The 110,047-nt window shown below is 73.8% G+C and carries 110 protein-coding genes, 1 tRNA gene and 1 pseudogene (1 of these 112 running past the window's edge); 72 read left to right on the top strand and 40 right to left on the bottom strand.

The genetic code is table 11. The features are described from left to right. The first annotated feature begins 64 nt into the window (after window positions 1–64). Both AC0OLQ_RS34310 and AC0OLQ_RS34305 read left to right on the top strand, forming a co-directional pair. A complete protein-coding gene (locus AC0OLQ_RS34310; protein ID WP_484529574.1) occupies window positions 65–367 on the top strand; it encodes a hypothetical protein in 303 nt (100 codons plus the stop codon). A gap of 81 nt (window positions 368–448) precedes the next feature. Continuing rightward, a complete protein-coding gene (locus tag AC0OLQ_RS34305) occupies window positions 449–949 on the top strand; it encodes a hypothetical protein (protein ID WP_357334097.1) in 501 nt (166 codons plus the stop codon). Between the two features lie 118 nt (window positions 950–1,067). On the opposite strand, the gene AC0OLQ_RS34300 is transcribed toward AC0OLQ_RS34305, so the two are convergent. Further along, window positions 1,068–2,054 carry an ABC transporter ATP-binding protein gene (locus tag AC0OLQ_RS34300; RefSeq protein ID WP_484529573.1) on the bottom strand — a complete coding sequence of 329 codons (987 nt, stop codon included), beginning with the start codon at window positions 2,052–2,054 and terminating at the stop codon, window positions 1,068–1,070. A 2-nt stretch (window positions 2,055–2,056) separates the two neighbouring features. On the opposite strand from AC0OLQ_RS34300, the gene AC0OLQ_RS34295 reads away from it, so the two are divergent. The 4 genes from AC0OLQ_RS34295 (at window position 2,057) to AC0OLQ_RS34280 (ending at window position 6,694) form a co-directional block, all read left to right on the top strand. After that, window positions 2,057–2,743, top strand: a complete 687-nt coding sequence (locus tag AC0OLQ_RS34295; protein WP_484529572.1) for an ABC transporter permease — start codon at window positions 2,057–2,059, stop codon at window positions 2,741–2,743. Further along, on the top strand, window positions 2,740–3,462 hold the full coding sequence (locus tag AC0OLQ_RS34290) for an ABC transporter permease (protein ID WP_484529571.1): 723 nt from the start codon (window positions 2,740–2,742) through the stop codon (window positions 3,460–3,462). Before AC0OLQ_RS34295 ends, AC0OLQ_RS34290 begins: the two co-directional genes overlap by 4 nt. A 156-nt stretch (window positions 3,463–3,618) precedes the next feature. Further along, window positions 3,619–4,623: a glycine betaine ABC transporter substrate-binding protein gene (locus AC0OLQ_RS34285; protein ID WP_357334106.1), complete on the top strand. Its 1,005-nt coding sequence runs from the start codon at window positions 3,619–3,621 to the stop codon at window positions 4,621–4,623. A 145-nt stretch (window positions 4,624–4,768) separates the two neighbouring features. Then, the gene (locus tag AC0OLQ_RS34280; protein ID WP_484529570.1) at window positions 4,769–6,694 is read left to right on the top strand and encodes a hypothetical protein; all 1,926 of its coding nucleotides are present in this window, start codon (window positions 4,769–4,771) and stop codon (window positions 6,692–6,694) included. 11 nt (window positions 6,695–6,705) lie between these two features. On the opposite strand, the gene AC0OLQ_RS34275 is transcribed toward AC0OLQ_RS34280, so the two are convergent. Both AC0OLQ_RS34275 and AC0OLQ_RS34270 read right to left on the bottom strand, forming a co-directional pair. Further along, window positions 6,706–7,875: an NADH-quinone oxidoreductase subunit D gene (locus tag AC0OLQ_RS34275; protein ID WP_484529569.1), complete on the bottom strand. Its 1,170-nt coding sequence runs from the start codon at window positions 7,873–7,875 to the stop codon at window positions 6,706–6,708. After that, the gene (locus AC0OLQ_RS34270) at window positions 7,872–9,110 is read right to left on the bottom strand and encodes an SAM-dependent methyltransferase (protein ID WP_484529568.1); all 1,239 of its coding nucleotides are present in this window, start codon (window positions 9,108–9,110) and stop codon (window positions 7,872–7,874) included. Before AC0OLQ_RS34270 ends, AC0OLQ_RS34275 begins: the two co-directional genes overlap by 4 nt. A gap of 226 nt (window positions 9,111–9,336) precedes the next feature. Here AC0OLQ_RS34270 and AC0OLQ_RS34265 point away from each other — a divergent pair, with 226 nt between their 5' ends. From AC0OLQ_RS34265 to AC0OLQ_RS34235, 7 genes are all read left to right on the top strand, one after another. Beyond that, on the top strand, window positions 9,337–10,284 hold the full coding sequence (locus AC0OLQ_RS34265; protein ID WP_484529567.1) for a Rossmann-like and DUF2520 domain-containing protein: 948 nt from the start codon (window positions 9,337–9,339) through the stop codon (window positions 10,282–10,284). 52 nt (window positions 10,285–10,336) lie between these two features. After that, window positions 10,337–11,185, top strand: a complete 849-nt coding sequence (gene panC / locus AC0OLQ_RS34260; protein WP_484529566.1) for a pantoate--beta-alanine ligase — start codon at window positions 10,337–10,339, stop codon at window positions 11,183–11,185. A 36-nt stretch (window positions 11,186–11,221) separates the two neighbouring features. Further along, entirely contained in the window at window positions 11,222–11,650 is a 429-nt protein-coding gene (gene panD / locus AC0OLQ_RS34255; RefSeq protein WP_107078331.1) for an aspartate 1-decarboxylase, read from the top strand. Window positions 11,651–11,841: 191 nt separating this feature from the next. Then, window positions 11,842–12,735, top strand: a complete 894-nt coding sequence (locus AC0OLQ_RS34250) for a septum formation family protein (RefSeq protein ID WP_484529565.1) — start codon at window positions 11,842–11,844, stop codon at window positions 12,733–12,735. A gap of 61 nt (window positions 12,736–12,796) precedes the next feature. After that, complete coding sequence (locus AC0OLQ_RS34245; RefSeq protein WP_484529564.1) at window positions 12,797–14,482, top strand: L-aspartate oxidase; 1,686 nt, start codon at window positions 12,797–12,799, stop codon at window positions 14,480–14,482. A 55-nt stretch (window positions 14,483–14,537) separates the two neighbouring features. Continuing rightward, window positions 14,538–15,434 carry a carboxylating nicotinate-nucleotide diphosphorylase gene (gene nadC / locus AC0OLQ_RS34240; RefSeq protein ID WP_484529563.1) on the top strand — a complete coding sequence of 299 codons (897 nt, stop codon included), beginning with the start codon at window positions 14,538–14,540 and terminating at the stop codon, window positions 15,432–15,434. A 17-nt stretch (window positions 15,435–15,451) separates the two neighbouring features. Beyond that, complete coding sequence (locus AC0OLQ_RS34235) at window positions 15,452–16,210, top strand: type III pantothenate kinase (protein WP_357334126.1); 759 nt, start codon at window positions 15,452–15,454, stop codon at window positions 16,208–16,210. 3 nt (window positions 16,211–16,213) lie between these two features. On the opposite strand, the gene AC0OLQ_RS34230 is transcribed toward AC0OLQ_RS34235, so the two are convergent. Both AC0OLQ_RS34230 and AC0OLQ_RS34225 read right to left on the bottom strand, forming a co-directional pair. Further along, complete coding sequence (locus AC0OLQ_RS34230) at window positions 16,214–16,954, bottom strand: class I SAM-dependent methyltransferase (RefSeq protein WP_484529562.1); 741 nt, start codon at window positions 16,952–16,954, stop codon at window positions 16,214–16,216. 38 nt (window positions 16,955–16,992) lie between these two features. Beyond that, complete coding sequence (locus tag AC0OLQ_RS34225) at window positions 16,993–17,733, bottom strand: class I SAM-dependent methyltransferase (RefSeq protein WP_484529561.1); 741 nt, start codon at window positions 17,731–17,733, stop codon at window positions 16,993–16,995. A 91-nt stretch (window positions 17,734–17,824) separates the two neighbouring features. On the opposite strand from AC0OLQ_RS34225, the gene lysS reads away from it, so the two are divergent. The 3 genes from lysS to AC0OLQ_RS34210 all read left to right on the top strand — a co-directional run bounded on the left by lysS (window position 17,825) and on the right by AC0OLQ_RS34210 (window position 22,817). Next, the gene (gene lysS / locus AC0OLQ_RS34220; protein ID WP_484529560.1) at window positions 17,825–19,333 is read left to right on the top strand and encodes a lysine--tRNA ligase; all 1,509 of its coding nucleotides are present in this window, start codon (window positions 17,825–17,827) and stop codon (window positions 19,331–19,333) included. A 112-nt stretch (window positions 19,334–19,445) separates the two neighbouring features. After that, window positions 19,446–19,796 (top strand): histone-like nucleoid-structuring protein Lsr2, encoded by a 351-nt coding sequence (locus AC0OLQ_RS34215; RefSeq protein ID WP_357334134.1) that lies wholly within the window; start codon window positions 19,446–19,448, stop codon window positions 19,794–19,796. A 483-nt stretch (window positions 19,797–20,279) separates the two neighbouring features. Continuing rightward, window positions 20,280–22,817: an ATP-dependent Clp protease ATP-binding subunit gene (locus AC0OLQ_RS34210; RefSeq protein ID WP_046562693.1), complete on the top strand. Its 2,538-nt coding sequence runs from the start codon at window positions 20,280–20,282 to the stop codon at window positions 22,815–22,817. A gap of 98 nt (window positions 22,818–22,915) precedes the next feature. On the opposite strand, the gene AC0OLQ_RS34205 is transcribed toward AC0OLQ_RS34210, so the two are convergent. Next, complete coding sequence (locus AC0OLQ_RS34205; protein ID WP_484529559.1) at window positions 22,916–23,821, bottom strand: HhH-GPD family protein; 906 nt, start codon at window positions 23,819–23,821, stop codon at window positions 22,916–22,918. Window positions 23,822–23,917: 96 nt separating this feature from the next. Here AC0OLQ_RS34205 and AC0OLQ_RS34200 point away from each other — a divergent pair, with 96 nt between their 5' ends. The 3 genes from AC0OLQ_RS34200 (at window position 23,918) to AC0OLQ_RS34190 (ending at window position 25,872) form a co-directional block, all read left to right on the top strand. Next, entirely contained in the window at window positions 23,918–24,430 is a 513-nt protein-coding gene (locus AC0OLQ_RS34200; RefSeq protein ID WP_484529558.1) for a glycine cleavage system transcriptional repressor, read from the top strand. Beyond that, window positions 24,427–24,990 carry a peptide deformylase gene (locus AC0OLQ_RS34195; RefSeq protein WP_484529557.1) on the top strand — a complete coding sequence of 188 codons (564 nt, stop codon included), beginning with the start codon at window positions 24,427–24,429 and terminating at the stop codon, window positions 24,988–24,990. Before AC0OLQ_RS34200 ends, AC0OLQ_RS34195 begins: the two co-directional genes overlap by 4 nt. A 129-nt stretch (window positions 24,991–25,119) precedes the next feature. Then, complete coding sequence (locus AC0OLQ_RS34190) at window positions 25,120–25,872, top strand: hypothetical protein (RefSeq protein ID WP_484529556.1); 753 nt, start codon at window positions 25,120–25,122, stop codon at window positions 25,870–25,872. 6 nt (window positions 25,873–25,878) lie between these two features. Here the strand turns inward: AC0OLQ_RS34190 and disA are convergent, their stop codons facing one another. The 4 genes from disA to AC0OLQ_RS34170 form a co-directional block, all read right to left on the bottom strand. Continuing rightward, a complete protein-coding gene (gene disA / locus AC0OLQ_RS34185) occupies window positions 25,879–27,063 on the bottom strand; it encodes a DNA integrity scanning diadenylate cyclase DisA (RefSeq protein ID WP_091267634.1) in 1,185 nt (394 codons plus the stop codon). Window positions 27,064–27,205: 142 nt separating this feature from the next. After that, window positions 27,206–28,654, bottom strand: coding sequence for a DNA repair protein RadA (radA, locus tag AC0OLQ_RS34180; RefSeq protein WP_484529555.1), 1,449 nt, complete (start codon window positions 28,652–28,654; stop codon window positions 27,206–27,208). A 106-nt stretch (window positions 28,655–28,760) separates the two neighbouring features. Further along, window positions 28,761–29,579: a hypothetical protein gene (locus AC0OLQ_RS34175; RefSeq protein ID WP_484529554.1), complete on the bottom strand. Its 819-nt coding sequence runs from the start codon at window positions 29,577–29,579 to the stop codon at window positions 28,761–28,763. A gap of 141 nt (window positions 29,580–29,720) precedes the next feature. Next, entirely contained in the window at window positions 29,721–30,560 is an 840-nt protein-coding gene (locus AC0OLQ_RS34170) for a UbiA family prenyltransferase (RefSeq protein ID WP_484529553.1), read from the bottom strand. 45 nt (window positions 30,561–30,605) lie between these two features. Here AC0OLQ_RS34170 and AC0OLQ_RS34165 point away from each other — a divergent pair, with 45 nt between their 5' ends. From AC0OLQ_RS34165 to AC0OLQ_RS34150, 4 genes are read left to right on the top strand one after another with little or no spacing between them, the layout of a single operon-like run. Next, window positions 30,606–31,361, top strand: coding sequence for a methyltransferase domain-containing protein (locus tag AC0OLQ_RS34165; RefSeq protein ID WP_484529552.1), 756 nt, complete (start codon window positions 30,606–30,608; stop codon window positions 31,359–31,361). A gap of 42 nt (window positions 31,362–31,403) precedes the next feature. Next, a complete protein-coding gene (locus tag AC0OLQ_RS34160) occupies window positions 31,404–32,570 on the top strand; it encodes an acyl-CoA dehydrogenase family protein (protein ID WP_484529551.1) in 1,167 nt (388 codons plus the stop codon). Between the two features lie 29 nt (window positions 32,571–32,599). Beyond that, a complete protein-coding gene (locus AC0OLQ_RS34155; RefSeq protein ID WP_484529550.1) occupies window positions 32,600–33,649 on the top strand; it encodes a type III polyketide synthase in 1,050 nt (349 codons plus the stop codon). A gap of 40 nt (window positions 33,650–33,689) precedes the next feature. After that, window positions 33,690–34,298, top strand: coding sequence for a hypothetical protein (locus AC0OLQ_RS34150; RefSeq protein ID WP_484529549.1), 609 nt, complete (start codon window positions 33,690–33,692; stop codon window positions 34,296–34,298). Window positions 34,299–34,305: 7 nt separating this feature from the next. Here the strand turns inward: AC0OLQ_RS34150 and AC0OLQ_RS34145 are convergent, their stop codons facing one another. Further along, window positions 34,306–35,007: a hypothetical protein gene (locus tag AC0OLQ_RS34145; protein ID WP_484529548.1), complete on the bottom strand. Its 702-nt coding sequence runs from the start codon at window positions 35,005–35,007 to the stop codon at window positions 34,306–34,308. Between the two features lie 327 nt (window positions 35,008–35,334). On the opposite strand from AC0OLQ_RS34145, the gene AC0OLQ_RS34140 reads away from it, so the two are divergent. The 3 genes from AC0OLQ_RS34140 to ispF are packed head-to-tail and all read left to right on the top strand — an operon-like array spanning window position 35,335 to window position 37,069. After that, window positions 35,335–35,820, top strand: a complete 486-nt coding sequence (locus tag AC0OLQ_RS34140) for a CarD family transcriptional regulator (protein WP_007073334.1) — start codon at window positions 35,335–35,337, stop codon at window positions 35,818–35,820. A 54-nt stretch (window positions 35,821–35,874) separates the two neighbouring features. After that, entirely contained in the window at window positions 35,875–36,570 is a 696-nt protein-coding gene (ispD, locus tag AC0OLQ_RS34135) for a 2-C-methyl-D-erythritol 4-phosphate cytidylyltransferase (protein WP_484529547.1), read from the top strand. Between the two features lie 16 nt (window positions 36,571–36,586). Then, window positions 36,587–37,069, top strand: coding sequence for a 2-C-methyl-D-erythritol 2,4-cyclodiphosphate synthase (gene ispF / locus AC0OLQ_RS34130; protein WP_484529546.1), 483 nt, complete (start codon window positions 36,587–36,589; stop codon window positions 37,067–37,069). 36 nt (window positions 37,070–37,105) lie between these two features. On the opposite strand, the gene AC0OLQ_RS34125 is transcribed toward ispF, so the two are convergent. Continuing rightward, on the bottom strand, window positions 37,106–37,633 hold the full coding sequence (locus AC0OLQ_RS34125) for a hypothetical protein (protein WP_357334167.1): 528 nt from the start codon (window positions 37,631–37,633) through the stop codon (window positions 37,106–37,108). A gap of 149 nt (window positions 37,634–37,782) precedes the next feature. Here AC0OLQ_RS34125 and AC0OLQ_RS34120 point away from each other — a divergent pair, with 149 nt between their 5' ends. Both AC0OLQ_RS34120 and AC0OLQ_RS34115 read left to right on the top strand, forming a co-directional pair. Then, on the top strand, window positions 37,783–39,177 hold the full coding sequence (locus AC0OLQ_RS34120) for an AfsR/SARP family transcriptional regulator (RefSeq protein ID WP_484529545.1): 1,395 nt from the start codon (window positions 37,783–37,785) through the stop codon (window positions 39,175–39,177). A 60-nt stretch (window positions 39,178–39,237) separates the two neighbouring features. After that, window positions 39,238–40,275, top strand: a complete 1,038-nt coding sequence (locus tag AC0OLQ_RS34115; protein WP_484529544.1) for a tetratricopeptide repeat protein — start codon at window positions 39,238–39,240, stop codon at window positions 40,273–40,275. On the opposite strand, the gene AC0OLQ_RS34110 is transcribed toward AC0OLQ_RS34115, so the two are convergent. Continuing rightward, window positions 40,272–41,438, bottom strand: a complete 1,167-nt coding sequence (locus AC0OLQ_RS34110) for a homogentisate 1,2-dioxygenase domain-containing protein (protein WP_484529543.1) — start codon at window positions 41,436–41,438, stop codon at window positions 40,272–40,274. The genes AC0OLQ_RS34115 and AC0OLQ_RS34110 overlap by 4 nt on opposite strands. A 94-nt stretch (window positions 41,439–41,532) precedes the next feature. On the opposite strand from AC0OLQ_RS34110, the gene AC0OLQ_RS34105 reads away from it, so the two are divergent. The 5 genes from AC0OLQ_RS34105 (at window position 41,533) to AC0OLQ_RS34085 (ending at window position 45,989) form a co-directional block, all read left to right on the top strand. Beyond that, window positions 41,533–42,390 carry a hypothetical protein gene (locus AC0OLQ_RS34105; protein ID WP_484529542.1) on the top strand — a complete coding sequence of 286 codons (858 nt, stop codon included), beginning with the start codon at window positions 41,533–41,535 and terminating at the stop codon, window positions 42,388–42,390. A gap of 76 nt (window positions 42,391–42,466) precedes the next feature. Continuing rightward, window positions 42,467–43,666: a fumarylacetoacetase gene (gene fahA / locus AC0OLQ_RS34100; protein WP_484529541.1), complete on the top strand. Its 1,200-nt coding sequence runs from the start codon at window positions 42,467–42,469 to the stop codon at window positions 43,664–43,666. 144 nt (window positions 43,667–43,810) lie between these two features. Beyond that, window positions 43,811–44,020, top strand: coding sequence for a DUF397 domain-containing protein (locus tag AC0OLQ_RS34095; protein WP_484529540.1), 210 nt, complete (start codon window positions 43,811–43,813; stop codon window positions 44,018–44,020). A 108-nt stretch (window positions 44,021–44,128) separates the two neighbouring features. After that, complete coding sequence (locus tag AC0OLQ_RS34090) at window positions 44,129–44,626, top strand: SRPBCC family protein (protein WP_484529539.1); 498 nt, start codon at window positions 44,129–44,131, stop codon at window positions 44,624–44,626. A 109-nt stretch (window positions 44,627–44,735) separates the two neighbouring features. Further along, window positions 44,736–45,989 (top strand): outer membrane protein assembly factor BamB family protein, encoded by a 1,254-nt coding sequence (locus AC0OLQ_RS34085; RefSeq protein WP_484529538.1) that lies wholly within the window; start codon window positions 44,736–44,738, stop codon window positions 45,987–45,989. A gap of 125 nt (window positions 45,990–46,114) precedes the next feature. Here AC0OLQ_RS34085 and hisC read toward each other — a convergent pair whose 3' ends face one another. Genes hisC through hppD form a run of 4 tightly spaced genes read right to left on the bottom strand, consistent with a single transcriptional unit; the run spans window position 46,115 to window position 50,139 of the window. Next, window positions 46,115–47,218, bottom strand: a complete 1,104-nt coding sequence (hisC, locus tag AC0OLQ_RS34080; protein ID WP_484529537.1) for a histidinol-phosphate transaminase — start codon at window positions 47,216–47,218, stop codon at window positions 46,115–46,117. Next, complete coding sequence (locus AC0OLQ_RS34075; protein WP_484529536.1) at window positions 47,215–48,210, bottom strand: RDD family protein; 996 nt, start codon at window positions 48,208–48,210, stop codon at window positions 47,215–47,217. Before AC0OLQ_RS34075 ends, hisC begins: the two co-directional genes overlap by 4 nt. Further along, complete coding sequence (locus tag AC0OLQ_RS34070) at window positions 48,207–48,905, bottom strand: RDD family protein (protein ID WP_484529535.1); 699 nt, start codon at window positions 48,903–48,905, stop codon at window positions 48,207–48,209. The genes AC0OLQ_RS34075 and AC0OLQ_RS34070 overlap by 4 nt, the downstream gene beginning before the upstream one ends. 28 nt (window positions 48,906–48,933) lie before the next feature. Then, window positions 48,934–50,139 carry a 4-hydroxyphenylpyruvate dioxygenase gene (hppD, locus tag AC0OLQ_RS34065; RefSeq protein WP_484529534.1) on the bottom strand — a complete coding sequence of 402 codons (1,206 nt, stop codon included), beginning with the start codon at window positions 50,137–50,139 and terminating at the stop codon, window positions 48,934–48,936. Between the two features lie 140 nt (window positions 50,140–50,279). Here hppD and AC0OLQ_RS34060 point away from each other — a divergent pair, with 140 nt between their 5' ends. The 5 genes from AC0OLQ_RS34060 (at window position 50,280) to AC0OLQ_RS34040 (ending at window position 58,720) form a co-directional block, all read left to right on the top strand. Then, on the top strand, window positions 50,280–50,771 hold the full coding sequence (locus AC0OLQ_RS34060; RefSeq protein WP_107076062.1) for an Lrp/AsnC family transcriptional regulator: 492 nt from the start codon (window positions 50,280–50,282) through the stop codon (window positions 50,769–50,771). 72 nt (window positions 50,772–50,843) lie between these two features. Next, window positions 50,844–52,277 carry an outer membrane protein assembly factor BamB family protein gene (locus AC0OLQ_RS34055; RefSeq protein ID WP_484529533.1) on the top strand — a complete coding sequence of 478 codons (1,434 nt, stop codon included), beginning with the start codon at window positions 50,844–50,846 and terminating at the stop codon, window positions 52,275–52,277. Window positions 52,278–52,354: 77 nt separating this feature from the next. Next, window positions 52,355–54,022: a fumarate hydratase gene (locus AC0OLQ_RS34050; RefSeq protein ID WP_484529532.1), complete on the top strand. Its 1,668-nt coding sequence runs from the start codon at window positions 52,355–52,357 to the stop codon at window positions 54,020–54,022. A gap of 274 nt (window positions 54,023–54,296) precedes the next feature. Continuing rightward, window positions 54,297–57,275 (top strand): AfsR/SARP family transcriptional regulator, encoded by a 2,979-nt coding sequence (locus tag AC0OLQ_RS34045; protein WP_484529531.1) that lies wholly within the window; start codon window positions 54,297–54,299, stop codon window positions 57,273–57,275. 35 nt (window positions 57,276–57,310) lie between these two features. Beyond that, window positions 57,311–58,720, top strand: coding sequence for a class II fumarate hydratase (locus tag AC0OLQ_RS34040; RefSeq protein WP_484529530.1), 1,410 nt, complete (start codon window positions 57,311–57,313; stop codon window positions 58,718–58,720). 18 nt (window positions 58,721–58,738) lie between these two features. On the opposite strand, the gene AC0OLQ_RS34035 is transcribed toward AC0OLQ_RS34040, so the two are convergent. Then, window positions 58,739–59,284: a CGNR zinc finger domain-containing protein gene (locus AC0OLQ_RS34035; protein ID WP_484529529.1), complete on the bottom strand. Its 546-nt coding sequence runs from the start codon at window positions 59,282–59,284 to the stop codon at window positions 58,739–58,741. An 82-nt stretch (window positions 59,285–59,366) separates the two neighbouring features. On the opposite strand from AC0OLQ_RS34035, the gene AC0OLQ_RS34030 reads away from it, so the two are divergent. The 3 genes from AC0OLQ_RS34030 (at window position 59,367) to AC0OLQ_RS34020 (ending at window position 62,808) form a co-directional block, all read left to right on the top strand. Further along, window positions 59,367–60,323 carry an EamA family transporter gene (locus AC0OLQ_RS34030; RefSeq protein ID WP_484529528.1) on the top strand — a complete coding sequence of 319 codons (957 nt, stop codon included), beginning with the start codon at window positions 59,367–59,369 and terminating at the stop codon, window positions 60,321–60,323. Window positions 60,324–60,336: 13 nt separating this feature from the next. Then, a complete protein-coding gene (locus AC0OLQ_RS34025; RefSeq protein WP_484529527.1) occupies window positions 60,337–61,038 on the top strand; it encodes an HAD family hydrolase in 702 nt (233 codons plus the stop codon). Between the two features lie 84 nt (window positions 61,039–61,122). Next, a complete protein-coding gene (locus AC0OLQ_RS34020; protein ID WP_484529526.1) occupies window positions 61,123–62,808 on the top strand; it encodes a vanadium-dependent haloperoxidase in 1,686 nt (561 codons plus the stop codon). Here the strand turns inward: AC0OLQ_RS34020 and AC0OLQ_RS34015 are convergent. The 3 genes from AC0OLQ_RS34015 to AC0OLQ_RS34005 form a co-directional block, all read right to left on the bottom strand. Then, entirely contained in the window at window positions 62,770–63,735 is a 966-nt protein-coding gene (locus tag AC0OLQ_RS34015) for an AfsR/SARP family transcriptional regulator (protein WP_484529525.1), read from the bottom strand. The genes AC0OLQ_RS34020 and AC0OLQ_RS34015 overlap by 39 nt on opposite strands. 167 nt (window positions 63,736–63,902) lie before the next feature. After that, window positions 63,903–64,466, bottom strand: coding sequence for an endonuclease domain-containing protein (locus AC0OLQ_RS34010; RefSeq protein WP_484529524.1), 564 nt, complete (start codon window positions 64,464–64,466; stop codon window positions 63,903–63,905). Between the two features lie 696 nt (window positions 64,467–65,162). After that, complete coding sequence (locus AC0OLQ_RS34005) at window positions 65,163–65,810, bottom strand: IclR family transcriptional regulator (protein WP_484529523.1); 648 nt, start codon at window positions 65,808–65,810, stop codon at window positions 65,163–65,165. Between the two features lie 63 nt (window positions 65,811–65,873). On the opposite strand from AC0OLQ_RS34005, the gene cysS reads away from it, so the two are divergent. Next, entirely contained in the window at window positions 65,874–67,289 is a 1,416-nt protein-coding gene (cysS, locus tag AC0OLQ_RS34000; protein WP_484529522.1) for a cysteine--tRNA ligase, read from the top strand. Beyond that, window positions 67,289–68,407, top strand: coding sequence for a 23S rRNA (guanosine(2251)-2'-O)-methyltransferase RlmB (rlmB, locus tag AC0OLQ_RS33995; protein WP_484529521.1), 1,119 nt, complete (start codon window positions 67,289–67,291; stop codon window positions 68,405–68,407). The genes cysS and rlmB overlap by 1 nt, the downstream gene beginning before the upstream one ends. Before the next feature lie 56 nt (window positions 68,408–68,463). On the opposite strand, the gene AC0OLQ_RS33990 is transcribed toward rlmB, so the two are convergent. Continuing rightward, window positions 68,464–69,555: an ABC transporter ATP-binding protein gene (locus AC0OLQ_RS33990; RefSeq protein WP_357334227.1), complete on the bottom strand. Its 1,092-nt coding sequence runs from the start codon at window positions 69,553–69,555 to the stop codon at window positions 68,464–68,466. A gap of 365 nt (window positions 69,556–69,920) precedes the next feature. Between AC0OLQ_RS33990 and AC0OLQ_RS33985 the strand changes: the two genes are divergently transcribed. Then, window positions 69,921–69,997 (top strand) — tRNA-Thr (locus tag AC0OLQ_RS33985). Between the two features lie 75 nt (window positions 69,998–70,072). On the opposite strand, the gene AC0OLQ_RS33980 is transcribed toward AC0OLQ_RS33985, so the two are convergent. Further along, a complete protein-coding gene (locus AC0OLQ_RS33980; RefSeq protein WP_484529520.1) occupies window positions 70,073–70,276 on the bottom strand; it encodes a hypothetical protein in 204 nt (67 codons plus the stop codon). Window positions 70,277–70,470: 194 nt separating this feature from the next. Here AC0OLQ_RS33980 and AC0OLQ_RS33975 point away from each other — a divergent pair, with 194 nt between their 5' ends. Next, window positions 70,471–70,854 carry a VOC family protein gene (locus AC0OLQ_RS33975; protein ID WP_484529519.1) on the top strand — a complete coding sequence of 128 codons (384 nt, stop codon included), beginning with the start codon at window positions 70,471–70,473 and terminating at the stop codon, window positions 70,852–70,854. A 77-nt stretch (window positions 70,855–70,931) separates the two neighbouring features. Here the strand turns inward: AC0OLQ_RS33975 and AC0OLQ_RS33970 are convergent. The 4 genes and pseudogenes from AC0OLQ_RS33970 to AC0OLQ_RS33955 form a co-directional block, all read right to left on the bottom strand. Next, window positions 70,932–71,148 (bottom strand): annotated as a pseudogene (locus tag AC0OLQ_RS33970) (RNA polymerase sigma factor); the annotation flags it as partial. 245 nt (window positions 71,149–71,393) lie between these two features. Continuing rightward, complete coding sequence (locus tag AC0OLQ_RS33965) at window positions 71,394–71,930, bottom strand: serine hydrolase domain-containing protein (protein ID WP_484532504.1); 537 nt, start codon at window positions 71,928–71,930, stop codon at window positions 71,394–71,396. Further along, on the bottom strand, window positions 71,930–72,760 hold the full coding sequence (locus AC0OLQ_RS33960) for a serine hydrolase domain-containing protein (protein ID WP_484529518.1): 831 nt from the start codon (window positions 72,758–72,760) through the stop codon (window positions 71,930–71,932). The genes AC0OLQ_RS33965 and AC0OLQ_RS33960 overlap by 1 nt, the downstream gene beginning before the upstream one ends. 750 nt (window positions 72,761–73,510) lie before the next feature. Beyond that, window positions 73,511–73,891 (bottom strand): VOC family protein, encoded by a 381-nt coding sequence (locus AC0OLQ_RS33955; protein ID WP_238448202.1) that lies wholly within the window; start codon window positions 73,889–73,891, stop codon window positions 73,511–73,513. A 329-nt stretch (window positions 73,892–74,220) separates the two neighbouring features. Between AC0OLQ_RS33955 and AC0OLQ_RS33950 the strand changes: the two genes are divergently transcribed. Next, window positions 74,221–74,973, top strand: a complete 753-nt coding sequence (locus AC0OLQ_RS33950; protein ID WP_484529517.1) for an MBL fold metallo-hydrolase — start codon at window positions 74,221–74,223, stop codon at window positions 74,971–74,973. A 210-nt stretch (window positions 74,974–75,183) separates the two neighbouring features. Here AC0OLQ_RS33950 and AC0OLQ_RS33945 read toward each other — a convergent pair whose 3' ends face one another. Beyond that, on the bottom strand, window positions 75,184–76,140 hold the full coding sequence (locus AC0OLQ_RS33945) for a helix-turn-helix domain-containing protein (RefSeq protein WP_484529516.1): 957 nt from the start codon (window positions 76,138–76,140) through the stop codon (window positions 75,184–75,186). Between AC0OLQ_RS33945 and AC0OLQ_RS33940 the strand changes: the two genes are divergently transcribed. Then, window positions 76,115–77,305, top strand: coding sequence for a saccharopine dehydrogenase family protein (locus AC0OLQ_RS33940; RefSeq protein WP_484529515.1), 1,191 nt, complete (start codon window positions 76,115–76,117; stop codon window positions 77,303–77,305). The two genes, AC0OLQ_RS33945 and AC0OLQ_RS33940, sit on opposite strands and share 26 nt — an antisense overlap. A 65-nt stretch (window positions 77,306–77,370) precedes the next feature. On the opposite strand, the gene AC0OLQ_RS33935 is transcribed toward AC0OLQ_RS33940, so the two are convergent. Further along, window positions 77,371–77,835 (bottom strand): carboxymuconolactone decarboxylase family protein, encoded by a 465-nt coding sequence (locus AC0OLQ_RS33935; protein ID WP_484529514.1) that lies wholly within the window; start codon window positions 77,833–77,835, stop codon window positions 77,371–77,373. 142 nt (window positions 77,836–77,977) lie between these two features. Between AC0OLQ_RS33935 and AC0OLQ_RS33930 the strand changes: the two genes are divergently transcribed. After that, window positions 77,978–78,844, top strand: coding sequence for a sigma-70 family RNA polymerase sigma factor (locus AC0OLQ_RS33930; RefSeq protein WP_484529513.1), 867 nt, complete (start codon window positions 77,978–77,980; stop codon window positions 78,842–78,844). Next, window positions 78,841–79,269 (top strand): helix-turn-helix domain-containing protein, encoded by a 429-nt coding sequence (locus tag AC0OLQ_RS33925; protein ID WP_484529512.1) that lies wholly within the window; start codon window positions 78,841–78,843, stop codon window positions 79,267–79,269. The genes AC0OLQ_RS33930 and AC0OLQ_RS33925 overlap by 4 nt, the downstream gene beginning before the upstream one ends. Here the strand turns inward: AC0OLQ_RS33925 and AC0OLQ_RS33920 are convergent. Then, on the bottom strand, window positions 79,238–81,118 hold the full coding sequence (locus AC0OLQ_RS33920) for a hypothetical protein (RefSeq protein WP_484529511.1): 1,881 nt from the start codon (window positions 81,116–81,118) through the stop codon (window positions 79,238–79,240). The genes AC0OLQ_RS33925 and AC0OLQ_RS33920 overlap by 32 nt on opposite strands. A 189-nt stretch (window positions 81,119–81,307) precedes the next feature. On the opposite strand from AC0OLQ_RS33920, the gene AC0OLQ_RS33915 reads away from it, so the two are divergent. Together AC0OLQ_RS33915 and AC0OLQ_RS33910 are read left to right on the top strand one after the other, a co-directional pair. Continuing rightward, on the top strand, window positions 81,308–81,727 hold the full coding sequence (locus AC0OLQ_RS33915) for a VOC family protein (protein WP_357334259.1): 420 nt from the start codon (window positions 81,308–81,310) through the stop codon (window positions 81,725–81,727). 66 nt (window positions 81,728–81,793) lie between these two features. Next, window positions 81,794–82,405: a histidine phosphatase family protein gene (locus AC0OLQ_RS33910; protein ID WP_484529510.1), complete on the top strand. Its 612-nt coding sequence runs from the start codon at window positions 81,794–81,796 to the stop codon at window positions 82,403–82,405. 113 nt (window positions 82,406–82,518) lie between these two features. Here AC0OLQ_RS33910 and AC0OLQ_RS33905 read toward each other — a convergent pair whose 3' ends face one another. After that, window positions 82,519–82,980, bottom strand: coding sequence for a hypothetical protein (locus tag AC0OLQ_RS33905; RefSeq protein WP_484529509.1), 462 nt, complete (start codon window positions 82,978–82,980; stop codon window positions 82,519–82,521). Window positions 82,981–83,151: 171 nt separating this feature from the next. Here AC0OLQ_RS33905 and AC0OLQ_RS33900 point away from each other — a divergent pair, with 171 nt between their 5' ends. Next, window positions 83,152–85,551: a M4 family metallopeptidase gene (locus AC0OLQ_RS33900; protein WP_484529508.1), complete on the top strand. Its 2,400-nt coding sequence runs from the start codon at window positions 83,152–83,154 to the stop codon at window positions 85,549–85,551. A gap of 111 nt (window positions 85,552–85,662) precedes the next feature. Then, window positions 85,663–86,430 (top strand): enoyl-CoA hydratase/isomerase family protein, encoded by a 768-nt coding sequence (locus AC0OLQ_RS33895; RefSeq protein WP_484529507.1) that lies wholly within the window; start codon window positions 85,663–85,665, stop codon window positions 86,428–86,430. Between the two features lie 85 nt (window positions 86,431–86,515). On the opposite strand, the gene AC0OLQ_RS33890 is transcribed toward AC0OLQ_RS33895, so the two are convergent. The 4 genes from AC0OLQ_RS33890 to AC0OLQ_RS33875 form a co-directional block, all read right to left on the bottom strand. Beyond that, entirely contained in the window at window positions 86,516–86,956 is a 441-nt protein-coding gene (locus AC0OLQ_RS33890) for an HNH endonuclease (protein ID WP_357334270.1), read from the bottom strand. Between the two features lie 214 nt (window positions 86,957–87,170). Continuing rightward, window positions 87,171–88,313, bottom strand: coding sequence for a hypothetical protein (locus AC0OLQ_RS33885; RefSeq protein WP_484529506.1), 1,143 nt, complete (start codon window positions 88,311–88,313; stop codon window positions 87,171–87,173). A gap of 73 nt (window positions 88,314–88,386) precedes the next feature. Next, entirely contained in the window at window positions 88,387–89,916 is a 1,530-nt protein-coding gene (locus AC0OLQ_RS33880) for an FAD-dependent oxidoreductase (protein ID WP_484529505.1), read from the bottom strand. A gap of 38 nt (window positions 89,917–89,954) precedes the next feature. Continuing rightward, complete coding sequence (locus tag AC0OLQ_RS33875) at window positions 89,955–90,446, bottom strand: MSMEG_6728 family protein (protein WP_484529504.1); 492 nt, start codon at window positions 90,444–90,446, stop codon at window positions 89,955–89,957. A 141-nt stretch (window positions 90,447–90,587) separates the two neighbouring features. Between AC0OLQ_RS33875 and AC0OLQ_RS33870 the strand changes: the two genes are divergently transcribed. The 3 genes from AC0OLQ_RS33870 to AC0OLQ_RS33860 are packed head-to-tail and all read left to right on the top strand — an operon-like array spanning window position 90,588 to window position 93,177. Beyond that, window positions 90,588–92,318, top strand: coding sequence for a potassium channel family protein (locus tag AC0OLQ_RS33870; RefSeq protein ID WP_484532503.1), 1,731 nt, complete (start codon window positions 90,588–90,590; stop codon window positions 92,316–92,318). Window positions 92,319–92,353: 35 nt separating this feature from the next. Further along, window positions 92,354–92,827, top strand: coding sequence for a hypothetical protein (locus AC0OLQ_RS33865; RefSeq protein WP_484529503.1), 474 nt, complete (start codon window positions 92,354–92,356; stop codon window positions 92,825–92,827). Then, window positions 92,824–93,177: a hypothetical protein gene (locus AC0OLQ_RS33860; protein WP_484529502.1), complete on the top strand. Its 354-nt coding sequence runs from the start codon at window positions 92,824–92,826 to the stop codon at window positions 93,175–93,177. The genes AC0OLQ_RS33865 and AC0OLQ_RS33860 overlap by 4 nt, the downstream gene beginning before the upstream one ends. A gap of 6 nt (window positions 93,178–93,183) precedes the next feature. On the opposite strand, the gene AC0OLQ_RS33855 is transcribed toward AC0OLQ_RS33860, so the two are convergent. Both AC0OLQ_RS33855 and AC0OLQ_RS33850 read right to left on the bottom strand, forming a co-directional pair. Continuing rightward, window positions 93,184–94,425 carry an APC family permease gene (locus AC0OLQ_RS33855; RefSeq protein ID WP_484529501.1) on the bottom strand — a complete coding sequence of 414 codons (1,242 nt, stop codon included), beginning with the start codon at window positions 94,423–94,425 and terminating at the stop codon, window positions 93,184–93,186. Between the two features lie 9 nt (window positions 94,426–94,434). Then, window positions 94,435–95,169: a phosphatase PAP2 family protein gene (locus AC0OLQ_RS33850; RefSeq protein WP_484532502.1), complete on the bottom strand. Its 735-nt coding sequence runs from the start codon at window positions 95,167–95,169 to the stop codon at window positions 94,435–94,437. 141 nt (window positions 95,170–95,310) lie between these two features. Between AC0OLQ_RS33850 and AC0OLQ_RS33845 the strand changes: the two genes are divergently transcribed. Then, window positions 95,311–96,522: a DUF4032 domain-containing protein gene (locus tag AC0OLQ_RS33845; RefSeq protein WP_357334287.1), complete on the top strand. Its 1,212-nt coding sequence runs from the start codon at window positions 95,311–95,313 to the stop codon at window positions 96,520–96,522. A gap of 28 nt (window positions 96,523–96,550) precedes the next feature. Here AC0OLQ_RS33845 and nagA read toward each other — a convergent pair whose 3' ends face one another. The 3 genes from nagA to AC0OLQ_RS33830 form a co-directional block, all read right to left on the bottom strand. Further along, window positions 96,551–97,660, bottom strand: a complete 1,110-nt coding sequence (nagA, locus tag AC0OLQ_RS33840; RefSeq protein ID WP_484529500.1) for an N-acetylglucosamine-6-phosphate deacetylase — start codon at window positions 97,658–97,660, stop codon at window positions 96,551–96,553. Then, a complete protein-coding gene (locus tag AC0OLQ_RS33835) occupies window positions 97,657–98,589 on the bottom strand; it encodes an ROK family protein (protein WP_484529499.1) in 933 nt (310 codons plus the stop codon). Before AC0OLQ_RS33835 ends, nagA begins: the two co-directional genes overlap by 4 nt. A 114-nt stretch (window positions 98,590–98,703) precedes the next feature. After that, the gene (locus AC0OLQ_RS33830; RefSeq protein WP_357334292.1) at window positions 98,704–99,633 is read right to left on the bottom strand and encodes an SIS domain-containing protein; all 930 of its coding nucleotides are present in this window, start codon (window positions 99,631–99,633) and stop codon (window positions 98,704–98,706) included. A gap of 199 nt (window positions 99,634–99,832) precedes the next feature. Between AC0OLQ_RS33830 and AC0OLQ_RS33825 the strand changes: the two genes are divergently transcribed. The 15 genes from AC0OLQ_RS33825 to AC0OLQ_RS33755 all read left to right on the top strand — a co-directional run. Continuing rightward, window positions 99,833–100,618, top strand: coding sequence for a DeoR/GlpR family DNA-binding transcription regulator (locus AC0OLQ_RS33825; RefSeq protein WP_357334294.1), 786 nt, complete (start codon window positions 99,833–99,835; stop codon window positions 100,616–100,618). Window positions 100,619–100,739: 121 nt separating this feature from the next. Then, a complete protein-coding gene (locus AC0OLQ_RS33820) occupies window positions 100,740–101,747 on the top strand; it encodes an ATP-binding cassette domain-containing protein (RefSeq protein ID WP_484529498.1) in 1,008 nt (335 codons plus the stop codon). Further along, on the top strand, window positions 101,744–102,760 hold the full coding sequence (locus AC0OLQ_RS33815; protein ID WP_484529497.1) for an ABC transporter permease subunit: 1,017 nt from the start codon (window positions 101,744–101,746) through the stop codon (window positions 102,758–102,760). Before AC0OLQ_RS33820 ends, AC0OLQ_RS33815 begins: the two co-directional genes overlap by 4 nt. A 104-nt stretch (window positions 102,761–102,864) precedes the next feature. Next, window positions 102,865–103,281 carry a DUF3263 domain-containing protein gene (locus AC0OLQ_RS33810; protein WP_357334300.1) on the top strand — a complete coding sequence of 139 codons (417 nt, stop codon included), beginning with the start codon at window positions 102,865–102,867 and terminating at the stop codon, window positions 103,279–103,281. A gap of 89 nt (window positions 103,282–103,370) precedes the next feature. Then, window positions 103,371–104,273 (top strand): hypothetical protein, encoded by a 903-nt coding sequence (locus tag AC0OLQ_RS33805; RefSeq protein ID WP_357334302.1) that lies wholly within the window; start codon window positions 103,371–103,373, stop codon window positions 104,271–104,273. Window positions 104,274–104,424: 151 nt separating this feature from the next. Beyond that, window positions 104,425–104,934, top strand: a complete 510-nt coding sequence (locus AC0OLQ_RS33800; RefSeq protein ID WP_357334304.1) for a GNAT family N-acetyltransferase — start codon at window positions 104,425–104,427, stop codon at window positions 104,932–104,934. 293 nt (window positions 104,935–105,227) lie between these two features. Beyond that, on the top strand, window positions 105,228–105,713 hold the full coding sequence (locus AC0OLQ_RS33795; RefSeq protein ID WP_357334306.1) for a hypothetical protein: 486 nt from the start codon (window positions 105,228–105,230) through the stop codon (window positions 105,711–105,713). A gap of 2 nt (window positions 105,714–105,715) precedes the next feature. After that, window positions 105,716–106,933, top strand: coding sequence for an SRPBCC family protein (locus AC0OLQ_RS33790; protein WP_484529496.1), 1,218 nt, complete (start codon window positions 105,716–105,718; stop codon window positions 106,931–106,933). After that, complete coding sequence (gene gvpJ / locus AC0OLQ_RS33785; protein WP_484529495.1) at window positions 106,930–107,370, top strand: gas vesicle protein GvpJ; 441 nt, start codon at window positions 106,930–106,932, stop codon at window positions 107,368–107,370. The genes AC0OLQ_RS33790 and gvpJ overlap by 4 nt, the downstream gene beginning before the upstream one ends. Before the next feature lies 1 nt (window position 107,371). Further along, window positions 107,372–108,127, top strand: coding sequence for a GvpL/GvpF family gas vesicle protein (locus tag AC0OLQ_RS33780; RefSeq protein ID WP_357334311.1), 756 nt, complete (start codon window positions 107,372–107,374; stop codon window positions 108,125–108,127). 3 nt (window positions 108,128–108,130) lie between these two features. After that, the gene (locus AC0OLQ_RS33775) at window positions 108,131–108,475 is read left to right on the top strand and encodes a gas vesicle protein GvpG (RefSeq protein WP_484529494.1); all 345 of its coding nucleotides are present in this window, start codon (window positions 108,131–108,133) and stop codon (window positions 108,473–108,475) included. Continuing rightward, the gene (gene gvpO, locus AC0OLQ_RS33770) at window positions 108,472–108,819 is read left to right on the top strand and encodes a gas vesicle protein GvpO (RefSeq protein WP_357334315.1); all 348 of its coding nucleotides are present in this window, start codon (window positions 108,472–108,474) and stop codon (window positions 108,817–108,819) included. Before AC0OLQ_RS33775 ends, gvpO begins: the two co-directional genes overlap by 4 nt. Window position 108,820: 1 nt before the next feature. Next, window positions 108,821–109,198: a gas vesicle protein gene (locus AC0OLQ_RS33765; protein WP_091317341.1), complete on the top strand. Its 378-nt coding sequence runs from the start codon at window positions 108,821–108,823 to the stop codon at window positions 109,196–109,198. After that, a complete protein-coding gene (locus AC0OLQ_RS33760) occupies window positions 109,182–109,982 on the top strand; it encodes a GvpL/GvpF family gas vesicle protein (protein WP_484529493.1) in 801 nt (266 codons plus the stop codon). The genes AC0OLQ_RS33765 and AC0OLQ_RS33760 overlap by 17 nt, the downstream gene beginning before the upstream one ends. Beyond that, window positions 109,973–110,047, top strand: the beginning of a protein-coding gene (locus AC0OLQ_RS33755; protein ID WP_484529492.1) for a gas vesicle protein. 147 nt of this gene lie beyond the right edge of the window; only the first 75 of its 222 coding nucleotides appear in the window; the start codon lies at window positions 109,973–109,975; the stop codon falls past the right edge of the window. The genes AC0OLQ_RS33760 and AC0OLQ_RS33755 overlap by 10 nt, the downstream gene beginning before the upstream one ends.

The following is a 110,047-nucleotide window of genomic DNA, read 5'->3' as shown; positions in this document are numbered from 1 at the left end:
CCGACCGGCCTCGGCGTCGCGTCCGGCGGGTCCGGAGCTGATCTCGCCGGTTAGGCTCGGCGGCATGACGCACACTCCTGCCCCCGGCGGCCGCACCTTCGACGAGCTGGACAAGCTCTCCACCGAGGAACTGCGCGAGCAGGCGTTCCACCTGGCCCGGGAGCGTCGCGACGTCGAGTTCTTCTGGTCGGTGCTGCGGCACATGCCCAACGCGGACGAGGCCTCGGTCCTGGACGGCGCCCCCAACTCGGTCGGGCCGATCATCGACGAGGCCAACGCCCTGTGGCGGGAGATGACCGGGCACGGCTACGAGGAGTCCGCGCCGCTGCTGCGGGCCGCCTTCATCGACTACCTGCTGAAGCACTAGGCGATGACCACCCGCCGACCCTCGGCGGTTTCACGGGTACGCAGGTTTGCCCGGCGCGGTGGGCCGGGAACTGACCGCTCCATGGCCCTCACCAACCGCCCCCGCACCATCAGCGCGTACGGCACGGCCGCCGGCACCGGCACCCTCGCCGTGCTCCTGCTCGTGGCGGTCTGCGGCAGCCCGACGTACGTGGGCTGGGTGCAGGGCCACACCGACCCGACCGGGGCCGGCGGCTGGTTCCTCCGGCTGCTGGCCTGGCCGGCCTGGCGACTGCACGCCGACGACCCGTCGCAGGGCGTGCTCGCCACCAACCTGCGGGCGATCCTGCTGATCGTGCTGGCCGCGGCGCTGCTCTACGTGCTGCCCGGCCCACAGGTGGCCCGGGTGGAGAGCTCCGCCAGCCAGTTCTTCTCCGGCTGGGGGGCCTACGCCCTGGCCGCCGGCTGCACGGCCCTGCTGGCCACCCTCCTCGGGCCGCACGGCTCGCTCTTCGCCGCCTTCCAGGCCGCCAGCACCGGAGTCACCTACGGCTTCTTCGCCGGCTGGATCGTCGGCCTGGCCAGCCTCGGCGGCCGAGCCTGATCGCTGGATCGTCGGCCTGGCCAGTCCGGTCCGCCCGGCGCGGCCGAGCCTGACCGCTGGATCGTCGGCCTGGCCAGGCCGGTCCGCCCGGCGCGGCCGAGCCTGACCGCCTGAGCGGTCAGTCTAGCACGCCGAGACCCAGCACCCGGGCCCGGGTGAGCAGTCCCACCGGCCGGCCGTCCTCGGTGACCACCGCCTGCTCGGCGCCGGAGGTGAGCAGCCCGCCCAGCGCGTCGTACGCCGAGCCGCCCAGCGGCACGGTCGGCAGGCCGGCCCCGCCGTCGGCCGGGAGCGGGTCGAGCACCTCACGGGTCAGCGGGGTGACCGCGAGCCGGCGGATGCCGCGGTCGGCTCCGACGAACTCGCGGACGAACGGCGAGGCGGGCGACCCGAGCAGGGCGGCCGGGGTGTCGTACTGCTCCAGCCGGCCGCTCTGGGAGAGCACCGCGATCCGGTCGCCCAGCCGGACCGCCTCGTCGAGGTCGTGGGTGACCAGCACGATGGTCTTGCGGACCTCGGCCTGCAGCCGGAGGAACTCCTCCTGGAGCCGGGTCCGGACGATCGGGTCGACGGCCGAGAACGGCTCGTCCATCAGCAGCACCACCGGGTCGGCGGCGAGCGCGCGGGCCACCCCGACCCGCTGCCGCTGCCCGCCGGAGAGCTCGTGCGGGTAGCGGCGGCCGAACTGCCCCGGGTCGAGGCCGACCAGCTCCAGCAGCTCGTCCACCCGGGCGCGGGTCCGCTCCCGGGGCCAGCCGAGCAGCCCGGGCACGGTGGCCACGTTGGCGGCGACGGTCTGGTGCGGGAAGAGGCCGACGTTCTGGATCACGTAGCCGATCCGGCGACGCAGCGTGACCGGGTCGACCTGGGTGACGTCGTCGTCGCCGAGCAGGATTTGCCCGCCGGTGGGCTCGATCAGCCGGTTGATCATCCGCAGCACGGTCGACTTGCCGCAGCCGGACGGGCCGATCAGCACGACGAGCTCGCCGGCCTTGACCTCCAGGCTCAGCTCCCGCACCGCCTCCGTGCCGTCCGGGTAGCGCTTGCGGATGCGCTCCAGCGTGATCGAGGCCGCGCCCTGTCCGGCGCCCGGGGTAACGTCCACGTGTGTCCCTCCACCTGAGCTACCGGGCCGCGCCGGGTAACCCATGGTTCTCCTGGCAGTACGTGCGGGACAACTCTGACACGATCCTGGCGGCGCTGCGTGAGCACACCTGGCTGACCGCCCGGGCGGTGCTGATCGCGGCGCTGGTGGCGCTGCCGCTCGCGGTGGCCGCCTACTGGTTCCGCTCGCTGGCCGCGCCGATCCTGGCGCTGACCGGGGTGCTCTACACCATCCCGTCGCTGGCGCTGTTCGCCTTCCTCGCGCCGTACCTGGGCATCGGCGCGATCACCGTGCTCACCGTGGTGGCGCTCTACGCGCTGCTGGTCATCGTGCGCAACGTGCTGGCCGGGCTGAACCAGGTGCCGCCCGAGGTGCGGGAGGCCGCCGAGGGCATGGGATACGGCCGCTGGGGCCGGCTGTTCCGGATCGAGCTGCCGCTGGCGCTGCCCGGCATCCTCACCGGCTTACGCCTGGCCACGGTCTCCACGGTGGCGCTGGTCACAGTGGGGGTGGTGGTCGGCCGCGGCGGCCTCGGCCAGCTGATCTTCGCCGGCTTCCAGAACAACTTCTACAAGGCGCAGATCATGACCGGCACCGTGCTCTGCGTGCTGCTGGCGCTGGTGCTCGACCTGGTCCTGGCCGGCGTCGGCCGGTTGCTCACCCCCTGGCTGCGAGGGCGGAGCTCATGAACCCGGTGCAGCAGGCGGTCGTCTGGCTGAACGACCCGCTGAACTGGACCAACCCGGGCGGCGTCCTGGACCGGCTGGGCGAGCATCTGAGCATGTCGGCGCTGGCGGTGCTGCTCGGCTGCCTGGTGGCCTGGCCGATCGGGCTCTGGCTCGGCCACACCGGCCGGGGCGGTGGCCTGGTGCTGCTGGTGTCCAACGTCACTCTCGCCATCCCGACCCTGGCCCTGCTGACCATCCTGCCGCTGACCTTCCTCGGCTTCGGCCGGCCGGCGGTGGTGGTCGCGCTCGCGGTCTTCGCGGTGCCGCCGCTGCTGGCCAACGCGTACACCGGGGTGCGGCAGGCCGACCCGGAGGCCCGGGACGCGGCGCGCGGGATGGGGCTCTCCGGCGGGCAGGTGCTGCGCCGGGTGGAGTTGCCGCTCGCGGTGCCCTACCTGGCGGCCGGGTTCCGCACCGCCGCCGTCCAGGTGGTGGCCACCGCGGCGCTGGCCTCGTTCGTCAACGGCGGCGGGCTCGGGCAGATCATCCGGGCCGGTTTCGGACTGGACATCGCGGCCGGCGGCGGCCAGATCGTCGCCGGCGGCGTGCTGGTGGGCGGGCTGGCGCTGCTCGTCGAGGGGGTGCTGGCGGTGGTCGAGCGCCTGGTCACGCCGCGCCCGCTGCGCCGGGTCCGGCGGGCGGTGAACCGCCGCGCGGCCGACGCCACCGCCGGCGCCTGAGTCCCCCGGGATGACGATCCGGTGACGAATCCGGCTCAGAATTTGTCGGTGCGGGCTGGAAGATATTGGCTGGAGTCGCGGGCGTTCGATCGGATCGCCCGTCGGACACGCGGCCGGCCCTGACGGGTCGCGCCGGGACACGGAAGGCGGGCATTGATGCACGCACGTTCAAAGCTGGCCGTGGGGGCGCTCGGCGTCCTCGCCGCGGCGAGCCTCCTCACCGGCTGCGGCAACGCCGGTTCCTCCGGCACCGACGCGCCCGAGCAGGGTGCCTCCGGGGCCGGTTGCGCCCCGGTGGCGGGTGACAAGCTGGTCGTCCTCACCGACGACAAGAAGCTCCAGAACACCGACAACGTCATCCCCGCGATCAACGCGAAGGCGGCCACCCCGCAGCTCGTCGCCGCGCTCGACAAGGTCTCCGCGAAGCTCGACACCCCGAAGCTGATCGAGCTGAACCGGGCGGTCGACGTCGACCGGAAGACGCCGCAGGTCGCGGCGAAGGAGTTCGCCGACGCCAACGGCGTGACCGACGGCGTCGAGAAGGGCCCCGGCGGCCAGGTGACGGTCGGCGCCGGCAACTTCAGCGAGAGCCAGACCATCGCCGAGCTCTACAAGATCGCGCTCACCGCGGCCGGCTACCAGGTCAAGGTGCAGACCATCGGCAACCGCGAGCTCTACGAGCCGGCCCTGGAGAAGGGCCAGGTCCAGGTCGTCCCCGAGTACGCGGCGACCATGGCCGAGTTCCTCAACACCAAGGCCAACGGCAAGGACGCCCAGCCGGTCTCCTCGCCGGAGCTGGACAAGACGGTCGGCGCGCTGAAGGCGGCCGGCGACAAGGTCGGCATCAGCTTCGGCCAGCCCGCCCAAGCGCAGGACCAGAACGCGTTCGCCGTCACCAAGGCGTTCGCCGACAAGTACCAGGTCGCCACCCTGTCCGACCTGGCGGCCAAGTGCTCCGGCACGGCCACAGTGCTGGCCGGCCCGCCGGAGTGCCCGCAGCGGCCGAAGTGCCAGGCCGGGCTCGTCGAGGTCTACGCCTTCAAGGCCGGCTCGTTCAGCTCGCTCGACGCGGGTGGCCCGCAGACCAAGAACGCCCTGAAGACCGGCGCCGCCAGCGTCGGCCTGGTGTTCTCCTCCGACGCCGCGCTCGCCGCGAGCTGACCACCACCGTCGCGCCGGCGGGCCACCTCGGCTCGCCGGCGCGACGGGGCAGCCGTGGCCGGGCGGGAAGTCCTGGTCACCGCCCCTTACATCGATGCTTTCGGCCCGTTCCCTACCGGGGCAACTCTCGGTAGTCTGCTCAGCCATGCCCGCCTCGGTCGCCCCCGCCGAAAACCGCAGCCCCGCGCTGCTGACCATCCTGTTCTGGATCGGAGTGGGGCTCGCGCCCCTGGCGGCGCTCATCCTGCTGGTCGCCGACGGCAACGGCCCGCTCCGGTTCGGCGCCGTGCTGGCGATCCTGGCCGTGGTGCTGATCGGCCTCTCCATCGCGCTGCGGGCCGAGAGCGGCGGCGGGGCGGCCGGCGCCGAGGAACTGCGCGCGGAACTCGAGCAGCTCCGCCGGGAGTTGCGCGGCGAGATCGTGGCCGCCGCCCAGCGCGGCAACCAGGCGCTCGACCAGGCCCACCGGACCCAGGAGTCGGTCACGGCGATGCGCCGCCGACTCGACGCCGCGGCCGCCGGCATTGCCGCCGCCGCGGGCCTTGCCACGTCCGCCACCGACGAGCCCGCCGGTGGCCGCGCCCGCGTGCCGGCCACCGAGCCGCACGAGGAGGGGCGCGCCCGCACCGAGCCGGGCCGGGCGCAGCCCGCCGCCCGGGACGAGGACGATGAAGTCCGCCGCCCCGGCACCCGGTACGGCGCCGACCACGCTGCCGACCGCCCCGGCCAGGGCACCGACCGCCCGCAGGCCGGTGTCTACGGTGCCGACCGGCCCCAGGCCGGCGTCTACGGTGCCGACCGCCCCCAGGCCGGCGTCTACGGCGGCGACCGCCCCCAGACCGGTGTCTACGGCAGTGACCGCCCCCAGACCGGTGTCTACGGCGCACCGCGCACCCCCGAGCCGGAGATCCGTCCGGAGCACCGACAGGTCGGAGTGGTGCACCACACCGAGACCGTGCACGTGACCACCCGGCACACCATCGTGGACGGCGGCGCCGACCCGGCGGGCACCCGGTACGGCGGGTACGCCGGCCGCTGGTCCCCCGCCCCCGAAGAGCGCTCGTGGAGCGGCGCGGAGGCGGAGGAGCCCCGCGCCGGGTACCGGGACTCCGATGACGACCGCGCCCGACCCGGCCGGGACGAGCACTCCTGGTCCGCCCAGGTCGGCGGCGGCTGGTCCGGCCCGGCCGAGGGCTCCCGGCTCGGCGGCTCGTCCGGGCAGGGCGGCGAGCGTTCCTGGTCCGGGTCGGCCGACTCCCGGGACGAGCGCTCCTGGTCCGCGCCCGGCGGTGGGCACCCGTGGGCGGGCGTCGGCCGGGCGTCCAGCGACGACCGGGACCGGCCGGCGCGGGAGGGCGAAGACCGGGGCTGGCCGGCGCGGGAGAGCGATGACCGCGGCTGGGCCGACGACCGGTCCTGGTCGGCGGGTTCGGCCGAGCAACGGTCCCGGCCGGCCGACGACCGGTCCTGGCCGGCGGGGCGCGGCGGCCGCGAGGAGGCGGGCTGGGCCGCTCGACGGGACGAGCCCATCCACACCGGCCAGGGCGACCGGACCGGGCCGGGTGCCTGGGCAGGTCAGGGCGACCGGAGCGGATACGGCGAGCCGCCGGCCGAGGGCTGGGCGGGGACGGACGCCCGCGGCTGGGCGCCGGCCGAGCGGCCCGGCCGGGCAGTGGCCGACGATCCGGACGGTGACTACTGGTCCGAGCTGCGCACCGGCAACCGGTGGGCCGCGGTCCGCGACGACGAGCAGGGCCGGGAGATCCGGGTCGGGGAGCGGCGGGCCGCGGTGCACGCCGACGGCGGCGGCACCGAGTACCGGGTCGAGGACCGCTGGGCCTCCGTCCGTGGCCGGGCCGTTCCCGGCGAGGCCGGCGGCTGGGCGGAGGAGAGCCGGCCGGCGCTCCCGGCCGGCGGGGTGCCGGTGCCCGAGGAGTGGCGGCCCCCGACGCAGCGCAGCGGCCAGCCGGAGTGGCGTCAGGTCGAGCCCGAGCCGGCCCGCTACGGGTACCCGCCGCGCGACGACGCCCCCCGGGCCGGTGGCACCAGCGCCACCGACCGCTGGCGCTGACCGGGCCGCCGCTACTTGTCGATGTCGCCGACCACGAAGAACATCGAGCCGAGGATGGCGATCAGGTCCGGCACCAGGCAGCCCGGCAGCAGGGTGGCCAGCGCCTGCACGTTCGCGTACGAGGCGGTGCGCAGCTTGAGCCGCCACGGTGTCTTCTCGCCCCGGGAGACCAGGTAGTAGCCGTTGATGCCGAGCGGGTTCTCGGTCCAGGCGTAGGTGTGCCCCTCGGGCGCCTTCACCACCTTGGGCAGCCGGGTGTTCACCGGCCCGCTGAGCCGGTCCACCCGGTCCAGGCACTGCTCGGCGAGGTCGAGCGAGACGTACACCTGGTCGAGCAGCACCTCGAACCGGGCGTGGCAGTCCCCGGCGGCCTTGGTGACCACGGGCACGTCGAGCTGGTCGTACGCCAGGTAGGGCTCGTCCCGGCGCAGGTCCAGGTCGAGCCCGGAGGCCCGGGCGACCGGCCCGGAGGCGCCGAACGCGGCGGCGTCGGCCGCCGACAGCACGCCCACCCCGACGGTGCGGGCCAGGAAGATGTCGTTGCGCCGGATCAGGTTGTCCAGGTCGGGCATCCGCCGGCGGACCTCGCCGATCGCCGCCCGGGCCCGCGAGGTCCAGCCGGACGGCACCTCCTCCTTGAGCCCGCCGACCCGGTTGAACATGTAGTGGATCCGGCCGCCGGAGACCTCCTCCATCACCGCCTGGATCGTCTCCCGCTCGCGGAACGCGTAGAACATCGGCGTGATCGCGCCGATCTCCAGCGGGTAGGAGCCGAGGAACATCAGGTGGTTGAGCACCCGGTTCAGCTCGGCGAGCGCCATCCGCAGCCAGATCGCGCGCTCCGGCACCTCCATGCCCATCAGCCGTTCCACGGCCAGCACCACGCCCAGCTCGTTGGAGAAGGCGGAGAGCCAGTCGTGCCGGTTGGCCAGCACGATGATCTGCCGGTAGTCGCGGACCTCGAAGAGCTTCTCCGCGCCCCGGTGCATGTAGCCGACGATCGGCTCGGCGGAGATCACCCGCTCCCCGTCGAGCACCAGCTTGAGCCGGAGCACGCCGTGCGTCGACGGGTGCTGCGGCCCGATGTTGAGCACCATGTCGGTGCCGAGCTGCTCCCCGCCGGCCCCGGTGCCGACGGTCAGTTCGCGGAGGTCGCCGGCGTCGGTGGTCATGTCCGTCATCGTGCCATGAGCGGATCGAGGGCGACGCCGACCGGTTGCAGCAGCCACCAGTGCCCGCCGAGGCCGGCCGGGTCGGTCAGCTCGGCCACCGCCGACGCGGCGGCGAGGGCCCGCAGGTAGCCGGCCGGGTCCCGGGAGGCCAGGCTCAGCGGCGGTCGCCCGCCATCGGCCCCGAGCGCCCGCAGCCCCTCCCGCTGGGAGACCAGGGTGTACGCACACCGCGCGACCCGCTCACCGGCAGAGGCGACCGAGTCGATGGCCACATGCGCCGTCACGTCACACGACCCGTCCGGCACCGGCGCCACCTGCCGCCCACCCCGATACCCGGTCAACGTCCCGTCGACCGGCCGATCACCCCGCAGGTGCCCGTAGTCCACGGCCAACGCCAGCCCTCGGTCGAGGTGGGTCACCGCCGCCGCCCAGGCCTCGTCGCGGGTCCTTCCGATCTCGGCCCGCGCGCCGGTGGGGGGTTCCGGGCGGCCCGACCGGCTCCGGGCGGTCAGGCTTGATCCCTCCGCCGGCCGGGCCGCCCGGAACCCCTCGGTGGTCGCTCCGGTCCCGTCGCCCGCGGCAGGGGACATCCACCGGTCCAGCCAGTCGGCGTCCTCGGCGCTCACCGGTTCGCCGGTCGACTCCTCACCCGTCGCCGGGTCCACCAGCAGGTACCGCCAGCCCTCCGGGGAGTACACGGCGAGGTCCAACGGCACGTTGTCCAGCCATTCGGTGGCCACCAGCAGACCCGTGACGCCCTGCGGGATCTCGTCCACCCACTCGATCTCCACCGGCAGGTCATCGGGTCGGGGCGCCTTCTCGACCGCGATGAGGCGTACCCGCTCGGCCAGCGGAACCGGCGCGGCGGCCAACGACCCGGCGGCGGCCGGCCCGGAAGGCGACGTGCGGGCGGCGGCCGTGGTGGTCAGGGTTTCGGGGGAGCCCGCCCGCGGAGGGATCAAGCCTGACCGCCCAGAGCGGGTGGGCTCCCCCGAAACCCCCACGGCGACCGACAACGACCGCAACAGCTCCCCCCGACCCGCACCGATGTCCACCACGTCGAACCGAGCGGGATGGCCGAGAGCCGCGTCGAGAGAGGCCAGCAACCGAAGCAGACACGAGGCGAACACCGAAGACGCGTGGACGCTGGTGCGGAAGTGGGCGGCCGGCCCCGGGCCGGCGACGAAGAAGCCATCCGGCCCGTAGAGGGCGGTCGACATCGCGTCGCGCCAGCGGAGCGCCATCAGTTCGTTCCTCGTGCCGGGGGCGTCACCGTGCCGACCCTACGGCGGACGGACGGCTGGCGTCTCCGCGACGTGGGCCGGCGTACCAGAAAGGGCCGTTCGGCACCGCCGGAGCGGCCCCTTCGCGCCGTCGGTGAAGGTTTTCACACATGCTTGTTTCGGCTCTGTGGCCCCGGCGCATACTTGCGATCGACCGGTACCCCCTTCGAGGACTGGATCGATTGCCATGAGCGCACCGCTGCGTTCGCGTCCGGCCGCCCCGCACCGGGCCGCCGACGCCTCGCTCGTCTTCCCGCGCACCCTCACGGTCGGTGTGATCGGCGCCGGCCGGGTCGGCGCGGTGCTGGGCGCGGCCCTCGCCGCGGCCGGCCACCGGGTGGTCGCCGCCGCCGGCGCCTCCGGTGCGACCAGGGCCCGGATGGCGCTGCTGCTGCCGGAGACCCCGACCCGCTCCGCGACCGCCGTGGCGCGCGCCGCTACCGACCTGCTGATCGTGGCGGTCCCCGACGACGCCCTCGCCGGCGTGGTGGCCGGCCTGGCCGGTGCCGGCGCGCTCCGCCCCGGCCAGGTGATCGCGCACACCTCCGGCGCGCACGGGCTGGCCGTCCTCGCCCCGGCCGCCGCCGTCGGCGCCCGGCCGCTCGCGCTGCACCCGGCGATGACCTTCACCGGTACGCCGGACGACCTGACCCGCCTCGCCGGCATCTCCTACGGGGTGACCGCCCCGGCCGAGCTGCGCGCGTTCGCCGCCCGGCTGGTGGCCGACCTCGGCGGGGTGCCCGAGTGGGTGGCCGAGGGCGACCGCCCGCTCTACCACGCGGCGCTGGCGCACGGCGCGAACCACCTCGTGACCCTGGTCAACGAGGCCGCCGACCGGCTGCGCGACGCCGGGGTGGACCGGCCGGAGAAGGTGCTCGCCCCGCTCCTGCGGGCCGCCCTGGAGAACGCCCTGCGGCTCGGCGACGACGCGCTCACCGGCCCGGTCTCCCGGGGCGACGCGGGCACCGTACGCCGGCACCTGGAGCGGCTGGCGGCGACCGCGCCGGAATCCGTGCCCCCCTACCTGGCGTTGGCTCGACGGACGGCGGATCGCGCGATCGCGGCCGGCCGGCTGCGGCCGGTCGACGCGGCGCCGCTGCTGGGCGTGCTGAACCGGATCGAGGTGTCGGCGTGAGGGCGAGGAGCCGGTTCTGCGAGCCCCGCAGTCCGGAACTGAGGAGGCACTGGTGACGGAGCTGGTGCACACCCGCAAGGAGCTGGCGGCGGCCCGGGAGGGCCTGACCGGCACGGTGGGCGTCGTGATGACCATGGGCGCGCTGCACGCCGGGCACGAGGCCCTGCTGCGGGCCGCCCGGGAGCGGGCGGACCACGTACTCGTGACGATCTTCGTGAACCCGCTCCAGTTCGGTCCGAACGAGGACTTCGACCGCTACCCGCGCACCCTCGACGCCGACCTGGAGATCTGCCGGCGGGCCGGCGCGGACGTGGTCTTCGCCCCCGCCGTGGCGGACATGTACCCGGAGGGCCAGCCGAAGGTGCGGCTGAACCCGGGCCCGCTCGGCGAGGACCTGGAGGGGCTGAGCCGCCCCGGCTTCTTCCACGGTGTGCTCACCGTGGTCATGAAGCTGCTCCAGCTCACCCGCCCCGACCTGGCGTTCTTCGGCGAGAAGGACTACCAGCAGCTCACCCTGGTCCGGCGGATGGTCCGCGACCTGGACGTGCCGACGGAGATCGTCGGGGTGCCGACCGTGCGGGAATCGGACGGACTGGCCCTGTCCAGCCGCAACCGCTACCTGTCGGCGGAGGAGCGGGTGGCCGCGCTGAGCCTCTCCGCCGCGCTGCGGGCCGGTGCCGAGGCCGCCGACCAGGGCGCGGACGCCGGGGCGGTGCTGGCCACCGCTCACCGGGCCTTCGACTCGGGTACGCCCGGGGCCCGCCTCGACTACCTGGTGCTCACCGACGCCGACCTGGAGCCCGGCCCGGTCTCCGGTGCGGCGCGGCTGCTGATCGCCGCCTGGGTCGGCGCCACCCGGCTGATCGACAACACGGCGATCCACCTCGCCCCGCGTTCCTGACCCCACCACCTCCCTTCGGAAAGGCAAGGCAGCCCCATGCTCCGCACCATGCTCAAGTCGAAGATCCACCGGGCCACGGTGACCCAGGCCGACCTGCACTACGTCGGCTCGGTCACGGTGGACGAGGATCTGCTCGACGCGGCCGACCTCATCCCCGGCGAGCAGGTCGCGATCGTGGACATCACCAACGGCGCCCGGCTGGAGACGTACGTGATCCCGGGGCGGCGGGGCAGCGGCGTGATCGGCATCAACGGCGCCGCGGCGCACCTGGTGCACCCCGGTGACCTGGTCATCCTGATCTCGTACGGGCAGATGGACGACGCCGAGGCGCGCTCCTACCAGCCCCGGGTGGTGCACGTCGACGCCGACAACAAGGTCGTCGACCTGACCGCCGACCCGACCACGGCCGCCCCCGGCACCGCCGGCGACCCCGTCCCCAACCCGCTGGCCGCCGCCCTGAACTGACCCCGCCGCTTTCCCCGCGATCTTGCAGTTGGTGCCCGCCGATCGCCCCGGTTGACCCATTTGTCGGGGCCGCAACTGCAAGATCGGCGAGTGGTGGACGGGCGGGGAGCGCGCTCTGTTACCGGAAGGTCATTTTCGGCTACCCTGGGCGGACCGTCGGAATCGACGGTCGTCGGGCTGGGGGAGGCGCGATGGGCCGTGCGATGCGCAGCCTCGTCGCCGCGGTGGTCGCGGGAGTGGCGCTGGCCGGCTGTGCCTCGTCGGGCGGGCTCGACGGGGATCTCACCGACGACTGGGGCGCCCTGCCGGCGGCCGGCGCGTTCACCCCGGCCGCCGGGGTCTGCCAGGTCGCCGACTTCATCCCCACCGTGGGCCTGTCCGGCTACGACCCGGTCGGCTGTGACCTGCCGCACCGGGTGGAGACGGTGCACGTGGGGGCGTTCACCGTCGAGCGGTCCAGCCCGCCTGGGCTCGCATCGGCCGAGCTGCGGGCCGCCTTCGCCGAGTGCGACACGCGGGCCGGCGGCTACGTCGGCGACAACTGGCGGGCCGGCCGGCTGCGGCTGGCCGTGGCGCTGCCCACCGGCCCCGGCTGGGCGGCCGGCTCCCGCTGGTACCGCTGCGACCTGACCGAGTTGACCACGGTCGAGGCGGCCGCGACCGTGGTGACCCGGACGGGCAGCCTGCGCGACGCGCTCAAGGGGCCGTCCCCGCTGCGGCTGGGCTGCCAGCGCACCGGCCGGGATGCCCGCCGGGTGCAGACCCTCACCCCGGTCGACTGCCGTGCCGCGCACGACGCCGAGTTCGTCGGGGTGTGGGCGGCGCCGGACCGCCCGTACCCGAAGAAGGACGCCGACTGGGTGCCCCTCTACACCGGCTGCAACACTGTCCTGGCGAAGTACGCCGGCGTGCCCGACGACCCGACGCTGCGGTTCCGCAGCGGCGTGGTCGTCCGCCCGCCGGGCGCCGGCCGGTGGGTGGTCGGCGACCGGGGTGTGCGCTGCTACCTCTGGCTCAGCGACCGCACGGTGACCGCCTCGCTCAAGGGGGCCGGCCCGGCCGGTCTGCCGGTCCGGACGAGGTAGCCGAAGCCACTCGTCCCGCCCCCGCCGCCCGGGATGAGGGGCCTTCGGGTTGACTGTGCTCATGGACCTTCCGACCGTCGACCTGCCGGCCCTGCCGAGGCTGCTCGCCGCGCCCGCCCCCGGCTGGGTGGAGACCACCGACGTGATCGTCGTCGGCTCCGGGGTCGCCGGGCTGACCGCCGCGCTGCACCTGCGCGAGGCCGGGCTGCACGTCACCGTGGTCACCAAGGTCAACATCGACGAGGGCTCGACCCGCTGGGCGCAGGGCGGCATCGCCGCGGTGCTCGACCCGGCGGACACCCCGGCCGCGCACGCGTACGACACCGAGGTGGCCGGGGTGGGCCTCTGCGACCCGGCGGCCGTCCGGGTGCTGGTCGAGGAGGGCCCGACCCGGCTGCGCGAGCTGATGCGGATCGGGGCGGAGTTCGACCGCAACCCTGACGGCTCGCTGATGCTCACCCGCGAGGGTGGCCACCGGGCCGACCGGATCGTGCACGCCGGCGGCGACGCCACCGGGGCCGAGGTGCAGCGGGCGCTGCACGCCGCGGTCCGCCGCGACCCGTGGATCCGGCTGGTCGAGCACGCCCTGGTGCTGGACCTGCTGCGCGCCCCCGGCGACGGGCCGGACGGGCTCGGCCCGGCCTGCGGGATCACCCTGCACGTGCTCGGTGAGGGCAGCGAGGACGGCGTCGGGGCCATCCTGGGCCGGGCCGTGGTGCTGGCCACCGGCGGGATGGGCCAGGTCTTCGCGGCCACCACCAACCCGGCGGTCTCCACCGGCGACGGCGTGGCGCTCGCCCTGCGGGCCGGCGCGGCGGTCACCGACCTGGAGTTCGTGCAGTTCCACCCGACCGCGCTGATGGTGCCGGCCGGTGGGCCGGGGGCCGGCCTCGCTCAGCAGCCGCTGGTCTCCGAGGCGCTGCGCGGCGAGGGCGCCCACCTGGTCGACGGCGACGGCAAGCGGTTCATGGTGGGCCAGCACGAGCTGGCCGAGCTGGCGCCCCGGGACGTGGTGGCCAAGGGCATCCACCGGGTGCTGCTGGCCACCGGCGCGGACCACGTCTGGCTGGACGCCCGCCACCTCGGCGGCGACTTCCTGGCCCGGCGCTTCCCGACCATCGTCGCCTCCTGCCTGGCCATCGGGGTGGACCCGGCCACCGACCTGATCCCGGTCGCCCCGGCCGCCCACTACGCCTCCGGCGGCGTCCGCACCGACCTGCGCGGCCGCACCTCCATCCCCGGCCTGTACGCCTGCGGCGAGGTCGCCTGCACCGGCGTGCACGGCGCCAACCGGCTGGCCAGCAACTCGCTGCTGGAGGGGCTGGTCTTCTCCCGCCGGATCGCCGAGGACATCGCCGCCGGGCTGCCCGAGCAGGCGAAGCCGGCGGAGACCGGCGCCTGGGTGGGCGGCCAGGGCTGGCTGGTGCCGGCGGAGGCCACGCCCGTCCTGCAACGGGCGATGACCCGGGGCGCGGGCGTGCTCCGGTCGGCGCCGACCCTCGCCGGGACCGCCGCCACCCTCACCGAGCTGGGCCAGGCCCGGGGCGTGCCGCGGACCGCCGACTGGGAGGCGACGAACCTGATCACCGTGGCGTCGACCCTGGTCGCCGCCGCGTACGCCCGCCGGGAGACCCGGGGCTGCCACTGGCGGGAGGACTTCCCGACGGCCGATGAGCGGTGGCGCGGCCACCTCGTGGCCGCCGTCGGGGCGGAGGGTTTTCTGACCGAGCGCTGGGAGGCACAGTGAGCGCGAGGAGTGAGCCGGTCTTGCGAGCCCCGCAGTCGCGAACGAAGGAGTCACAGTGAGGGAGTCGACGGAGCGGGCGCTGCGGGCCGGTGGCCTGGACCCGGAGCGGGTCCGACGGGTGGTCGTCGACGCGCTCACCGAGGACCTGGGCGCGGACTTCCTCGACGTCACCAGCGTCGCCACCATCCCGGACGCGCAGAACGACACCGCCGACCTGGTCGCCCGCGCCGACGGCGTGGTGGCCGGGCTGCCGGTGGCCGCGGCCGTGTTCGAGCTGGTCGGAGAGGTGACCGGCGCGGACCGTACCGTCGAGGTGTCGCTGGTTGCCCACGACGGTCAGCGGGTGGCGCGCGGCGACGTGCTGGCCACGGTGACCGGCCCGACCCGGCTGCTGCTCACCGCCGAGCGGACGGCGCTGAACCTGCTCTCCCGGATGTCCGGGGTGGCCACCCACACCCGGGCGTGGGCCGACGCGCTGGCCGGCACCAAGGCGATGGTGCTGGACACCCGCAAGACCACTCCCGGCCTGCGGGCCCTGGAGAAGTACGCGGTCCGCGCCGGCGGCGGCACCAACAAGCGGATGGGCCTGCACGACGTCGCCATGATCAAGGACAACCACAAAATCGCCGCGGGCGGGGTCGCGGCCGCCTTCCGCCGGGTGCGGGAGGCGTTCCCGGACGTGCCGGTGCAGGTCGAGGTGGACACCCTGGTGGAGGCGGTGGAGGCGGTCGAGGCCGGCGCCGGCTTCCTGCTGCTGGACAACATGACCCCGGCGCAGCTGCGTGAGGTGGTCGCCTCAGTGGGCGACCGGGCGGAGCTGGAGGCGACCGGCGGGCTCACCCTGCCGGTGGCCGCCGAGTACGGGGCGACCGGCGTCGACTTCCTCTCCGTCGGCGCGCTGACCCACTCCTCGCCGATCCTGGACATCGCCCTGGATCTGCGCGAGGAATGACCGTCTAGGCTGCCGCTGTGCTGCTCTGCATCGACATCGGGAACACCAACACCGTGCTGGCGACCTTCGACGGCGACAAGCTGGTGCACAACTGGCGGATCAAGACCGATGCCCGCTCCACCGCGGACGAGCTGGGTCTGATGTTCCGGGGCCTGCTGGCCGGGGACGCCGTGGAGATCACCGGGGTGGCGGCCTGCTCGACAGTGCCGGCCGCGCTGCGCTCGCTGCGCACCATGCTGGCCCGCTACTACGCCGACCTGCCCAGCGTGATCGTCGAGCCCGGCGTGCGCACCGGCGTGCAGCTCGCCATCGACAACCCCAAGGAGGTCGGCGCGGACCGGGTGGTGAACACCCTGGCCGCCTACACCCTCTACGGTGGGCCGTCGATCGTGGTGGACTTCGGCACCACCACCAACTTCGACGTGATCAGCGACCGGGGCGAGTTCCTCGGTGGCGCGTTCGCGCCGGGCATCGAGATCTCCTTCGACGCGCTCGCCGCCCGCGCCGCCCAACTGCGCAAGGTGGAGGCCACCCGGCCCCGTTCGGTGATCGGCAAGAACACCGTCGAGTGCCTCCAGGCCGGCCTCTACTTCGGCTTCGCCGGCCAGGTGGACCGGATCGTCGAGCGGATGATCGAGGAACTGGGCGAGGTGCGGGCGGTCATCGCCACCGGCGGCCTGGCCTCGCTGGTGCTCAGCGAGTGCCGCACCATCACCCACCACGAGCCGATGATCACCCTGATCGGCCTGCGGATGGTCTACGAGCGCAACAACTGAGCCTCAGCGCCGCCGGGAGCGCAGGACGAGGGTGCGGTAGGGCAGCTCGACCGTCGCCCGGCCGGCCAGGTCGGGGTGGGTGGCGAACAGCTCCCGCAGCGCCCGGTCGACCCGTTCCCGCTCGGCCGGCGTGGCGGTCAGCCAGTAGGACCGGGTGTGCAGCATGGCGGCCACCTCGTCGGGCGTGAGGGTGGTGGTGTGGGTGAACTCGCCCAGCTCGACCGGCAGGAAGGCGGGGCCGAAGTCGGCGTACTTCTCCACCACGCTGCCGGCGTTGTCGCCGAGGTGGGCGACCCGGCCCAGCTCCGCCACCCAGTCCACGCCCTCGTCCCGGGTGTTCCAGATCGGGGCGAACGTGCCGCCCGGGCGCAGCACCCGGGCGATCTCGGCGTGTGCGGGCTCCCGGTCGAACCAGTGGTAGGCCTGGCCGACCAGCACGGCGTCCGCCGCCCCGTCCGGCAGCGGCGCGGCCTCGGCGCTGCCGGCCAGCGCCGTCGTGCCCGGGGTGGCGGCAGCCAGTTGCGCCCGCATGCCCGGATCCGGCTCCACGGGTACGACCTCGTGACCGAGGGCGAGCACGCCGCGGGTGAGGATGCCGGTGCCCGCGCCGAGGTCCACCACCCGGGCCGGGGCGGCCAGCCCGTCCAGCGCCCAGCGCAGCGCCGCCTCGGGATAGCGGGGGCGGAACCGGTCGTACTCGGCGGCGGCGGCGCCGAAGGAGAGTGCCTGGGTCACGTCGGCCATGGGCCGAGGCTAGTGCGGCGGCCGGCCGCGCGGAGGGCTCAGTGGCGCCGCGCCCGGGCGACCAGGGTGCGGTAGGGGAGGTCCAGGCTGCGCCGGCCGGCCAGGTCGGGGTGGGTGGCGAGGAGATCGCGCAGCTCCGCGTCGACCTCACGGCGTCGGTCCGGGCCGGCGGTCAGGTAGTGCGAGCGGGTGCGCACCATCCCGAGCAGCTCGTCCGGGGCCAGCGGGGTGGCGTGGTCGAACACGGCCCACTCGGGCGCCGCGAACCGGGGGCCGAAGCCGGTCACGGTCTCGCGCAGGTGGTCGACCGTTTCCCCGATCTCGGCGATCCGGCTCAGCTCGGTCACCCAGCCGACCCGGTCGTCCCGGAGGTTCCAGATCGCCGCGAAGATGCCACCGGCCCGCAGCACCCGGGCGATCTCCGGGTGCGCCCGCTCCCGGTCGAACCAGTGGTACGCCTGGCCGACCAGCACCGCGTCCGCGTACCCGTCGGGCAGCGGGACCGACTCGGCGCTGCCGGCCCGGGCGGCGACGCCCGGCGTGGCTGCCTCGAACTGGGCCCGCATCCCCGGGTCGGGCTCGACGGCGGTCACCTCGTGGCCGAGGGCGAGCAGGCCGCGGCTGACGATCCCGGTGCCGGCGCCCAGGTCGACGACCCGGGCGGGCCGGCTGAGGTCGTCGAGCGCCCACCGCAGCGCCGCCTCGGGATAGCGGGGCCGGTACCGGTCGTAGTCGGCGGCGGCCGTGCCGAACGAGAGGGCCTCAGTGGGGTCGGTCATGGCGGGCAGGTTATCCCGTAACGACCCGGCGGGCCCTTGAGTACGCTCGGGGCCTGACCCCGCCCGAATTCTCCGTCTGAGGAAGCGTGCCGTGACCGAGCAGAACGCCCTGCCAGTAGACCCCGCCGACGACCTTCCGGAGCAGATGAAGGTCCGCCGGGAGAAGCGGGACCGGATGCTCGCCGAGGGCGTCGAGCCGTACCCCGTGGGCTTCCCGCGGACCAGCACGCTGGCGAAGATCCGCGAGCGGTACGCCGATCTGCCCATCGACACGGCCACCGGCGACCGGGTCTCGGTCACCGGCCGCGTGATCTTCGTGCGCAACACCGGCAAGCTCTGCTTCGCCACGCTGCGGGACGGCGACGGCACCGAACTCCAGGCGATGCTCTCCCTGGACCGGGTCGGCGCGGAGCGGCTGGACGACTGGAAGCGGCTGGTCGATCTCGGCGACCACGTCGGGGTGACCGGTGAGGTGATCACCAGCCGGCGCGGCGAGCTGTCGGTGCTGGTCGAGGAGTGGGCGGTCACCGCCAAGGCGCTGCGCCCGCTGCCCGTGGCGCACAAGCCGTTGAGCGAGGAGGCCCGGGTCCGCCAGCGCTACGTGGACCTGGTGGTGCGACCGCAGGCCCGGCAGATGGTGCGCACCCGGGCCACCGCGGTGCGCAGCCTCCGGGACACCCTGCACGGGCAGGACTTCATCGAGGTCGAGACCCCGATGCTCCAGCTGCTGCACGGCGGCGCGGCGGCCCGCCCATTCGTGACCCACAGCAATGCGCTGAACACCGATCTGTATCTGCGAATCGCGCCGGAACTGTTTCTCAAGCGTGCGGTCGTCGGTGGCGTCGACCGGGTCTTCGAGATCAACCGCAACTTCCGGAATGAGGGCATCGACTCCTCGCACTCGCCCGAGTTCGCGATGCTCGAGACCTACCAGGCGTACGGCGACTACAACACGATGGCCGAGCTGACCCGAAATCTCGTGCAGCAGGCGGCCCTCGCGGTCGCCGGCTCGACGGTGGTAACCCACGCCGACGGCCGCGAGTTCGATCTGGGCGGCGAGTGGCGCTCGGTCTCGCTGTTCGGTGTCCTTTCCGAAGCGCTCGGTGAGGAGGTCACCGTCCGCACCGAAAGGTCACGCCTGGTCGAGTACGCCGACAAGGTCGGTCTCTCCGTCGACCCGAAGTGGGGCCCGGGCAAGCTGGCCGAGGAGCTTTTCGAGGAGCTGGTGGTCCCGTCGCTGCAGGCGCCCACCTTCGTTTGCGACTACCCGGAGGAGACCAGCCCGCTGACCCGGGCCCACCGCAGCGAGCCGGGCCTGGCCGAGAAGTGGGACCTCTACGTGCTCGGTTTCGAGCTGGGCACCGCGTACTCCGAGCTGGTCGACCCGGTGGTTCAGCGGGAGCGGCTGGTGGCCCAGGCGCAGCTCGCGGCCCGGGGCGACGACGAGGCCATGCGGCTGGACGAGGACTTTCTCCGGGCGATGGAGTACGGAATGCCGCCGGCCGGTGGTATGGGAATGGGAATCGACCGGCTCTTGATGGCGCTGACCGGCCTGGGAATTCGGGAAACCATCCTGTTCCCGTTGGTCCGGCCGGAGTAGCGCAGAAGCTTCTCCGGGTCGTTACCGCATCCCATTGACGGAGGAAGCAGCGGCCGGGTTATTGTGCTCCTGTATTGCAGGATCGCAACCCTGCTCGAAAGGAATGTGGGACGTGGCCAAGCAGATCATTCACAAGCTGGTCGATGACCTGGACGGCGGGGACGCTGACGAGACCGTCAAGTTCGCGCTCGACGGTGTGCAGTACGAGATCGACCTCTCGGCTTCCAACGCTGAAAAATTGCGTGACGTATTCGCGCAGTACATCGCGCACGGGACGAAGGTCGGCCGCGGCGGTGTGGTCGTGGGTGGCCGGGCCGCGCGCGGGCGCGGCGGCGCGACCGCCGACCGCGAGCAGAACAAGGCCATCCGGGCCTGGGCCAGGAAGGCCGGCAAGGACATCTCCGACCGGGGGCGCATCCCGCAGGAGATCGTGGACGAGTACCACGCGAAGGCGGGGCACTGACCCCGACGACCCCCGCAGCGGGCGACACGACGCCGGACCGGAGTGCCACTCCGGGCCGGCGTCGGCGTTTCCGCCCGGCTGCGCCGTCTGTCCGGTCCGCGCCGGCTGCGCCGCGGGGTCTCCGCGACTCGGGAAGAAACGGGCCTCCGGGGCAGTTGTCCACAGGCGGTGGAGATGCTGTCCACAGGTTGTGGAAGACCGCGGCCGGGCGCCACGCCCCCGCCCCGAGCCCCTCGACCGGGCTTTTCCACCGGCGGTCGAATTTCGCTCTGCGCGTACAGGCTGGGGTACCGGAACACCTCCTGAGCGTGGACGGTTGTCAGAAACGACGCGTGAACGGCCATTCGCGGGGACACACGACCTCAGCGGAGTCGGTCCGCGGCGATAGAGTAAGGAGGCACGGACGCCCGTCCCGGACGTCCGCGCACCGGCCCCGCCGAGATCTGACCATCAAGGCGCACGGCACGTGAGGAGCACGAGGGCATGTTCGAGCGGTTCACCGACCGAGCGCGACGGGTTGTCGTCCTGGCCCAAGAAGAGGCCCGGATGCTCAACCACAACTACATCGGTACGGAGCACATCCTGCTGGGCCTGATCCACGAGGGTGAGGGTGTCGCGGCAAAGGCCCTGGAGAGCCTCGGCATCTCCCTCGAGGGCGTCCGTCAGCAGGTCGAGGAGATCATCGGCCAGGGCCAGCAGGCGCCGAGCGGGCACATCCCGTTCACGCCGCGGGCCAAGAAGGTGCTGGAGCTGTCGCTGCGCGAGGCGCTGCAGCTCGGCCACAACTACATCGGCACGGAGCACATCCTGCTCGGCCTGATCCGTGAGGGCGAGGGCGTCGCCGCCCAGGTGCTGGTCAAGCTCGGCGCCGACCTCAACCGGGTCCGCCAGCAGGTGATCCAGCTGCTCTCCGGCTACCAGGGCAAGGAGCCGGCCGCGGCGGGCGCCGCGCCGGGCGAGGCCGCGCCGTCGACCAGCCTCGTGCTGGACCAGTTCGGCCGCAACCTGACCCAGGCCGCCCGCGAGGGCAAGCTCGACCCGGTCATCGGGCGCGAGAAGGAAATCGAGCGGGTCATGCAGGTGCTGTCCCGCCGCACCAAGAACAACCCGGTCCTGATCGGTGAGCCCGGCGTCGGCAAGACCGCCGTGGTGGAGGGGCTGTCCCAGAAGATCATCAAGGGCGAGGTGCCCGAGACGCTGAAGGACAAGCAGCTCTACACCCTCGACCTCGGTGCCCTGGTCGCCGGTTCCCGCTACCGCGGTGACTTCGAGGAGCGCCTCAAGAAGGTGCTCAAGGAGATCCGCACCCGCGGCGACATCATCCTGTTCATCGACGAGATCCACACCCTGGTGGGTGCGGGTGCCGCCGAGGGCGCGATCGACGCCGCCAGCATCCTCAAGCCGATGCTGGCCCGTGGCGAGCTGCAGACCATCGGCGCCACCACCCTGGATGAATACCGCAAGCACCTGGAGAAGGACGCCGCTCTCGAGCGCCGCTTCCAGCCGATCCAGGTGGGTGAGCCCTCGCTGGCCCACACCATCGAGATCCTCAAGGGCCTGCGGGACCGCTACGAGGCGCACCACCGGGTGAGCATCACCGACGCGGCTCTCGTCGCGGCGGCCACCCTGGCCGACCGCTACATCTCCGACCGCTTCCTGCCGGACAAGGCGATCGACCTGATCGACGAGGCCGGCGCCCGGATGCGCATCCGCCGGATGACCGCGCCGCCAGACCTGCGTGACTTCGACGAGCGGATCGCCCAGGTCCGCCGCGACAAGGAGTCCGCGATCGACGCGCAGGACTTCGAGCGCGCTGCCCAGCTCCGCGACAAGGAGAAGCAGCTCCTCGGGCAGAAGGCCCAGCGGGAGAAGGAGTGGAAGGCCGGTGACCTGGACGTCGTCAGCGAGGTCGACGACGAGCAGATCGCCGAGGTGCTCGGCAACTGGACCGGCATCCCGGTCTACAAGCTGACCGAGGAGGAGACCTCGCGCCTGCTGCGCATGGAGGACGAGCTGCACAAGCGCGTCATCGGCCAGGAGGACGCGGTCAAGGCGGTCTCGAAGGCGATCCGGCGTACCCGGGCGGGCCTGAAGGACCCGAAGCGCCCGTCCGGCTCGTTCATCTTCGCCGGCCCGTCCGGTGTCGGTAAGACCGAGCTCTCCAAGGCGCTCGCCGAGTTCCTGTTCGGCAGCGAGGACGCCCTCATCCAGCTGGACATGTCCGAGTTCCACGACCGGTACACGGTGTCCCGGCTGGTGGGTGCCCCTCCCGGCTACGTCGGCTACGACGAGGGCGGGCAGCTGACCGAGAAGGTGCGTCGTCGGCCGTTCTCGGTGGTCCTCTTCGACGAGATCGAGAAGGCCCACCCGGACGTGTTCAACACGCTCCTCCAGATCCTGGAGGACGGGCGGCTCACCGACGGCCAGGGTCGGATCGTGGACTTCAAGAACACGGTCATCATCCTGACCACCAACCTCGGCACGCGGGACGTCGCCAAGGCGGTGTCGCTGGGCTTCCAGGCCTCTGAGGACTCCGAGTCGAACTACGACCGGATGAAGCAGAAGGTCAACGACGAGCTCAAGCAGCACTTCCGGCCCGAGTTCCTCAACCGGATCGACGACACCATCGTCTTCCACCAGCTGCGCGAGAACGAGATCCTCCAGATCGTGGACATCATGATCGCCCGGATCGAGACGCAGCTGAGGAACAAGGACATGGGCCTGGAGCTGACCGACAACGCCAAGAAGTACCTGGCGAAGAAGGGTTTCGACCCGGTGCTGGGCGCGCGGCCGCTGCGTCGCACGATCCAGCGCGACATCGAGGACAACCTGTCCGAGCGGATCCTCTTCAACGAGCTGACCCCGGGTCAGATCGTGGTGGTGGACTGCGAGGGCGACCCCGACAACATCGACAAGTCCAAGCTCGTCTTCCGGGGCGCCGACCGGCCGGTGGCCGTGCCGGACGCGGTCCCGGCGGACCTCGGCGGCACCGCCGCCACGGGCGCGGACGACGCCGCGTAAGTTCGGGCAACTGATCGAGGGCGACGGCCCCGGTAGGCGAAAGCCACCGGGGCCGTCGCCTTTTCTCGTGCCGAGCCGGCCGGGACCGGGCTGGTGGGTCAGGGGCGGGGGAGGGGGACCGGAGGGCCGTCGCCGATGAGCCGGAAGGCCTCCTCGCCGACCGGCTCGACCAGGCCGTCGGTGACCAGCCCGGCCAGCGCCCGGGCCCGCTGCACGTCGTCGTGCCAGACCTGGTCGAGCCGCTGGTGCGGCACCGGCCCGGGGGCGTCGCGGAGCACCGCGAGGAGCAGACCGCGTACCTGCCGGTCGGTGCCGGCGTAGCGCTGGGGGCGGCGGGTCGGGCCGGCCGGGGCCTGCTGGCCGGAGGCGCGCCACGCGCAGAGCGACTCGACGGGGCACACCGCGCAGCGCGGGGCGCGGGCGGTGCAGACCACCGCCCCGAGTTCCATGAACGCCGCGCTGGCCAGCGCGGCCGCGGCGGGCTCGACCGGCAGCAGTTCCTCGGTGGCGACCAGGTCGGCGGGGCGGGTGGCCGGTCCGGCGTCGGGCTCGCCGGCGATCGCCCGGCACACCACCCGCCGGACGTTGGTGTCGACCACGGGGTGCCGCTGCCCGTACGCGAAGGCCGCCACCGCCCGGGCCGTGTAGGTGCCGACGCCGGGCAGCGCCAGCAGTTGGTCGAGCCGCTCCGGCACCGCGCCGCCGTGCCGTTCCACGATGGCCACCGCGCAGTCGCGCAGGCGTACCGCCCGGCGGGGGTAGCCGAGGCGGCCCCACATCCGGATCGCCTCGGCGGGGGTGTCGTCGGCCAGCGCGGCCGGGGTCGGCCAGCGGGCCAGCCACGCCTCCCAGGCGGGCAGCACCCGGACCACCGGGGTCTGCTGGAGCATGACCTCGCTGACCAGGATCGCCCAGGCACCGATTCCCGGCTCGCGCCACGGCAGGTCGCGGGCGTTGCGTTCGTACCACCGGCTGACCTGGGTGGCGAAAGTGGGCTCAGACATCGCGCCGCCGATGATGTCACGGGCGGCTTTCCCGCAGGTTGGGCGGGCCGGGCGGGCCGTCGCGGCGGACCGGCGGCGACCGGGCAGAATGTCCGGATGAACGAGCTCGCGATCACCGTCATCGGCCGGGACCGGCCGGGCATCGTGGCCGACGTCGCCGAGGTCCTCGCGCGGCTCGGCGCGAACCTCACCGACTCGACGATGACCCGGTTGCGGGGACACTTCGCGATGACCTTGATCTGCGTGGGCCCGGCCGCCGCCGACGTCGAGGCCGCGCTGGCCCCGCTCGCCGCCGAGGGGCATCTGCTGGCGACCGTACGCGCGGTCACCCCCGACGGGCAGACCGCGCCGGCCGGCGAGCCGTACGTGATGGCGGTGCACGGCGCGGACCGGATGGGCATCGTCGCGGCGATGACCCGGGTGCTGACCGACGCGGGCGGCAACGTGACCGACCTGAGCACCCGGCTGACCGGTTCGCTCTATGTGGTGGTCGCCGAGGTCGAGTTGCCGCCGGGCAGCGCCGACGAGGTGGCGGGCCGGCTCGCCCGTACCGCCGGGGAGCTGGGCGTCGGGGTAAGCCTCCGCCCGGCGGACACGGACCTGCTGTGACGGCGGAGGAGTACGCCGGCCTAAGCGGCTGGACCCCGGAGAAGCTCGGCCTGGCCGGCGAGGTACGCCCGGTGGTGGCCGCGCCCGACCCGGTGCTCAGCCGGCCCGGGCCCGCAGTCGACCCGACCTCGGCCGAGGTGGTCCAGCTCGCCGCCGACCTGGTCGCCACCATGCGGGTGTCGCCGGGCTGCGTGGGTCTGGCCGCGCCGCAGGTCGGGGTGAGCGCCCAGGTGTTCGCCGTGGACGTGACCGGGCACCCGAAGGCGGTCACCGTGCACGGAACCTTCGTGCTTTGCAACGCCGCCGTGGTGGAGGCGAGCCGCTGGAAGGCCGGGCGGGAGGGCTGCATGTCGGTGCCCGACCTGACCGGTGACGTGAAGCGGGCCAGCCGCCTCGTGGTCGAGGCCGTGCTGCCGGGCAGCGGTGACCCGGTGCGGCTGGTGACCGACGGGTTCGAGGCCCGGGCGCTCCAGCACGAGATCGACCACTGCGCCGGCCTGCTCTTCCTCGACCGGGTGGCCGGTGCGCACGCCGTCTACCAGCGCAAGGTCTACCTCTGACCGGCGGTGGCCGGATGGCCCCGTTCGGTGACCCGAGATGTCCATTGTGGGCGGCGGTGGAGCGGGGCGAAGGCTTCCCGGCGCGTCGCACCGGCGGGCCGGGCGTCGCGCCGTTACGGTGAACGCATCATGCGTCTGACGGTCGGCCCTCTGCCTCCCAACGTGTACTGGCGGCGTCGCGCCGTGGTACTCGGAGCCGGGCTGCTCTTCCTGATTGTCCTGCTCTATTCGTGCACCGGCACCGAGCGCAACAACGGCGCGCCCACCAGCGGTGCGTCCCCGAGCGGCACGGCGGCCCCGGGGCCGACCGGCTCCCTGCTGACCCCACAGTCCACCAGCCCGTCGCCCACCGCGGGCGACTCGGGTGCCGGCAGCGGCACGGGTGACGGCAGCGGTACGAGCGACGGCGGCGGCACGGGGACAGACAACGGCGGTGGCACCGGCACGAACGACGGTGGTGCGCCGGCCGCCCCGGTGGCCGACGACGGCACCTGCACCGACTCGGAGCTCCAGGTGATGCCGGTGGCGTTGCCGGCCACCGCGCAGCGGGGCACGACGGTCACCCTGCGGCTCAAGGTCAAGAACATCTCGGGGCGTACGTGCAGCCGGGATGTCGGGGCCGACTTGCAGGAGCTCTACATCAAGGCCGGCGCGAACCGGATCTGGTCCTCGGACACCTGCGGCACCGGCAAGGGCTCCGACGTGCAGTCGTTCACGCCGAACTTCGAGCGCTCCTACGAGCTGGGCTGGAACGGCAAGCTGGACAACAGCTGCGCCAACGGCGTGGCCAACGGGAAGTACGCCCCGATCGGCACCTACCAGGTCTTCGCCCGGGTGGGCACCAAGCTCAGCGAGCCGGTTAAGTTGACCATCACGGGCTGACCACGGTCAGACGTAGCGCTCCAGGATGGACGCCTCGGCGAGCCGGGACAACCCCTCGCGGACGCCCCGGGCGCGGGCGTCGCCCACCCCCTCGACCGCCTGAAGGTCCTCCACGGTCGCGCCGAGCAGGCGCTGGAGGCTGCCGAAGTGCACCACCAGCCGGTCGACCACGGCCGCGGGGAGCCGCGGCACCTTGGCCAGCAGGCGGAAGCCGCGCGGGCTGACCGCGGCGTCGAGCGCGTCGGAGGCGGACGGGTAGCCGATCGCCTTGGCCACCGCGACCAGGTCGATCAGCTCGGTGGCGCTGAGCAGGTCCAGCTCGACCAGGGCCTCGTCGAGGGTGCGCGACTTCCGGCCGACCGGCAGGTAGTCCCGGATGACCAGGGTGCGGTCGGCGTCCACGCCGGCCATCAGCTCGTCGAGCTGGAGGGCGAGCAGCCGGCCGTCGGTGCCCAGCTCGACCACGTAGCCGGCGATCTCGTCGGCGATCCGGCGGACCATCTCCAGCCGCTGCACCACGGCCACCGCGTCGCGGACCGTGACCAGGTCCTCGATCTCCAGGGCGGAGAGCGTGCCGGAGACCTCGTCCAGCCGGAGCTTGTAGCGCTCGAGGGTGGCCAGGGCCTGGTTGGCCCGGGAGAGGATGGCGGCCGAGTCGTCCAGCACGTGCCGCTGGCCGTTGACGTAGAGGCTGATGATCCGCATGGACTGGCTGACCGAGATCACCGGGTAGCCGGTCTGCCGCGCCACCCGCTCGGCGGTGCGGTGCCGGGTGCCGGACTCCTCGGTGGGGATCGACGGGTCGGGCATCAGGTGCACCGCGGCCCGGACGATCCGGGTGCCGTCGCTGGAGAGCACCACAGCGCCGTCCATCTTGCACAGCTCGCGGACCCGGGTCGCGGAGAACTCGACGTCGAGCGGGAAGCCGCCGGTGCAGATCTGCTCGACGATCTTGTCGTAGCCGAGCACGATCAGTGCGCCGGTGCGGCCGCGCAGGATCCGCTCCAGGCCGTCGCGCAACGCGGTGCCCGGCGCCATGAGGGCGAGGTTGGCCCGCAGCGGGTCGCCGCCGGCTCCGCCGACGCTTCCGGTGACGCTCACGCTGATGGCACGGGCGGGGGAGCCCACGGCGCCGGTGCGGGCGTGCGGCGTCGTCGCGGCGGGCTTGGTGGCATCGCGGTCGATCGGCACGGGCACAGTCTACGGACTGCGGTGCGGTGGGTGCTCTCGTGGTTACTGTGATGTGTCACGATGTCCGGCTCCCCCGGTCGCCGACCCGCTGCGACGGGTGTCCGAAATCGCCCGGCCGGTCCCACCGCACGCGTACGGACCGTCACTCGGCCGACGCGCGCGCGGCAGCTTGGAGGGCCGCCCGGACATCGGTGACCTCCATCACGCGCATGTTCTCGGGGGCCACTCCGCTGCTGCCCGGGCCGCAACCGGGCGGCACCAGGGCCAGCCGGAAGCCGAGCCGGGCCGCCTCGGCCAGCCGGCGGGGGACCGCCCCGACCTGGCGCACCTCGCCGGTGAGCCCGACCTCGCCGATGGCCACCAGGTGCGGGTTGAGGGCCAGGTTGAGCCCGCCGGAGGCGACCGCCAGGGCCACGGCCAGGTCGGCCGCCGGCTCGACCACCCGGATGCCGCCCACGGTGGCGGCGAAGACCTCCCGGTCGTGCAGGGTCAGCCGCTCGGTGCGCCGCTGGAGCACCGCGAGCACCATGGCGAGCCGGGCGCTGTCCAGCCCGGAGACCGTGCGCCGGGGGGAGCCGGCGACCGTGGCGCCGATCAGCGCCTGCACCTCGGTGACCAGTGCGCGCCGCCCCTCCATGGCCACCGTGACGCAGGTGCCCGGCACCGGCTCGGAGTAGCGGGTCAGGAAGAGACCGGACGGGTCGGCCAGGCTGCTGATGCCTCCCTCGTGCATCTCGAAGCAGCCCACCTCGTCGGCCGCGCCGAACCGGTTCTTGACGCCGCGGACCATGCGCAGCGAGGAGTGCTTGTCGCCCTCGAAGTGCAGCACCACGTCGACCAGGTGCTCCAGCACCCGGGGGCCGGCGACCTGGCCGTCCTTGGTGACGTGCCCGACCAGCACGGTGGCGATGCCGCGCTCCTTGGCGACCGCGACCAGCGCTGCGGTGACCGCCCGGACCTGGGTGACCCCGCCCGGCACGCCCTCGGTGCCGGTGGTGGAGATGGTCTGCACCGAGTCGAGCACCAGCAGGCCCGGCTTGACCGCGTCGAGGTGGCCGAGCACCGCCGACAGGTCGCTCTCGGCGGCCAGGTAGAGCTGCTCGTGCAGGGTGCCCATCCGCTCGGCGCGCAGCCGCACCTGGCTGACCGACTCCTCACCGCTGACCACCAGCGAGGGGCTGCCCGCGTTGGTTGCCCACTGCTGGGCGACGTCGAGCAGCAGGGTGGACTTGCCGACCCCGGGCTCGCCCGCGAGCAGCACGACCGCGCCGGGGACCAGGCCGCCGCCGAGCACCCGGTCGAGCTCGCTGACCCCGGTGGGCCGGGCGCGGGCGGGCGCGGCGCTGATGGTGGCGATCGGGCGGGCCGGCTCGGCGGGCATCCGGGAACTGACCACCCGGCCGGAGACCAGCGGGCCGCTCACCGTGCACTCGACCACCGAGCCCCACTCGCCGCACTCCGGGCAGCGCCCGACCCACTTGGGGGGCTGATGGCCGCAGGCGTCGCACTCGTAGGCCGGGCGCGGCTCACGGGCGGCGGCGCGGCCGCGGCCGGCGCTGGCCCGGGGCGAGGTCGATCGGGGCGAGGTCACCCCAGGACGCTAACCGGACGGTACGACGAAAGCCCACCCGGAAACGGCGACACCGCCGGCGTGGCGCGGGCCACACCGGCGGTGTCGTCGAAGCGTGAGCTGGCGGTCAGCTGTGGTTGCCGCCCTCGGTGCCGCCCCCCGGGAGGCCGCCCGGGTGGCCGGCGCCGCCCTCCTCCTCCTCGCGGGGCTGCACCACCGGCGAGGGCGGTGCGGCCGGGGTCAGCGGGACGCCGACGGCCGCGCCGGTCTTGATCACCTTGCCGTTGCCGAAGTCGAAGGTCAGGTTGGCCCGCTCGCCGACGAGCAGGGCCTCGTTGAGGCCGACGAGCTGGAGGAACTGCGGGCTGTTGCTGGTGAGCTGGACGTAGCTCAGGGCCGGGATCTCGATCCGGGCCGGCTGCCCGGCCGGCGCGGACTCGCTGGCCGACGGCGACGGGTTCGCCGAGGCGGACCCGCTGGCCGAGGCGGAGCCGCTCGCCGACGGGGACTCGCTGGTGCCGAGCGACTGGCTGGGCGAGGCGCTCGGGTCGGTCGCGGTGGGCGACGCGGAGGCCGGCTCGGTCGGCGAACCGGTCGGGGTGGCCCCGTCGCTGCCCGCCCCGGCGCCGCTGAGCAGGATCTCGCGGGCGCTGTCGGTGGTGACGGTCAGGGTCACCGGCGCCTGGCTGTCGTTGTAGATCACGACGTTCAGCCGCGCGTTGGCGCCGGACTTGTAGCCCTCGGTGCCGGGGAACTCCACGTAGAGGCCGCGCACCTTGTAGAGGTTGTCGGGGGTCTGGACGTTGACGCCCTGCACCGACGGGATCTTGTTGGCGGTCTCGGCCACCTGGCCGGCGCCACACCCGGACAGCAGCAGGCTCGTCGCCGCCGCGGTACCGGCCAGCAACAGGGCCGCCCGCCGGGAACCCCTGATCGAGCGCGTCACGTCGGTCCTCCTCGTCACGATCCCCGCCCGGCCGGACGCCGGACACGGGGTGGCCATACCCGCGCAGACCGCGCTCCAGGGTAGTTGGAGCTGATCGAGGCCCGCACGCCGACCCGGTAATGCCACCTCCGCGGGGAACCGTCAGACCACCCGGCCGCTCGCCACCAGCAGCACCACGTCGATGAGCGCCACCACCATGACGGCCCGGAAGGCGGCCACCGGCCGGCCGCCGGTCCCGTTCGCGGCGCGTCCGGCGTACCAGCCGAGGGCCGGCACCCCGACGGCGGCGGCGACCGCCGCCAGCCCCACCCACGACGGCGGCCCGGGCGGCCCGAGGACCAGCGCGACGGTGGCCGCGAGGAGCAGCCCGGCGGCGGCCCCCCGGCTGCCCGCCGGCCCGAGCCGGTGGGGCAGCCCGCGCACCCCGGTCCGCGCGTCGTCGGCCAGGTCGGGCAGCACGTTGGCGAAGTGCGCCCCGGCGCCCAGCAGCGCGGCGGCGGCGACCAGCCAGACCGGGGGCGCGGGCGCGCCCGGCAGGGCCAGCACCACGAAGGCGGGCAGCGCGCCGAACGAGACCGCGTAGGGCAGCACCGAGACCGGGGTCGACTTCAGCGGCCAGTTGTAGAGCAGTGCCGAGACCAGGCCGAGGGTGGCGCAGAACGCCGCCGCCGGACCGGCGGCCAGCGCCAGCAGCGGGGTGGCGACGGCGGCCGGCACGGTGGCCCGGGCCAGGGCCCGCCGCGAGACCGCACCGCTGGTCACCGGTTTGTCGGTACGCCCCACCGTGGCGTCCCGGTCGGCGTCGATCAGGTCGTTGCTCCAGCCCACGGCGAGCTGGCTGGCCAGCACCGTGAGCGCCACCGTGGCGACCCCGGCCGGGCCGTGCCCGACGCCCCGCGCGAGCAGCCCGGCCACCACGGTCACCGCGGCGGCCGGTTCCGGGTGGCTCGCCCTGACCAGCCCTAACACCGACATCGACATAAGGGAAGTCTGGTCGTTACCGGGGAGTCGTGCCACGCTCGGTCCATGCGAGACGCGGCCCCGGTGTCCACCCCGCCCCGGGTGCTGCCGCCCAACGATCCCCGCCAGTACGACGACCTGGCCGGCGAGTGGTGGCGACCGGACGGCGCGTTCGCCATGCTGCACTGGCTGGCCCGGGCCCGCGCGGCCCTGGTGCCCCCGGCGTCCGCAGTGGACGACCTGCTGGTCGACCTCGGCTGCGGCGCCGGGCTGCTCGCCCCGCACCTAACCGGCAAGGGCTACCGGCACGTCGGCGTGGACCTGACCCGATCGGCCCTCGACCAGGCCGCCGCGCACGGCGTGACGGTGATTCAGGGCGACGCCACCGAGGTGCCGCTCGCGGACGGCTGCGCCGCCGTGGTCTCCGCCGGTGAGCTGCTGGAACACGTGCCGGACTGGCGGCGCGCGGTGGCCGAGGCGTGCCGGCTGCTGCGGCCGGGCGGCCTGCTGGTGCTGGACACGCTCAACGACACCCTGCTGGCCCGGCTGATCGCGGTGGAGCTCGGCGAGCGGCTGCCCACCGTGCCGCGCGGCATCCACGATCCACGGTTGTTCGTGGACGCCCGCGCTCTGGTGTCGGAATGTGCCCGGCACGGCGTGGCGCTGCGCTTGCACGGCGTCCGCCCCGAGCTGGGCGGGACACTGGCCTGGCTGCTGCGTCGCGTGCGTGGCGGTGACCGTCCCGCCGGGACGGAGCCGCGCATCGTGCCGACGTGGTCGACCGCGGTGCTCTACCAGGGCCGCGGGCACCGGAGCGGGTAGCGGGGGCCGCCCGGGGTAAAGGGACGCCGAGAAGGGGGCTACATGACTGTGCACGCGCTGGAGGCGGCCCGCAGGTTGGCGCCGCGACTGGCCGCCCGCGCGGCCGACCACGACCGGGACGGCTCCTTCCCGGTCGACGACTTCGCCGACCTCCGCGAGGCCGGCCTGTTCGGGCTGATGGTGCCGCGTGAGTTGGGCGGCATGGGGGCCGCCTTCGCCGAGTACGCCGCGGTCGCCACCGAGCTGGCCCGGGGCAACGGCGCGACCGCGCTGGTGTTCAACATGCACGCCTCGGTCACCGGCGCGCTGGGCGCGGTCACCGAGGAGCTGGCCGAGGCGCTCGGCGTACCGGACGAGGCGCTGGCGGCCCGGGACCGGCTGCTGCGCGCGGCGGCCGAGGGCGCCTGGTACGCGGTGGCGATGAGCGAACGCGGCGCCGGGGCCCGGCTGTCCCAGCTCAGCACGGTCTACCAGCCGGTCGAGGGCGGGTGGCACCTCAAGGGCAGCAAGACCTTCTGCTCCGGCGCCGGCCACCCGGACGGCTACCTGGTGGCCGCCCGCAGCGCCGGTGACCAGTCGGTGGTCTCCCAGTTCCTGGTCCCGGCCGGGGAGGGGCTCACGGTCGAGCCGACCTGGGACTCGCTGGGCATGCGCGCCACCTCCTCGCACGACCTGCACCTGGACGTGACCGTCCCCGCCGACCGGCTGCTCGGCGGGGTGGAGGGGCTGGCCCTGGTGGTCGCCCAGCTCATGCCGCACTGGCTGGTGGCCAGCTACGCGGCCGTCTACGTCGGGGTGGCCCGGGCCGCGATCGACGCCGCCGCCGAGCACCTGAACGCCCGCAACCTGGCCGGGCTGCCGGCGGTCCGGGCCCGGCTGGGCCGGGCGGACGCGGCCGTGGCGGCGGCCGAGCTGGTGGTCGCCGAGGCGGCCCGCCGGGTCGACGAGGCGCCCGGCGACGCGGAGACCAACCGCTGGGTGTGGCGGGCCAAGCTGCTCGCCGGCACCACGGCCGCCGAGGTGGCCGCGTCCATGCTGGAGGCCGCCGGCACCTCGGCGACGCGGCGGGGGCATCCGCTGGAGCGGCTCTACCGGGACGCCCGGTGCGGCTCGCTGCACCCGGCCACCTCCGACGTCTGCGCCGACTGGCTCGGCATCGCCGCGCTCGGCGGCGACCCGGACCGTGACACGGCCACGCCTCGTTGGTGAAGTGGATTCGGGGACGAGAGGTGGGGGACATGGGCGTGCCGGTGATCGCGGGTCTGGGCGCGGCGCAACCGCCGTCAGCCGCGCAGGACGAGCTGTGGGCGGGCTTCTTCGCGAAGCACTTCTCGGGGACCACCCGGGCGCTGGCCGAGCGGATCTTCGCCAACTCCGGGGTGTCCCGTCGGCAGGCCGCGGTGAACCCGCTGCTGGAGGACGTCTCGGAGTGGCCCACCGAACGCCGGATGCGGCGCTACCAGGTCGAGGCGTTGCCGCTGGGCAAGGAGGCGGTCGGCCGGGCGCTGACCGCCGCCGGCCTGGACGCGGGTGACATCGGCCTCTTCGTGGTCTGCTCCTGCACCGGCTACGCCACCCCGGGGCTGGACATCCTGCTCGCCCGGGACCTGGGCATGGCCCCGGACACCCAGCGCATGTTCGTCGGGCACATGGGCTGCTACGCGGCCCTGCCGGGGCTCGGCGCGGCGAGCGACTTCGTGACCGCCCGGGGCCGCCCCGCGCTGCTGCTCTGCGCGGAGCTGACCAGCCTGCACATCCAGCCGCCGGGCGCCCGGGTGGACACCCAGCAGATCGTCTCGCACGCGCTCTTCTCGGACGCCGCGGTCGCCGCCGTGGTCGTCCCCGGCGGCCGGGGGTACGCGCTGCGCGAGGTCACCTCGGTGACCGACACCTCCACGGCGGACCACATGACCTGGGACGTCACCGACACCGGCTTCCGGATGGGGTTGTCGCCGAAGGTGCCGCAGGTGCTCTCGCACCACGTCCGGGGCCTGGTCGACGATCTGCTGGCCCGGCACGGGTGGCAGCGTTCCGAGGTGGACGGCTGGGCGGTGCACCCGGGCGGCCCGCGCATCCTCAACGTCGTGGAGCGGGAGCTGGCCCTGCCGCCGACGGCGCTCGCGGCGTCCCGGGCGACGCTCGACGAGCACGGCAACTGCTCGTCCCCGACGGTGCTGCTGATCCTGGACCGGCTGCGCCGGGCGCAGACCCCGCCGGAGCGGGTCGTGATGCTGGCCTTCGGCCCGGGCCTCACTCTCTACGCGGCCCTGCTGGAGCTCACTCCCTGACGGGGCGGTGGCCGGCGCGCCGCGCCGATACGCTCTCCGCATGGCTCCCGACGAGCGGATGCGGATCGCGGTGCTGGCCGGGCTGACCGTGGCGGCGCTGGCGGCCGGCGCGGGCTGGTGGCGGGCGGCGGCTCCGGAGCTGGGCCGGGCCGCGCCGGACCCCACCCCGTCGACCGCCGCCTTCCTCGAACCCGGCATCCGGGTCGACGCCGGCGGGCCCCGGTTGCGGGCGGTGGTGGACCCGCAGACGGGGCAGGTGCTGGACCAGGTCGTGCTGCCGGGGCCGGAGGCGGATCCGGACGAGCCGCTGGTGATCCACGAGGAGCCCGACGGGGTGGTCCGGCAGCGCGCCGTCCGGTACGAGGTGTGGCGGGAGAAGTCCCGCCTGACGCCGGGCGGGGCCCCGGTGACCCGCCGGGCGAACGCGTCCGACGGGAACCGGTTCCTGCTCACGGTCGGCTGTTCGGGCCCGGGCACGGTCGCCGTCGGGTTCACCGGTTCCAACGCTGACGAGTCGGAGCGGGTGGTGAGCTGCGACGGGCGGACCGACGTCACGGTGCTGGACGGCAGTGGCGGGCCGCTCCTGGTGCGCTTCGTCGCGCTCGGCGACCGGGTCGACCTCGATGCCCGGCTGAACGAGCTGGGCTGAGCGGCGGTCAGCCGGCCAGCCGGGCCAGGTCGTCGCGGTAGTCCGCCGCCGGCCCCAGGTCGGGCACCACCCGGACCAGGGTGCCCTGCCGGTCCACCAGCAGGGCGGCGGCCGTGCCGGGATGGGCGGAGAGGTGCAGGTAGGAGCGGAGGCCGCCGGCCGGGTCGGCGAGCGGGCGTACCCCCGGGGCGGTGGCGGTGCCGGCGGTGCGGCCCTCGGTGACGGTGACCACGGTGACCTCCGGCGGCGCTGCGGCCGCCGCGGTGGTGACCTGCTCCGCGCAGGTGCAGGCGTCCACCAGGACGATCATGGCGGGCAGCAGGCTGCGCAGCGGCACCGGAGCGTCGTCGGGGCCGACGAGGTCGAGCGCCGGCAGCGGCCCCACCGGGGCCGTCGGGTAGGGCAGCACGGTGGGGGCGCCCCCGGAGCGGTTCGACCGCGGCCAGGTGACCGCGGCCAGCCCGGTGAGGGTGATCACCACGGCGACCAGCAGGACCAGCACCGGCAGCCCGAGCGTCGGCCGGCCGGCCGGGCCGAGGCGCCGCCGCCCGGCGGCCTGCCGGCGGCTCCGGCGCAGCTCGCGGCGGACCTGGCGGGCCTCCTCGTCCAGCGCCGAGGCGTCGTCGGGGACGACCACCCGGCCCCACTCCGGGGGCAGGTCGGGCAGCCCGTCGGAGGGCCCGTGGCCTTCAGCGTCAGGCATGCCCATCGGACCCCCAGGAACCGTCTCGGTGAGCGGACGTCAGTCCATCCCAAGCGTCCCGCACCGGTGGTCGTACCGCCACACCTGGGCGCACGCGGAATTCCGGAGCTACCATGGAAGGAGCGCATCGCCCTAGATATGAACGCTTCCGTCACTCTTACCGGGTTGTCATCCGTTAGTTACGGAGCGTGTCGAAACCATCGGCTTGACCGCCTGTCAAGCTGAAGAAATACCTCTCACAGGGCCCCTGAGCTGCGCCAACGGTCAGGACAGCGGTGAGACATCGGTGCCTGAGCGTGTTACCCTAGACACAGCGAAAGGGGTTTCGAACCTATGGTTTTCAGTGTCGGCGAGACCGTTGTTTACCCCCACCACGGGGCCGCACTCATCGAGGCAATCGAGACTCGGGTCATCAAGGGCGAGCCTAAGCAGTACCTCGTCCTGAGGGTCGCGCAGGGTGACCTGACGGTCCGGGTGCCCGCCGAGAACGCCGAGATCGTGGGTGTGCGCGAGGTGGTCGGCGAAGAGGGCCTGGGCAAGGTCTTCGACGTGCTCCGTGCACCGCACACCGAGGAGCCGACCAACTGGTCGCGGCGTTACAAGGCGAATCTGGAGAAGCTGGCCTCCGGTAACCCGCTGAAGGTCGCCGAGGTCGTCCGCGACCTGTGGCGCCGGGAGCGGGAGCGGGGTCTCTCCGCGGGTGAGAAGCGCATGCTGGCCAAGGCACGCGACATTCTCGTCGGCGAGGTCGCGCTGGCCGAGAAGAGCACCAAGGACGAGGCGGAGACGTTGCTCGACAAGGTGCTGACCGAGGCCTGATCCGCACCGCGTCGTCGTATCCACCCCGTAGCAAACGAATCCGAGGACCGCGACGTGACCGCGCAGCTCAATCCGCGCGGTGACGTCGCGGTCCTTGTTCCTGCTGCGGGAGCCGGGGTACGCCTCGGCCCGGGCGCTCCCAAGGCGCTCCGGCTGCTCGCCGGCGAGCCGCTGCTGGTGCACGCGGTACGCCGGATCGCCGCCGCGCCCTCGGTGCACACCGTCGTGGTGGCCGCCCCGGCCGCCGACGTCGAGTCGGTCCGGGCCATGCTCGCGCCGGTGGCCCCGGTGACCGTGGTCGCCGGCGGCGCCGAGCGCCAGGCGTCGGTGGCCGCCGCGCTGGCCGCCGTCCCCGCCGGGCCGGAGATCGTCCTGGTGCACGACGCAGCCCGGGCGCTCACCCCGCCCGACCTGGTCGAGTCGGTGGCCGCGGCGGTCCGCGCCGGCCACGACGGGGTGATCCCGGTGCTGCCGGTGGTCGACACCGTCAAGGAGGTCGATGCCGGCGAGCGGGTCCTCGGCACGGTCGACCGGGCCGCCCTGCGCGCCGTGCAGACCCCGCAGGGCTTCCGCCGGTCGGTGCTGACCGCCGCGCACAAGGCGGCCGGCGACCCGCTCACCGACGACGCCGGCCTGGTCGAGAAGCTGGGCGTCCCGGTGGTCTGCGTACCGGGGTCGGAGCTGGCCCTGAAGATCACCCGCCCGTTCGACCTGGCCCTGGCCGAGCACCTGCTGGCCACCGGCGCCTGACGCGTACCCTCGGCTCGTGATCGTTCCTCGGGTGGCCATCGGGACCGACGTGCACGCCTTCGCGGCCGGACGACCCTGCTGGGTCGCCGGGCTGCACTGGCCGGACCAGGACGGCCTGGCCGGCCACTCGGACGCCGACGTGGCGGCGCACGCCGCCTGCAACGCCCTGCTCTCCGCCGCCGGCCTCGGCGACCTGGGCGCGAACTTCGGTGTGGACCAGCCGGAGTGGGCCGGCGCGTCCGGGGTGGCCCTGCTGACCGAGAGCGCGCGGCGGGTGCGGGCGGCCGGCTTCGAGATCGGCAACGTGTCGGTCCAGGTGGTCGGCAACCGGCCCAAGATCGGTCCGCGTCGCGAGGAGGCGCAGCGGGTGCTCTCGGCCGCCGTGGGCGCGCCGGTCACGGTCTCCGCCGCCACCACCGACGGCCTGGGCTTCACCGGACGCGGCGAGGGGCTCACCGGCATCGCGGTGGCGCTGGTGTACGAGGCGCCGACGGCGTGACGCGGCGACCGGGTGGCACCCGGTCGCCGCGCCGGATCAGTCGACGTCGGTGCAGACGTTGTGGGTCGTGCCGTGGAGCATCGTGATGGTCTTCTCGAAGGTGGGGGTGAACTCCACGGTGAACTGGCCGTCGACGATCCACAGCCCCTTCGGCAGCGAACCCGCGTTCTCCCGGAAACCGAGCAGCACCGGGCCGGTCACGTACCAGGTCATCGACCCGTCCGTGCCGTAGACGACCAGCGAGGTGCCGCTGGCGTCCGCCGTGGACGTGGCCCCGGTCTCCAGATTGGTCACCCGATCGATCAGGGCGCCGGTGAACAGCTCCCGCTTCGGCGAGCCGTCCGGGTAGGTCGCCAGGGTCAGCTTCCGGACCTCGTCGACGATCGGTTCGACCCGCACCGCGAAGTCGCACCGGGCGCCGGCCGGCATCTCGAACGCCTCCTGCGGCGCCGGCTCCCAGGCGCCGGGGGCGACGTCGCCGCCGGCGGCGGACGCCGAGCCCGGCAGGGCCGCGACGAGCGCGGCCACGACCGACGCCACCGCGACGCTCATCTTGAAACGCATGGTCACTCCATCCGTGCTTCCGGTCAGGACCGGACCAGGATCACCGGGCCCGCTCACCACGGGCTCACCGCGCGTCGAGCCGGAGCCGGGCCGCAGCCACCCGGATGTCGGGCCGGCCGCCGGGGCGCCCACCGTTCGCTCACCGCCGGATGACAACCGGCGGCGCCGGCCAGCCTGTCCTGTTCGGTATGGAGTTCCACCTGCTCGGACCCTTCGAGGCCCGCCATCAGGGCCGGCCGGTCGAGGTCGGCAGCCGCCGCCAGGAACGCTGCCTGCTCGGTGTGCTACTGCTCGACACCGGACGGATGGTGCCGACCGACCGCCTCATCGACCTGCTCTGGAACGGCCGGCCGCCGGTCTCCGCCCGGGGCGCGGTGCAGACGTACATCGGCCGGTTGCGGGGGGCGCTCACGCCGTACGGGGTGCGGATCAGCACCGTGGGCGAGGGTTACCTCGTCGAGGCGGACGGGCACCGCGTCGACGTCGACGAGTTCGGCGAGCTGGTCCGGGCGGCCGGGGCCGCCGCCGACCCGGCGGAGCGCGTGCGACTGCTCGACCGGGGGCTGGCCCTCTGGCGGGGGCCGCTGCTCGCCGACGCGGCGGACGGGGAACTGCGGGACCGGCTGCACGGCACCGTCGAGGAGCTCCGGCTGGTCGCCGTGGAGTTGCGCGCCGAGGCGCAGCTCGCGCTGGGCCAGCACGCCCGGGCGATCGCCGAGCTGATGCCCCTGGCCGCCCGGCACCCGACCCGGGAACAGCTCGTCGCCGTCCTGATGACGGCGCTGTACCGGGGCGCCCGCCAGGCCGACGCGTTGCGGCTGTACGGCACCACCCGGCAGGTGCTCGCCGACGAGTTGGGCGTCGAACCGGGGGCGCGCCTGCGGGAGGTGCACCGCCGGATCCTGCGCGGCGACGACCGGTTGGACCGGCCCGGGCGGCCGGTGTACGAGGTGCGGGTCCGTGACGAGAGCCTGCCGTGGAGCGTCGGCGGGCACCCGGCCCTGGATTTCTGCAACACCTTCGCCGGGTGGGGGCACGAGCCGCCGCTGCCCGGCGCCGAGTGGCTGCGCGGCTACCGCACCCTGGCCGTGTGGGCCGGGCACGTGGGGCTCGTCGACGACGTGTCGGTGAGCCGGCTGGTGCACCTGGGTCGGCGCGACCCCGACCGGGCCGAGGCGGTGCTCGCCGAGGCCCGGGGCCTGCGGCACGCCCTGTACGGGTGCCTGACCGAACCGGACGACCGGCACGCGTTCGAGGTGGTCGCCCGGTACGCGGAGGCCGCCGCGAAGGAGTTGGTGTTCCGGCGCGAGACCGACGGCGGCGGCCGCTGGTGGCCGGAACTAGGGGCCGGGCTCCGGATGCCCCTGCACGCGGTCGCCTGGAGCGCCGCCCAGATGCTCGCCGACCCGCGCCGGCTCACCCTCCGGACCTGCCCGGACGAGCGGTGCGGGTGGCTCTTCCTGGACGAGAGCGGGCTGCGGCGCTGGTGCAGCCTGGGCACCTGCGGGCGCTCACTGGACCGGTCCCGCTGCCACAGCGCCTGACCGGCGTCCCGCCTGTCCGCCGGCGGGCGGGGGACCGGGCGGACGGCTACGCTCGCCGGGATGCCGAACGACGCCGCCCCCGACCAGTCCGCCGCCGACGGCTACCTCCAGCGGGCGCAGCTCCTCGCCGAACTGGGCCGGTACGACGAGGCCGCCGAGGAGCTCGGTGACGCCCTCGCCAGCCACCCGGGACACGCCGAGGCGTTGGGCATGCTGGCCCGGGTGCACCTCGCCGCGGACCGGTCGGCGGAGGCGCTGCGGGTCGCCGAGGCGGCCGTGGCCGCCGCCCCGGGGGCCCTGTCGCCGCTGGTGGCGCGCGGCTTCGCCCTGGTCGACCTGGGCCGGTGGAAGGCCGCGGCGAGCACCGGGGACGAGATCCTGGCGCTCGGCCCGGACGACGCGTACGCCCAGCGCAGCGCCGCCGCGATCCTGGCCGGCGCGCGCAACGGGCAGCCGGCGCTCAACACCGCCTGGCGGGGTGTGGAGCTGGCCCCGGACGCGGCGCAGGCGCACCTGGTGCTCGGCCTGGTGGCCGCCCGGCTGGAGCTGTACGACCTGGCCGAGCGGGCCTACCGGGAGGCGTTGCGGCTGGACCCGGAGCTGGCCGCGGCGCGGCACGACATGGGCGTGATCCGCCTGGAGCAGCGCCGCTACGCCGAGGCGCTGGAGCACCTGGCCGAGGCGGCGGCCCTGGACCCGGCGGGCGGCGACACCGGCCCCACCGTCGCCGACGGGCTGCGCCGCCTGGTGCTCCACGGCGCCGGCTGGTCGCTGGTCGCCACCGTGCTGGTCGCCTTCCTGGCCCCGGTCGCGCCGGGCCCGTCCCGGGTCCTCGCGCTGCTGGCCGCGCTCGGCGGGGCGCTGCTGATCTGGCGGCACGCGGCCCGGCTGCCCGGCCTGCTGGACACGGTCCTGCCCGGACTGCTCCGCGCCGACCGCAACCTCGCCCTGGCGGTGTACGCGGTGGCCGCCGCCCCGGCGCTGCTGGTGCTCTACGCGCTGGTCGGTGGCCCGTGGCCGCTGGTCGCCGGGATCACCGTGACGTTGCTGGCCGAGTTCGTCGCGCTCGCCCGCACCGGCCGGCGCCCGGTGCGTTAGGCCCGGCGCGCCCAGGTCCAGGCGTACGCGTCGTCCTCGCAGGCCGTCCCGGCGTCGCAGAGGTCCAGCGGGCGGAAGGTGTCGACCATGACCGCCAGCTCGTCGAAGAAGTCCGCCCCGATCGACCGCTCGGCGGCGCCCGGCTGCGGGCCGTGGGTGAAGCCGGACGGGTGCAGCGAGATCGAGCCCTGCTCGATGCCGGAGCCGCGTCGGGCCTCGTAGTTGCCGCCGGTGTAGAAGAGCATCTCGTCGGAGTCGACGTTGTGGTGGTTGTAGGGAACCGGGATGGCGTCCGGGTGGTAGTCCACCTTGCGCGGCACGAACGAGCAGATCACGAAGTTCGGGCCCTGGAAGGTCTGGTGCACCGGCGGCGGCTGGTGGATCCGGCCGGTGATCGGCTCGAAGTCGTGGATGGAGAACGCCCACGGGTACATGTGCCCGTCCCAGCCGACCACGTCGAACGGGTGGTGGGCGTAGACGTACCTGGTCCAACCGCGCCGGTGCCGAACCAGCACCTCGACGTCGGTCTCGTCGACCAGCAGCGGCGAGTCCGGCCCGCGGACGTCCCGCTCGCAGTAGGGCGAGTGCTCCAGGAACTGCCCGCGTACTGAGAGGTAGCGCTTGGGCGGGCCGATGTGGCCGGCGGCCTCGATGGCGAGCAGCCGGGTGGGCTCGTCGCCGGTGGGCACGAGGCGGTGGATGGTCGAGGTGGGGATGATGACGTAGTCGCCGGCCACCGCCTCCAGCACGCCGAACGGCGACTCCACCCGCAGCGTCCCGGCCTCGACGTAGAGGCAGTGGTCGCCGGTGGCGTCGCGGAACAGCGGCGACGGCCGGTCGGCCAGCACGTACGCGATCCGCACGTCGTCGTTGGCGAGCAGGTACTGCCGGCCGAGCACCGGGTCGGCGCCGGCCCCGTCGAGCTTGTGGGTGCGCAGGTGCCGCGGCTTGAGCGGGAGGTTGGGCACCCGGGCGAAGGCGGGCGGGGTGAACTCCTCGGCGGCCACGATCGCGGTGGGCGCGTGCCGGTGGTAGAGCAGCGAGGAGTCGGAGGAGAAGCCCTCCTGACCGACCAGCTCCTCGGCGTAGAGGGTGCCGTCGGGCTGGCGGAACTGGGTGTGGCGCTTGCGGGGCATCTCGCCGACGCTGCGGTAGTACGGCATCTCGCCTCCCGATATGTCCCGTTCTCCGGCCGGTGACGTCCGATAATCGGACGCGGTTGTCCGTTACTCGTAGCGTCCCGTAGATTCTTGTCTCGTGTCAACGCAGGTGCCCCGCCTCTTCGCCGGCCTGGTGGACGACGCGGCGGTCTTCCCGCCCGGCAGCGCCGCGCTGCCGGACGCGGTGATCGCGCATCGCCAGCACCGGGCCGGCTGGTACGCCGACCTGGTCGGCCCGCTGCTGCTGCCCGCCTCGACCCTGCCGGACCTGCCCGACCTGCTCGCCTCGGAGGCGACCCTGGCGGTCGGCGTGATCGGCGACGTGCCGGTCGGCCGGCTGGAGGCGGCCCTCGCCGAGGCGGACGCCCGGCTCGCCGTCCGGCAGGTCGAGGCGCCCGTCGCCAAGCGCGGGGAGGACCCCCAGCCCGGCCTGGGCGACCTGGTCAAGCTCGCCGAGCGCCTCGGCGGCACCACCGTCTACGCGGAGATCCCGCTGACCTTCGGCCTGATGGGCGCGCTGGACGCGCTCGCCGAGGCGCGGGCCGGCGGGCTGCCGGTGGCCGCCAAGTTCCGCACCGGCGGGCTGGCCGCCGAACTCTTCCCGACCCCGGTCGAACTGGCCGCGGTGATCTGCGCCTGCCGGGACCGGGAACTGCCGTTCAAGCTGACCGCTGGGCTGCACCACGCGGTCCGGCACCGGGATCCGGAGACCGGCTTCAGCCACCACGGCTTCGTCAACGTGCTGGCGGCCACCCTGGCCGCCACCGGGGGCGCCGAGGTGGACGGCGTGGCCGACCTGCTCGCCGCCACCGACCCGCTCCGGGTGGTCGAGCTGACCCGGTCCCAGCGGGAGGCCGAGCGTCCGCTCTGGGTCGGCTACGGCTCGTGCAGCATCTCCGAACCACTGACCGATCTGATCCGGCTGGGGCTGGTGAACGGGGGCTTCGAGGAATGAGCGAGCGCAGCGAGCGAATCAGCAGGTTCAGTGCGATGGTGCCTCATGGCGGCACGGAGCGAAGCGGAGTGGCGGCATGAGCTGGGTGACTGGTGCGGCGGGTTCGCCGTACGGGGTGAACAACCTGCCGTACGGGGTGTTTCGGCAGGGCGACCGCGAGCGGCGGATCGGCGTACGCATCGGCGACTTCGTGCTGGACCTGGCCGGCGCGGAGGCCGCCGGGCTGGTGCCGGCCGCCGGCGCGCTCGGCCGGCCCACCCTCAACGACTTCATGGCGCTCGGCCGTCCGCGGTGGACCGCGGTCCGGCAGCGGGTCACCGAGCTGCTCACCGACCCCGCGCACCGGCCGGCTGTGGAGCCGCTGCTGGTGCCGCTGCGCGAGGCGCAGCTGCTGCTCCCGTTTGAGGTCGCCGACTACGTCGACTTCTACTCGTCCGAGCACCACGCGTCGAACGTCGGGCAGATCTTCCGGCCCGGGCAGCCGGCGCTGCTGCCGAACTGGAAGCACGTGCCGATCGGCTACCACGGCCGGGCGGGCACGGTGGTGGTCTCGGGCACCCCGGTGGTCCGCCCGACCGGGCAGCGGGCCAGCGCGCAGGGCCCGACCACCGGCGCCTCCGTCCGGCTGGACATCGAGGCCGAGGTCGGCTTCGTGGTCGGGGTGCCGAGCCGGCTCGGCGACCGGGTCGCGGTCGCGGACTTCGCCGACCACGTCTTCGGCGTGGTGCTGGTGAACGACTGGTCCGCCCGGGACATCCAGGCCTGGGAGTACCAGCCGCTCGGGCCGTTCCTGGGCAAGTCCTTCGCCACCTCGGTCTCGGCCTGGGTCACCCCGCTGGACGCGCTGGCCGACGCCTTCGTACCGGCCCCCGACCAGGACCCGCCGGTGCAGGACTACCTGCGCGACACCCCGCACCTCGGGCTGGACCTGACCCTGTCGGTCGAGTGGAACGGCGAGCGGGTCGCCGAGCCGCCCTTCGCCACCATGTACTGGACCTCGGCCCAGCAGCTCGCCCACCTCACCGTGAACGGCGCGTCGCTGCGGACCGGCGACCTCTACGCCTCCGGCACCGTCTCCGGGCCGGAGCGCGGGCAGGTCGGCTCGTTCCTGGAACTGACCTGGGGCGGGACCGAGCCGGTCAAGTTCGCCGACGGCGCCGCGCGGACCTTCCTGGAGGACGGCGACACGGTGACGATCACCGCCACCGCGCCCGGCCCGGACGGCACCACCATCGCCCTCGGCGAGGTCACCGGGAGCATCCTTCCGGCCCGCTGAACCGCCCCCTGTTCACTCTCCGTCCCCGGTCGCACCCGCTGTGCGACCGGGGACGTTTCCTTCGCCGTTGATCGTCGCGGACTGCGTACGCCGCGGCGGTGCGGGCCGGGGCGCACCCCGAGTGGAACAGGAAGGACCGAGACGATGACCGAGTCGGCCGGCGCCATCTGGCGCACCAGCAGCCGCTCCAACGATCAGGGCCTCTGCGTCGAGGTGGCGACCAACGTGGTCGCCGCGCACGGCGTGGTGGGCGTACGCGACTCGAAGGACCCGCAGGGTCCGACGCTCGCGGTCAGCCCACCGGGCTGGGCGGCGTTTGTCGCCGCGATCCGGGGTGACGCCCTCCGTCGCTGACCCTCGCCGTGGCCCGGTGCCCCGATCGGGGCACCGGTGGTGGAAATGTCACCGCAAGGCTCCCGTTACCCGGTGACGGCCCGTACCGTGGACGACACGGGAGGTGCCATGTCGACGGTGACGGTTTCCGCATTCATCGAAGCGCAGGACGTCGACGTCTGGCGGCTCCTCACCGACCTCCCGGCGCGGGCCGACTGGCTCTCCGCGGTCGGCGCGGTCGACATCCTCAGCTCCGGCGACCTCAGCACCGGCGACCTCGAGCCCGGCACCGCCTGGCGGGAGACCCGGGTCCGGCCGGACGGCGGCGCCGAGCCGGAGGAGTTCCTGGTGGTCGAGGCGGTCGCCCCGGCCCGGCTGGTGCTCAGCTCGCGGGGCGCGGGCGCGGACTACCGGATCACCTGGACGCTGCGCACCGTCGAGCGCCGGCGGCGCGGCTGCACCGAGGTCACCGTCGAGCACGAGGCGGTGCCGACCCGCGCGTACGGCCGGGTGCTGGCCCTGATCCTCGGAGGCCTGGCCGCGCGGGCGGTGGAGGGCGCTCTCCGGCGTGACCTGGCCGACCTGGCGCTGGCCGTCGGTCCCACCCGGTCCGCCGAGGCCGCCTGAGCCACCGCCCCGGACCCGGACGGGCCGGCGGCAATCGCCGCTCCGCGCCTCTGACGCCGCGCGGCGTCCGGGAGCCGCCGCTGGGTAGGGTGCCGAGCGGAGGTGCGGCATGGGGAAGCCCTCGGGGCGGCGGATCGCGGTGACGCTCGTGGCGGTGCTGGCCGTCGCGGCGGCGGCCGCCGTGGTCCTCCGGGTCCTCGCCCCCGCCGAGGTCGAGACGGTCGCCCGGGCCGCGTACCCGGCCGCGCCCACCCCGCCGATCGGGGTAATCGGCCGGCTGCCAGTGGCGCCGCTGGTCGTGGACGGCCGGCTCCGCGTCTACGCGGGCGCCCGCCAGGTGTACGCCGACCAGCCCGTCTCCCGGAAGCACCGGATCACCCCGTTCTGGTCCTACCGCCGCTGGCCGGCGAAGCTGGTCGGGGTGCTGGCCGAGGGCACCACGGTGGTGAGCCGCTGGTCCGACGGGAAGCTGGTGGCGCTGGACGCGCGTACCGGGCGGGTCGCCTGGCGGGCCGACGGGCCCGAGCCGGGCGCGGTGCCCGATCCGCGCCGCACCTACGCCGCCACGGTCTGGGACCCGGCGGGGCTGCACGTCACCCGGGCCGCCGACGGCCGTGTCGTGCTGGTCGCGGCGGGCCCCGGCGCGGTCGGCGGGTACGCCCTGGCGGACGGCCGCCGGCTCTGGCGGGCCGAGGTGGCGCGGGGCTGCCGCACGGACGTGGGCACCACGGCCGCCGGGGAGGTGCTCGGGGTCGACTCCTGCGCCGGGCCGGCCACGGTCGAGTTCCGGGACGCGGCGACCGGCGCGGTGCGCAGCCGCTGGCGGCCCCCGGACGCCCCGGAGCAGCTCGTGGTGACCCCGGTCGGCTGCCGCGACGGGCACTCGGCCTGCCGGGGGCTGCGTACGGCGGGGCACGGCGACGAGACCGGCCGGGGGTGGCTGGTCGCGGGCGCGAGTGAGCCGGTGGCCGCGCCCGGCCTGGACGGCCCGGACACCGAGCTGGACGGCGAGCGCGCCGTGGGGACCACGGGCGGCGTGGTCACCGGGCGGTTCGCCCGCACCGGCGAGGAGCTGTGGCGCCGGGCCGACCTGGGGCCGGTCCGGATCCTGGCGGTCGAGCCGGGCCGGGTGCACCTGCTGACCGAGCGGCGGGACCTGGTCACCCTCGACCCGGTGACCGGGGCGGCGCGGTCCCGGTTCGCCATGGACCTCGGCCGGGACGGGATCGGCTGGGTGCCCGGCCGGGCACACGCGGAGGACGGTTACGTGGCCGTGGAGCGGGTCCGGGAGCGGGCCCGGCCGGATGACGACGACCAGGGGTACTTCCTGATGGCCGAGCCGGTGCTGCTCGCCGCAACCTGACCAGAAGAAACGGACAAATGGTATGATTCGTCGCGAGGCTCCGGCGTCCGATGGTCTGCCGAGCGGCCCGAAGTGTCCGGGGCCGGTCCGTAGGGGGTTGACGGACCGGCCCCGGACCTGCGCCGTCAGGCCAGCGCGGCCTCGGCGGCGGCCAGGAAGGCGTCGTTCTCGTCCGGCGTGCCGATGGTGACCCGCACCCCGTCGCCCGGGAACGGCCGGACGATCACGCCCCGCGCCTCGCACGCCCTGCCGAACTCGACGGCCCGCTCGCCCAGCGGCAGCCAGACGAAGTTGGCCTGACTCTCCGGCACGTCCGGGACGAACTTGCGCAGCGCCTCGGTGACCCGGTCCCGCTCGGCGACGACCAGCGCGCAGCGCCGCTCGACCTCGTCGGCCTGGGCCAGCGCGGCCAGCGCGCCGGCCTGGGCGGCCATGCTCGTGGAGAAGGGGGTGACCACCTTGCGCACCGCGGCGGCCACGGTCGGCTCGGCGACCAGCCAGCCGATCCGCAGGCCGGCCAGGCCCCACGCCTTGGACAGGGTGCGCAGCACCGCCACGTTCGGCCGGTCCAGGTAGCTCAGGCCGTCCGGCACCTCGGGGTCGGTGACGAACTCCCGGTACGCCTCGTCGATCACCACGAGCACGTCGTCCGGCACCGCGTCGAGGAAGCGGTCCAGCTCGGCCTTGCGGACGGCCGTGCCGGTCGGGTTGTTCGGGTTGCAGACCAGGATCATCCGGGTCCGGTCGGTCACCGCCGCCGCCATCGAGGCCAGGTCGTGGCCGTGGCCGGCGTCGTTCGGCACCCGCACGCTGGTCGCGCCGCTGGTCGCCGCGATGATCGGGTACGCCTCGAAGGACCGCCACGAGTAGAGCAGCTCGTCGCCGGGGAGGCAGGTGGCCCGGACCAGGTGCTCGGCCAGCGCCACCGAACCGCAACCGGTGGCGATCCGGTCGGCGTCCACGCCGTACCGCTCGGCGAGGGCCTGGCGCAGCGCCACCACGCCCATGTCCGGGTAGCGGTGCGAGCCGGCCACCGCCGCGGTGACCGCCTCCACGACCCCGGGCAGCGGGCCGTACGGGACCTCGTTGCTGGCCAGCTTGATCGCCTCGGGCAGGCCCAGCTCGCGGGCCAGGTCGGCCGGGCTCCGCCCGGGCACGTAGTTGGGCAGCGCATCCAGGTCGGCGCGGGTGAGCCGCAGCGGAGGCTGGTGACGTCCGGTGTCGGTCATGGGGTGTCTCCCGGGGGGTTGGCGCGGTCGCGCGGGGTGGTACGGGTGTCGGGCCGGGTGCGGGGAAGCTGGACCACCACGGTCTGCGCCCGCTTGTCGTGCAGGGCCTGGCGCAGCGGCTGGTCGAAGAGCGGGGAGACCGCGTCGACGAACTGGAGCAGCAGGCCGAGGCCGCAGCAGTACCAGAGCAGGGTGGGCAGGCCGAGGGTGCTCCAGCGCCGGGTGGCCCGGCCGAAGCCGAGTGGCTGGTCCGTCTCGACCGGCACCGCGCGGACGCCCATCAGCCGCTTGCCGAAGGTCTGCCCGCGGGCGGCCATCGAGGGCACCTCGTAGGCGAACCAGAGCGCGGTGGCGATCAGCAGGATGGCGATCTGGAGCCCGGCGGCCTGATCGCCCGGCTGGGGCAGCCCTTCGGTGGAGGTTTCCCCGGCCAGCGACCGGCGCACCGACTCGCGCAGGTACGGCGAGATCTCCTCGATGTAGCGCCAGACGAACCAGCCGTTGACCACGGCGTTGAGCAGGAACACCACGCCGAAGTCGATCAGGCGGGCGACCAGCCGGGCGCCGTACGAGGCGAGCGGCAGTCCGTGCGGGCGCGGAGCCGGCGGTCGCCCCGGCCAGCCCGGGTACGGCCAGCCCGGCGGCGGCCCCTGCTGGCCGGGCTGCCCCGGCTGTCCCGCCCACGGTCCAGGCTGCCCCGGCTGGCCCGGCCACTGCTGGCCCGGCCACGGCTGTCCCGGCCCACCGGCCGGCGGGCCCGGGTGGGGCTCGGGAGCCGCGGCACCCGGATGCGGCCCGGGAGCGGGCCGGCCGGGGTGCGGCGCGGCGGGGGCGGCGGCCGGTGCGGCGGCGGGGGCCGGCTCGGGCGGCGGTGGCCCGTCGGGCGGGGTGGCGTCGACCGGGATCGGCGCGCCGATCCACCCCTCGCCGTCCCAGTACCGGCGGGTCTCGGGATCGGCGGGGTCGACATACCAGCCGGGCTGAACACTCACGGTGCAACCTTAACGACGACGGTGCCGGCGAACTTGTCGTGCAGGCACTGCTGCCAGGGCTTGTCCCAGAGCTGCCAGAAGCCGTCGAGGTAGTTGGCGAAGGGCACGAGCGCGCCGGCGACGAACTCCACCAGGTACCGCTTGCCGAGCATGCCCCGGGTGAGCGAGGCGTTCGGGTCGAGCGGCACGATGCGCAGCTTCATCACCTTCTTGCCGAGCGTCTGCCCGGTCCGGCGGGCGTACTCCACGTGGTAGAGCCAGTAGAAGACGAGCAGGAGCGCGAAGACGCCGAGTTCGGCGAGGAGCACCGGCAGGAAGAAGTCGGTCATGGCCGTGCCGAAGTCGGGCCCGGCCACGGTCCCGTCCGGCCCGGCCGGCGCCAGGTCGTCGATCATCTTCACGACCATCCAGAGGAAGACCGGCGCGAAGAGCACCATCGCCACCGCGGTGGCCACCAGGCCGTCGATCAGCCAGGCCAGCAGCCGCTCGCCGAAGCCGGCCAGCGGCTGCCCGTTGGGGGCCAGGGTGGGCGGCACGAAACCGGCGTGCGGGACGTACCCCGGGGGTGGCGGGGGGTAGCTCGGCAGTCCGGCGTACGTGGGCGGGGTGTGCTGCTGCGGCGGCAGGTACGGCCCGGACGGCGGCGCGAAGCCGCCGCCCGCGGGCGGGGGCCCGGCGGGCGGCGGCGTCGACATGGGGGGAGGCTGGGTCACGCGGACAGTGTTACAGGTTGCCGCGCTTCTCCTGCTCGCGCTCGATGGCCTCGAACAGGGCCTTGAAGTTGCCCTTGCCGAAGCCCAGCGAGCCGTGCCGCTCGATCAGCTCGAAGAAGACGGTCGGGCGGTCCTGCACCGGCTTGGTGAAGATCTGGAGCAGGTAGCCGTCCTCGTCCCGGTCGACCAGGATCTTGCGGGACTTCAGCTCCTCGATCGGCACCCGCACCTGGCCGATCCGGGCGCGCAGCTCCGGGTCCTCGTAGTAGGAGTCCGGGGTGTCCAGGAACTCGACGCCGGCGGCCCGCATGGCGTCGACGCTGGCCAGGATGTCGTTGGTGGCCACGGCGATGTGCTGGGCGCCCGGGCCCTGGTAGAACTCCAGGTACTCGTCGATCTGCGACTTCTTGCGGGCGACGGCCGGCTCGTTGAGCGGGAACTTCACCTTGCGGGTGCCGTTCGCGACCACCTTGCTCATCAGCGCCGAGTAGTCGGTGGCGATGTCGTCGCCGATGAACTCGGCCATGTTGCTGAAGCCCATGACGCGCTTGTAGAACTCGACCCACTCGTCCATCCGGCCCAGCTCCACGTTGCCGACCACGTGGTCGACGGCCTGGAAGAAGCGCTTCGGCTGGAGGCCGGCGTCGATCATCGGCTGCCGGTCCACGATCGGGGCGCGGGCCACGAAGCCGGGCAGGAACGGGCCGGTGTAACGGGACCGGTCGACCAGCGTGTGCCGGGTGTCGCCGTAGGCGGCGATGGCCGCCATCCGGACGGTGCCGTGCTCGTCGGTGACGTCGTGCGGCTCGACCAGGCCGGTCGCGCCCTGGGCGGTGGCGTGCGCGTACGCGGCGTCCACGTCCGGCACCTCCAGCGCGATGTCGGAGACGCCGTCGCTGTGCCGGGCCACGTGCTCGGCGCCCTCGGCGTCGGGGCGGACCGCGCCGGTCAGCACGAACCGGGCGGAGCCGCTGGTCAGCACGTACTGGGCGTGGTCCCGGTAGCCCTGCTCCGGCCCCCGGTACGCCACGCAGGTCATGCCGAAGGCGGTCGAGTAGTAGTGCGCCGCCTGCTTGGCGTTGCCCACCAGGAAGTGCACGTGGTCGAGGCCCTTGACCGGGAACGGGTCGCGGGTGATGTCGTGGTCGACGGCGCCGACGAGGGCGTCGACGTCGACCTCCTCGGTCGACTGGGGTCGGTCGATCGCCTGGGTCATGGTGGCCTCCCTTGCGCACCGGCCGGCCTCGTGGGCCGCCGTTGATCTGCTGTTGTGGCGAGGATCGCTGCGTCGCCGCCAGTTGGGCAACAGTTGTCGAAAATGCTGGTCAGGTTGTGCATTCGGTAATGTGAAACCCCATGAACACTGGTCAGGATGTACAGCTAGATGCGCTCGACGCTCGCTTGATCGATCTGCTCGCCGAGGAGCCCCGGATCGGGGTGTTGGAGTGCTCGCGGCGGCTCGGCGTGGCCCGGGGCACCGTCCAGGCCCGGCTCGACAAGCTGGTCGAGCGGGGGGTGATCGCCGGGTTCGGTCCGGACATCTCGCCGGCCGCGATCGGCTTCGGGGTGACCAGCTTCGTGACCCTGGAGATCAGCCAGCGGCACGGCCACGACCCGGTGACCGCGCACCTGGCCGCCATCCCCGAGGTGCTGGAGGCGCACACCATCACCGGCTCCAGCGACCTGCTCTGCCGCATCGTGGCCCGGTCGAACACCGACCTCCAGCGGGTCATCGACCAGATCGTCGCCTCGGAGGGCATCCGCCGCGCCTCCACGATCATCGCCCTCGCCGAGCAGATCCCCTACCGCACCCTGCCCCTGGTCCGCTCCGCCGCCCGCGGCGCGTAGCACGGCGGCTGACCGAGAAAGCGCCGCGACACGGCCGTTCGGGGGGCCGGCGCAGCGGTGATCGTCGTTACCGTGTGCGGTGTGAAGGGCCTTGGGTTTCGCGGCTGGTTGCTGCTGGGGCTCATCACCGTGATCGTGCTCGCCGCCACCGGCGTGTGGAACCCGTTCCCGGGCCTGTGGGACTGGGTCGACCGGAGCAAGCCGATCTCCGAGCCGGACGTGGTCTGGCAGCAGCGGGTCGGCGGCACTCCGAGGAGCGTCACGATCGCCGGCGACACGGTGATCGTCGAGCAGCGCACCCGGGTCGAGGCGCGCAGCCTGGCCAACGGCGCGCAGCTCTGGGAGCGCAAGGCCGACTGGGCGGCGGTGGCCGGCAGCGACCGGGACCCGGTCGTCGCCGTGGGCAAGCTCCTGGACAAGGGGTACGAGGTGCTCGACCCCGCCACCGGCGTGGTGCGCCGCCGCGACGAGCGGGCGCTGGCCGTCTGGACCTACCGCAACCTGCTGCTCGACGCCTACTGCGTGGAGCCCACCGACTGCACCCTGCGCGCCTGGGAGCCCCGCGGCACCACGCCGCGGTGGAGCGCGTTCCTGCCCGGCGTGCACAGCGGGGTGCTCGCCGACAACCCGGACCTGCTGGGCACCCGGCGGCTCGGCGCGCCGCGGATCGACGGCGGGGTGGCCGGGCCGGAGTCGGTCCCGCCGCTGCTCGGCTTCCCGGTCGACGGCCGCGTGCACGTGGTGGACACCGCCACCGGCCGGGTGCTCCAGAACGTCGAGCCCGGTCGCGAGGAGCGGCTCGCGGTGGTCGGCGGGCGGCTGCTCCGGATCGCCGCCACCTCCAAGGACGGGACCTGCTACTTCGTCCTCACCGCCGTCGACCCGGCCACCGGCCAGCAGGTGTGGCGGCGCAACGGGGTGAACCTGCGGACCGCCGACTACGCCGGCTGCGTGCAGCGGGAGGACCCGCAGGGCGCCCGCAACGTGCTGGTCGGGGTCGCCCCGGACGGGCGCGAGGCGGTGATCGACGGATACGACGGCCGGCTGCTGCAGGTCGGCGCGGAGGGCGAGAAGCTGCTCGCCGTCGACGACCGCTACGCGCTGGTGCGCAGCGCCGACAAGCGCTCGCTGCTCGGCCGGGAGCTGTCGGCCGACCGCACCCGGTGGACACGGCCGGCCGGTGGGAAGAGCGGCGCGGCGCTCACCCCGTACGCGGCGCTGATCGCCGAGGAGAAGCCGTCCCGGCTGATCGCGGTCGAGCCGCTGAGCGGTCGGGAGCTGGTCCTGCTGCGGACCTCGGCGAACGCCCTGGCGGTCGGCCCCAACGGCATGATCATCGGAGAGGGCCGGGAGATCGGGTACGTCCGCTGGGGCGCCGGCGCGGCCGGGGTGCCCCCGCCGGACGAGGGGGCGGTGCCCGTGCCGGACCCGGGCGACACCTGGCGACCCCCGACCGACCAGGGCAGTTGCGGCCCGAAGAACGAACTCTGCGCCGACGGCAAGTGAGGCCGGGTGAGAGCGGCGTCCCAGGACGCACCCGGCGGGTGCCACCGATCGACGGCTCTGCCCTAGGCTTTCCGCTCATGAGCAGTGCCGCCGCCTTCTCGTACGCCCCCCTGCTGCCGACCGGACCGGACCAGACGGAATACCGCCTGGTCACCGACGAGGGCGTCGACGTCGTCAACGGCCCGGGTGGCCGTCGGTTCCTCACCGTGGAGCCCGCCGCGCTGACCGCGCTGACCGCCGAGGCGATGCACGACATCGCCCACTTCCTGCGCCCGGCCCACCTGGCCCAGCTGCGGTCGATCATCGACGACCCGGCGGCCTCGCCGAACGACCGGTTCGTGGCGCTGGACCTGCTGCGCAACGCCAACATCGCCGCCGGTGGGGTGCTGCCGATGTGCCAGGACACCGGCACCGCCATCGTGATGGGCAAGCGCGGCCGGCACGTGCTCACCGACGGCACCGACGCCGAGGCGATCTCGCGCGGCGTCTACCAGGCCTACACCCGGCTCAACCTGCGCTACTCCCAGCTCGCCCCGCTGACCATGTGGGAGGAGCGGAACACCGGCAGCAACCTGCCCGCCCAGGTCGAGCTCTACGCCGAGGACCCGGACGGGCACCCCGACGCGTACAAGTTCCTCTTCATGGCCAAGGGCGGTGGCTCGGCCAACAAGTCCTACCTCTACCAGGAGACCAAGGCGCTGCTGAACCCGACGCGGATGATGCAGTTCCTGGAGGAGAAGCTGCGGCTCATCGGCACCGCGGCCTGCCCGCCCTACCACCTGGCCATCGTCATCGGCGGCACCTCCGCCGAGTACGCGCTGAAGACCGCCAAGTACGCCTCCGCCAAGTACCTGGACGCCCTCCCGACCCAGGGTTCGATGAGCGCGCACGGCTTCCGCGACCTCGAACTGGAGGCCGAGGTGCTGGAGCTGACCCGCAACTTCGGCATCGGCGCGCAGTTCGGCGGGCGCTACTTCTGCCACGACGTCCGGGTGGTCCGGCTGCCCCGGCACGGCGCCTCCTGCCCGGTGGCCATCGCGGTCTCCTGCTCGGCCGACCGCCATGCGGTTGCCAAGATCACCCCGTCGGGCGTCTGGCTGGAGCGCCTGGAGACCGACCCGGCGCGCTACCTGCCCGACGTCACCGACGCCTACCTGGACACCTCCGAGGTGGTCCGGGTCGACCTCAACCGGCCGATGGACGAGATCCGCGCCGAGCTGGCGAAATACCCGGTGAAGACCCGGCTGTCGCTGACCGGCCCGCTGGTGGTGGCCCGGGACATCGCGCACGCCAAGATCGCCGAGCGGCTGGACGCCGGTGAGCCGATGCCGCAGTACCTGCGGGACCACGCCGTCTACTACGCCGGCCCGGCCAAGACCCCCGAGGGCTACGCCTCCGGCTCGTTCGGCCCCACCACCGCCGGGCGGATGGACGCCTATGTGGAGAAGTTCCAGGCGGCTGGTGGCTCGATGGTGATGCTGGCCAAGGGCAACCGCTCCGCCCAGGTCACCCGCTCCTGCCAGGCGTACGGGGGCTTCTACCTCGGCTCGATCGGCGGCCCGGCCGCCCGCCTCGCCCAGGACTGCATCAAGCATGTCGAGGTGCTCGAATACCCCGAGCTGGGCATGGAGGCGGTCTGGAAGATCGAGGTGGAGGACTTCCCGGCCTTCATCGTGGTCGACGACAAGGGGAACGACTTCTTCGCCGAGGTCACCAAGCCGGTGCTCACCGTCGGGCGGCGCTGACCTCCGACGTACGCGGAAAGGGGCGCCGGGTGGGATCGCACCCGGCGCCCCTTCGTCGTGCCGTCCGTCAGCCCCGTTCGACATCGGTGCGCCCGCCCGGGCGCGGGCCCGGGCGGGCGCACCGCCCCCGTCGGATGCCGTGCCCGGCAACCCGGCACGAGTCTCCGGCGTGCTGCTGTCGATCCGCTATCACCTCGCTATCACCCGCCCGCCGCGCGCGGTGACCGGCGGGTTACGCTGCCGGAAGTTCCACGAGGAGCGTGCGGGGGCGCGGATGCGGTTCGGGATCCTGGGGCCGCTGCGGTTCGGCGGTGGCGAGGCCACCATCACGGCGGGTCGCGATCGGACGTTGCTGGCCATGCTGTTGCTGCGGGCCGGCCGGGTGGTGCCCGTCGAGGAACTCGTCGACGCGATCTGGGAGGAGGGTCCGCCGGCCACCACTCGCACCCAGCTGCAGATCTGCGTGTCGCGGCTGCGGCAGCGCTTCGTCGCGCTCGGCCTGCCGCCGGAGACGATCGTCACCGACCCGGTCGGATACGGCATCCGGGTCGCTCCGGCCGACCTGGACGCCGAGGTCTTCGCCCAGACCGTCGAGGCCGGCCGGGCGGCGGTCGACGCGGGGCAGCCGGCCGAGGCGAGCCGCCACTACCGGGCCGCGCTGGCGCTCTGGCGCGGACCGGCGCTGAGCGGCATCGCGAGCCGGAGCGTACGCCGGCGGGCGCAGGTGCTCGACGAGCGGCGACTCACCGTGCTGGAGGAGTGCGTCGAGGTCGAGCTGCGGCTGCGCCGGGCGGCCGACCTGATCGACGAGCTCAGCGAGGCCGTGGAGCGGAACCCGCTGCGGGAGCGGCTGCGCGGCCAGCTGATGTTGGCCCTCTCCGCGGTCGGCCGCCAGGCGGACGCGCTCACCGTCTACCGCGAGGGACGCCGGATCTTCGCCGAGGAACTGGGCATCGAACCGGGCACGGCGTTGCAGGAACTGCACCAGCGCGTGCTCGCCGGCGACCTGGCCCTGACCGGGCCGCAGCAACCGGCCCCGAGCCCGGTCCGGGCACTGCCCCGGGCGATCAGCGATTTCACCGGCCGGCAGGACACGCTGGCCCGGCTGGTCAAGGAGATCGAGGAGCGTGACGCCCGGATCCACCTGATCGACGGGATGGCCGGCACCGGGAAGACCGCCCTGGCCGTGCACCTGGCGGCCGTTCTCGCCGCGCGCTACCCGGACGCCCACCTCTTCATCGACCTGCACGGGCACAGCGAGCGCGAACCGGTCACCCCGTTAGCGGCCCTGGCCGCGCTGCTGCGTCAGCTCGGGGTACCCGCCGCGCGGATCCCCGCCGACGTCGACGAGCGGGCGGCCCTGTGGCGCAGCGAGCTGTCCGGGCGGCGGGCGGTCGTGGTGCTCGACAACGCGGCTACCGCGGTCCAGGTGGCGCCGTTGCTGCCCAACGGCCCGGACTGCGTCACGCTGATCACCAGCCGACGCCGGCTCACCGGCCTCGACGGCGGCCGGCCGTCCTCGCTGGCCGTGCTCGACCCGGACGAGGCGGTCGAGCTGCTCGCCCGGGTGGTCGGTGCGGACCGGGTCGCCGCCGAGCCGGAGGCGGCCGCCGAGGTGGCCCGCCGCTGCGGACACCTGCCGCTCGCCATCCGGCTGGCCGGGGCGCGGCTGGTGCACCGGCCCCGGTGGCGGGTCCGGGACCTGGCGGACCGGCTGGCCGCCGGGCGGAACGCGCTGATCGAGCTGTCCGTCGGGGAACGCTCGGTGGGGCAGGCCTTCGACCTGTCGTACGCGCAGCTCGACCCGGCCGCGCAGCGGCTGTTCCGGCTCCTCGGGGTGCATCCCGGGGCGTCCTTCGACCATCAGGTGGCGGCCGCCGTCACCGACCTGCCGCCGGCCGACGCGCAGGACCTGTTGGACGGCCTGGTCGACGCCCATCTGCTGGAGGAGCCCGAGCCCGGCCGGTTCCGCTTCCACGACCTGGTGCGGGACTTCGCCCGGCAACTCATTGGGGTGGGGCAGCCCGGGGAGCGGGCCGAGGCGGTGCGGCGACTGCTCGATCATCACCTGCACGCGGCGTACGCGATCTCCCGGAGGATGGAGCCGGCGGCCAGCCGTGCCGCCCTGGTGCTGCCCGAGCCACCGAGGCCGGACCTGGTGGCTGCCTGCGCGGCCGAGGGTCCGGCGTGGTTCGACCGCAACCGGTCCACGCTGCCGGCACTGGTCCGGCTGGCGGCCGACGAGGGCCTGCTCCGGCTCTGCTGGCAGCTCGCCCGGGTGAGCTGGTACCACCTCTTCAGCCGGGGCCACCTGGACGAGCTGATCGACACGCACACCGTCGCCCTGCGCGCCGCGGAGCGGTGCGACGACGAGGCCGCTGTCGCCACCACCCGCAACTACCTGGCCTCCGGGCTGTTCCGGCTCGGCCGCTTCCCCGAGGCGATCGAGCTGATGGAGGGCGCCCTCCAGATCCGCCGGCGGCTGGGCGACCGAGAGGGCGAGGCCACCGTCCGGCGCAACCTGGCCATCGCGTACGGGGCGAACTGGCAGCTGGCGCCGGCCATGGGGCACCTGGACGTGGCGCTCGAACTGGCCCGGTCCACCGGGCAACCGGCCGCCGTGTCGGCGCTGCTGAACAACCAGACCGTGGTGCTGCTGGCCTGGGGCCGGTACGCCGAGGCGCAGACCGTGTCCCGCCGTCAGCTCGCCCTCGGCCGGGAGGCGGGTGACCTGAACAGCGTGCGCAATGCGGTCGGCCACCTCGGCACCGCCCGGGCCCGGCTCGGCGATCTTCCCGGCGCCCTGCGGTTCCTGCGGCTGGCGCTCCGGCTCAAGCGCCGCGAGGGCAACCGCTTCGGCGAGGGCGAGGTGCTCAACGAGCTGGGCGTGATCGAGCGGAAGCTGGGGCGGCCGGAGGCCGCCGCCGCCCTGCACCGCGAGGCGTTGATCGCGGTGACCGCCTCCGGGGACCGGGTCCTCGGCTGCCTCTCCCGCAACCTGCTGGCGCGGGCCCTGCTCGACCAGGGCGACCTGCGGAGCGCGCTCGACCTTTACCGCCGGGTGCTCCAGGACGCGGTCCGGCTGCGGGCCCGGCACGAGGAGGCCGGCGCGCTGGCGGGCATCGCCCGCTGCCTGCGCCCGACCGACCCGGCGGCCGCCCGCACGCACGCGACCCGGGCCCTCGACCTCCTCCGGCAGCTCGACGCCCCGGAGCGGGACGAGGTGGCGGCGCTGCTCGCCGAGCTGGACTGAGCGATCATGTGCGGACCGGCGACCAGCGCGGCAGGATGGTACGCGTGACGACTCCAGAGGCGACCGGTTACCGGATCGAACGCGACTCGATGGGTGAGGTCGAGGTCCCCGCCGAGGCGCTGTGGCGGGCGCAGACCCAGCGTGCGGTGCAGAACTTCCCGATCTCCGGGCGCGGCATCGAACCGGCGCAGATCAAGGCACTGGCCCAGATCAAGGGAGCGGCGGCCCAGGTCAACGGCGAGCTGGGGGTGATCGGTGCGGACGTGGCCGAGGCCATCGCCACCGCGGCCGCCCACGTCGCCGACGGCGGATACGACGACCAGTTCCCGGTCGACGTCTTCCAGACCGGTTCCGGCACGTCGTCCAACATGAACACCAACGAGGTGATCGCCACGCTGGCCGGCCGGGAGCTGGGCCGCAACGTGCACCCGAACGACGACGTCAACGCTTCCCAGTCCAGCAACGACGTCTTCCCGTCCTCGATCCACCTGGCCGCCACCCAGGCCGTGGTGGAGGACCTGCTGCCCGCGCTGAAGCACCTGGCCGGCGCGCTGGAGGAGAAGGCGGCCGAGTTCGAGACCGTGGTCAAGGCCGGGCGTACCCACCTCATGGACGCCACGCCGGTCACCCTCGGCCAGGAGTTCGGCGGCTACGCCGCCCAGGTCCGCTACGGCGTCGAGCGGCTGGAGGGGGCGCTGCCCCGGCTCGCCGAGCTGCCGCTCGGCGGCACCGCCGTGGGCACCGGCATCAACACCCCGTTCGGCTTCGCCGGCAAGGTGATCGAGAAGCTGCGCGCCTCGACCGGCCTGCCGCTGACCGAGGCGCGCAACCACTTCGAGGCGCAGGGCGCCCGGGACGCGCTGGTGGAGACCTCCGGCCAGCTCCGCACCGTCGCGGTCGGTCTCTACAAGATGGCCAACGACATCCGCTGGATGGGCTCCGGCCCCCGCGCCGGCCTGCGGGAACTGCGCATCCCCGACCTCCAGCCGGGCTCGTCGATCATGCCGGGCAAGGTGAACCCGGTGGTCGCCGAGGCGATGCGGCAGGTGTGCGCGCAGGTGATCGGCAACGACGCCACCGTGGCGTTCGCCGGCTCGCAGGGCGACTTCGAGCTGAACGTGATGCTCCCGGTGATGGGCCGCAACCTGCTGGAATCGATCCGGCTGATCGCCGCGGCGAGCCGGCTCTTCGCCGACCGCCTGGTGGTCGGCCTGGTCGCGGACGCCGAGGTGTGCATGGCGTACGCCGAGGGCTCCCCGTCGATCGTCACTCCGCTCAACCGCCACCTCGGATACGACGAGGCCGCCTCGATCGCCAAGGAGGCGCTGGCCAAGCAGGTATCGATCCGCGAGGTGGTGATCTCCCGCGGTCACGTCGACTCGGGCAAGCTCAGCGAGACCCAGCTCGACGAGGCGCTGGACCTGCTCCGGATGACCCACCCGTGACCGGCCCGCCCGGGTGCGTCAGGAGTGGGACGCGGCCTTGCGCGCCCGGTAGGCGCTGACCGCGGCCCGGTTGCCGCAGCCGGCGTCGCAGAACCGGCGGGACCGGTTCTTGGAGAGGTCCACCAGCACGTTCTCGCAGTCGGGGTGGTCGCAGAGGCGCAGCCGGCTCAGCTCGTCCATGCGGACCAGGTCGGCCAGCGCCATGGCGGCCTCGACCGCCATCCGGGTGGCCAGCGGCGCGTCCCGCGGCACGGCGTGCAGGTGGTAGGGCTGGTCGTCGTGCCGGACGAGCTGGGGCAGCGCGTGCGACTCCTGGAGCAGCCCGTTGACCACGGCCACCACCTCGTCGGTGTCGGCGTACCAGATCCGGCGGAGCCGGGGCCGCAGGGCGCGGACCTCGCGCAGCTCCGCCTCGGTGTGCTCGTGCCGCCCGGTCCACCCGTACGCGGCGAAGAACTCGTCGAGGGCGGCCACGTCGGGCAGCCCTTCCCGATCCGGGCCGGCCGTGTTGACCAGCGCCGCGGCCGCGACCAGGCCACACTCGGTGTCATGAGCAAATAGCAACTTGACTCCTGTCGGGACGCCGGCCTAGTGTCATCAGCATAACTCTGCTTGACTCCTGACCGGTCGACCTGAGGAGCTGTCGATGCGTGAACGGCCCGGCGTCGGCCTCGGCCTGGCCCTGCTCTCCGCGCTCACCTTCGCCACCTCGGGCACCTTCGCCCGACCGCTGATCACCGGCGACTGGTCCGCCGAGGCCGTGGTGCTCGCCCGGGTTGGCATCGCCGCGCTGGTGCTGGCCGTGCCCGCCCTGCTGGCGCTGCGCGGCCGGTGGCCGGTGCTGCGCCGTAACGGCGGCACCCTGGTGGTGTTCGGGCTGCTCGGGGTGGCCCTGGCCCAGGCGTGCTTCTTCAACGCGGTCCGCTACCTGCCGGTCGGCGTCGCGCTGCTGCTGGAGTACCTGGGCATCGTGCTGGTGGTCGGCTGGATGTGGCTGGTCCACGGCCAGCGGCCCCGGCTGCTCACCGTGGCCGGTTCGCTGACCGCCCTGTGCGGGCTGGTGTTCGTGCTGGACCTGACCGGCGCCGGTCGCCTCGACCCGGTCGGCGTCCTCTGGGGGCTCGGCGCCGGGGTGGGGCTGGCCGGTTACTTCGTCATCGCCGGCCGGGTCGACCCCGCGCTGCCGTCGGTGGTCCTGGCCAGCGTCGGCATGGCCGTCGGCGCGCTGGTGCTGCTCGTGCTCGGTCTGCTCGGGGCGCTGCCACTGCGTGCCGGCACCGCCGACGTCAGCTTCGCCGGGCACGAGATGAGCTGGCTGGTGCCGATCGCCGGCCTGTCGCTGATCGCCGCGGTGGTCGCCTACCTGACCGGCGTCGCCGGGGCCCGGCTGCTCGGCGCGCGGCTCTCCTCCTTCGTCGGGCTGACCGAGGTGATGTTCGCGGTGCTGATCGCCTGGCTGGTGCTGGGCGAGCTGCCGAGCGCCGTCCAACTGCTCGGCGGGGCGCTCATCGTGGCCGGTGTCGCCCTGGTCCGGGTGGACGAGCTGCGCGGCGGGCGGGCGGATCCGGTCGACGCGCGGGCCGAGGAACCGGCCCTGACGTGAGAGGCTGTCCGCCGTGCTGCGCGTGGTGGTGTTCGACGCCGACGAGACCCTGCTCGACCTGCGCCCGGCGGTGACCGGCGGGCTGGTGGCCGTACTCGAGGAGGTGCGGCGGCTGGCCCCGGCGGCGGCCGCGCTGTCCCTCGCGGACCTGGAGTCGGACTGGCACGCGGTCTTCGGGGAGCGGAGCGCCGCACCGGCGCAGCAGATCCGGCAGGCGGCGCTGGCGCGGTCGCTGGCCCGGGTCGGGCTCGACGACCACCTGGACGACCTGACGACGCTGTTCTTCACCCGCCGGTTCGCGCTCACCCGACCCTTCGCCGACGCGCTACCCGCGTTGGCCGCCCTGCGTAGGCGTTACCTCCTCGGCTACGCCACCAACGGCAACAGCCGCGCGGAACGCTGCGGTCTCGCCGGTGAGTTCGCCTTCGAGCGGTACGCGCACGACGACGGCCTGCCCAAGAAGCCCGCCCCCGAGTTCTACGCCGCGGTGGTCGAGGCGGTGGGCGTGCCGGCGGCGCAGATCGCGTACGTCGGCGACTCGCTCGCCCACGACGTGGTGGGCCCGCAGCGCGCCGGTCTGCGCGGCGTCTGGCTGAACCGGCACGGCCTGCCCTGCCCGCCCGAGGTCCGTCCGGACGCCCAGGTGGCCACCCTGGCCGACCTCGCCACGGCGCTCGCCGCGCTCGACGAGGCAGCCCCGGTAGCGACGGCGTAGTGGACGCGTAGTCCCCCCGCCCAGCCTGGTGAGGGCCGCGGCCATCAGTCGCGGTCGATCGAGGTCCCTCACCGAGGAGTCCCATTGCGTCGGTTGCACATGTCCCCTCGCCGCTGGAGCGCCACCGCGCTCACGGCCCTCACCGTCGGTACCGCCATCGCCGTCGTGCCGACCGCCCCGGCGCACGCCGCCGGACCCACCGACCACGTCCTGTACTGGAACGACGTCCTGATCCGCACCTTCCGCCAGGTCGGCGGCCCACCCGGCCCGCTCGCCAGGGCCGGCGCGATGGTGCACGGCGCCGTCTACGACGCCGCGAACTCCGCCCTCTGCGCCGACGGAGCTGATCGGTGCATCGGGCAGCCCTACCGGACCAAGGTCGCCCCGACCGCCGGGGTCCGGCCCGATCTGGCGACCGCGATCGACTACGCGGCGTACGACACGCTGCGCAGCATCTGGCCGTCGATCAACTTCGCCCCCGACCTCACCATCGCGCAGCAGGACATCCCCAGCTCCCCGGCGCGGCCGGACGGCCAGCGAATGGGCTCGGCGAGCGCCCAGGCCATGATCAGTTTCCGGGCCAGCGACGGCTCACCGGACACCTCCACCTACGCCGACGGCACGGTGGCCGGGCAGTGGCGGCGCACCGGCTCGGGCGAGCCGGCCGACCCCGGCTGGGGTCTGCTGAGGCCGTTCACGATGACCTCCAACACCCAGTTCCGCCCCGGCCCGCCCGCCGGCTACTCCAGCTACGCCCAACTGCTGGCCAGCAAGGCGTACGCAGACCAGGTCAACGAGGTGAGGAGCCTCGGTGCGGCCAACAGCACCACCCGGACCGCCGCCCAGACCCAGGCCGCCTGGTTCTGGGCCAACGACCTGAACGGCACCTACAAGCCACCGGGCCAGCTCTTCGCGCACACCCAGATCGTGGCCAAGTCGGCGAAGCTCACCCAGGCCGGCAACGCCCGCCTCTTCGCCCTGGTCGGCCTGGCCATGGGCGACGCGGCGATCGTCGCCTGGGACACCAAGTACCAGACCAACATCGACCTGTGGCGGCCGGAGAGCGCGATCCACGAGCCGCAGGACGACAACAACGCCGACACGAAGCCCGACGCCACGTGGAAGCCGCTCTCGGCGGACACCAACGGGGTCAACTTCTCCCCGCCGTTCCCCTCGTACACCTCGGGGCACGCCACCTTCGCGGCCGCCTGGGCCGGGGCGATGAAGGGCTTCTTCAGCACCGACGCGTTCCGCTTCGTCGGGACGACGGAAGACCCGCACGCCTCGGGTGTGCTCCGCAGCTTCACCGGGTTCAGCGCGGCCGCCACGGAGAATGCCCGCAGCCGGGTCTACCTCGGCGTGCACTACCAGTTCGATGCCGACGCCGGGATGTCCTCCGGCACCGCGCTGGCCAACCACGTGACCGGGAACTTCCTCCGGCCGACCGTGCCGGCGTACACCTTCGACGGCTTCTACGAGGGGCAGGTGAAGTTCGGCAGCACCTATCCGGACGGTGTCGCCGGCGGGAGCATGACCCTCAGCTTTGGGCTCTCCGCCAACGGCACCCCGGTCACCGACCTGAACGCGGTCGTCGGTGTGTCCTGGAACGGCCAACCGGGTGCGACCAGCGGCGCGGTCAGCGTGGTCAACGGCCGGTACCAGGTCACCGTCCTTCCCGGCAAGGCGTGCGGCCTCGGCGGTCAGACGCTCTCCGTGCTGCTGCGGGACGGGTCAAGCCGCAATCTCTTCGTGACCTGCACCGTCGTCTGACGGTCGGCGCGGCGTGGGCGGCGCGGTCGGGGCCACCGACCGCGCCGTCACGACGTCGACACCCAGCCGGGACAACTGCTGCCGGATCTCGCCCAGCATCCGCTCGGCCTCGGCCAGCCGGTGGAGTGTGAGGCTCAGGTCGGCGTCGACCGCCGCCGGCGTATGAGGGCGCGGGCGGACCGGCTCGGGTGGCAGGTCGGCGCTCAACAGCGACCGGTACGTCCCGGACAGCTCCGGCCCCGGCTCGACCCCCAGTTCCTCGCGGAACAGCCGGCGCGCCCGGTGGTAGCAGGCGACCGCCTCCCCCCGACGGCCGGCGCGGTCCAGCGCCACCAGCAGGTGACACCAGAGCGGCTCGTGCCACGGGTGCCGTTCCACCAGCGCCGAGAGGACCGGGATCACTTCGTGGTGCCGCCCCGCCGCGAGGTCCAGGCTGACCAGGTCGCCGAGCACGCCCAGCCGTTCGTCGGCGAGCCGTGCCGCCGCCGCCCGCGCGAACGGGGCGTCGATGTCACCGAGCGGCGGACCCGCGTGGAGCCGAAGCGCCGCCCGGTACGCCTCGGCCGCCGCCACCGGCTGCCCCGTCGCGCTCAGCCCGCGCCCCCGCCGGGCGAGGTGCCGGAACACCGCCACGTCGATGTCGGACGGATCCGTCTGGAGCGCGTAGCCGGTGTCGTGAGTGACGATCCGGGTGCCCGGCAGGGCGTGCAGCCACCGACGGACCACGGAGATCTGGCCGTGCACCTGCGTACGGACCGTCCGGGGCGGCGACTCGCCCCACACCGCGTCGATGATCTGCTCCACCCGCAGCAGCGAGTTCGCCTCCAGGAGCATGAACGCCAGGACCGCGCGTGGTCGCCTGCCGTCCAGCCTCGGGCGGGGATCGGGACCCTCGACGGCGAGCGGGCCCAGCAGTCGGAATCTCATACCGGCCGCGCCGGCTGACGGCGCAGAACACGCGAACAGAAGCCCATCAGTCCTCCAGCCCCCGTCTATCAAGGAGAACGCCAAGCTGCTGTAACCATAGAAGTTGCACGATGCGATGACAATCGTGCGCAGGGTCACCGCGCCCCTCGACGATCCCGGGATCTCTCTCACGGACGCCAGCCCCGGGCGACGAGCGCCGCGCGGATCTCGCCGACCAGGGCGGGGAACTCCCGGTGCAGACGGCGGCCGGTCACGTGCAGCACCACCCAGCCGGCCCCGACGAGCTGGTCGAGCCGTCGCCGGTCGCGGTGCAGTTGGTCGATGTCGCTGTGCCACTGGCCGTCATACTCGACGGCGACGCGGAACGCCGGCCAGGCCAGGCCGGGATGCAGGACGAGACCCTCGGGCCCGCGCACCGGGTGCCGCGCGACCGGCCGGGGCAGGCCGGCCAGCACCAGGCGTACCCGCAGGTGCGACTCGGGCGGGGACTGCGACCCCGGGTCGGCCAGGCCGAACACCCAGCGCGCCCGCCGGCCGCCGGGTCGGCCCGCCTGCCGGTCGGCGACGTCGGCCAGCTCCGTCCTGCTGACCATGCCTGCCCGTAGCAACGCGTCGAGGATCCCGATCGCCCGGACCGGGTCGGACCAGACCGCCGTCTCCCACGCGCAGGCGGGCGGCTCGGTGCGGAGCAGCCGGCCTGGTCGGCTCGGCAGGCTCGGCTCGCCGCCCACCGATCCCGGCGCAGCGGCCGTCGTTGCGGCGGCCGCCCTCGTCGGCCCGACGGCCATGCCGTTCCGGCAGGGGAGGAGCGGGCCGAGCCCGTGACGAGGGCTCCCCGGTCGATGCTGGTGTCCGCCGGGCAGACGGCGGGGACGAGGAGACCGATGCGGTCGGGTGCCGACGGGGCCTGGTGCACCCGGACCCCGGCCTGGGCGTCGGCCCGCACCGCCGCCGGCAGCAGGACGTGCACGTCGTCCCGGAAGCCGGCGGCGTGCTCGACCCCGTGCAGATAAGCCGCGGAGGGCCCGGCGAGGAGAGTGCCCGGCGGCAGGCGGAGCAGCGCGGCACGGCAGGCGAGCGCGTGGTCGCGGTCGAGGCGGGCGTCGGCGTAGACGTCCTGCCGGAGCCGGACCCAGGAGGCGCCCCGGAGCTGGTGCCGGGTCAGCAGCCCGCGCCGGACCACGTCCGAGCCGCGGAAGACCTGCCAGGCGAGCTCGGACGGTCGATGGGGATGAGGGGGCATGCCGACCAGCCTGGCGGCGCCGGCCCGCCGCCTGGCAGCCCTGTGGACAACCGCGGCCGGCCACGACGCAGGGCCCTGTGGACAACCACCACCGCGCCCGACCGGTGTGCTAGCGGCGCACGGCTCCCGGCCCGCGGCCACCGGGCCGCCCACCTCGCCGCCGGCGGCGGAATTCAGGACTCCGTCAGGACAGGGCCGCGGCGATCGACTGGGCCGCAGCGGTCACCTGGGTGCCGACCTCGATGACGTCGAGCGGGGTCAGCGAGACCACTCCGACGCTCGCCTCCAGCCCCGGCACCCCGAGCACCGGCGCGGCCACCCCGTACGCGCCGGACTGCAGCTCGCCGCTGGTACTCACCGGGCCGGCGGCGCCCGTCCGGCCGGCCAGGATGGCCCGTCCGGCGGCGCCCCGCTCCAGCGGGTGCCGCGATCCGGTCCGGTACGCCACGTGGAACGAGGTCCAGCTCGGCTCGACCACCGCGAGGGCGACCCCCTCGCCCCCCTCGACCACGGTCAGGTGGGCGGTCGCCCCGGCCTGCTCGGCGAGCCGGCGCAGCGCGGGCAGCGCCCCCTCGGCGAGCAGTGGCTGGGCCCGCCGGGCCAGGTGCAGCACGCCGGCGCCGAGCCGGAGCCGGCCGGCGCCGTCGCGGCGCAGCATGCCGTGGTCGGTCAGGGCGCCGACCAGCCGGTAGACCGCCGCCCGGCCGATGCCCAGCCGGTTCGCCGCCTCGGTGACGGTCAACCCGCCCGGCGCGTCGGCCACCAGGTGCAGCAGGCGCAGCCCCCGGTCCAGGGTCTGCGCCGTCTCTCCCGCCCGTGCCGCCGTGTCCACAGCACGCAGCGTACGACCCGGCTCCGGGGTACCTCGAAATGCGCGGACGGCTACCCTTGTACGGTGACGCTACGCCTGTATGACACCGCCACCCGTTCGGTGCGGGACTTCGTCCCGCGGGAAGCCGGCAAGGTGGGGGTCTACCTGTGTGGTCTCACCCTCCAGGCTCCGCCGCACATCGGCCACCTTCGTTCCGGTGTCAACTACGACGTGCTGCGCCGCTGGCTCGTCGCCTCCGGTTTCGAGGTCACCTTCATCCGCAACCTGACCGACATCGACGACAAGATCCTGGTCAAGGCGACGGAGCGCGGGCTGCCGTTCTGGTCGATCGCGTACGCCAACGAGCAGATCCTGGCCGACTCCTACCGGGCGCTCAACGTGCTGCCGCCGACCTACGAGCCGCGGGCCACCGGGCACATCCCGGAGATGCACGAGTTGATCACCCGGCTGATCGAGACCGGGCACGCCTACCCGGCCACCGACGGCTCCGGCGACGTCTATTTCGACGTGACCTCCTGGCCGGCGTACGGGTCGCTGTCGGGCCAGTCGCCGGAGGACATGCAGTCCGCCGGGGATGCCCCGGAGCGGGGCAAGCGCGACCCGCGCGACTTCGCGCTCTGGAAGGGCGCCAAGCCGGAGGAGCCGGCCGACGCCTACTGGCCGTCACCGTGGGGCCGGGGCCGCCCCGGCTGGCACATCGAGTGCTCGGCGATGTGCTGGCGCTACCTGGGGCCGGAGTTCGACATCCACGGCGGCGGGCTCGACCTGACCTTCCCGCACCACGAGAACGAGATCGCCCAGTCGCAGGCCGCCGACCTGCCGTTCGCCCGCTACTGGGTGCACCACGGCCTGCTCGGCATCGGCGGCACCAAGATGGGCAAGTCGCTGGGGAACACCCTCGACCTCGACTACGTGGCGTCCCTCGGGGTGCGCCCGGTGGAGCTGCGCTACTACTACGTCGCCGCCCACTACCGGTCCCGCATCGACTACTCGGAGGACGCGCTGCGCGAGGCGGCGGTCGCCTACCGGCGGATCGAGGGCTTCGTGCAGCGGGCCGCCGAGCGGGTCGGCGCCGGGCAGCTCGGCGAGTTGCCGGCCGGCTTCGTCGCGGCGATGGACGACGATCTCAACACCTCGGCCGCCCTGGCCGTGCTGCACGAGGTGGTCCGGGACGGCAACACCGCGCTGACCGCGGGCGACGATGTGACCGTCCGCACGACGCTCGCCGCCACCCGGGCGATGCTGGATATCCTCGGGGTCGACCCCCTGGACCCGGTCTGGACCGGCGGTGGCCGTGTGGACGACCTGCGCGGCGTGGTGGACTCCCTGATCGCGCTGGCCCTGGAGCAGCGCGCACAGGCCCGCAGCCGCAAGGACTGGGCCGCCGCGGACGCCGTACGCGACCAGCTCAAGCAGGCCGGCGTGGTCGTCGAGGACACCCCCCAGGGCCCCCGTTGGACTATTGGAGAGCAGGACTGATGGCCGGCAACTCGCAGCGCCGTGGCCGGCGACTGACGCCGAAGGCGGCTGCCCCGAAGGGCTCGGGCGGCAAGAACAAGGACTCCCTCGCCGGCCGGGGCCGCACCCTTCCGGCCGACGAGCGGCCGTGGCACAAGGCGTACTCGGGCACCGAGAAGCTGCCCCAGCGCACCGCCTGGAAGCAGGACAAGGAGCGCCGCGCGGCGGCCGAGGAGGGGCGCGCCCCCAAGATCGGCCAGCCGGGCAGCAAGGACACCACCTGGGGCCGCGGCGGGGGCCGGGGCGTCCCCGCGGCGAAGGGCCGCGGCGGCAAGCCCGCCGGCCGGTCCGGGCCGCGGGTCGCGCCCGGCCGCAAGGCGAACCCGGCCAAGGACAGCCCGGAGCTGCTGGTCGGGCGCAACCCGGTGCTGGAGTCGCTGCGCACCCAGGTGCCGGCGACCGCCCTCTACACCGCCCAGGGCATCGACATCGACGACCGGGTCAACGAGATCATCCGCACCGCCGCCGACCGGGGCATCGCGATCCTCGAGATCAGCCGGGCCGAGCTGGACCGGATGACCGGCGGCGTGCTGCACCAGGGCGTCGGCCTCCAGGTGCCGCCGTTCGCCTACGAGCCGTTCGAGGACCTGATGGCCGCGTCGCTGGAGCAGGCCGCCCCGCTGCTCGTCGCGCTCGACGGGGTCACCGACCCGCGCAACCTCGGCGCGGTCATCCGATCGGCCGCCGCGTTCGGCGCGCAGGGCGTCTTCGTACCCGAGCGGCGGGCCGCCGGGATCACCGCGACCGCCTGGCGGACCAGCGCCGGCGCGGCCGCGCGGGTGCCGGTCGCCCAGGTCACCAACCTGACCCGGTCGCTGAAGGCGTGCAAGGACGCCGGCTTCATCGTGATCGGCCTGGACGCCGACGGGCAGACCGACCTCTACGACCTGGAGGCCGCGGTCGGCCCGCTGGTCGTGGTGGTCGGCTCGGAGGGGCGGGGCCTGTCCCGCCTGGTCGGCGAGACCTGCGACCTGACCGTCAGCATCCCGATGGTCTCCGACGTCGAGTCGCTGAACGCCAGCGTCGCCGCGGCGGTCACCCTCGCCGAGGTCGCCCGCCGCCGCTCCGCCGAGGCGTAACGCAGGCACGAAAAGGGGCGGTCCGCCGTGGCGGGCCGCCCCTTTCTTCGCGTACGTCAGATCCGGTTGCCGGTGGCGGCGTGGAAGACGTGGCTGCGGCCGGTGCGCGGCTTGACGAACACGGTGTCGCCCATGTTCGGCATCGTGCGCCGGTCGGTGCGGACCACGAACCGCTCGTTGTGGCCCTCGAGTGCGGCGTGGCCGTAGACGTTGGCGTCGGAGCCCAGGTCCTCGACCAGCTCGACCACGACCGGCATGCCGCCCTCGGTCGGGCTGACCAGGTCGCAGTCCTCCGGCCGGAAGCCGACGGTCACCTTGCCGTCGCCGCCCTCGGCGCGGGCCGCCTCGACCTGCTCGCGGGTCAGCGGCACGTTCAGCTCGGCGAACGCGGCGCCGTGCTCGGTCAGCGGCACGGTCTTGATGTTCATGGCCGGGGAGCCCATGAAGCCCGCGACGAAGACGTTGGACGGGGTGTCGTACAGCGCCCGCGGGGTGTCCACCTGCTGGAGGACACCGTCGAGCATGACCGCGACCCGGTGACCCATGGTCATGGCCTCGACCTGGTCGTGGGTGACGTAGACCGTGGTGACGCCGAGCTTGGCCTGGAGCGACGCGATCTGCGTACGGGTCTGCACCCGGAGCTTGGCGTCGAGGTTCGACAGCGGCTCGTCCATGAGGAAGACCTGCGGCTCGCGGACGATCGCGCGGCCCATGGCGACGCGCTGGCGCTGACCGCCGGAGAGCGCCTTCGGCTTGCGGCTGAGGAACTCCTCCAGCTGGAGCAGCCCGGCCGCCTCCTTGACCCGCCGGTCGATCTCCGACTTCGAGGTCTTGCGCAGCTTGAGGGCGAACGCCATGTTCTCGTACACCGTCATGTGCGGGTAGAGGGCGTAGTTCTGGAAGACCATCGCGATGTCGCGGGCCTTCGGCGGGAGGTGCGTGACGTCCCGGTCGTCGATGTAGATCGCGCCGTCGTCGACGTCCTCCAGGCCGGCGAGCATCCGGAGACTGGTGGACTTGCCGCAACCCGACGGGCCGACCAGGACGAGGAACTCCCCGTCGCCGATCTGGAGGTCGAGCTGGTTGACCGCGGGGCGTTCGGTGCCCGGGTAGATCCGGGACGCCTTCGCGTACGTGACCGTAGCCATGGTGGAGCGCTTCCTTTCACCGGCAGGAACGTGCCGGACGATCCGAGTGGAAGGAGCGACCGGCACCCGAGGTGCCGGCCAGACGGGCGGTCGACCGGGCAGCCGAGGCCAACCGGAGTGTCGTCCGTGTCACTGCACCGTAAACGGGTTTCGCGAGCCTGCCAAGACGAGGGGCGGACGGTGGGACGGAAGGCATACGCATAACGGTCAGGCGGGCACGGTGAGGCATCAATCTCCGCCGCCTCAACCGCATACCGGCGTGGATCCGTTGGTGTCGAGGTCAGGAAATTGGCGTTTTCCGTGCTCGGGAGCCCTGCTGAACGGGATTTTCGGGCCTCAGTCGCTATGCTGACCCCGGACCACACGCCCCTGTAGCTCAGCTGGCCAGAGCACTCGCCTTGTAAGCGAGATGTCGCCGGTTCGATCCCGGCCGGGGGCTCCATTTGCAACAGGCGTTTCGCGGCGGTAGCCGTCGTGAGACGGCCGGGATGAAAAGCAACGCTGACAGCAACGCGGTTCATGACAGCCGCCCGTCGAGCTTGCCGAGCGCCTGACGCATCGCGTCAAGGTTCGCGTGAGCGTAGACCTTGAGCGTGATCTTCACGTCCGCGTGCCGGGTGATGGCCTGGACGACGTGCGGCGGGACGCCCAACTCCATCAGCAGCGACACGACCGTGTGCCGGTCGTGCAGGCGGACACCGGGCAGACGGTGGCCTCGCACTCGCCAGAGCCGGCCGTCGGAGAGCAGCCATGCATACGATGCGGCCGGCTGCCGGCGTGTGATCGGACAACTGACGTGCGGCACATTCCCCCCACCTGATGCGCGACAGCGCGACGAATCTAGAGCAAATCGGGAGTCTCCGGACGCGCAGATCTGCCGATGACAGCGGGTCGCGGTCCCCGTACGTTGGCGTCATGGCGACTTTTTGGACCTTGGGATGCGATGCCGACCATCCGCAGCAGATCGCTGCCTTCTGGGCGCTGGCCCTCGGCTATGTCAAGGAATCTGGCTTCGACGAGCCCGATAACGCGTCGATCGTCGACCCGGATGGCCGGGGCCCCGCCATTGGTTTCCTGAAGGTGCCCGAGGGCAAGTCCAGCAAGAACCGCATGCATATCGATGTTCGGGTGGCCGGTCCAGGCCCCTGGGACATGGTCGAGCGCGCCCGACTGATCCGGCAGAAAGTCCCCGAGTTGGTCGCCGCCGGCGCGACGGTGATCCGCGAGGAGTGGTACGGCGACGTGCTTGGCCACGTCGTCATGCAGGACCCCGAGGGAAATGAGTTCTGCGTCGCTTGATGCCACGGCCATCGCCCGCGATTCGATATCCGGATCTGCCGCGATCGGTGCTGGAACAGACTGGCTCCGCGTGTCGGTCAGCCAACGATCTGGTCACGGCGGCGGGTGAGGTAGGCCCGCTCCGCAGGGTTGCCGGCGAAACCGATGGCTCGGTCGTACGCCGCCCGCGACTCGCCGCTGGATCTCGGCGAGTCCGACCCCGGGGCCGTCGACTTCGGCGACCGCGACCGCCCGGTTGAGCCGCACGATCGGCGAGGAGTCGAGCTGCAGCAGGCGGTTGTAGAGGGCGATGAGGCTGGGGCATGCGATTCTCGATGCCGGTCAAGACGCGCGTCAGCGGCATGAGAGGGCGGTGCTATCAGCGACCGACGGCTCTCGGTCTGGTGCCCTGGGCGGCTTGGTGCGGTCCAACCGCATCAGCAAGCGGGTGCTCGCCGAACGTCTGGCTCGGGTACGCCCGGTCCCCCCGGGTCGTCGGGCAGCGCTGGGACGCCGACTCATCGACCCGGGGGAAGCCGTCTCGCTGGGATGGCGACTGGTCAGCCGCAGACGGCCTTGTCTAGGAGCGCGTCGACGGCGTGGTCGGCGTCACCGCGGAAGTTGGGCGTGAGTGCGACCGTGACTTGGCGGCGCTGGTCCTCGGTGGAGAAGGACCAGGACTGGTACGCCACGGCGTCGCCGTCGTTGCCGTACAGACGGACCCCGCACGAGGTGTCCCGCCAGCGCAGCCCGAGCCCGTAGCTCGCGCCATCGAAACCCTCTGCCTTCATCTCGTCGAGCAGGTGACCCGGCAGCAGGCGCCCACCGAGCAGCGCGGCGAAGAACCGGTTGAGGTCCCCCGTCGTGGAGATCATCTCGCCACCCGCGCCGAACAACGACGGGTTCATCTCCGTGAAGTCGACGAGGCTCATCTCCCCGTCCTGCAGCGTCGGTACGTAGCCGTGCGGATGCGGCCCGGCAATCTGCGTCGACGTTCCCGGCATCACGGTGCCGTCCAACCCCAACGGTCCGATGATTCGGCGCTCGATCTCCTCGCCGTACGACCGGCCGGTCACCTTCTCGATGATCTGGCCGATCAGGGTGTAGCCGGTGTTCGAGTACCCGTAGTCCGAACCTGGTTCGAAGTTCGGGGGGTTGCCACCGCGCGGGCAACGAACTCGGCCGCGGTCCAGGTCCGCGACCGGTTGTCCAGGAACTCCGGCCCGGGCGGCATCGGCAGCGTACGCACGTAGTCGTACAACCCGCTGGTGTGATTGAGCAGTTGGCGCATGGTGATGCCGTCACCGTCCGGGACGACTCCGGGCAGCCACGCTTCAACGGTGTCGTCCAAGCCGAGCCGACCCTCGTCGACGAGCTGCAGGGCGACGGTGGCGACGAACGTCTTCGTGATGCTGCCCGCCCGGAACCGGCCGTTGGCCGGGACCGCCCGCGTCGTGCCCTGTTCGACGACACCGCTGGTGCCCCGCCACACGCCATGCTCGCCACGTACCTCCGCGAGCGCACCGACCGCGCCGGCGGCGACGACGTCGTCCAGCCGGCTCTGTAGTCCGACGCGATCCGGTTTCTCCGGCGCGGCGGCGGCAGATGTGGCAGCGGCAGCGGCCAGCCCTCCCGTCATCGCCAGGGCTGTCGTCGCAGTCACTAGCGCCCGATGTACTCGCTTCATTTCGACCCCCCAAGTGATCAGTTCGTCGAGATCGAGCCTGCCGGAGTCGGAGCGCCGGACATATCCAGGAAAGCCCTGGCTCGCCCCCGAAGCCGGCCAAGCGCCAACCCCTGGTTGCGCATCTCTTCGATGAAGTCCGCCTGGCACATCAGGTGGCGTCAGCCCTCCGACATCGACAGAGGTGGATGACTGGCGCACCAGCCGTCGTGGACAGCCGGCGTCACGGTCCGCATCCGGCATGCTCAGGGCCCCTGTAACCCATCAAACTGAAGGCACCGTGTAACGCATCAAGCGGAGTACGACCGGCCAGCTGCCGGCGACTTGTTCAAAGTTCTGTATGTCTTCAAGGCGGCCCTTAGTGGGCCGCACGCGCCGCCGCCTGGGCGCGCGCCGGCCGCTGCCGCTGTCGCTCTGCGGCCGTCACGCCTGATGCCCGGCGGCTGGCGCGGACAGCGGAGAGCCCGGTGGGCCGCCGCGGAACGACAGAGGATTGACCGGGTGGTAGTGGGCCGGCAGCCGGCCGGGCCGCGCGGCCACGAGCCCGCGCGGCGTAGGAGTGCGGACGCCGGCCGCGTCGGCGAGCTGACGGCGGTCGCGGGGTTGCGGCTAGAGCGCCTCCGGCGGGGGCGCTCCGGCTGCGGGATGTCCGGGGCTCCGTCGGCGGGTCGCGGTCCGTGGGTGGTTGCGGTAGCGCCATCCCACCGCCGAAGACCCGGGGCGGGCCGAGCAGACCACAGCCGGGGCCACCACGTCCGTCCGTGTGTCAAGGCCGTCTTGACGTGGCGGCCCCGGCGGCGGCCCGCTCCTACAAGGGCGGGTCGACGGCGACGGGATGGCGAGGTTCCGCTGGCTGGGTCAATGCCTCACCAACACGCATGCGACACGGGGCGGGTCGAGCGTCCACCCGGCCCCCCAGCTATTGATGGGGGTCGCCAGATCTTGTCGGCGGCTGCGGGGTGGCGGCTGCGTCGATCGTTTGGGCGAGGGTCGTCAGAGTGGGTCGAGGCGGCGCTTGAGCAGGCAGAACTCGTTGCCTTCTGGATCGGCGAGGACGTGCCAGGACGCATCCGCGGGCTGACCGATGTCGACGAGTTTGGCCCCGGCGGCCAGGAGGCGTTCGAGCTCGGCGTCCTGATCGCGGTCGGTGGGGTTGACGTCGATGTGCAGCCGGGCATGCCCGTTCTTCGGCTCGTCGTTGCGGATGAGGAAGATCGTCGGCTGCGGGCCGCCGAACCCCTCGCGCGGGCCTATCTCGATGTAGACCTCCTCTTCGCGATCGAGCTCTACGAAGTCCAGGACCTCGCACCAGAACCGCGCCAGCGCCTCGGGGTCGCGGCACTTGAGCACGAGCTCACCGATACGGCATGCCATTGACGAAACCTACTCTCCGCATGGGAACTGCCGGGGCGGCCGCACGCGGATCTCATGGGCTCCCCGCAGTGAGAACAAGCTCGCGATGGTACCGGGCGAGGCGAGGGGGCTGGACGAGGGTGCCCGTCGGGCTGAGCCCAGCACCGCTCGCCGGCTCGAGGTGAGGGCCGCGGGGCTGACGGTCGTCAGTCAGCAGGAAGTCAGCGAGACGCGCGACAACAGCCGTCAACCCGATTCCCAAGCTGACAGTGCGGGTTCGATTCGCGTCACCCGCTCCCGCTCGAAAGCCCAGTCCGGATAGATATCTGGCGGTCTGGCACTCTGTGCGGATGCGACAGGTGACCGTGCTTGGCAGTTCGGGTGCCTTTCCCGAGCCGGGCCGTGCCTGTAGCGGTTTCGCGGTGGACTGGGACGGCTTCCGCTTGGTGCTTGACCTGGGCTACGCCACGCTGCCGCGGATGCTCAGGCACTGGCCGGATGGTGCAGTGGACGCTGTCGTCATCACTCATGAGCATCCTGACCACTGCATTGACCTGCACGGGCTGTTCCGGATGCGGTTCTATGGTGAGCCTGGGGGGCCACGGCTGCCGTTGTACTGCCCGCCAGGGGTGCTCGACCGGATCAGCGGCCTGGAGCCCGACGTCGACCTACATGCAGTCTTCGACATGCACCTGCTGCCCGGCAGCTACCGGGTCGGGCCGTTCGACCTCACCGGACTGTCACTCCCGCACTACGTGCCCAACGCAGGCATCCGTATACAGGCCGACGGGGTTGCCTTGGCCTACTCCGGGGACACCGGCCCGGCCCCCGCGCTGGCCGAACTGGGTCGTGACGCCGACCTGTTCATCGTCGAGGCGACCGACCGCGACGGCGAGACCAGCCGCCCCACACGCAATCTACTGACCTCCACCGAGGCCGGTCTCTGGGCTCGTCGGGCGGGCGCCCGCCGATTGATGCTCACCCATTTTTGGCCAGGCAATGACCGGGCAGCCGCAGTGGCCGCCGCACAGGTGGAGTTCGACGGCGCTGTGCTGGCGGCCGAAGAAGACCTCACCCTCATGCTTGGGACACCAGCTCGCTGACCGACGTGAGTAGCTGCTGACAGCAGCGGCGACAGCACCGGACCGAGACGAAGGCGGCCAGGGCAGGCCGCTCACGGACAGTTGGCCGAGGCCGCCGACGACCACGGACTCACGCGGACGAGGCGCGCAGTTCTTGTAAGCGAGATGTCGCCGGTTCGATCCCGGCCGGGGGCTCCAACTCCACCAGGCGTTCCGGCGACCGGGTGGTGCTTACGATCCGGATGACGGCCCGGCGCTGCGGAAGGTGCGGCGGTAGGCGTCCGGGGGCACCCCGACGGTGCGGTTGAAGTGCCGGCGCAGCGTCGTGGCGGTGCCCATGCCGGCCGCCTGCGCGATGGCGTCGATGCCGTTGTCGGTGTTCTCCAGCAATTCCTGGGCCCGGCGGATCCGCTGCGTCGACAGCCACTGCAGCGGGGTGGCGCCGGTGACCGACTTGAAGTGGCGGGCCAGGTTGCGCGAGCTCATGTTCGCCTGGCGGGCCAGGTCCTCGACCGTCAGCGGACGGTCCAGCCGTTCCATCGCCCAGGGGAACAGGTCGGCGAGGGGATGGTCGTCGCGGGCGGGCACCGGGGTGGTGACGAACTGGGCCTGGCCGCCGGCGCGATGCGGCGGCACGACCAGCCGGCGGGCGACGGCGTTGGCGACCGTCGAGCCGTGGTCGCGGCGGATCAGGTGCAGGCACAGGTCGATCGCGGCGGCTTTGCCGGCTGAGGCGAGCACGTTGCCGTTGTCGACGTAGAGCACGTCCGGGTCGACCTTCACCCGGGGATAGCGGGCGGCCAGCGCCTCGGTGTGGGCCCAGTGCGTGGTCGCCTGCAGCCCGTCGAGCACCCCGGCGGCGGCCAGCACGAACGCGCCGGTGCACAGCGAGACCATCCGGGCGCCCGCCTCGTGGGCCGCGCGGACGGCGTCGAGCAGGTCGGGTGGCACGTCCGCGTCGATGTCTTCCACGGACGGGATGATCACGGTGTCGGCGCGGGCGAGTCGGTCCAACCCGGCGTCGGGTTCCAGCTGGAATCTGCCGATCCGGACCGGGCCCGGGCCGCAGACCACGAGGTCGTACCACGGGTCGGCCAGGCCGGAGGGGTCGCGGACGAAGACCTCGCACGCCACGGCGAGCTCGAAGTGCAGCATGCCGTCGATGGCGGCGAGCGCGACAGTGGCCATGTCCGAAATTGTATGGGGCATGGCGTTCCAGACACTGTCCCGGGCCGGCCGCTGCGGAGAGGATCTACTCAATCGATCTTTTCGAGGCCAGGAGGAACCGCAGATGGGTTCGGGTCAGACGGTGGCGGTGTTCGGTGCGTACGGACACACCGGGCGGTTCGTGGTGACGGAGTTGCGCGATCGCGGGTTCGTCCCGCTGCTCCTCGGTCGCGACGCGGGCAGGCTCCAGGCGCTGGCGGCGTCGCATCCGGGGCTCGAATTCCGGGTGGCGTCGGTCGACGATCCGGCCTCGCTGGACCTGGCGTTGAAGGGCGCGGCCGCGGTCGTCAACTGCGCCGGCCCCTTCGCCTCGACCGCGGCCCCGCTGATCGAGGCGGCCCTGCGCACCGGGATCCCGTACGTGGATGTGGCGGCCGAGATCGAGGCCAACCTCGACACGTTCACGCACTTCACCGAGCGCGCTCGGACCGCGGGCGTCGCGGTGGTCCCGGCGATGGCCTTCTTCGGCGGACTCGGCGACCTGCTGGTCACGACGGCCATGGGCGACTGGACGGCGGCCGACGAGGCGCACGTCGCGTACGGGCTGAGCAGTTGGCACCCCACGGGCGGGACCGTCGCCTCCGGCACCGTCTCCCGGGAACGGCGCGACGGCCGGCGGGTCCGCTACACCGGTGGCCGGCTGGAGTACTACGTCGACCAGAACGACCTGCCGACCCTGGAGTGGGACTTTCCCGCTCCGATGGGCCGCCGGCCCGTCCTCGGCGAGTTCACCATGGCCGACGTCGTCACCGTCCCCAGCCACCTGCCCATCCCCGAGGTGCGCACGTACATGACCACCGACGCGGCCCGGGACCTGACGGCGCCGGACGCGGCCGCACCGACAGCGGTCGACGAGCGTGGCCGGTCCGGGCAGACGTTCACCGTCGACGTCATCGTGCGCTCCGGCGACACGCGGCGCCGCGTCGTCGCCACCGGCCAGGACATCTACGCCATCAGCGCACCGCTGGCGGTCGAAGCGGTCCAGCGCATTCTCGACGGTCGGACGAGGGTGAGCGGCGTCGCCTCAGCCGGCGAGATCTTCGACGCGCCCGACTTCCTCCGTGCGCTGTCCGCGCACATCTCGCTCGAAGCGCGTCACGAGGCTGGCGCGCCGCAGCTCGCCTGATCAGGCGGCAACGGGTGACAGCCGGGGCGGAGGTGCGCGCACCCCCGCCCCGGGCCGATCGTCGGTCAGCCCCAGTTCTGCGGTGCCGGCTGCCGGGTGGTGGCGTTCATCCGGTTGAAGAAGTTGGTGGTGGCGATCCACAGCACCAGAGCCGCCAGTTCCTTCTCCCCGAAGTGCCTGGCCGCCTCGTCCCACACCCGGTCCGGCACCGCGTCGCTCCGGTCGGCGAGCCGGGTCGCATGCTCGGCCAGGTCGAGCGCGGCCCGTTCCGCGTCGGTGAAGTACGGGGTCTCCCGCCAGGCGGCCACCGCGAAGAGCCGCTCCTCGGTCTCGCCGTTCTTCCGGGCGCCGCGCGCGCCGGAGTCGACGCAGGCGCTGCACCCGTTGATCTGGCTGGCCCGCAGGTGGACCAGTTCCAGGGTGCTGGCCGGCACGCCGGCCGAGTGCGCCGACTTGTAGAGCAGGTTGACCGCCTTCACGGTGTCGGGGAGGAGAGCCGCCGGGTTCTGGATGCGAGCCTCGAGAGCCATTTTCCGTCCGTCCTGTCCTGTTAGGCTGGCCGGCGTTCGCCGCGCGGCCGCTGCCGTCGTCCGTCACCGGGTTGTCGGGAACGGGACCGGCGGCGTGACACATGTGACGGCGGTCACCGGAGGCCGTGGGGGTGGCGAGGCCGTGAGCGACACCGACGTGTTGGTCCGCAGCTTCGAGGAGCAGCGCCCCCGCCTGCGCGCCGTGGCCCACCGGATGCTCGGCTCCGCCGCCGAGGCCGACGACGCCGTGCAGGACACCTGGCTCCGGCTGAGCCGCACCGACGTCGACGCCATCGACAACCTGCCCGGGTGGCTGACCACCACGGTCGGCCGGGTGTGCCTGGACCGGCTGCGCTCCGCCAGCGCCCGGCACGAGGAGGCCACCGACGAGTCGGGGGACGGGCCGGCGGGGGAGGCGGTCGGCGGGCGGGACCCGGAGCAGGAGGCGCTGCTCGCCGAGTCGGTCGGCCAGGCGCTCGAGGTGGTGCTGACCACCCTCGGCCCCACCGAGCGGCTGGTGTTCGTGCTGCACGACATGTTCGCCGTCTCCTTCGAGGAGATCGCGCCGGTGGTGGACCGCACCGCCCCGGCGGTACGACAGATCGCCAGCCGGGCACGGCGCCGGGTGCAGACCCGGTCGGCCGATCCGGTCACCGACCCCGCTCGCCAGCGCCGGGTGGTCGAGGCGTTCCTCGCCGCGTCCCGGGAAGGCCGCTTCGACGACCTGGTCACCCTCCTCGACCCGTACGTGGTGGTCCGCAGCGACGCCGCCGCGGTGCGGCTGGGCGGGACCGCGGAGTCGCGCGGCTCCTCGGTGGTGGCCGGCTTCTTCAACGGCCGGGCCCAGGGCGCCGTCCCCGCGTTCGTGGACGGGATGCCCGGCGCGGTGGTCGTCGTGGACGGCCGGACCCGCCTCGCGCTCAGCTTCACGGTCACCGACCGGATCATCGCCATCGAGGTGGTGGCCGACCCCGACCAGCTCCGCGAACTCGACCTGGTGGTGGGGTGAGCCGGGCCGTCGAGGAGTCGAACCGGGCGATGCTGCGCGCCCGGGACGCCATGGACCGGGCGTACGCGGAGCCGCTCGACGTGCCGGCGCTGGCCCGGATCGCGCACGTCTCGGCGGCGCACTTCATCCGCACCTTCCGGGCCACCTTCGGCGAGACCCCGCACCGCTACCTGCAACGGCGGCGCGTCGAGCGGGCCATGTACCTGCTGGTGCAGACCGACCACCCGGTCACCGAGGTCTGCCACCTGGTCGGCTTCGGTAGCCTCGGCACGTTCAGCCGGACGTTCCGCGACATCGTCGGTGAGTCACCGTCGGCCTACCGCCGGCGCAAGGCGACGGTGGCGGCCGTGCCGAGCTGCTTCACCATGGCGTGGATGCGGCCGAGCGCGGCGGTCAGCGGCCGCGCACGCGACGACGCACGGTGACCCAGAGCCGGTCGCCGAGCCGGGTCCGCCGGATCCAGCGCAGCGCGTCCAGCCGGCCCTTCTCCGGCGTACGCGGGCGCGGCGGCGCGGTGACCCGGGCGTAGGTGTCGCCGGTCGACGGGCGGGTGGTGCCGGGTTCGAGCCGCTCCGAGGCCACCGCCAGCGCGGTGAACTGCTGGAGGACCCGGGGGTCGGGCCGGCCGCCCCGGACCGCCTTGCGCAGTGTCTGCTCCACGACCGGGCGGCGCATCAGTCCGGTGAGTGGCCCGTGCGCGGTGTCCAGCAGGTCGGCGACTGCGGCCACGCCGTCACCCTCCCAGACCCGGGTGGCGGTGGACGGACCGGTGGCGGCGCTGACGAACGGCACCTCCGCCCATTCGGGCACCAGCCGGGCGATCAACGCGGTGTGCAGCAGCCGGCCGCGCTTCTGGGCCACGCTGAGGGCGAACGTGGTGGCGACGAAGCCCGGCGCCAGAAACGGGGTGACCATCCCGGTGAGGTACGCGGAGGTGCACCATCGGCGCATCCGCTCGACCAGGTAGAGGTAGTCGACCAGGTGCTCCCCGCGCAGGCCGAGGTCGCGGGCGTGGGCCAGCACGGCGGTGACCCGGTCCCGTTCGGCGGCCCGCGCCTCGGGCGCCGCGGCGGCGTGCGGCACGCCGGCCAGCAGCTTGGTCAGGCCCGCCTGCTCGGGGGTGGGGGCGGGATCGGCGTCGGCCGCCGGGTACCAGTAGCCGACCGCGAGTTCGCCGGCCGCGCCGGTGAGGCTCGCCGCGCGGGTCGCCTCATGCAGCCGGGCGCGCACCGGGCGGGCCAGGTAGGTCGAGGGGAACTGGTAATCGTGCAGGTGGGCGAGACGTCGGGCCCGCTCGCGCAGGCCGGTGGCGAGCACGCTGGCCGGGGCGCCGGCGGGCACGGTCCGGTGGTCCGGGCGCAGTCCCCGCTTCTCCCCGAGGAGTTGCACCAGCCGGCGGGCCACCTCGCCCTCGGCCCGGGTGTCGTCGTTGGTGACCAGCCGGGGCGTGTGGCCGGCGGCGATCAGTGTCGCGGCGATGAGCCGCGAGTCCTTGCCGCCGGAGAGGCCGAGGGTGACCTCGGCGTCGTGCAGCGGATGCAGGCTGGCCGCGGCGCGGGTCAGGGCGTCGGCCGCCCGGTCCAGCCGCTCGTCCAGCGGCCGTCCCTGGTCGGCGTACCCGCCGCACACCACGTCGTCGGTGGCGTAGCGCAGCTCGGTGTCGAGGTGCCAGCCGCCCTCGGCCCGGCGGCGGCCGGTGACCCGCTCTCCCGGGCGCAGCAGCCGGGTGCCGTCGATCGGCGAGAGGTCGCCGCCGAAGTGCCCGCAGAGGGTGTAGGAGGTCCAGCCGGCCACGTCCGGCCGGACCTGGCCGTGCAGGAACGTGGCGAGCAGGCCGGGGCGGGTGCACCAGGCGGTCACCCCGTCGGCGGCGCCGGTGAACACCCGCGCCATGCCGAGCCAGTCCTGTTGCAGGGCGAAGCGGTCCCGGCCCAGCGCCAGCAGACCGAACGGCGGCACCACTTCGCGGTGGATGTCCTCCCCCGCGAGCAGCCGCCGGGCCAGCGCGGCCGGGCCGGCGGCCGCGTCGAGCCCGACCGGAATCCCCAGCGAGACGGCGGTTACGGCGCCCTCGGTGGCGACCGTCGACCACCGGTAGGCGCCCGGGTCGGCCGGGTGCAGAACCAGGACGCCCCAGTCGTCACCGCCGAACTCCTGGCGTCGCCAGGTCTCCGGCACCACCTCCGCTGCGGCCCGCTCGAACCGGTCCAGGCGGGCGGCCCGCAGGGGCGCCGGCAGCGGAGCGGCGGCGAACCAGGCAAGCATCACGTGCATCTGCGATCCCTCTGAGTCGCCGGTGGAGCAGCTGGGTGGCCAGCAAGTTAACAGTTGATCACGTTGCGTGGTGTCCCGTGCGGACAAACGACCCAGGTCGGAACTTGTTGCGTCGCCCTCGGCGGCGGCGGTCCAACCCGTCACTTTTGGATAAGCAGCAGGTCAGCGGGCTGCTCTAGCGTTCCAGGCATGACGATGACCTCGATTTCCCGCTCCCAGATCTACGTGCTCGACCAGGACGAGGCGCTCGACTTCTATGTCGGCAAGCTCGGCCTCGAGGTGAACACCGACCAGGACCTCGGCTTCATGCGCTGGCTCACGGTCAACGTGCCGGGCGACCCGGAGCACGAGATCCTGCTGGAGAAGCCCGGGCCGCCGGCCCTCGACCCGGCCACCGCCGAGCGGGTCCGGGAACTGCTGACCAAGGGCGCCATGAGTGGCTGGCTCTGCCTCACCACCGACGACGCGCGCAAGGCGTACGAGGACCTGGTGGCCAAGGGCGTGGACGTCACCGACGAGCCGACCGAGCGGCCGTACGGGATCGACTTCGGGATCCGCGACCCGTTCGGCAACCGGATCCGGATCGGCCAGATGCACCCGCGCGCCTGATCGGCGCTCCCCGGGGTCGGGAGAGGCCCGCTAGTCTCGCCTCTCCCGACCCTGGAGGTGACCCGAGTGCCCAGCCGACTGCTCTACCTGGTCCGGCACGGCGAGCAGGACCGGCCGGAGGACGGCGCCGACACCGGCCTCTCCGAGCGCGGGCGCCGGCAGGCGACCCTGCTGGGCGAGCGGTTGCGCGGGACCCCGTTCGCGGCCGTCCACCACGGACCGGCGCGGCGGGCCGCCGAGACCGCCAAGCTGGTCGCGGCCGCGCTGCCGGGCGTCCCGGTGTACGAGGACGACCGCGTCGGGGACCACCTGCCGCACGACACCGACCCGGCCGGCCTGCCCGAGGCGTACGCGAACTTCCTGGCCGGGTTCACCGAGCGCGAGCGGGCCGACGGGCCGCGCCGGACGGCGGAGGCCGTGGCCCGTTTCGCGACCGCACCCGCCGAGGGTGACGTACGCGAGCTGATCATCACCCACAACTTCCTGGTCGCCTGGCTGGTCCGGCACGCGCTGGAGGCCCCGGAGCGCCGCTGGATCGGCCTGAACCACCAGAACTGCGGCCTGACCGTCCTCCGCTACACCCCCGCCGCCCCGCCCACCCTGATCGCTCAGAACGACGTGGCCCACCTCCCCCCGGACCTCCGCGCCACCGGCCTCCCCCCGGCCTACCACTTCTGACCCCCTCCCGGGGATCCGCGCCGTCGATCATGAAGTTGGCGGCGTCGAAGCGGACATTCCGCACCGCCAACCTCATGATCGCCCGGGCCCGGAGCAGGAGGTGCGGACCCGGGTCAGTTGGTGGCGCGGGTGAGCAGGTCGACCACGGCGGCGGTGGCGGGCGGCGGGGTGGCCTGCGGCGGGCAGTCCACGTAGGCCGTGGTGGTCGGGCCGACGGTGAGCTGGTAGCTGAACGCGTCCGCGCACATGGTCGCCGGGACGGTGGCGGTCGCCTCGGCGGCCAGCCGCGGGTCGGTGGCGAGGTGCCGCAGCCGGTCGAGGTCGGCACCGCTGAGCTGGCCGGTGTGGGAGGCGCCGCCCCGGTCGACCCGGGTCCAGCGGCCGTCGGGCTGCACCGTGACGGTGTCCTGGAGCCCGACGATGCCGCCGGACTTCGTCAGCACCACCGGCACGCCCGGCGCCGCGGTGGCCGGGGCCGGGCCGTCCGACGCGGGTGCGCCGCCGTTCTGGGCGCAGCCGGCGAGCGGGGTGAGGAGCGCGGCGAGGAGGGTCGCCGCGACGGGGGTGGCTCTCATGCCGATCGGACGCACGGCGGGGCCACCCGGTTCCGACACGCTCCGCCACCTCATCCGAACGGTCAGTGTCTCCGGCAGGAAAGCGCTCGCACCCTTTCACGTTCTTCGATGTATCGCTATATCTACATTAGTGACTACCCCCGTCACAACTTCCCCCCTTCAGGAGGGCCCGTGAAAAGATCCCTCGCCGCCGTCAGCGCAGCACTGCTCACCAGCGGCGTGCTGACCTGCGTCACCACCACGGCGCACGCGGCAACCCCGAGCGCCCCGTCCCCCGAGTCCGCCGCCGCAACCCGGGCGGACAGCCTGCTCCGCGTCAACCCCGGTGCCGTCCAGGGCGCCGGCGGTGAGGCGTACCAGGCCGTCCGCACGAAGGTGGACTCCTCCGGGGCCGCGCACACCCGCTACACCCGGACCTACCACGGCCTGCGCGTCTACGGCGGTGACTTCGTCGTCCACACCGCCCCGAACGGCACGCTGGCCGGGACCTCGGTCGGGCTGGCCGCGCCGCTCACGCTGACCACCACCGCCAAGGTCGGCTCGGCCGCGGCGAAGGCCAGCGCGCGCAAGGCCTTCTCCGGCTCGCTCACCTCGGTGGGCGCCCCGGAGCTCTTCGTTGACGCCAGCTCCGGCAAGGGCCGGCTGGCCTGGGAGACCGTCGCCAGCGGCTGGCGGGCGGACAAGCAGACGCCGTCCAGGCTGCACGTGATCACGGACGCGACGACCGGCGCGGTGATCGGCTCCTACGACGAGATCGAGATGGTGGTCGGCAGCGGCCAGGGCATCTACACCGGCACGGTCAGCATCGACACGACGCTCTCCGGCAGCACCTACCAGATGGTGGACCCGTCGCACGGCAACGGCCGTACCTGCGACATGAACAACACCACCGGCGGCACCTGCACCACCTTCACCGACCCCGACAACAACTGGGGCAACGGCACCAACTCGAACCGGCAGTCCGCCGGCGTCGACGCCCACTTCGGCGCCGCGAAGACCTTCGACTACTTCAAGAACATCCACGGCCGCAACGGCATCTTCGGCAACGGCACGGGCGTGCCGAGCCGGGTGCACTACGGCAGCAACTACGTCAACGCCTTCTGGGACGGCTCCCAGATGACCTACGGCGACGGCTCGGGCAACTCCCGCCCGCTGGTCTCGCTCGACGTCGCGGGGCACGAGATGAGCCACGGCGTCACCGAGGCCCTCTCCGGCCTGGTCTACTCCGGCGAGGCCGGCGGCCTCAACGAGGCCACCAGCGACATCTTCGGCAACATGGTGGAGTTCTACGCCGCCGCGCCGAGCGACCCGGGCGACTACCAGGTCGGCGAGAAGATCAACATCAACGGCAACGGTACGCCGCTGCGCTACATGTACAATCCGTCGCTGGACGGCTCGTCCGACTCCTGCTGGTCGACCAGCACGAAGAACAAGGACGTGCACTACTCCTCCGGCGTGGCCAACCACTTCTACTTCAACCTCGCCGAGGGCACCGGCTCCACCGCGTACGGCACGTCGCCGGTCTGCGGCTCGGCGCCGGCGGTGACCGGCATCGGCCGCGCCAAGGCGGAGAAGATCTGGTACCGGGCGCTCGACGTGTACTTCACCTCGAACACCTCGTACGTCAACAACACCACCCCGTCGAACACCGCCCGGGCCTACACGCTCAAGGCGGCGACCGACCTGTACGGCAACTGCTCCACCGAGTACAGGACCGTCCAGGCGGCGTGGACCGCGGTGAACGTGGCCGGCAACGACGCGCCCTGCGGCTCCACCGGCAACGACTTCTCCGTCTCGCTCTCCCCGACCTCCGGCTCGGTGACCGCGGGCGGTTCGGTCTCCACCACCGTCGCCACCGCCACCACCAGCGGTACCGCGCAGACCGTGACGTTCTCCGCGTCCGGCCTGCCGACCGGCGCCACCGCGTCGTTCAGCCCGTCCTCGGTGACCTCGGGCGGCTCGTCCACGCTCACCATCGCCACCACGGCGAGCACCCCCTCCGGCACCTACGAGGTGACCGTCACCGGCGCCGGCTCGGTGAGCCACTCGGCGACCTACACGCTGACCGTGAACGGCACCGGTGGCGGCTGCACCGGCGCCGGCCAGAAGCTCGGCAACCCCGGCTTCGAGTCCGGCAACACGGTCTGGGCGTCCACCTCGGGCGTCATCGGCCAGTACGGCTCCAGCGGCGAGCCGGCGCGTAGCGGCACCTGGAACGCCTGGCTGGACGGCTACGGCAGCACCCACACCGACACGCTCTCCCAGTCGGTGAGCCTGCCGAGCGGCTGCACCTCCTACAACTTCACCTTCTGGCTGCACATCGACTCGTCGGAGACCACCACGAGCGTCCAGTACGACAAGCTGACCGTGCAGGTGCTCAACTCGTCCGGCGGCGTGCTGGCGACCCTGGCGACCTGGTCGAACCTCAACAAGGCCACCGGGTACAGCCAGAAGTCGTTCTCGCTGGCCTCGTACGCCGGCCAGACCGTCACCCTGAAGTTCAGCGGCACGGAGGACTCCTCGCTGCAGACCTCCTTCGTGATCGACGACACCGCGGTCAACGTCTCCTGACCTGACCTGACCTGACCGCCCGACCCCGGGGCCCGGCGGCCACCCCCACGCGGGTGGTCACCGGGCCTCGCCGTTACGGTCGCCGGAGGACCGGCGGCGCGAGGGGGAGACATGTCGGACGCGGAGCTGACCGTCACGGTGACCGGGCCGGTGGCGACCGTGGTGATCCACAACCCGGCGCGCCGCAACGCGATGACGCCGGCCATGTGGCGGCAGCTCCCGGTGCTGCTCGACGGCCTGGAGGCCGACCCGGCGGTGCGCGTGCTGGTGCTCACCGGGGCGGGCGGCACCTTCTGCGCCGGCGCCGACCTGGGCGACCTGGACGAGCTGCTGGAGGCCGGGGACGGCAGCATCGCGGTGGCCGCCGAGGAGCGGCTGGCCGTGTTCGGCCGGCCCACCGTGGCGGCGATCGAGGGCGCCTGCGTGGGCGGCGGCTGCCAGCTCGCCGTCGCCTGCGACCTGCGCCTCGCGGCGGCGGACGCCCGGTTCGGCGTACCCCCGGCGCGGCTGGGGCTGGTCTATCCCGCGCCGACCACCCGGCGGCTGGCCCGGCTGGTCGGGCCGTCCGCGGCCAAGCACCTGCTGTTCACCGGCGAACTGGTCGACGCCGAGCGGGCGCTGCGGATCGGGCTGGTCGACGAGGTGCTGCCGGCCGACGCGCTCGCGGCCCGGGTGGCGGCGATGACCGCCACCATCGCCGAGCGCTCCCGGCTCACCGTGGCGGCGGCCAAGGAGATCGTCGACGAGCGCGCCGACTCCGACCGGATCGCCTGGTGGCACGGGCAGGTGCGGGAGAGCGGCGAGGCCCGCGAGGGGATCGCGGCGGTCGCCGAGCGCCGGCCACCGCGCTTCGGCTGGACCCCGCCGGCCGCCGGCTGATCGTCACCCCGTCACCCGTGGGACCGGCGGGCGCCGCGCCGGAGGCGTACCTCCGACGCGACCCCCTGTGCCCGCCGGCCGTTCGTCACCGCCCCAGGGAGGCCCAGCTCGGCGTCACCGGCTCCCGCCGCAGCGGCATGCCCGCCTCGGCCGGGGTCCGGTCGCCCTTGCGCTGGTTGCACCCGTAACAGGCGGCGGTGGTGTTCCCCCAGGTGTTCCGGCCACCGCGCGAGCGGGGCAGGATGTGGTCGATCGTGCCGGCCGGGCCGTCGCAGTAGGCGCACCGCCGGCCGTCGCGGCGCAGCACCCCGCCCCGCGACCAGGCCGGGCCGGCGCTGAACCGCCAGCGGGTCACCACGTACCGGACGAGGCGGACCACCCGCGGCATCGGGAAGACCCCGATCACCTGGTCCGGCTCGGCCTCGTGGATCTCGGCGACCCGCCGGCAGAGCATCCGGATCGCGTGCTGGACGGTGACCCGGTGCAGCGGGCCGAGGTCGGCGTTGATGACGAGGACGGCGTCCACCGGGCTCTCCCTTCACGATCGGTGGTACGGCAGCAAAAAGCCGCCCGGTCCACGGGACCGGGCGGCCACGACGCGGACGCGCGGGCGCGTCAGTCGGGCTTTCCGGCATGCGGACCTTCCGCTCGGCAACCGTCGCTGAGCAGCCACGACGGCCTCGTGGTGGCGTGGCACAGCGACATCGACGGCTCCCGGAGCGGCGGTTGACCTTGCGCGCTCACGGTAGATCCACGCCCGAAACGCGGGCAACGTATTTCGATCCACCGTCGGACGGGGGCCGCTGCCGCCCGGCCCGCCCGGCCGCCCGCGCCACGGCGAGGGGCCGGCCGATCCGGGCGGCCATCTGCACCACCAGCTCGCTCTCCAGCAGCGGCCGGTTCACCTCGGCGGCCACCGACAGGGCCGGCGTGGAGACCGACCGCCAGATCGCGGTCAGCCCGGCGCCCAGGCCGACCAGGGCGACCGCCGCACGAGTGGTGGGGGAGCCGGCCGCCGCCGCGGCGCTCACCCCGACCACCGCCAGCAGCACCACCAGCAGGGGTACGAGCACCGGCCAGAAGATCCCCCGGGCCGCCTGCACCACCAGTTTCCGGTCCCGGATGATCAGATTCCGGGCCACCACGGCCCAGTTCTCCTCGTCCAGCAGGTCGCGCGGGTGCAGGCCGCCGGTCAGCACGCCCCGCCACAGCTCGCCCTGGTTGCGCAGCTCGCGGGCCAGCTCCGCCAGCCCGGCCTCGCCCGGATCGCCGACCGCCGCCCGGGTGACCGCCGCGGCCCACGCGGTCAGCGAGTGGCGCACCACCGCGGCAGAATACGGGGGCAGCACGCTGGCCAGCTCGTCCAGCCACCGGCTGAGCTGGACCTGCCGGCCGCCGAACCGCCCGACCAGATGGTCGGCGTCGCCGTGCCGGACGGTGTCGGCGAGCGACCGGCCGAGCCGGTACGCCAGCCCCACCCGGTGGTTGGTGGCCATCGTCCAGCGCAGCACGTCCACGTTCAGCTCGTCGAGGGCGAGGAGCAGCGGCTCCCGGTCCGCGCCGATGGCGGCCCGGGCGGCGGCGGTGGACGGCAGCGGCCGGCCCGGCGCGGTGAGCGCGGCGATCTGGGCGAGCGCCACCTCCACCCCGTCCAGGTTCATCCGGAGCCGGAGCCGTCCCGGCATCTCGGTGACGTTGGAGAGCTTCGGCGGGGCGGTCGCGGGCCGGTCCGCGCCGTCGACCAGGTCGGCGGTCTGCGCGTGGTGGTAGGTGTCCGCCATCGACCAGCCGAGCCGCAGGGCGGTGACGACGCACGCCCGCTCGTCCCGGAGCAGCCCGTAGGCGTCGTCCCGGTCGTCGTCCACCCGCAGCGCCGTGCTCACCCTCCCGACCTCCCGTGCCGACGGAGTCAATCGAGCCTAGTGCAGCTTTTGATGGCTTATGACCGGTTTCGGATCAGCGCCGGCCGGCCAGCAGGCCGCGCGGGCGGACCGAACGGACCGGCTCGGCGGCCGCCCCCTCCGCCCGCAGGATGTGGTTGGCGGCCACTATCCCGGTCGCCGCCGACCGTTCCATCAAGGCGCTGGGGAACTCGGTGCGGATCCCGTCGCCGGCCAGGTAGAGGCAGGCCGCGTCGGTGCGCACCCCCGGACGCCCGGCGTGACTGCCCGGGGTGAACGCCGGAGCCTGCGCCGCCACCCGGGCGCGCAGCGCGCGTATCCGCAGGCCGGCGGCCTCCGGCCAGAGCGCGGTCAGCTCCACCCGCATCCGCTCGGCCAGCTCGTCGGCCGGTACGTCCGGCTCGCAGGCGTACGCGTGCAGCTCGACCACCGAGCCGCCGGTCCGCTCCGCCCAGCGCCGCGGCTCGTCCTCCAGCCGGTGGTAGAGGGTCACCGAGTCCAGGGTGGGCTGCCGGGACACCCCGCTGAACACCGCCCGGTCCGCGCGCACGTCGCCGTCCATCCAGTAGCGCGCCACCGCGTACGGCGGACCGGGCCGCCCGAACGCGGGCATCCGCGCCACCAGCTCCGGCGCCGCCGCGACCAGGCCTGGGGAGGCGGCGACCAGTGCGGCGAGCGCGGGCGGGTCGACGGCGAGCACCACGTGCCCGGCCTCGTGGGCGTCGCCGTCGACGGTGGTCACCCGCCAGCCGTCCGGCGTCCGGTCCAGCCGGGCGGCGGCCGTGCCGGTGCGTACCCGCGCGCCGTGCCGCTCGACGTGCCGGGTGAGCGGCGTCCAGATCGCCGTGGCGTAGTCCCGGTCCGGGCAGTCGAAGGCCAGCCCCTCCGGGTTGCCGAGCAGGTAGAAGTGGAACTGGGCGATCATCTCGGCGGCCGACATCTCGGCCTCGTGGTTGAAGAACGAGTGCGAGAAGACCTCGAAAAGCATGGCTCGGGCCCGGTCCGGCAGCCGCAGCGAGGTGAGCAGCTCGTCGGCGGTCCGGGTGTCGAACTCGGCATAGGTGCGTACCGGGTCGTAGCTGAGCAGCGGCAGCGCCGCGTCGCGGTCCATCGCCCGCAGGTCGGCCAGGCGCAGGCTCGGGCTGCGCAGCAGCAGGGCGAGCAGGTTGGCCGGCGGCGCTGGCGGCAGCCGGCCGAACTCCTCGGTCGGCCACTGCGCGGAGAGGATCGGATAGCCGGGGACCGGCTTGAGGAAACCCAGGCCCGGGTCGGCCCGGCGGAGGATGCTCCGCCAGTTCCAGTACTGCCGGAAGAAGGCGTGGAAGCCGTGCTCGTTGTGCTGGGCGCCGTCCGGCAGCTCCTCCGGCCAGGCGCCGAGCCGGCCGCCCAGGTGCGGCGCCGCCTCCAGCACGGTCACCTCGACGCCGCGTTCGGCCAGTACCACCGCCGCCGACATGCCGGCGATGCCGCCGCCGACCACCACCGCCCGCACCGGGCGCGGCACCCGCAGGGCGCCACCGCCGCCGGGGTCCACCAGATGCTCGCGTACGCCGATGAGCCGGCCGACCACTCGCGACAGTGCCACCTGCGCCTCCGCCCGATGGGAGCCCTCAGTCTGCCGGTTCACGCCTCCGACGGCAGCAGGCAGCGCCGCGGCCGGTCCGAGGCCGGCCAGACGTACTCCAGATCGAGGGGGACGTCGCCGAACTGCGGGCCGTAGTGCGCCGGGTCCTTGCGCAGCAGCGACGACCGGTGGCTGCGGTGCAGGTCCTCCCGGCCCAGCCAGGGCGGCAGCTCGCCGGCCTCGGCCAGCTCCGGCTGGGTGCGGATGACGGCGATGGCGCAGGCGGTTGCGAGGTCGGTGGCCATGGTCGCCGCGCAGGTGTCCGCCCGGCCCGGCTCGCACCACACCGCGCACATGTCCAGGCCGTACCGGGTCAGCGCCTCCTCGTATCCGGCCCACATCTTCACCGCCGGGTGGTTGCGCCAGCCGTAGTCCGGCCGGGTCAGCCCGCGCAGCACCTGGATGGTCTCCACCCGCTGCTTGCCCAGCCGCTTCTGGTCCAGCGTCCGGGCGCTGGCCAGGAAGTCCGGATACGGCAGGAACGTCTGCATGCCGGTGCTCTACCCGTACTGGCGGGCACCATGCGTTCATGATCGTGGGGGCTGCGCGCGCTGCGAGCGACTGACTACGATCCGGGCATGGCCGAGCCCCTCCGCGACCGCGCGCGCCGCGCGACCGGGTGGCGGCTGAAGATGAACGGCGACGTCCGCCCGCACTACGTGGTCTGCGGCTCGGACCCGCTGGCCTACTGGGTGGTGCGGGCGCTGCTCGCCACCGACCGGCCCACCGAGCAGGTCCGGGTGACCCTGGTGGTGCCCGAGCGCCGCCGCTCCGAGGGGCCGGACGGGCGGGACATCCCGGGCGTCCAGGTCGTCCGGGCGGACCGGCTCGACGAGGCCACCTTCCGCCGGGCCGGGCTGGCCGGGGCCGACGGGCTGGCCCTGCTGCACCAGGACGACGTGGGCAACATGCACGCGGCCCTCTGCGCCCAGGAGGTCGAGCCCCGGCTGCGCCTGGTGGTCCGGATGTTCAACACCAGCCTGGCCAACGGCGTGCGGCAGCTCTTCCCCGACTCAGCGGTGCTCTCCGACGCCTCGATCTCCGCCCCGGCCTTCGTCGCCGCCGCCCTCGGCGAGCTGGCCCCCACCCACTTCCGGCACGCCGGGCGCACCCTCTACGTGGCCCGCCGCGCCGACGTACGCCCGCAGGACGTGGTCAGCGGGCTGGCCGTCACGGAAGACCCGGAGCTGGTCCGGGTGCTCCCGGCCGACGAGACCTCCGCCGACGTGGTGCTGGCCGAGGCGACCGGACGGCCGCCCGGCACCGAGCTGGCCGCCCGCCGGCTGGTCCGGGCCCGCCGTCGTCGGCAGCCGGTGGCGGTGCTGCTCCGCGCGGTCCGCAGCTTCGCCACCCGCAAGATCGGCGTGGCCGTGCTGGTGCTGCTGGCGGTGATCGCCGTGCTCGGCTGGCTCAACGCCCGGGCCGCGGGCGTCAACTGGTCCGACGCGCTCTACCTCACCCTGGTCACCACGCTGAGCGGGCAGGACCCGGATCTCGGCAAGCCGGCCGCCGCCCAGGTCATGCAGGTGGTGCTCAACCTGGCCGGGCTGGCGCTGATCCCACTGATCACGGCCGCCGTGGTCGACGGCATCGTCAACGCCCGGCTCGCCCTGCACGCCGGCCGGATCCAGCCCGACCGGTCCGGGCACGTGGTGGTGGTCGGGCTGGGCAACATCGGCACCCGGGTGATGGCCCAGCTGCACGACTTCGGGGTCGAGGTGGTGGCCATCGACAAGAACCCGGAGGCGCGCGGCGCGCCGCTGGCGCACCGGCTCGGCGTGCCGCTGATCGTGGGGGACGCCGGCCAGGAGGAGACCCTGCGGGCCGCCTCCGTCGACACCAGCCAGGCGCTGGTGGTGGTCTCCACCGACGACGGGGCGAACCTCCGCGCCGCGCTCAACGCCCGTTCCCTCGACGCCGACCTGCGGGTGGTGCTGCGCCTCTTCGACGGCGACTTCGCCGAGCGGATCCAGCAGGCGTTCGGCATCGGCATCTCGCGCAGCGTGTCGTACCTGGCCGCCCCGGCGTTCGCGGCCGCCATGCTGGACCGCGCGGTGATCGCCACCATCCCGGTCGACCGGCACGCGCTGCTGGTCACCGAGGTGCCGGTGGTGGCCGGCTCCCCGCTCGACGGCCGGCCCCTCGCCGCGGTGGCCCGCCCCGGCGAGGTGCGCCTGCTGGCGTACACCCGGGCCGGGCAGAAGACGGACTGGTCGACCGACCCGCGGATGGTGATCCACGCCGGGGACCGGCTGACCGTGGTGGCCCGGCGGGCCGGGCTGACCGCCCTGCTCCGGGAGACCACGCCGGCGCCGCCGCCCGCCCCGGCCGGCGCGCCGGTCCCTCGCCAGGCGGACGAATGACCCGGTGAGCCGACTTCCACGGTAGTGTGGAGGTTGTGGGCGCGGTCTATGAAGAGCTTCCGTTCAGCGAATTCCTCCACCATCCGGCCGCCACGGCTGACCGGCTGGAGAACGTACGCGCCCTGCGGCTGCGCCGCCGGGACGCCGGTGACCTCGCGCTGACCCGCGCCGACCAGTTGGAACGGGACGCCGTCGTCGTCGATTTCACCGCCCGGCTACTGGCCGGCATGGTGCGCACCGAGCCGTTGGCAGCCGTCCGTCGGGTGCTCGGCGAGGCGCTGCCCTGGGTGGCCTTCCTGTCCGACGAGGACGTCGACCAGTTGCTCGGCGAGCTGACCACGGTCGCTCAGGGCGCGGCCTCGCTGGAGAACCTGTCGCCCGTCGCGGTCCTGCTCACCCAGTGGCGGCACACCGCCGAGATCCACGCCGATCCCACTCTGCTGGAGCTGGTCGGCCGGGAGCCCAGCGGAGACTTCGGCCCGGTGCCCGCGCCGGACGCCCAGCGGTGAGCCCCAAGCGGGGCGACCGGGCGGCACCACCCGCCGTCGCCGGCGAGTACGAGCTGCGCTTCGCCGAGTCGGCGGCCGCCGACGGCTGGGAGCAGCTCGCCCGGCAGGTGCCGACGAACCTGCGCCGGGCGTACGACGCGCTGCGGGCGGACCCACGGTCGAAGGCCAACTCCGAACGGCATCACCGGCTCAAGGGTTCGCTAGCCACGGTCCAGTGGAAGGGCCAGGCCCTCGAACGCTGGCAGTACGAGGTGACCGGCGGCGGCCGGATCTGGTACCTCATAGACGACGACCGGCGCACGGTGTGGCTGACCTATGCCGGTGCCGGCCACCCACGGGCGACCGAGTGACCCGGGTCAGGCAGCGCGGGCGGTGTGGCGGAGCGCGTACCAGCCGGCGCCGAGGGCGAGCACGCCGAAGCCGCTGAGCACGCTGGCCGGCGGCAGGTTGACCGCGAGCAGCAGGCAGCCGACCAGCCCCAGCGCGGCGAGCAGCTGCACCGGCAGCTTCCGGGCCGGGTCCCGGCCCAGGGTGAGCGCCGAGGCGTTGGCGATCGCGTAGTAGACCAGCACCGTGCAGCTGGAGAAGCCGATCGCGCCGCGGACGTCGGCCAGGGACACCACGACGATCACCACGGCGGCCACGGCCAGCTCGGCGCGGTGCGGCACCCGGTAGCGCGGGTGCACGGCGGCCAGCGCGCCCGGCAGGTCCCGGCGGCGGGCCATCGCCAGCGTGGTCCGGCCGACCCCGGCCAGCAGGGAGAGCAGCACCCCGGTCACCGCCACGGTCGCCCCGGCCCGGACCAGCCAGGCCAGGCCGGGCAGCCCGGCCGCGGTCACCACCTCGGCCAGCGGCGCGGTCGAGGCGGCCAGCCGCTGCTCGCCCAGCACCCCCACCGCGACCACGGCCAGCACCAGGTAGATCGCCAGCACCACGCCGAGCGCCAGCGGCACCGCCCGCGGGATGGTGCGTTCCGGGTCGCGCACCTCCTCGCCGAGGGTGGCGATCCGGGCGTAACCGGCGAAGGCGAAGAAGAGCAGGCCGGCGGCGGTCAGCACGCCCCGGATCCCGGTGTCGGCGAAGCCGGCCAGCCGGTCGGGCGCGACGTGCGGCGCGCCGGTCACCGCCACCGCGGCGAGCACGGTGAGCACCACGACGACCAGCACCCGGGTGGCGCCGGCGGTCTTCCCGACCCCGCGCAGGTTCACGGCGGTCACCGCCACCACCGCGAGGACCGCGACGAGCCGCGCCCGCCCCGGCCAGAGGTAGGCCCCGACGGTCAGCGCCATGGCGGCGCAGCTCGCCGTCTTGCCGATCACAAAGCCCCAGCCGGCCACGAATCCGGCGAACGGGTGCAGGCGTTCCCGGCCGTAGACGTAGGTGCCGCCGGACTCCGGGTAGCGGGCCGCGAGCCGGGCCGAGCTCGTCGCGTTGCAGAAGGCGATGAAGCCGGCGAGGGCCAGCGCGACCAGCAGGCCGGCGCCGCCGGCCGCCGCCGTGGCGGGGGCGAAGACCACGAAGACGCCCGCGCCGAGCATCGATCCCAGCCCGATGACGACCGCGTCGGGTACGCCCAGCCGGCGCGCGAGTTGTGCCACCAGCGCAGGCTAGGCGACGGAGGTGAACGGCCGGTCCCGATTGCGCAGCGGGCGGGGCAACGGCAGGTCGTCCCAGGGCACGCGGTGCAGCAGCCGGTCCAGCAGCAGGCCGAGCAGCAGCCCGGCGACCGAGTCGGTCAGCCAGTGCCAGCCCAGGTAGGTGGTGGTGCTCAGCACGATCAGCGGCGGCAGGACCCGGACCACGGTGACCAGCCGGGCCGGGACGGTCCGGCCGACAATGCGCAGCAGCGCCGGCAGCAGCAGGGCGAGCACGCCGTACCAGACGATCGCGTTGGCCACGTGCCCCGACGGGTACGACATTCCGTACACGCCGTCGGTGTGGAAGATCCGGACCGTGTCCGCCTCCGGTAGGTAGGGCGGCTTGATGCTGGCGCTCGGCGCCGCCCGGTCGGTCGAGAGCTTCAGCGGGCCGATGGTCAGGTTGGTGAGCAGGAAGGCGACGACCGGCGGCAGGATCGGGCGCACCGAGCGGAGCCGCAGCCCCACCGCCACGCCCACCCCGGCGGCCAGCAGGGTCAGCGGGGTGCCCTGCCCCAGGAAGTTGAGCAACCGGGCCACCCAGTACGCGGCGGCCGGCCGGTGCGAGTCCGCCCAGTCGGCGACGGCCCGGTCCAGGCCGAGGAGGTGGCCGCTGGCCAGCGCCACGGTCAGCCCGACCAGGGCGGCGAGCAGCAGCCCGTCGAACCACCAGCCGGCCGGCCGGACGGGCCGGAGCCGCGGCATCAGGCGTACCCCTGTGGTCTCCCGCACGCGACCACGCTACCGGCCGCCCGCGGCGCCGGACCGGCGCGGGCGGCGGCGGCGGCTGTGGGCCCAACCACGAAGGGAAGCGCTCCGCGGGGGTGAGCGGTCACACTGGTCCCCGTGCGGATCACCTCGGCCCTCGTCGACCCGGCGCTGCTCGACCTTCCCTGGTCGACCCCGCTGGAGGAGTGGCCTGCCGAACACCTGGTCGCGCTGCCCCAGGGCATCTCGCGGCACATCGTGCGCTTCGTCCGGCTCGGTGGCTACGTCTACGCGGTCAAGGAGACCGGCGAGCGGGTCGCCGAACGGGAGTACGACCTGCTCCGGGCGCTGGAGCGGATCGACTTCCCGTCGGTCGAGGCGATCGCGATCGTGGCCGACCGGCAGACCGACGAGGGCGAGCCGCTCGACCCGGTGCTGATCACCCGGCACCTCCAGTTCTCGCTGCCCTACCGGGCGCTGTTCTCCCGGACGCTGCGCCCGGAGACCATGAACCGGCTGCTCGACGCGCTGGCGGTGCTGCTGGTCCGGATGCACCTGACCGGCTTCTTCTGGGGCGACTGCTCGCTGTCCAACACGCTGTTCCGGCGGGACGCCGGCGCCTTCGCCGCCTACCTGGTCGACGCCGAGACCGGGGCGCTGCACCCCACCCTCTCCAACGGCCAGCGGGGTGAGGACCTGGAGATCGCCCGGGTCAACATCTTCGGCGAGGCGCTGGACCTCCAGGCCGCGGGCCTGCTCCACGAGTCGATCGACCCCGAGGTGGTCTGCGAGCAGGTCGTGCAGCGCTACGAGCGGCTCTGGCACGAGATCACCTACGAGCAGCAGATCGAGCGGGCGGCCCGGCACGACATCGAGGGCCGCATCCGCCGCCTCAACGAGCTGGGCTTCGACGTCGCCGAGGTGGCCATGTCGACCGTCGACAACGGGCGGTACCTGGTGCGGCCCAAGGTGGTCGACGCCGGCTACCACACCCGGCGGCTGCTCCGGCTCACCGGCTTGGACGCCGAGGAGAACCAGGCCCGCAAGCTCCTCAACGACCTGGACGCGTACCGGGTGGAGAGCGACCTGACCGACGAGCAGCAGGCGGCGCACCGCTGGCTGACCGAGGTGTTCGAGCCGGTGGTCCGGGCGGTGCCGGCGCACCTGCGCCGCAAGCTGGAGCCGCAGGAGCTGTTCGCCCAAATCATCGAGCACAAGTGGCTGCTCTCCGAGCGGGCCGGCCGGGACGTCGGGATGCGTCAGGCCGTGCAGTCTTACCTGGCCGACGTGCTGGTGCACCGCCCGGACGAGCAGGCGGTGCTCGGCGTCGAGGTGCCCACCGCCGGTTGAGCCCGGCCGCGCCGCGACCCGGTGGGCGTCACTCCACCCAGGCGCCGGCGCGCATCACCCGGACCACGTTGAGGTCGTCGTCCAGGACCACCAGGTCGGCCCGCAGGCCGGTCTGCAACGCGCCCACCCGGTCGCCCAGGCCGATGGCCCGGGCCGGGGTGGTGGCGACCATCCGGCAGGCGTCCGGGAGGGCGATCCCCGCGTTGACGGCGTGCCGCAGCGCGGCGTCCATGGTGAGCGTGCTGCCGGCGATCGCGCCGTCCCGGCTGAGCCGGGCCACCCCGTCGGCCACCGTGACGGCCTGGCCGCCCAGCTCGTACTCCCCGTCGGGCATGCCCGCGGCGGCCATCGCGTCGGTGATCAGGGCGGCCCGCTCCGGGCCGGCCACCGAGGTGGCGAAGCCGAGCATGCCGTCGTGCAGGTGCACCCCGTCGGCGACCAGCTCGCAGACCACATTCGGCGCGTCCAGCAGGGCGACCACCGGCCCCGGCTCGCGGTGGTGCACCGGGCGCATGCCGTTGAACAGGTGGGTGCCGACGCTCGCGCCGGCCGCCACGGCGGCCCGGGTCTGCTCCCAGGTGGCGTCCGTGTGCCCGACCGCCGCCACCACGCGCTGCCCGACGAGCAGCTTGATCGCCTCCAGCGCGCCGTCCCGCTCGGGCGCCAGGGTGACCATCCGGACCGCGCCGCCGCCCAGCTCGATCAGCTCGGTCAGTTCTTCCATCGACGGGTCGCGGAGGAACTCCGGGTTCTGCGCGCCGCAGCGGTCCGCCGAGAGGTAGGGCCCCTCGAAGTGGATGCCGGCCAGCACCCCGGACTCGACCAGCGGCCGGAAGGCGGCGGTGGCCTCGCGCATCAGCGCGAGCGGGGAGCTGACCAGGCTGGCCAGCAGGGTGGTGGTGCCGTGCCCGAGGTGGAAGTCGGCCGCCTGCCGGGCCGACTCCGCGTCACCGGTGGTGAAGGTGTGCCCGCCCCCGCCGTGGGTGTGCATGTCCACGAAGCCCGGCACGATCCAGTGCCCGTCGCGCACCGTCGGGTACTCGGCGACCGCACTGATCCGGTCCTTCGTGATCTCCACGCAACCCTGCCGGATCACGCCGGCCGGGGTCACCACCTTGCCGGTCACGCGCAGGGTCATCGGCTCTCCTTTGCCAGGGTGTCCAGGGCCAGCAGGGCGGCGCCGAGGCAGCCGGCCTCGTCGCCGAGGGCGGCCGCGACCAGGCGCGGCTCCCGGTGGAAGGTCAGGCGCTCGCGCAGCGCGGCGCGCAGCGGGTCGAACAGCCGGGGCCCGGCCTGGGCCAGCCCGCCGCCGATCACGATGGTCGCCACGTCGAAGAGCGCCTGCCCGGTGGCCAGGCCGTCGGCGAGCGCCTCGACCGCCTCCCGCCAGACCCGGCGGGCCAGCGGCTCACCGGCCGCCGCCCGGTCGGCCACCTCGGCGGCGGTGGCCGGGGCGCCGGACAGCTCGGCGTAGCGGCGGCCGATCGCCGAGGCCGAGGCGACCGCCTCCAGGCAGCCGGGGCGGCCGCAGCCGCAGCGCGGGCCGTCGGGGCGTACCAGGATGTGGCCGATCTCCCCGGCGGCGCCGTGCGCGCCGACGGCGGCCGACCCGTCGACCACGTGGGCGGCGGCGATGCCGGTGCCGATCGCGACGAAGAGCACATGGCCGGCGTCCCGCCCGGCGCCGAGCCGCGCCTCGGCCAGGCCGCCCGCCCGCACGTCGTGGCCGAGCGCCGTCGGCAGGCCGAGCCGCGTCCCGGCCAGCTCCCGCAGGGGTACGTCCCGGAAGCCGACGTTCGCCGACCAGACGGCGACCCCGCGGGCCTCGTCGACCACCCCGGGCACGGCGATGCCGCAGGCCACCGGGGTGAGTCCGTCGGCGCGGGCCTTGCCGGCCAGCCCCTCGGCCACGTCGAGGATCGTGTCGACCACCGCCTCCGGGCCGCGCGCCGCGTCGGTGGCGTGCCGTTCGGCGTGCACGGTGGCGCCGTCCGGCCGGACCAGGGCGCACTTCATCCCGGTGCCGCCCACGTCCAGCGCGACGACGACCTCGTCGCCTGGGGTCACGGTGCCCCCTGTGTTCGCGACTGCGGGGCTCGCAACCCCGGCTCACTCCTCGCGCTCACGGTGCCTCCGGTGTTCCCGACTGCGGGGCTCGCAACCCCGGCTCACTCCTCGCGCTCACGCGAGCACCACGGACCGGGTCAGGTGCCGGGGCGCGTCGGGGTCGAGACCCCGGCTGGTGGCCAGCGCCACGGCGAAGCGCTGGGCGAGGATCAGGTCGGCCATCGGGTCGACCGGGTTGCGGCCGGCGGCCCAGCTGGTCAGGACGGTGTGGCAGCCGTGCGTGCGGCTGTGCACGAAGGCGGCGCCGGTGGCGGCCACGTCCTCCGGCAGCCCTTCCGGGATCCCGCCGAACGCCCAGACCAACCGCCCCGGGGCGGCGATCGAGATGGGGCCGTGCCGGTAGTCCATGGCCGGGTACGCCTCGGCCCAGAAGGTGGCCGCCTCGCGGCACTTCAGCGCGGCCTCCTGGGCCAGCCCGACGGTCCAGCCGCGGCCGAGGAAGGTGACCTGCTCGATGGTGGCGGGGTCGATCGGCAGCGGGGCCCGGACGGCCACCTCGGCGTCGGCGGCCAGCCGGCCCAGGTCCTCGCCGAGGTGGGCGCGGAGCAGCGCGAGCGCGGTGGTGGCGAAGCGGGTCTGCACCACCGAGCGCTCGTCGGCGAAGGGCAGGTTCACCGCCGCGTCGGCCAGCTCGACGGCCGGCGAGGCCGGGTCGCCGACCAGGACCGTGGTGGGGATCTGCCCGCGCAGTGCGGTGAGCAGGTCCAGGACCTCGGTGGTGGTGCCGGAGCGGGTGATCGCGATGAGCCGGTCGTAGCGGCGGCCGGTGGGGAACTCGCTGGCCTGGAAGGCGTCGGTCTCGCCCTGGCCGGCGCGCTCGCGCAGCCCGGCGTACGCGGCGGCCATGAACCACGACGTGCCGCAGCCGACGACGGCTACCCGCTCGCCGGGGCTCGGCAGGCGGTCGGCGACGGTCGGGGCGAGCCGCGCCGCCTCCCGCCAGCAGTCGGGCTGGCTCGCGATCTCCGCGTGCACGTACGCCATGACAACTCCTCGCCAGGGGAGACCTTGCGCAATACGGCGCGATATGGCCGCCTTTCGCGCGCCATTCTGCGCGATTCGGGGTGGCCGTGGCAACCGGCTCCCAGATCGCGCAGGACAGGGTTTTGCGCCTCGGTAGTTTCGCGCACTACTGTGCACGCAATCAATCACCGTTCGTGCAGAGTCAGTGGAGGCCCCCGCGGTGGACCGCTACGCCCGATGGAACGCGCTCCTCGAGATGCTGACGGACAGCGGCCGGGTCAGCGTCGAGGATGCGGCCGAGCGCCTGGACGTCTCCCAGGCCACCATCCGGCGTGACTTCGACCAGCTCGCCCAGCAGCAGATGATCACGCGGACCCGGGGCGGCGCGGTCGCCAATGGCGTCTCCTACGACCTGCCGCTGCGCTACAAGACGGCCAAGCACTCGGCCGAGAAGCAGCGGATCGGCGCGGCCGCCGCCGCGCTGGTCTCCCCGGGCACCGTGGTCGGCCTGAACGGCGGCACCACCAGCACCGAGGTGGCCCGGGCGCTGGCCGTCCGCCCCGATCTGAACACCAGCGCCGAGGGCGCCCAGCTCACCGTGGTCACCAACGCCCTGAACATCGCCAACGAGCTGCTGGTGCGCTCGCGGATGAAGGTGGTGGTGGCCGGCGGCGTGGTCCGGCCCAAGTCGTTCGAGCTGGTCGGCCCGCTGGGCGGGGCGCTGCTGCGCGAGGTGACGCTGGACGTGGCGCTGCTCGGCGTGGACGCCATCGACCCGCAGCTCGGCGCCGCCGCCCACCACGAGGGCGAGGCGGCCATGAACAGCCTCATGGTGGCCAGGGCCAAGCGGGTGGTGGTCATCGCCGACTCGTCCAAGCTGGGCGGACACGCCTTCGCCCGGATCTGCCCGGTGGACCGGGTGGAGACGCTGGTGACCGACTCCGGGGCGTCCCCCGCCGTGGTGCAGGCGTTCCGCGACGCTGGCGTGCACGTCGTCTGCGCCTGACCCGGCTCGCCGGCGCGCCTGACTCCGAATCCGGGAAAACCCCGATGCATACCGGGTATTGTCTCCGGCTGCATACCGCGTATGGTGTCGAGCTGTCACCTACTTATCGGGGGAGGTCAGCTTGTCGGCTGTCCTGGAGATCGAGGGTCTCCGCAAGACGTACCGGAGCCGGAAACGCGGGGTCCGCCACGCGCTCGACGGCTTCGACATGCGGGTCGAGGCTGGCCAGGTGCACGGCTTCCTCGGCCCGAACGGCTCGGGCAAGACCACCACGCTGCGCACGCTGCTCGGGCTGATCCGGCCCAACGGCGGCCGAATGGCCATCCTCGGCCAGGAGCTGCCGCAGGCGCTGCCCGCGGTCGCCGGGCAGGTCGGGGCCATCGTGGAGAGCCCGCAGTTCTTCCCGCACTTCTCCGCCCGGGACACCCTCGGGCTGCTGGCCCAGGCCGGTGAGCTGCCGCGGCAGCGGGTCGACGAGGTGCTGGAGTTGGTCGGGCTGCGCGACCGGGCCGGGGAGCGGGTGAAGACCTACTCGCTCGGCATGAAGCAGCGGCTCGCGGTCGCCTCCGCGCTGCTGAAGAACCCGAAGCTGCTGATCCTGGACGAGCCGGCCAACGGCCTCGACCCGGGCGGCATCCGGGAGATGCGCACCCTGACCCGGGACCTGGCCGCCGCCGGGATGACCGTCGTGCTCTCCAGCCACATCCTCGGCGAGATCCAGCTCATCTGCGACTCGGTCACCATCATCTCGCTGGGCCGGCGGGTCGCGTACGGCCCGGTCGACGAGGTGCTCGCCGCGCACTCGCAGGGCGCCGTGCGGGTCCGGCTGGAGGCGGTCACCGACCTGCCGCAGGCCGCCGAGGCGCTGACCCGGGCCGGGGTCCGGGTCGCCACCGAGCCCGACCACCTGATGCTCTCGGGCGTCGACAAGCCGGCGGCGGTCAGCCGGGTCCTCGCCGAGCAGGGCCTCTATGTCAGCGAGCTGACCCCGGTCGCGGTCGACCTGGAGAGCGTCTTCCTCGAACTGACCGCCACCGCGCCGGTTCCCGGCCAGCACCGGCAGGTCGACCAGTCCATGAAGGTCGGTGAGCCGGGCAGCGGCGCCACCGGAGGAGGTTGGGGCGCATGAGCCTGTACGTCACCGAACTGCGCCGCCTCACCAAGCGCCGGGTCACCCGGCTGCTGCTGGTCCTGCTGCTGCTCGGGCTGGCCACGGTGGCCACCGCGTTCAGCTTCTCCAGCCACCAGCTCTCCAAGGAGACGGTCGCGGCCGCGCAGGTCGAGTCCGACGCCCAATACCATCGGGCGCTGGAGGACTGGAAGAGGAGCGTCGCGGACTGCGACGCCGCCAAGGCTCGCGGCGACCAGAACACCGAGGACCGGTACGGCCCGAACTGCGGCCGGGACTGGCAGCCGCAGCCGGACATGTTCGACCCGAAGTGGAACCTGCCCTACCAGTTCGACTTCCGGGCCGAGTTCCCCATGTTCATCGCGGTCTTCGCCGGGGCGGTGGCGCTCTTCGCGTTCATCGTCGGCGCCTCCTACGTGGGCGCCGAGTGGAGCACCGGCGGGATGATGAACCTGCTGCTCTGGCGGCCCAAACGGCTCGCCGTGCTGGGCACCAAGCTGGCCGCGCTGCTCACCACCGTGCTCGGGGTGAGCGTGCTGCTCGGCGCCTTCTGGACCCTCGCCTTCTGGCTCATCGGCCGCTACCGGGGGACCACCGCCGAGGTGACTGCCGGGGTGTGGCGTTCCATCGGCCTGGACGGGTTGCGGGCGGTCGGGCTCATCCTGCTCGTCGGCGCGGTGGCCTTCGCGCTCGCCTCGCTCGGGCGGCACACGGCGATGGCGCTCGGCGCGGCCGTGGCGGTCTTCGCGATCAGCGAGATCGGCATCCGGATCGCGGTGAACGTGCTCTCCGTCCCGTTCGGCGACCGGTACGTCCTCTCCACCTACGCCCAGTCGTGGTTCATGAAGCAGGTGGAGCTCTTCGACTACGACACCTGCCAGTTCGCCAAGGGCGCGTGCGAACCGGCCAAGCTGGTGGTCACCTGGCAGCAGTCCGCGCTGGTGCTCGGGGTGGGCGCCGCCGCGGTGCTGATCGGCGCGTTCTGGTCGATGCGTCGGCGGGACATCGCCTGACCGGCGCGCACCTCGCGTCCGATGCGGGCCGGGCGGACCCTGGTTAGGCTGGGGTCCCCCCGGCCGGCGCCGTCACGCCGGTCCCCGTCCTCCGGAGGAGCGCCATGCCCGCCGACGCCACGGAGCGGGCCGCCATCGACCGGCCCGAGTCGTCCGGGACCGCCGAGGTCGCTCGCCGGGAGGCCGGCGTCACGGTCCCGCCGCCCCGCTCCGCCCCCGCGGTCGAGGCCGCGCCCCCGGACGACGACGCGGCGGTGGCCGCTCCGCCGGCGGAACCCGCCGAGGAGACCGACGGGCTGACCGAGCGGGAGCGGCGGATCCTCACCTTCGAGCAGCAGTGGTGGAAGCACGCGGGCGCCAAGGAACAGGCCATCCGGGACACCTTCGGGCTTTCCGCGACCCGCTACTACCAACTGCTCAACGCGCTGCTCGACCAGCCCGCCGCGCTCGCCGCCGAGCCGGTGCTGGTCGGCCGGCTGCGCCGGCTGCGCTCGTCCCGGGCCCGGAACCGGCGCCGCTGACCGGCCGCGCCCCCCGCGAGTCCGCCCGCCCCGGCATGGGCTCCGGCGCTCCGGGTAGGCGGCGGACGGCGACGGAGGGGAGCAGACGGATGGGGGCACCAGATCGCCGGTACCCGATCGGCAGCCGGCCGGCCCGGCCGGTGGGGACGGCGCCGATGATGCGGGTCCGTTCCGCCTCCGATCCGGCCCCCGGGCGGCTGGAGAACGAGGACGTGGTCTTCCGGTTCGGCCCGCTGGTCGGCGTCCTCGACGGGGCGACCGTGCCGGAGGGCTTCGACACCGGCTGCGTGCACGGGCCGGCCTGGTACGTCCGGCACCTGGCCGCCCGGATCGGCCTGGCCGTCGCGGCCCGCCCGGCGGCGACGCTGATGAGCAGCCTGGCGGCGGCGATCCTGGCGGTGCGGGCGGACCACGGTGGCGAGTGCGACCTGGACCACCCGGGCACCCCGTCCTCCACGGTCTGCCTCCTGCGCGAGGGCGGCGATCAGGTCGACTACCTGGTGCTCTGCGACAGCCCGCTGGTGCTCGACACGGGGGACCGGGTCGACGTGGTCTCCGACGACCGGCTGGACACGGCGCTCGCGGACCTGCGCCGGACCGCCGCCGCGCTGCCGGACGGTGACGTCGACCCGGCGACCCGGTTCAGCCGGGCGGTGACGGTGCAGCGGACCCGGATGAACCGGACCCACGGCTACTGGGCGGCCGCCACCGACCCGGACGCGGCGTATCACGCGGTGACCGGGACGCTGCCGCTGCGCGGTGCGGGGGCGCTGCGGCGGGCCGCGCTGCTCAGCGACGGCGCCTCCTGCGCGGTCGACCAGTTCGGCCTCCTCGACTGGACCGGCCTGCTCGACGTGACGGCGGCCGAGGGCCCGGCGGGGCTGATCGACCGGGTCCGGGCGGCCGAGCGGGACCACCCGGACCGGTTGCGCCGGCGCAAGCGCACGGATGACGCCTCGGTGGTGCTCTGCGAGTTCGGTCCGGCGGAGTGAGCACCCTCACCGCCAGAACGGACCGGTCGGCTGACAACGGAGCGTGAGGCGGAACACCCCGGGGGTACGACCGGTCGACCCCCTCCGCCGGACCGGCAGTCCGAGCCCAAAGGGGTGGACTTGGGCCGGTACGACCGGCAGACTGCGGCTCGTGACGGGTGCGGTACGACTGGAGCCGGTGGACGAGCGGAACCTGGAGCCGTTGCTCTCCGTAGCGGCTGCCGAGGCGGAGCCGGAGGACGTCATGCCCCCGGTGGAGGCCCCGGCCGGTTGGTCGCTGGCCCGCCGGGAGGCCTTCCGTGAGTTCCACCGGGCGAGTTTCGGCGGGCTGGACGGCCCGACCCGCACCCGGATGTACGCGATCGTGGCCGGCGGCGAGGTGGTCGGCATGGTCCGGATGACCCGCTGCGACGAGCCGGGGACGGTGGAGACCGGGATGTGGCTCGGCCGCTCGGCGCGGGGCCAGGGGCTCGGCGCGGCGGCCCTGCGCGAGCTGCTCCACGCCGCCGCGGCGGCCGGCATGCACATGGTCGTGGCTGAGACGACACCGGACAACCACGGCGCTGTCTCGGTTCTTCGTAAATGCGGCGCGGAATTGCGCGAGAAGAATGGAAAGCTGCGCGCGGAAATGTGTCTGGATTCCGCCCTGCCGACGCATTGAGTTCTTTGCTTGCCTCCGGGCTTTTTTTTGGGATTGCCCTGCCCGGCTGGGCTCTTCTGACCGTTTTGCGTGCTCTCTGCCCCCGACGAACCGCCTATCCAATTCGCTGGTGACAGGCGTCTCCGCAATTACATCGGAATGTTTTGCGGGTGGGGGGACGGGTACTGCCCGCCGGGTCCGCTGATACGGGACGCCGGTCGCAGGCCCTATTCCCGCTGATCCCCGGTAGCTGCATTCCCGGGCCTGCTCCACGCAAGAGGTGTCCGCTTCCACCGGGGAGCGAAGGAGAACTGATGAAGAGCGGAGCACGGGTGGCGCTGGCGGTGGGCTTCGGCTACCTCCTCGGCCGCCGAAAGAAGATGCGTACCGCCCTCACCCTGGCTGCGGCGGTGGCGGCCGGGCGGGCCAGCCAGCGACCGGGCGGCCTGAAGCAACTCGGCGCGAACCTGATGAACGTGCACCCCCACCTCGGCAACCTCGGCAAGCTGGGCGCCCCGCTGGCCACCGCAGGCAAGGCCGCGGCGTCCGCCGCCGCGGGCAGCGGCATCGACGCGCTCAGTGGCAAGCTGCGCGGCAGCGCCGACGCGCTGCGCCGGAAGTCCGGCGGCGGCCGGTCCGGCGGTGACCAGTCCGGCGGTGACCGCCCGGACGAGGAGCCCGCCGGCGACGAGCGCTCCGCCCCCGACGAGGAGCAGGAGCTCGACGAGCAGCCCGCGGCGCGGGACGAGCAGGACCGGGGCGACCGCCCGGTCGCCGCGCGACGGCAGCGGGGGCGGTGACCATGGCGACCAGCAACCTCACGGACAAGGCCCGGGACCAGCTCGGCGGCGAGCTGCGCAACCTCGCCTCGGCCATCGGTGAGCGGGCGATGCACGTGGTCACCGAGCGGATCACCGGCGCCACCGGGCGGCTCAGCGAGTACGCCAAGCAGGGCGGCGGACCCGGCCTGGTCGCCGCCGCCACCGGCGCGCAGAAGCTCGCCGAGGGCCACTCCCCGGTCAAGGCCATGTTCCAAGCCGGCCTGGCCGGCGGTAAGGAGAAGTTGATGTCGGCGTTCGGCGGTGGCAAGGGTGGCAAGGGCGGCGGCAAGAAGCTCAAGGTCACCAACATCGTCGAGACGATCGAGGTCGGCGTGCCGGTCCGGGTCGCGTACAACCAGTGGACCCAGTTCGGCGACTTCCCGAGCTTCATGAAGAAGGTCGAGCAGGCGGACTGCGACTCGGACGAGAAGATGACCTGGAAGGCGCAGGTCTTCTGGTCGCACCGGACCTGGGAGTCGACCATCGTCCGGCAGATCCCGGACCGGCTCATCCACTGGCGGTCCAAGGGCGAGAAGGGCTCCGTCGACGGCACGGTCAGCTTCCACGAGGTCGGCCCCGAGCTGACGAAGATCCTGGTCGTGCTGGAGTACCACCCGCAGGGCCTCTTCGAGCACACCGGCAACCTGTGGCGCGCCCAGGGCCGCCGCGTCCGGCTGGAGCTGAAGCACTTCGTCCGGCACGTGATGACCCAGACCGTGCTCGATCCCGACTCGGTCGAGGGCTGGCGCGGCGAGATCGAGGACTCCCAGGTGGTCAAGGACCACGAGGCCGCGCTCCGCGAGGAGCAGGAGGCCCACGAGGAGGAGTCCCGCGCACAGCGGCGGGGCCGCCCCGAGGAGCCCGAGGAGGAGCCGGAGGAGGAACCCGAGGAGGAGCCGGAGGAGGAGCGCCGGCCCGCCGGACGCGGTCGCCGCCGGCCGCCGCCGCGCCGCCGTCCCACCCCCGACGAGGAGGAGTACGCGGACTACGACGAGGGCGACGACTTCGACGACGACGAGTACGCCGAGGAGCCCGAGGAGGAGGCGCCCCCGCGCCGCCGCGAGCCCGAGCGGGCCCGCCGCCCCCAGCCCCGCGAGGAGCGGGAGGCGCGCCCCGAGCGCCCGCGCCCGGTCCGCCGGGCTCCCGAGACACCACGACGGCCGGTGGTGCGCCGCCGGCGGGAGGAGCGTGAGGAATGACCGTCGCCACCACGACAGGTCAACCGGGCAGCGCACTGGAGCGCACCAGCGGCGGCGGCGGGGGCACCCTCGCCGACGTCGTGGAGACCGTGCTGGACAAGGGCGTGGTGATCGACGCCCAGGTGTCCGTCGCCGTGGTCGGCATCCAGCTTCTGGAGATCAACGCCCGGGTGGTGATCGCCAGCGTCGAGACGTACCTGCGGTTCGCCGAGGCGGTCGACCGGCTGAGCATCGTGCCGAAGGACCAGAAGGGCCTGCCGGACCTCGTGGGTGACGCGGCCGGCGCGGCCACCAAGGGCAAGGCGGTCTCCGGGCTCGGCAAGGCGGCTCAGGAGATCAGCGGCGCGGTGGCGGATTCGCTCCGGGACCGCGGCTCCGAGCCGGAGCGGGAGCGGGAGCGGGAGCGGCCGCGCCGGCGGCGGGACGAGGAGCGCTGACATGGCCCAGGAGAACGGACTGTTCATCTACGGCATCGTGCCGTCCGACGTGGAGCCGACCCCCGAGGCGGAGGGGGTCGGCTCCCCGCCCGGCGAGGTGACCGCCGTCCGGCACGGCGAGCTGGCCGCGCTGGTCAGCCAGGTCGGGCTGGAGGAGCCGCTGGGCCGGCCGGCCGACCTGACCGCGTACGAGCGGCTGCTGGACGGGACCGCGGTGGTCGCGCCGGTGCTGCCGGTGCGGTTCGGCACGGTGGTGACCGGCGAGGACGCGGTCGAGGACCTGCTCGCCGCGCACCACGACCGGTTCGCCGCCGCCCTCGACGAGTTCGAGGACCGGCTCCAGTACACCGTGCACGGGCGCTTCGAGGAGCAGGAGTTCATCGCCGGCTTCCTGGCGGAGAACGCCTCCGCCGCGGCTCTGGCCGACGAGGTGCGCGGCCGGCCGGAGGTGGAGAGCCGCGAGCAGCGGATCCGGCTCGGCGAGATGATCAGCCAGGCGGTCGAGCTGCGCCGGGAGGCGGAGAACCGCGACCTGATCGACGCGGTCGGCGGGTACGCGGTGGCGAACGAGGCGCTCCCGCCCAGCCACGAGCTGGACGCGTTGCGGGTCTCCTTCCTGATCGCGGGCGACGACGAGGACGACTTCGTCCGGGCGGTGGAGGACTTCGCCGAGCGGCGGCGGGACCTGATCCGGATGCGGCTGATCGGCCCGCTGGCCCCGTACGACTTCGTCAGCGCGCACCAGCTGGTGGAGTGAGCGGTGGACATCCTGTGGACGCTGCTGACCCTGCCGTACGCGCCGGTGCGCGGGCTCACCGCGCTGGTCAAGGTGGTCGCGCGGGAGGCGGAGTCCCAGCAGCACAACCCGGTCAACATCCGGCGCGAGCTGGAGGAGCTGGACGAGGCGGCGGCGGCCGGCGACATCACGCCGGAGGAGCGGGACCGCGGGCAGCAGCAGGTGCTGGACCGGCTCACCACGCCGGCCGCCGACGCCGGACGTACCCCGGCGCGGCGCAACGGCGCGCCCCGGCGGCCGGCGGCCGCCCGGCGGGGGACCACCGACCGCCGGGACGAGCCGCGTCGCGGACGAGGGGGACGACGATGACAGCACGGATCCGGGGCGACGGCGACCGGGAGCGGTGGCGCGACCGGGGCGGTCGGGCCGAGGAGCGGTACATCGACGAGAGCGACGAGGAGGCCATCAGCGCGGCCGAGGCGGCCCGGGAGGGGCTGCGCCAGATCGTCGCCCTGACCGGCCGGGATCCGCTCGGGACCACCTCGATCCAGCCCACCGACGACGGCTGGCTGGTCGGCGTGGAGGTGGTCGAGGACCACCGCATTCCGGCGTCGACCGACCTGCTCGGCCTCTACGAGGTCGAGCTGGACATGACCGGCAGCCTGCTCGGCTACCGGCGGACGCGCCGCTACCAGCGCGGCAAGGGGGACTGAGATGACCATTGGGCGGGCGCCGTCGGTCGTGCAGAACTCCGGTCAGGTGCTGCCGGCCGGCCACGAGCCGGCGAACCTCGGCGACATCCTGGAACGGGTGCTGGACCGGGGCATCGTGATCGCCGGTGACATCCGGGTCAGCCTGCTCGACATCGAGCTGCTGACGTTGAAGCTGCGGCTGGTCATCGCCTCGGTGGACACCGCCCGGCAGATCGGCATCGACTGGTGGGAGCACGACCCGTGGCTCAGCTCCCGGGCCCGCCCGCCGGTCGAGCCCGGCCCCCGCGACCCGGAGGAGGTCGAGGCGTCCCGCCGGCCGCGGGTGGCCGCCCGGGCCGAGCGGGACGCGAGGGAGGGCTGGCATGACCACGACCTCTGACCCCAACCCGGACACCGGGACCGCGGTCTGGCTGCACGGGGTGGTGACCGGGACGGCCACGCCGGCCGGGCTCCCCGGCATCGCCGGCACGCCGGTCCGGGCCGTGGCCGCCGCCGGCCTGGTCGCCGTGGTCAGCGACGCGCCGCTCAGCGAGTACGGCGAGGCCGCGCTGCGCCGCAACCTGGAGGACCTGGCCTGGCTGGAGCGGGCCGCCCGCGCCCACCACGCCGTGGTGGACGCGCTGTCCCGGTCCGGCGCGGTGGTGCCGGCCCGGCTCGCCACCGTCCACCGCGACGACGACCGGGTGGCCCGGGTGCTGGTCGAGCGGCACGACGAGCTGGCCGGCACGCTGGCCCGGCTCGCCGGCCGCGCGGAGTGGGGCGTCAAGGGGTACGTGGTGCCCGGCGCGACCCCACGGGTCGAGGAACCCGCCGGTGAGGTCGGGGCCGGCGTGGCGTACCTGCGGCGGCGCAAGGCCCAGCTCACCGCCCGAGAGGAGGGGCAGCGGGTCGCCGCCGACGGGGCCGCCGCCGTGCACGCCGCCCTGGCCGGGCACGCGGTCGCCGCCCGCCGGCACGCCCCGCAGGACCGGCGGCTGTCCGGCGCGCCCACCGCCATGGTGCTCAACGGGGCCTACCTGGTCGACACGGACCGGTGGGACGGCTTCGCCGCGCTGGCCCGCGAGCTGGCGGAGGGCCATCCCGAGCTGCGGCTGGAACTGACCGGCCCGTGGCCGCCGTACTCCTTCGTGGCGGAACCGGAGGCGGAGCCGGCATGGGCGTGACCACGCTTGCGCCCAGCAGCACCGACGACCCGCTGACCTACCGACCGGTGGCCCTGGTCGACCTG

Source organism: Micromonospora sp. Utrum1 (assembly GCF_057197805.1).
This window is presented reverse-complemented; position numbering and strand designations above follow the sequence as displayed.

Excerpts from the sequence above, each read along its gene's own strand:
- AC0OLQ_RS34310 (WP_484529574.1), top strand. The coding sequence starts at position 65 with ATGACGCACACTCCTGCCCCCGGCGGCCGCACCTTCGACGAGCTGGAC.
- AC0OLQ_RS34305 (WP_357334097.1), top strand. The coding sequence starts at position 449 with ATGGCCCTCACCAACCGCCCCCGCACCATCAGCGCGTACGGCACGGCC.
- AC0OLQ_RS34290 (WP_484529571.1), top strand. The coding sequence starts at position 2,740 with ATGAACCCGGTGCAGCAGGCGGTCGTCTGGCTGAACGACCCGCTGAAC.
- AC0OLQ_RS34285 (WP_357334106.1), top strand. The coding sequence starts at position 3,619 with ATGCACGCACGTTCAAAGCTGGCCGTGGGGGCGCTCGGCGTCCTCGCC.
- AC0OLQ_RS34280 (WP_484529570.1), top strand. The coding sequence starts at position 4,769 with ATGCCCGCCTCGGTCGCCCCCGCCGAAAACCGCAGCCCCGCGCTGCTG.
- AC0OLQ_RS34275 (WP_484529569.1), bottom strand. The coding sequence starts at position 7,875 with ATGACGGACATGACCACCGACGCCGGCGACCTCCGCGAACTGACCGTC.
- AC0OLQ_RS34270 (WP_484529568.1), bottom strand. The coding sequence starts at position 9,110 with ATGGCGCTCCGCTGGCGCGACGCGATGTCGACCGCCCTCTACGGGCCG.
- AC0OLQ_RS34265 (WP_484529567.1), top strand. The coding sequence starts at position 9,337 with ATGAGCGCACCGCTGCGTTCGCGTCCGGCCGCCCCGCACCGGGCCGCC.
- panD (WP_107078331.1), top strand. The coding sequence starts at position 11,222 with ATGCTCCGCACCATGCTCAAGTCGAAGATCCACCGGGCCACGGTGACC.
- AC0OLQ_RS34250 (WP_484529565.1), top strand. The coding sequence starts at position 11,842 with ATGGGCCGTGCGATGCGCAGCCTCGTCGCCGCGGTGGTCGCGGGAGTG.
- AC0OLQ_RS34245 (WP_484529564.1), top strand. The coding sequence starts at position 12,797 with ATGGACCTTCCGACCGTCGACCTGCCGGCCCTGCCGAGGCTGCTCGCC.
- AC0OLQ_RS34230 (WP_484529562.1), bottom strand. The coding sequence starts at position 16,954 with ATGGCCGACGTGACCCAGGCACTCTCCTTCGGCGCCGCCGCCGCCGAG.
- AC0OLQ_RS34225 (WP_484529561.1), bottom strand. The coding sequence starts at position 17,733 with ATGACCGACCCCACTGAGGCCCTCTCGTTCGGCACGGCCGCCGCCGAC.
- AC0OLQ_RS34210 (WP_046562693.1), top strand. The coding sequence starts at position 20,280 with ATGTTCGAGCGGTTCACCGACCGAGCGCGACGGGTTGTCGTCCTGGCC.
- AC0OLQ_RS34205 (WP_484529559.1), bottom strand. The coding sequence starts at position 23,821 with ATGTCTGAGCCCACTTTCGCCACCCAGGTCAGCCGGTGGTACGAACGC.
- AC0OLQ_RS34200 (WP_484529558.1), top strand. The coding sequence starts at position 23,918 with ATGAACGAGCTCGCGATCACCGTCATCGGCCGGGACCGGCCGGGCATC.
- AC0OLQ_RS34190 (WP_484529556.1), top strand. The coding sequence starts at position 25,120 with ATGCGTCTGACGGTCGGCCCTCTGCCTCCCAACGTGTACTGGCGGCGT.
- AC0OLQ_RS34170 (WP_484529553.1), bottom strand. The coding sequence starts at position 30,560 with ATGTCGATGTCGGTGTTAGGGCTGGTCAGGGCGAGCCACCCGGAACCG.
- AC0OLQ_RS34165 (WP_484529552.1), top strand. The coding sequence starts at position 30,606 with ATGCGAGACGCGGCCCCGGTGTCCACCCCGCCCCGGGTGCTGCCGCCC.
- AC0OLQ_RS34160 (WP_484529551.1), top strand. The coding sequence starts at position 31,404 with ATGACTGTGCACGCGCTGGAGGCGGCCCGCAGGTTGGCGCCGCGACTG.
- AC0OLQ_RS34155 (WP_484529550.1), top strand. The coding sequence starts at position 32,600 with ATGGGCGTGCCGGTGATCGCGGGTCTGGGCGCGGCGCAACCGCCGTCA.
- AC0OLQ_RS34150 (WP_484529549.1), top strand. The coding sequence starts at position 33,690 with ATGGCTCCCGACGAGCGGATGCGGATCGCGGTGCTGGCCGGGCTGACC.
- AC0OLQ_RS34145 (WP_484529548.1), bottom strand. The coding sequence starts at position 35,007 with ATGGGCATGCCTGACGCTGAAGGCCACGGGCCCTCCGACGGGCTGCCC.
- AC0OLQ_RS34140 (WP_007073334.1), top strand. The coding sequence starts at position 35,335 with ATGGTTTTCAGTGTCGGCGAGACCGTTGTTTACCCCCACCACGGGGCC.
- AC0OLQ_RS34125 (WP_357334167.1), bottom strand. The coding sequence starts at position 37,633 with ATGCGTTTCAAGATGAGCGTCGCGGTGGCGTCGGTCGTGGCCGCGCTC.
- AC0OLQ_RS34120 (WP_484529545.1), top strand. The coding sequence starts at position 37,783 with ATGACAACCGGCGGCGCCGGCCAGCCTGTCCTGTTCGGTATGGAGTTC.
- AC0OLQ_RS34115 (WP_484529544.1), top strand. The coding sequence starts at position 39,238 with ATGCCGAACGACGCCGCCCCCGACCAGTCCGCCGCCGACGGCTACCTC.
- AC0OLQ_RS34110 (WP_484529543.1), bottom strand. The coding sequence starts at position 41,438 with ATGCCGTACTACCGCAGCGTCGGCGAGATGCCCCGCAAGCGCCACACC.
- fahA (WP_484529541.1), top strand. The coding sequence starts at position 42,467 with ATGAGCTGGGTGACTGGTGCGGCGGGTTCGCCGTACGGGGTGAACAAC.
- AC0OLQ_RS34095 (WP_484529540.1), top strand. The coding sequence starts at position 43,811 with ATGACCGAGTCGGCCGGCGCCATCTGGCGCACCAGCAGCCGCTCCAAC.
- AC0OLQ_RS34090 (WP_484529539.1), top strand. The coding sequence starts at position 44,129 with ATGTCGACGGTGACGGTTTCCGCATTCATCGAAGCGCAGGACGTCGAC.
- AC0OLQ_RS34085 (WP_484529538.1), top strand. The coding sequence starts at position 44,736 with ATGGGGAAGCCCTCGGGGCGGCGGATCGCGGTGACGCTCGTGGCGGTG.
- hisC (WP_484529537.1), bottom strand. The coding sequence starts at position 47,218 with ATGACCGACACCGGACGTCACCAGCCTCCGCTGCGGCTCACCCGCGCC.
- AC0OLQ_RS34070 (WP_484529535.1), bottom strand. The coding sequence starts at position 48,905 with ATGTCGACGCCGCCGCCCGCCGGGCCCCCGCCCGCGGGCGGCGGCTTC.
- hppD (WP_484529534.1), bottom strand. The coding sequence starts at position 50,139 with ATGACCCAGGCGATCGACCGACCCCAGTCGACCGAGGAGGTCGACGTC.
- AC0OLQ_RS34060 (WP_107076062.1), top strand. The coding sequence starts at position 50,280 with ATGAACACTGGTCAGGATGTACAGCTAGATGCGCTCGACGCTCGCTTG.
- AC0OLQ_RS34050 (WP_484529532.1), top strand. The coding sequence starts at position 52,355 with ATGAGCAGTGCCGCCGCCTTCTCGTACGCCCCCCTGCTGCCGACCGGA.
- AC0OLQ_RS34045 (WP_484529531.1), top strand. The coding sequence starts at position 54,297 with ATGCGGTTCGGGATCCTGGGGCCGCTGCGGTTCGGCGGTGGCGAGGCC.
- AC0OLQ_RS34040 (WP_484529530.1), top strand. The coding sequence starts at position 57,311 with ATGGTACGCGTGACGACTCCAGAGGCGACCGGTTACCGGATCGAACGC.
- AC0OLQ_RS34030 (WP_484529528.1), top strand. The coding sequence starts at position 59,367 with ATGCGTGAACGGCCCGGCGTCGGCCTCGGCCTGGCCCTGCTCTCCGCG.
- AC0OLQ_RS34015 (WP_484529525.1), bottom strand. The coding sequence starts at position 63,735 with ATGAGATTCCGACTGCTGGGCCCGCTCGCCGTCGAGGGTCCCGATCCC.
- rlmB (WP_484529521.1), top strand. The coding sequence starts at position 67,289 with ATGGCCGGCAACTCGCAGCGCCGTGGCCGGCGACTGACGCCGAAGGCG.
- AC0OLQ_RS33990 (WP_357334227.1), bottom strand. The coding sequence starts at position 69,555 with ATGGCTACGGTCACGTACGCGAAGGCGTCCCGGATCTACCCGGGCACC.
- AC0OLQ_RS33975 (WP_484529519.1), top strand. The coding sequence starts at position 70,471 with ATGGCGACTTTTTGGACCTTGGGATGCGATGCCGACCATCCGCAGCAG.
- AC0OLQ_RS33960 (WP_484529518.1), bottom strand. The coding sequence starts at position 72,760 with ATGCCGGATGCGGACCGTGACGCCGGCTGTCCACGACGGCTGGTGCGC.
- AC0OLQ_RS33955 (WP_238448202.1), bottom strand. The coding sequence starts at position 73,891 with ATGGCATGCCGTATCGGTGAGCTCGTGCTCAAGTGCCGCGACCCCGAG.
- AC0OLQ_RS33950 (WP_484529517.1), top strand. The coding sequence starts at position 74,221 with ATGCGACAGGTGACCGTGCTTGGCAGTTCGGGTGCCTTTCCCGAGCCG.
- AC0OLQ_RS33940 (WP_484529515.1), top strand. The coding sequence starts at position 76,115 with ATGGCGGCGAGCGCGACAGTGGCCATGTCCGAAATTGTATGGGGCATG.
- AC0OLQ_RS33945 (WP_484529516.1), bottom strand. The coding sequence starts at position 76,140 with ATGGCCACTGTCGCGCTCGCCGCCATCGACGGCATGCTGCACTTCGAG.
- AC0OLQ_RS33935 (WP_484529514.1), bottom strand. The coding sequence starts at position 77,835 with ATGGCTCTCGAGGCTCGCATCCAGAACCCGGCGGCTCTCCTCCCCGAC.
- AC0OLQ_RS33920 (WP_484529511.1), bottom strand. The coding sequence starts at position 81,118 with ATGCACGTGATGCTTGCCTGGTTCGCCGCCGCTCCGCTGCCGGCGCCC.
- AC0OLQ_RS33915 (WP_357334259.1), top strand. The coding sequence starts at position 81,308 with ATGACGATGACCTCGATTTCCCGCTCCCAGATCTACGTGCTCGACCAG.
- AC0OLQ_RS33905 (WP_484529509.1), bottom strand. The coding sequence starts at position 82,980 with ATGAGAGCCACCCCCGTCGCGGCGACCCTCCTCGCCGCGCTCCTCACC.
- AC0OLQ_RS33895 (WP_484529507.1), top strand. The coding sequence starts at position 85,663 with ATGTCGGACGCGGAGCTGACCGTCACGGTGACCGGGCCGGTGGCGACC.
- AC0OLQ_RS33875 (WP_484529504.1), bottom strand. The coding sequence starts at position 90,446 with ATGCAGACGTTCCTGCCGTATCCGGACTTCCTGGCCAGCGCCCGGACG.
- AC0OLQ_RS33870 (WP_484532503.1), top strand. The coding sequence starts at position 90,588 with ATGAACGGCGACGTCCGCCCGCACTACGTGGTCTGCGGCTCGGACCCG.
- AC0OLQ_RS33850 (WP_484532502.1), bottom strand. The coding sequence starts at position 95,169 with ATGCCGCGGCTCCGGCCCGTCCGGCCGGCCGGCTGGTGGTTCGACGGG.
- nagA (WP_484529500.1), bottom strand. The coding sequence starts at position 97,660 with ATGACCCTGCGCGTGACCGGCAAGGTGGTGACCCCGGCCGGCGTGATC.
- AC0OLQ_RS33830 (WP_357334292.1), bottom strand. The coding sequence starts at position 99,633 with ATGGCGTACGTGCACGCGGAGATCGCGAGCCAGCCCGACTGCTGGCGG.
- AC0OLQ_RS33815 (WP_484529497.1), top strand. The coding sequence starts at position 101,744 with ATGAGCCTGTACGTCACCGAACTGCGCCGCCTCACCAAGCGCCGGGTC.
- AC0OLQ_RS33810 (WP_357334300.1), top strand. The coding sequence starts at position 102,865 with ATGCCCGCCGACGCCACGGAGCGGGCCGCCATCGACCGGCCCGAGTCG.
- AC0OLQ_RS33805 (WP_357334302.1), top strand. The coding sequence starts at position 103,371 with ATGGGGGCACCAGATCGCCGGTACCCGATCGGCAGCCGGCCGGCCCGG.
- AC0OLQ_RS33795 (WP_357334306.1), top strand. The coding sequence starts at position 105,228 with ATGAAGAGCGGAGCACGGGTGGCGCTGGCGGTGGGCTTCGGCTACCTC.
- AC0OLQ_RS33790 (WP_484529496.1), top strand. The coding sequence starts at position 105,716 with ATGGCGACCAGCAACCTCACGGACAAGGCCCGGGACCAGCTCGGCGGC.
- gvpJ (WP_484529495.1), top strand. The coding sequence starts at position 106,930 with ATGACCGTCGCCACCACGACAGGTCAACCGGGCAGCGCACTGGAGCGC.
- AC0OLQ_RS33780 (WP_357334311.1), top strand. The coding sequence starts at position 107,372 with ATGGCCCAGGAGAACGGACTGTTCATCTACGGCATCGTGCCGTCCGAC.
- gvpO (WP_357334315.1), top strand. The coding sequence starts at position 108,472 with ATGACAGCACGGATCCGGGGCGACGGCGACCGGGAGCGGTGGCGCGAC.
- AC0OLQ_RS33765 (WP_091317341.1), top strand. The coding sequence starts at position 108,821 with ATGACCATTGGGCGGGCGCCGTCGGTCGTGCAGAACTCCGGTCAGGTG.
- AC0OLQ_RS33760 (WP_484529493.1), top strand. The coding sequence starts at position 109,182 with ATGACCACGACCTCTGACCCCAACCCGGACACCGGGACCGCGGTCTGG.